This window comes from Nonomuraea thailandensis (genome assembly GCF_024172165.1).
Taxonomy (GTDB): domain Bacteria; phylum Actinomycetota; class Actinomycetes; order Streptosporangiales; family Streptosporangiaceae; genus Nonomuraea; species Nonomuraea thailandensis.
This window is the reverse complement of sequence record NZ_JAMZEB010000002.1, coordinates 6,563,977-6,675,452: the sequence shown is the minus strand read 5'-3', so window position 1 is coordinate 6,675,452 and position 111,476 is coordinate 6,563,977. Positions and strand designations below refer to the sequence as shown.

General features: G+C 72.7%; 108 protein-coding genes (2 of these 108 only partly in view). 56 read left to right on the top strand and 52 right to left on the bottom strand.

Translation table 11 applies throughout. The annotated features are described in order from the left end of the window. Positions 1-1,016 carry the 5' portion of a sodium:solute symporter family protein gene (locus HD597_RS34460; protein WP_253747422.1) on the bottom strand. The gene continues 616 nt to the left of window position 1, outside the view, so 1,016 of the gene's 1,632 nt are visible here — the first part of the coding sequence; its start codon is at positions 1,014-1,016; the stop codon falls past the left edge of the window. Between the two features lie 55 nt (positions 1,017-1,071). Between HD597_RS34460 and HD597_RS34455 the strand changes: the two genes are divergently transcribed. Next, positions 1,072-1,851, top strand: coding sequence for a putative hydro-lyase (locus HD597_RS34455; RefSeq protein ID WP_253747420.1), 780 nt, complete (start codon positions 1,072-1,074; stop codon positions 1,849-1,851). Here the strand turns inward: HD597_RS34455 and HD597_RS34450 are convergent. After that, a complete protein-coding gene (locus tag HD597_RS34450; RefSeq protein ID WP_253747418.1) occupies positions 1,814-4,033 on the bottom strand; it encodes an excinuclease ABC subunit UvrA in 2,220 nt (739 codons plus the stop codon). The two genes, HD597_RS34455 and HD597_RS34450, sit on opposite strands and share 38 nt — an antisense overlap. 53 nt (positions 4,034-4,086) lie before the next feature. Between HD597_RS34450 and HD597_RS34445 the strand changes: the two genes are divergently transcribed. Next, a complete protein-coding gene (locus HD597_RS34445) occupies positions 4,087-4,698 on the top strand; it encodes a TetR/AcrR family transcriptional regulator (protein ID WP_253747416.1) in 612 nt (203 codons plus the stop codon). Here HD597_RS34445 and HD597_RS34440 read toward each other — a convergent pair. Then, positions 4,640-5,236: a P-loop nucleotide/nucleoside kinase family protein gene (locus HD597_RS34440; protein ID WP_253747414.1), complete on the bottom strand. Its 597-nt coding sequence runs from the start codon at positions 5,234-5,236 to the stop codon at positions 4,640-4,642. The genes HD597_RS34445 and HD597_RS34440 overlap by 59 nt on opposite strands. Before the next feature lie 88 nt (positions 5,237-5,324). Here HD597_RS34440 and secY point away from each other — a divergent pair, with 88 nt between their 5' ends. Continuing rightward, entirely contained in the window at positions 5,325-6,614 is a 1,290-nt protein-coding gene (gene secY / locus HD597_RS34435; RefSeq protein WP_253747412.1) for a preprotein translocase subunit SecY, read from the top strand. Between the two features lie 79 nt (positions 6,615-6,693). On the opposite strand, the gene HD597_RS34430 is transcribed toward secY, so the two are convergent. The 4 genes from HD597_RS34430 to HD597_RS34415 form a co-directional block, all read right to left on the bottom strand. After that, the gene (locus HD597_RS34430; protein ID WP_308210980.1) at positions 6,694-7,347 is read right to left on the bottom strand and encodes a response regulator; all 654 of its coding nucleotides are present in this window, start codon (positions 7,345-7,347) and stop codon (positions 6,694-6,696) included. Between the two features lie 212 nt (positions 7,348-7,559). Then, positions 7,560-8,732: a sensor histidine kinase gene (locus HD597_RS34425; RefSeq protein ID WP_253747410.1), complete on the bottom strand. Its 1,173-nt coding sequence runs from the start codon at positions 8,730-8,732 to the stop codon at positions 7,560-7,562. A 44-nt stretch (positions 8,733-8,776) separates the two neighbouring features. Beyond that, entirely contained in the window at positions 8,777-9,160 is a 384-nt protein-coding gene (locus HD597_RS34420) for a PPOX class F420-dependent oxidoreductase (RefSeq protein ID WP_253747408.1), read from the bottom strand. Positions 9,161-9,204: 44 nt separating this feature from the next. Then, positions 9,205-10,116 (bottom strand): phosphotriesterase family protein, encoded by a 912-nt coding sequence (locus HD597_RS34415; RefSeq protein WP_253747406.1) that lies wholly within the window; start codon positions 10,114-10,116, stop codon positions 9,205-9,207. A 185-nt stretch (positions 10,117-10,301) separates the two neighbouring features. On the opposite strand from HD597_RS34415, the gene HD597_RS34410 reads away from it, so the two are divergent. After that, the gene (locus HD597_RS34410) at positions 10,302-10,721 is read left to right on the top strand and encodes a TIGR02611 family protein (RefSeq protein WP_253747404.1); all 420 of its coding nucleotides are present in this window, start codon (positions 10,302-10,304) and stop codon (positions 10,719-10,721) included. A 70-nt stretch (positions 10,722-10,791) separates the two neighbouring features. After that, on the top strand, positions 10,792-11,742 hold the full coding sequence (locus HD597_RS34405; RefSeq protein WP_253747402.1) for a TolB-like translocation protein: 951 nt from the start codon (positions 10,792-10,794) through the stop codon (positions 11,740-11,742). Here the strand turns inward: HD597_RS34405 and HD597_RS34400 are convergent. After that, positions 11,737-12,057 (bottom strand): GroES family chaperonin, encoded by a 321-nt coding sequence (locus HD597_RS34400; RefSeq protein ID WP_185107225.1) that lies wholly within the window; start codon positions 12,055-12,057, stop codon positions 11,737-11,739. The genes HD597_RS34405 and HD597_RS34400 overlap by 6 nt on opposite strands. 93 nt (positions 12,058-12,150) lie before the next feature. Here HD597_RS34400 and HD597_RS34395 point away from each other — a divergent pair, with 93 nt between their 5' ends. After that, entirely contained in the window at positions 12,151-12,726 is a 576-nt protein-coding gene (locus HD597_RS34395) for a DUF1349 domain-containing protein (protein ID WP_253747400.1), read from the top strand. Positions 12,727-12,735: 9 nt separating this feature from the next. Here HD597_RS34395 and HD597_RS34390 read toward each other — a convergent pair whose 3' ends face one another. Next, the gene (locus tag HD597_RS34390) at positions 12,736-13,647 is read right to left on the bottom strand and encodes an endonuclease/exonuclease/phosphatase family protein (protein WP_253747398.1); all 912 of its coding nucleotides are present in this window, start codon (positions 13,645-13,647) and stop codon (positions 12,736-12,738) included. 73 nt (positions 13,648-13,720) lie between these two features. Here HD597_RS34390 and HD597_RS34385 point away from each other — a divergent pair, with 73 nt between their 5' ends. Then, positions 13,721-14,977: an ArgE/DapE family deacylase gene (locus tag HD597_RS34385; RefSeq protein ID WP_253747396.1), complete on the top strand. Its 1,257-nt coding sequence runs from the start codon at positions 13,721-13,723 to the stop codon at positions 14,975-14,977. Here the strand turns inward: HD597_RS34385 and HD597_RS34380 are convergent. Beyond that, on the bottom strand, positions 14,928-16,220 hold the full coding sequence (locus HD597_RS34380) for an FAD-dependent oxidoreductase (RefSeq protein ID WP_253747394.1): 1,293 nt from the start codon (positions 16,218-16,220) through the stop codon (positions 14,928-14,930). The two genes, HD597_RS34385 and HD597_RS34380, sit on opposite strands and share 50 nt — an antisense overlap. A 114-nt stretch (positions 16,221-16,334) precedes the next feature. On the opposite strand from HD597_RS34380, the gene HD597_RS34375 reads away from it, so the two are divergent. Continuing rightward, complete coding sequence (locus HD597_RS34375; protein ID WP_253747392.1) at positions 16,335-16,928, top strand: TetR/AcrR family transcriptional regulator; 594 nt, start codon at positions 16,335-16,337, stop codon at positions 16,926-16,928. Here HD597_RS34375 and HD597_RS34370 read toward each other — a convergent pair. The 3 genes from HD597_RS34370 to HD597_RS34360 are packed head-to-tail and all read right to left on the bottom strand — an operon-like array spanning position 16,925 to position 19,799. Further along, a complete protein-coding gene (locus tag HD597_RS34370) occupies positions 16,925-17,731 on the bottom strand; it encodes an ABC transporter ATP-binding protein (RefSeq protein WP_253747390.1) in 807 nt (268 codons plus the stop codon). The genes HD597_RS34375 and HD597_RS34370 overlap by 4 nt on opposite strands. Continuing rightward, positions 17,731-18,738 (bottom strand): FecCD family ABC transporter permease, encoded by a 1,008-nt coding sequence (locus tag HD597_RS34365; protein WP_253747388.1) that lies wholly within the window; start codon positions 18,736-18,738, stop codon positions 17,731-17,733. Before HD597_RS34365 ends, HD597_RS34370 begins: the two co-directional genes overlap by 1 nt. Next, entirely contained in the window at positions 18,735-19,799 is a 1,065-nt protein-coding gene (locus HD597_RS34360) for a FecCD family ABC transporter permease (protein WP_253747386.1), read from the bottom strand. The genes HD597_RS34365 and HD597_RS34360 overlap by 4 nt, the downstream gene beginning before the upstream one ends. Positions 19,800-19,885: 86 nt before the next feature. Between HD597_RS34360 and HD597_RS34355 the strand changes: the two genes are divergently transcribed. Further along, positions 19,886-20,905 (top strand): ABC transporter substrate-binding protein, encoded by a 1,020-nt coding sequence (locus HD597_RS34355; protein WP_253747385.1) that lies wholly within the window; start codon positions 19,886-19,888, stop codon positions 20,903-20,905. Between the two features lie 21 nt (positions 20,906-20,926). On the opposite strand, the gene HD597_RS34350 is transcribed toward HD597_RS34355, so the two are convergent. Continuing rightward, positions 20,927-23,347 (bottom strand): helicase-associated domain-containing protein, encoded by a 2,421-nt coding sequence (locus HD597_RS34350; protein WP_253747383.1) that lies wholly within the window; start codon positions 23,345-23,347, stop codon positions 20,927-20,929. Between the two features lie 78 nt (positions 23,348-23,425). Continuing rightward, complete coding sequence (locus HD597_RS34345) at positions 23,426-23,920, bottom strand: ATP-binding protein (protein WP_253747381.1); 495 nt, start codon at positions 23,918-23,920, stop codon at positions 23,426-23,428. A 290-nt stretch (positions 23,921-24,210) separates the two neighbouring features. Between HD597_RS34345 and HD597_RS34340 the strand changes: the two genes are divergently transcribed. The 6 genes from HD597_RS34340 (at position 24,211) to HD597_RS34315 (ending at position 27,647) form a co-directional block, all read left to right on the top strand. Further along, positions 24,211-25,077 carry a Sco1979 family transcriptional regulator gene (locus tag HD597_RS34340; protein WP_504928479.1) on the top strand — a complete coding sequence of 289 codons (867 nt, stop codon included), beginning with the start codon at positions 24,211-24,213 and terminating at the stop codon, positions 25,075-25,077. Continuing rightward, positions 25,078-25,314 carry a DUF397 domain-containing protein gene (locus tag HD597_RS34335; RefSeq protein ID WP_043632079.1) on the top strand — a complete coding sequence of 79 codons (237 nt, stop codon included), beginning with the start codon at positions 25,078-25,080 and terminating at the stop codon, positions 25,312-25,314. Positions 25,315-25,414: 100 nt separating this feature from the next. After that, entirely contained in the window at positions 25,415-25,660 is a 246-nt protein-coding gene (locus HD597_RS34330) for a 3'-5' exonuclease family protein (protein ID WP_253747379.1), read from the top strand. Between the two features lie 48 nt (positions 25,661-25,708). Continuing rightward, entirely contained in the window at positions 25,709-26,467 is a 759-nt protein-coding gene (locus tag HD597_RS34325; protein ID WP_253747377.1) for a hypothetical protein, read from the top strand. A gap of 20 nt (positions 26,468-26,487) precedes the next feature. Beyond that, positions 26,488-27,387 (top strand): maleylpyruvate isomerase family mycothiol-dependent enzyme, encoded by a 900-nt coding sequence (locus HD597_RS34320; RefSeq protein ID WP_253747375.1) that lies wholly within the window; start codon positions 26,488-26,490, stop codon positions 27,385-27,387. Then, positions 27,387-27,647 carry a sigma factor gene (locus HD597_RS34315; RefSeq protein ID WP_253747373.1) on the top strand — a complete coding sequence of 87 codons (261 nt, stop codon included), beginning with the start codon at positions 27,387-27,389 and terminating at the stop codon, positions 27,645-27,647. The genes HD597_RS34320 and HD597_RS34315 overlap by 1 nt, the downstream gene beginning before the upstream one ends. 3 nt (positions 27,648-27,650) lie before the next feature. On the opposite strand, the gene HD597_RS34310 is transcribed toward HD597_RS34315, so the two are convergent. Together HD597_RS34310 and HD597_RS34305 are read right to left on the bottom strand one after the other, a co-directional pair. Continuing rightward, positions 27,651-28,238, bottom strand: coding sequence for a histidine phosphatase family protein (locus HD597_RS34310; RefSeq protein ID WP_253747371.1), 588 nt, complete (start codon positions 28,236-28,238; stop codon positions 27,651-27,653). A 157-nt stretch (positions 28,239-28,395) separates the two neighbouring features. Then, positions 28,396-29,304 (bottom strand): TIGR03621 family F420-dependent LLM class oxidoreductase, encoded by a 909-nt coding sequence (locus HD597_RS34305; RefSeq protein WP_253747369.1) that lies wholly within the window; start codon positions 29,302-29,304, stop codon positions 28,396-28,398. A gap of 147 nt (positions 29,305-29,451) precedes the next feature. Between HD597_RS34305 and HD597_RS34300 the strand changes: the two genes are divergently transcribed. The 10 genes from HD597_RS34300 to HD597_RS34255 all read left to right on the top strand — a co-directional run bounded on the left by HD597_RS34300 (position 29,452) and on the right by HD597_RS34255 (position 38,069). Then, on the top strand, positions 29,452-30,219 hold the full coding sequence (locus HD597_RS34300) for a phytanoyl-CoA dioxygenase family protein (RefSeq protein ID WP_253747367.1): 768 nt from the start codon (positions 29,452-29,454) through the stop codon (positions 30,217-30,219). After that, on the top strand, positions 30,204-31,163 hold the full coding sequence (locus tag HD597_RS34295) for a phosphotriesterase family protein (protein WP_253747365.1): 960 nt from the start codon (positions 30,204-30,206) through the stop codon (positions 31,161-31,163). Before HD597_RS34300 ends, HD597_RS34295 begins: the two co-directional genes overlap by 16 nt. Then, positions 31,160-32,428 (top strand): cytochrome P450, encoded by a 1,269-nt coding sequence (locus HD597_RS34290; protein ID WP_253747363.1) that lies wholly within the window; start codon positions 31,160-31,162, stop codon positions 32,426-32,428. Before HD597_RS34295 ends, HD597_RS34290 begins: the two co-directional genes overlap by 4 nt. Beyond that, on the top strand, positions 32,422-33,228 hold the full coding sequence (locus HD597_RS34285) for an SDR family NAD(P)-dependent oxidoreductase (RefSeq protein ID WP_253747361.1): 807 nt from the start codon (positions 32,422-32,424) through the stop codon (positions 33,226-33,228). Before HD597_RS34290 ends, HD597_RS34285 begins: the two co-directional genes overlap by 7 nt. Positions 33,229-33,237: 9 nt before the next feature. Continuing rightward, positions 33,238-34,107 (top strand): Gfo/Idh/MocA family protein, encoded by an 870-nt coding sequence (locus HD597_RS34280; protein WP_253747359.1) that lies wholly within the window; start codon positions 33,238-33,240, stop codon positions 34,105-34,107. Between the two features lie 199 nt (positions 34,108-34,306). Then, the gene (locus HD597_RS34275; protein ID WP_253747357.1) at positions 34,307-35,260 is read left to right on the top strand and encodes an ABC transporter substrate-binding protein; all 954 of its coding nucleotides are present in this window, start codon (positions 34,307-34,309) and stop codon (positions 35,258-35,260) included. Between the two features lies 1 nt (position 35,261). Further along, on the top strand, positions 35,262-36,296 hold the full coding sequence (locus tag HD597_RS34270; RefSeq protein WP_253747355.1) for a FecCD family ABC transporter permease: 1,035 nt from the start codon (positions 35,262-35,264) through the stop codon (positions 36,294-36,296). Then, the gene (locus HD597_RS34265; RefSeq protein ID WP_253747353.1) at positions 36,293-37,066 is read left to right on the top strand and encodes an ABC transporter ATP-binding protein; all 774 of its coding nucleotides are present in this window, start codon (positions 36,293-36,295) and stop codon (positions 37,064-37,066) included. The genes HD597_RS34270 and HD597_RS34265 overlap by 4 nt, the downstream gene beginning before the upstream one ends. Then, a complete protein-coding gene (locus HD597_RS34260) occupies positions 37,063-37,704 on the top strand; it encodes an adenosylcobinamide amidohydrolase (RefSeq protein WP_253747351.1) in 642 nt (213 codons plus the stop codon). Before HD597_RS34265 ends, HD597_RS34260 begins: the two co-directional genes overlap by 4 nt. Next, positions 37,701-38,069: a Uma2 family endonuclease gene (locus tag HD597_RS34255; protein WP_253747349.1), complete on the top strand. Its 369-nt coding sequence runs from the start codon at positions 37,701-37,703 to the stop codon at positions 38,067-38,069. The genes HD597_RS34260 and HD597_RS34255 overlap by 4 nt, the downstream gene beginning before the upstream one ends. On the opposite strand, the gene HD597_RS34250 is transcribed toward HD597_RS34255, so the two are convergent. Together HD597_RS34250 and HD597_RS34245 are read right to left on the bottom strand one after the other, a co-directional pair. Beyond that, on the bottom strand, positions 38,062-39,723 hold the full coding sequence (locus HD597_RS34250) for a hydantoinase B/oxoprolinase family protein (RefSeq protein ID WP_253747347.1): 1,662 nt from the start codon (positions 39,721-39,723) through the stop codon (positions 38,062-38,064). The genes HD597_RS34255 and HD597_RS34250 overlap by 8 nt on opposite strands. Beyond that, complete coding sequence (locus tag HD597_RS34245; RefSeq protein WP_253747345.1) at positions 39,720-41,732, bottom strand: hydantoinase/oxoprolinase family protein; 2,013 nt, start codon at positions 41,730-41,732, stop codon at positions 39,720-39,722. Before HD597_RS34245 ends, HD597_RS34250 begins: the two co-directional genes overlap by 4 nt. 103 nt (positions 41,733-41,835) lie before the next feature. Between HD597_RS34245 and HD597_RS34240 the strand changes: the two genes are divergently transcribed. From HD597_RS34240 to HD597_RS34215, 6 genes are all read left to right on the top strand, one after another. Further along, positions 41,836-43,299, top strand: coding sequence for a zinc ribbon domain-containing protein (locus tag HD597_RS34240; protein WP_253747343.1), 1,464 nt, complete (start codon positions 41,836-41,838; stop codon positions 43,297-43,299). Next, the gene (locus HD597_RS34235; RefSeq protein WP_253747341.1) at positions 43,299-45,158 is read left to right on the top strand and encodes a serine/threonine protein kinase; all 1,860 of its coding nucleotides are present in this window, start codon (positions 43,299-43,301) and stop codon (positions 45,156-45,158) included. Before HD597_RS34240 ends, HD597_RS34235 begins: the two co-directional genes overlap by 1 nt. A gap of 79 nt (positions 45,159-45,237) precedes the next feature. After that, a complete protein-coding gene (locus HD597_RS34230; protein ID WP_253747339.1) occupies positions 45,238-45,894 on the top strand; it encodes a response regulator in 657 nt (218 codons plus the stop codon). A gap of 77 nt (positions 45,895-45,971) precedes the next feature. Continuing rightward, positions 45,972-48,119 (top strand): DUF6421 family protein, encoded by a 2,148-nt coding sequence (locus tag HD597_RS34225; protein ID WP_253747337.1) that lies wholly within the window; start codon positions 45,972-45,974, stop codon positions 48,117-48,119. Next, on the top strand, positions 48,116-48,745 hold the full coding sequence (locus HD597_RS34220; RefSeq protein ID WP_253747335.1) for an SDR family NAD(P)-dependent oxidoreductase: 630 nt from the start codon (positions 48,116-48,118) through the stop codon (positions 48,743-48,745). The genes HD597_RS34225 and HD597_RS34220 overlap by 4 nt, the downstream gene beginning before the upstream one ends. Then, positions 48,742-49,794, top strand: a complete 1,053-nt coding sequence (locus tag HD597_RS34215) for a threonine aldolase family protein (protein ID WP_253747333.1) — start codon at positions 48,742-48,744, stop codon at positions 49,792-49,794. The genes HD597_RS34220 and HD597_RS34215 overlap by 4 nt, the downstream gene beginning before the upstream one ends. Before the next feature lie 72 nt (positions 49,795-49,866). Here the strand turns inward: HD597_RS34215 and HD597_RS34210 are convergent, their stop codons facing one another. Together HD597_RS34210 and HD597_RS34205 are read right to left on the bottom strand one after the other, a co-directional pair. Continuing rightward, entirely contained in the window at positions 49,867-51,267 is a 1,401-nt protein-coding gene (locus tag HD597_RS34210) for a phytoene desaturase family protein (protein ID WP_253747331.1), read from the bottom strand. 2 nt (positions 51,268-51,269) lie between these two features. Beyond that, complete coding sequence (locus tag HD597_RS34205) at positions 51,270-51,899, bottom strand: DUF305 domain-containing protein (protein ID WP_253747329.1); 630 nt, start codon at positions 51,897-51,899, stop codon at positions 51,270-51,272. Positions 51,900-52,033: 134 nt separating this feature from the next. Here HD597_RS34205 and HD597_RS34200 point away from each other — a divergent pair, with 134 nt between their 5' ends. Continuing rightward, entirely contained in the window at positions 52,034-52,747 is a 714-nt protein-coding gene (locus tag HD597_RS34200; protein ID WP_253747327.1) for a thioredoxin-like domain-containing protein, read from the top strand. A 67-nt stretch (positions 52,748-52,814) separates the two neighbouring features. Here HD597_RS34200 and HD597_RS66075 read toward each other — a convergent pair whose 3' ends face one another. Beyond that, positions 52,815-53,312 (bottom strand): EF-hand domain-containing protein, encoded by a 498-nt coding sequence (locus tag HD597_RS66075; RefSeq protein ID WP_308210745.1) that lies wholly within the window; start codon positions 53,310-53,312, stop codon positions 52,815-52,817. 88 nt (positions 53,313-53,400) lie between these two features. Next, positions 53,401-54,516 (bottom strand): alanine dehydrogenase, encoded by a 1,116-nt coding sequence (ald, locus tag HD597_RS34185; protein ID WP_253747325.1) that lies wholly within the window; start codon positions 54,514-54,516, stop codon positions 53,401-53,403. A 150-nt stretch (positions 54,517-54,666) separates the two neighbouring features. On the opposite strand from ald, the gene HD597_RS34180 reads away from it, so the two are divergent. Further along, the gene (locus tag HD597_RS34180) at positions 54,667-55,659 is read left to right on the top strand and encodes an excalibur calcium-binding domain-containing protein (RefSeq protein ID WP_253747323.1); all 993 of its coding nucleotides are present in this window, start codon (positions 54,667-54,669) and stop codon (positions 55,657-55,659) included. Here HD597_RS34180 and HD597_RS34175 read toward each other — a convergent pair. From HD597_RS34175 to HD597_RS34165, 3 genes are read right to left on the bottom strand one after another with little or no spacing between them, the layout of a single operon-like run. Beyond that, entirely contained in the window at positions 55,656-57,041 is a 1,386-nt protein-coding gene (locus HD597_RS34175; protein ID WP_253747321.1) for an NCS2 family permease, read from the bottom strand. The two genes, HD597_RS34180 and HD597_RS34175, sit on opposite strands and share 4 nt — an antisense overlap. A 54-nt stretch (positions 57,042-57,095) precedes the next feature. After that, positions 57,096-57,371, bottom strand: coding sequence for an EF-hand domain-containing protein (locus tag HD597_RS34170; protein WP_308210979.1), 276 nt, complete (start codon positions 57,369-57,371; stop codon positions 57,096-57,098). Beyond that, positions 57,346-59,538, bottom strand: coding sequence for a molybdopterin cofactor-binding domain-containing protein (locus HD597_RS34165; protein WP_253747316.1), 2,193 nt, complete (start codon positions 59,536-59,538; stop codon positions 57,346-57,348). Before HD597_RS34165 ends, HD597_RS34170 begins: the two co-directional genes overlap by 26 nt. Positions 59,539-59,632: 94 nt before the next feature. Between HD597_RS34165 and HD597_RS34160 the strand changes: the two genes are divergently transcribed. Next, the gene (locus HD597_RS34160) at positions 59,633-61,126 is read left to right on the top strand and encodes a PucR family transcriptional regulator (RefSeq protein ID WP_253747314.1); all 1,494 of its coding nucleotides are present in this window, start codon (positions 59,633-59,635) and stop codon (positions 61,124-61,126) included. A 15-nt stretch (positions 61,127-61,141) separates the two neighbouring features. Here HD597_RS34160 and HD597_RS34155 read toward each other — a convergent pair whose 3' ends face one another. Beyond that, entirely contained in the window at positions 61,142-63,907 is a 2,766-nt protein-coding gene (locus HD597_RS34155; protein WP_253747312.1) for an AfsR/SARP family transcriptional regulator, read from the bottom strand. 417 nt (positions 63,908-64,324) lie between these two features. Here HD597_RS34155 and HD597_RS34150 point away from each other — a divergent pair, with 417 nt between their 5' ends. The 4 genes from HD597_RS34150 to HD597_RS34135 all read left to right on the top strand — a co-directional run bounded on the left by HD597_RS34150 (position 64,325) and on the right by HD597_RS34135 (position 68,907). Then, entirely contained in the window at positions 64,325-65,650 is a 1,326-nt protein-coding gene (locus HD597_RS34150) for a helix-turn-helix domain-containing protein (RefSeq protein ID WP_253747310.1), read from the top strand. Between the two features lie 60 nt (positions 65,651-65,710). Next, positions 65,711-66,334, top strand: coding sequence for a copper resistance CopC family protein (locus tag HD597_RS34145; protein WP_253747308.1), 624 nt, complete (start codon positions 65,711-65,713; stop codon positions 66,332-66,334). Continuing rightward, complete coding sequence (locus HD597_RS34140; protein WP_253747306.1) at positions 66,331-68,307, top strand: bifunctional copper resistance protein CopD/cytochrome c oxidase assembly protein; 1,977 nt, start codon at positions 66,331-66,333, stop codon at positions 68,305-68,307. Before HD597_RS34145 ends, HD597_RS34140 begins: the two co-directional genes overlap by 4 nt. Positions 68,308-68,517: 210 nt before the next feature. Beyond that, complete coding sequence (locus tag HD597_RS34135) at positions 68,518-68,907, top strand: sensor histidine kinase (RefSeq protein ID WP_253747304.1); 390 nt, start codon at positions 68,518-68,520, stop codon at positions 68,905-68,907. Between the two features lie 63 nt (positions 68,908-68,970). Here HD597_RS34135 and map read toward each other — a convergent pair whose 3' ends face one another. After that, a complete protein-coding gene (map, locus tag HD597_RS34130; RefSeq protein ID WP_253747302.1) occupies positions 68,971-69,819 on the bottom strand; it encodes a type I methionyl aminopeptidase in 849 nt (282 codons plus the stop codon). A 32-nt stretch (positions 69,820-69,851) separates the two neighbouring features. Here map and HD597_RS34125 point away from each other — a divergent pair, with 32 nt between their 5' ends. Next, entirely contained in the window at positions 69,852-70,028 is a 177-nt protein-coding gene (locus HD597_RS34125) for a hypothetical protein (protein WP_185112781.1), read from the top strand. 27 nt (positions 70,029-70,055) lie between these two features. Further along, positions 70,056-71,015: a LysR family transcriptional regulator gene (locus HD597_RS34120; protein ID WP_253747300.1), complete on the top strand. Its 960-nt coding sequence runs from the start codon at positions 70,056-70,058 to the stop codon at positions 71,013-71,015. A 14-nt stretch (positions 71,016-71,029) separates the two neighbouring features. Here HD597_RS34120 and HD597_RS34115 read toward each other — a convergent pair whose 3' ends face one another. Beyond that, positions 71,030-71,608 carry a hypothetical protein gene (locus HD597_RS34115; protein WP_253747298.1) on the bottom strand — a complete coding sequence of 193 codons (579 nt, stop codon included), beginning with the start codon at positions 71,606-71,608 and terminating at the stop codon, positions 71,030-71,032. A gap of 172 nt (positions 71,609-71,780) precedes the next feature. On the opposite strand from HD597_RS34115, the gene HD597_RS34110 reads away from it, so the two are divergent. Further along, positions 71,781-72,926 carry a lipase family protein gene (locus tag HD597_RS34110; RefSeq protein WP_253747297.1) on the top strand — a complete coding sequence of 382 codons (1,146 nt, stop codon included), beginning with the start codon at positions 71,781-71,783 and terminating at the stop codon, positions 72,924-72,926. 56 nt (positions 72,927-72,982) lie between these two features. After that, positions 72,983-73,636 (top strand): NADPH-dependent F420 reductase, encoded by a 654-nt coding sequence (npdG, locus tag HD597_RS34105; protein ID WP_253747295.1) that lies wholly within the window; start codon positions 72,983-72,985, stop codon positions 73,634-73,636. A 25-nt stretch (positions 73,637-73,661) separates the two neighbouring features. Here the strand turns inward: npdG and HD597_RS34100 are convergent, their stop codons facing one another. The 6 genes from HD597_RS34100 to HD597_RS34075 are packed head-to-tail and all read right to left on the bottom strand — an operon-like array spanning position 73,662 to position 79,258. Then, positions 73,662-74,267 (bottom strand): response regulator transcription factor, encoded by a 606-nt coding sequence (locus HD597_RS34100; protein WP_253747293.1) that lies wholly within the window; start codon positions 74,265-74,267, stop codon positions 73,662-73,664. Between the two features lie 13 nt (positions 74,268-74,280). After that, the gene (locus tag HD597_RS66070; protein ID WP_253747291.1) at positions 74,281-75,483 is read right to left on the bottom strand and encodes a sensor histidine kinase; all 1,203 of its coding nucleotides are present in this window, start codon (positions 75,481-75,483) and stop codon (positions 74,281-74,283) included. Positions 75,484-75,491: 8 nt separating this feature from the next. Next, on the bottom strand, positions 75,492-76,211 hold the full coding sequence (locus tag HD597_RS34090) for an ABC transporter permease (RefSeq protein WP_253747289.1): 720 nt from the start codon (positions 76,209-76,211) through the stop codon (positions 75,492-75,494). Further along, entirely contained in the window at positions 76,208-77,089 is an 882-nt protein-coding gene (locus HD597_RS34085) for an ABC transporter ATP-binding protein (RefSeq protein ID WP_253747287.1), read from the bottom strand. Before HD597_RS34085 ends, HD597_RS34090 begins: the two co-directional genes overlap by 4 nt. 45 nt (positions 77,090-77,134) lie before the next feature. Further along, positions 77,135-77,824 carry an alpha/beta hydrolase gene (locus HD597_RS34080; protein WP_253747286.1) on the bottom strand — a complete coding sequence of 230 codons (690 nt, stop codon included), beginning with the start codon at positions 77,822-77,824 and terminating at the stop codon, positions 77,135-77,137. A gap of 12 nt (positions 77,825-77,836) precedes the next feature. Beyond that, complete coding sequence (locus tag HD597_RS34075; protein WP_253747285.1) at positions 77,837-79,258, bottom strand: aminotransferase-like domain-containing protein; 1,422 nt, start codon at positions 79,256-79,258, stop codon at positions 77,837-77,839. Between the two features lie 59 nt (positions 79,259-79,317). Between HD597_RS34075 and HD597_RS34070 the strand changes: the two genes are divergently transcribed. Beyond that, positions 79,318-80,490, top strand: coding sequence for a trans-sulfuration enzyme family protein (locus HD597_RS34070; protein WP_253747284.1), 1,173 nt, complete (start codon positions 79,318-79,320; stop codon positions 80,488-80,490). Between the two features lie 11 nt (positions 80,491-80,501). Beyond that, on the top strand, positions 80,502-81,566 hold the full coding sequence (locus tag HD597_RS34065) for a pyridoxal-phosphate dependent enzyme (protein ID WP_253747283.1): 1,065 nt from the start codon (positions 80,502-80,504) through the stop codon (positions 81,564-81,566). A gap of 61 nt (positions 81,567-81,627) precedes the next feature. Here HD597_RS34065 and panB read toward each other — a convergent pair whose 3' ends face one another. Continuing rightward, complete coding sequence (gene panB / locus HD597_RS34060; protein ID WP_253747282.1) at positions 81,628-82,458, bottom strand: 3-methyl-2-oxobutanoate hydroxymethyltransferase; 831 nt, start codon at positions 82,456-82,458, stop codon at positions 81,628-81,630. A gap of 149 nt (positions 82,459-82,607) precedes the next feature. Here panB and HD597_RS34055 point away from each other — a divergent pair, with 149 nt between their 5' ends. The 6 genes from HD597_RS34055 (at position 82,608) to HD597_RS34030 (ending at position 90,349) form a co-directional block, all read left to right on the top strand. Further along, complete coding sequence (locus HD597_RS34055) at positions 82,608-83,843, top strand: MFS transporter (protein ID WP_253747281.1); 1,236 nt, start codon at positions 82,608-82,610, stop codon at positions 83,841-83,843. A 174-nt stretch (positions 83,844-84,017) separates the two neighbouring features. Next, the gene (locus tag HD597_RS34050; RefSeq protein ID WP_253747280.1) at positions 84,018-85,580 is read left to right on the top strand and encodes an MFS transporter; all 1,563 of its coding nucleotides are present in this window, start codon (positions 84,018-84,020) and stop codon (positions 85,578-85,580) included. Positions 85,581-85,728: 148 nt separating this feature from the next. Next, on the top strand, positions 85,729-86,331 hold the full coding sequence (locus HD597_RS34045) for a TetR/AcrR family transcriptional regulator (protein WP_253747279.1): 603 nt from the start codon (positions 85,729-85,731) through the stop codon (positions 86,329-86,331). 151 nt (positions 86,332-86,482) lie between these two features. Next, positions 86,483-88,645, top strand: a complete 2,163-nt coding sequence (locus HD597_RS34040) for a right-handed parallel beta-helix repeat-containing protein (RefSeq protein ID WP_253747278.1) — start codon at positions 86,483-86,485, stop codon at positions 88,643-88,645. Between the two features lie 52 nt (positions 88,646-88,697). Further along, positions 88,698-89,099 (top strand): cupredoxin domain-containing protein, encoded by a 402-nt coding sequence (locus HD597_RS34035; RefSeq protein WP_253747277.1) that lies wholly within the window; start codon positions 88,698-88,700, stop codon positions 89,097-89,099. Between the two features lie 5 nt (positions 89,100-89,104). After that, complete coding sequence (locus tag HD597_RS34030; RefSeq protein ID WP_253747276.1) at positions 89,105-90,349, top strand: hypothetical protein; 1,245 nt, start codon at positions 89,105-89,107, stop codon at positions 90,347-90,349. Here the strand turns inward: HD597_RS34030 and HD597_RS34025 are convergent. Together HD597_RS34025 and HD597_RS34020 are read right to left on the bottom strand one after the other, a co-directional pair. Next, the gene (locus tag HD597_RS34025; RefSeq protein ID WP_253747275.1) at positions 90,341-91,120 is read right to left on the bottom strand and encodes an ABC transporter permease; all 780 of its coding nucleotides are present in this window, start codon (positions 91,118-91,120) and stop codon (positions 90,341-90,343) included. The genes HD597_RS34030 and HD597_RS34025 overlap by 9 nt on opposite strands. Further along, positions 91,117-92,073 (bottom strand): ATP-binding cassette domain-containing protein, encoded by a 957-nt coding sequence (locus HD597_RS34020; RefSeq protein WP_253747274.1) that lies wholly within the window; start codon positions 92,071-92,073, stop codon positions 91,117-91,119. The genes HD597_RS34025 and HD597_RS34020 overlap by 4 nt, the downstream gene beginning before the upstream one ends. A 48-nt stretch (positions 92,074-92,121) precedes the next feature. Here HD597_RS34020 and HD597_RS34015 point away from each other — a divergent pair, with 48 nt between their 5' ends. After that, on the top strand, positions 92,122-92,886 hold the full coding sequence (locus HD597_RS34015; protein WP_253747273.1) for a TetR/AcrR family transcriptional regulator: 765 nt from the start codon (positions 92,122-92,124) through the stop codon (positions 92,884-92,886). Here HD597_RS34015 and HD597_RS34010 read toward each other — a convergent pair. Continuing rightward, positions 92,860-94,011 carry a hypothetical protein gene (locus tag HD597_RS34010; RefSeq protein WP_253747272.1) on the bottom strand — a complete coding sequence of 384 codons (1,152 nt, stop codon included), beginning with the start codon at positions 94,009-94,011 and terminating at the stop codon, positions 92,860-92,862. The genes HD597_RS34015 and HD597_RS34010 overlap by 27 nt on opposite strands. Positions 94,012-94,086: 75 nt before the next feature. Here HD597_RS34010 and HD597_RS34005 point away from each other — a divergent pair, with 75 nt between their 5' ends. Then, on the top strand, positions 94,087-94,758 hold the full coding sequence (locus HD597_RS34005) for a TetR/AcrR family transcriptional regulator (protein ID WP_253747271.1): 672 nt from the start codon (positions 94,087-94,089) through the stop codon (positions 94,756-94,758). Here HD597_RS34005 and HD597_RS34000 read toward each other — a convergent pair. Beyond that, entirely contained in the window at positions 94,712-95,626 is a 915-nt protein-coding gene (locus HD597_RS34000) for a PP2C family protein-serine/threonine phosphatase (RefSeq protein ID WP_253747270.1), read from the bottom strand. The two genes, HD597_RS34005 and HD597_RS34000, sit on opposite strands and share 47 nt — an antisense overlap. A gap of 166 nt (positions 95,627-95,792) precedes the next feature. Here HD597_RS34000 and HD597_RS66975 point away from each other — a divergent pair, with 166 nt between their 5' ends. Then, positions 95,793-96,047, top strand: a complete 255-nt coding sequence (locus HD597_RS66975) for a sigma factor (RefSeq protein WP_372513434.1) — start codon at positions 95,793-95,795, stop codon at positions 96,045-96,047. Positions 96,048-96,108: 61 nt separating this feature from the next. Here HD597_RS66975 and HD597_RS33990 read toward each other — a convergent pair whose 3' ends face one another. Beyond that, positions 96,109-96,474: a MerR family transcriptional regulator gene (locus HD597_RS33990; protein WP_253747269.1), complete on the bottom strand. Its 366-nt coding sequence runs from the start codon at positions 96,472-96,474 to the stop codon at positions 96,109-96,111. 83 nt (positions 96,475-96,557) lie between these two features. On the opposite strand from HD597_RS33990, the gene HD597_RS33985 reads away from it, so the two are divergent. Then, positions 96,558-97,190, top strand: coding sequence for an SDR family NAD(P)-dependent oxidoreductase (locus tag HD597_RS33985; RefSeq protein ID WP_253747268.1), 633 nt, complete (start codon positions 96,558-96,560; stop codon positions 97,188-97,190). Between the two features lie 44 nt (positions 97,191-97,234). Here HD597_RS33985 and HD597_RS33980 read toward each other — a convergent pair whose 3' ends face one another. The 8 genes from HD597_RS33980 to HD597_RS33940 form a co-directional block, all read right to left on the bottom strand. Further along, the gene (locus HD597_RS33980) at positions 97,235-97,948 is read right to left on the bottom strand and encodes a GNAT family N-acetyltransferase (protein WP_253747267.1); all 714 of its coding nucleotides are present in this window, start codon (positions 97,946-97,948) and stop codon (positions 97,235-97,237) included. Between the two features lie 22 nt (positions 97,949-97,970). Next, positions 97,971-99,053 (bottom strand): YhaZ family DNA alkylation repair protein, encoded by a 1,083-nt coding sequence (locus tag HD597_RS33975; protein ID WP_253747266.1) that lies wholly within the window; start codon positions 99,051-99,053, stop codon positions 97,971-97,973. Between the two features lie 57 nt (positions 99,054-99,110). Then, entirely contained in the window at positions 99,111-99,614 is a 504-nt protein-coding gene (locus tag HD597_RS33970; RefSeq protein ID WP_253747265.1) for an SRPBCC family protein, read from the bottom strand. Then, positions 99,611-100,078 (bottom strand): ArsR/SmtB family transcription factor, encoded by a 468-nt coding sequence (locus HD597_RS33965; protein ID WP_308210743.1) that lies wholly within the window; start codon positions 100,076-100,078, stop codon positions 99,611-99,613. The genes HD597_RS33970 and HD597_RS33965 overlap by 4 nt, the downstream gene beginning before the upstream one ends. 429 nt (positions 100,079-100,507) lie before the next feature. Further along, a complete protein-coding gene (locus HD597_RS33960) occupies positions 100,508-102,283 on the bottom strand; it encodes an NAD+ synthase (protein ID WP_253747264.1) in 1,776 nt (591 codons plus the stop codon). A 52-nt stretch (positions 102,284-102,335) separates the two neighbouring features. Next, positions 102,336-103,775 (bottom strand): BTAD domain-containing putative transcriptional regulator, encoded by a 1,440-nt coding sequence (locus HD597_RS66065; RefSeq protein WP_308210742.1) that lies wholly within the window; start codon positions 103,773-103,775, stop codon positions 102,336-102,338. Positions 103,776-103,824: 49 nt separating this feature from the next. Further along, on the bottom strand, positions 103,825-105,678 hold the full coding sequence (locus tag HD597_RS33945) for a sensor histidine kinase (protein ID WP_253747263.1): 1,854 nt from the start codon (positions 105,676-105,678) through the stop codon (positions 103,825-103,827). A gap of 125 nt (positions 105,679-105,803) precedes the next feature. Further along, positions 105,804-106,997, bottom strand: coding sequence for an MDR family MFS transporter (locus tag HD597_RS33940; RefSeq protein ID WP_253747262.1), 1,194 nt, complete (start codon positions 106,995-106,997; stop codon positions 105,804-105,806). A 59-nt stretch (positions 106,998-107,056) separates the two neighbouring features. Here HD597_RS33940 and HD597_RS33935 point away from each other — a divergent pair, with 59 nt between their 5' ends. Further along, on the top strand, positions 107,057-108,031 hold the full coding sequence (locus HD597_RS33935) for a DUF5937 family protein (RefSeq protein WP_253747261.1): 975 nt from the start codon (positions 107,057-107,059) through the stop codon (positions 108,029-108,031). A gap of 29 nt (positions 108,032-108,060) precedes the next feature. Here the strand turns inward: HD597_RS33935 and HD597_RS33930 are convergent, their stop codons facing one another. Together HD597_RS33930 and HD597_RS33925 are read right to left on the bottom strand one after the other, a co-directional pair. Further along, on the bottom strand, positions 108,061-109,134 hold the full coding sequence (locus tag HD597_RS33930; RefSeq protein ID WP_253747260.1) for a terpene synthase family protein: 1,074 nt from the start codon (positions 109,132-109,134) through the stop codon (positions 108,061-108,063). 23 nt (positions 109,135-109,157) lie between these two features. Continuing rightward, positions 109,158-109,736 (bottom strand): EF-hand domain-containing protein, encoded by a 579-nt coding sequence (locus HD597_RS33925; protein ID WP_253747259.1) that lies wholly within the window; start codon positions 109,734-109,736, stop codon positions 109,158-109,160. A gap of 123 nt (positions 109,737-109,859) precedes the next feature. On the opposite strand from HD597_RS33925, the gene HD597_RS33920 reads away from it, so the two are divergent. Then, a complete protein-coding gene (locus HD597_RS33920; RefSeq protein WP_253747258.1) occupies positions 109,860-111,221 on the top strand; it encodes a glutamine synthetase family protein in 1,362 nt (453 codons plus the stop codon). A 45-nt stretch (positions 111,222-111,266) separates the two neighbouring features. On the opposite strand, the gene HD597_RS33915 is transcribed toward HD597_RS33920, so the two are convergent. Further along, on the bottom strand, positions 111,267-111,476 hold the 3' portion of the coding sequence (locus tag HD597_RS33915) for a YciI family protein (RefSeq protein ID WP_253747257.1). It continues 132 nt past the right edge of the window; 210 of the gene's 342 nt are visible here — the last part of the coding sequence; the start codon falls outside the window, past its right edge; the stop codon is at positions 111,267-111,269.

The following is a 111,476-nucleotide window of genomic DNA, read 5'->3' as shown; positions in this document are numbered from 1 at the left end:
GCCAGCAGCCCGGTCACCGCGATCCCCAGCACGCCGTTCGGCAGCAGGTCCCGCATGAGCAGCGGGATCGCGTTGTTGTAGTCCTGCCCCTCGCCCCACCCGCTGAACAGCACGAGCGCGATCAGCCCCGGCAGCACGGTCACCAGCGGGATGAAGATCTTCGGGTACGCGGCGATGATCGGCGTCAGCCTGGCCGCGTTGGTGTTCCTGGCCGACAGGGCCCGCTGCACCTCGGCGAAGTTCGTGGTCCAGTAGCCGAACGACAGCACGAACCCCAGCCCGAACACGATCCCGATCCAGTGCGCCTGCATCGGGTTGTCGCCGGCCGTGTCGGCCCAGGTGTGCAGGCCCGCCTCGCCGAGCGGGCTCTGCCGTACCTTCTCGAACAGCCCGGAGATCCCGCCCACCTTGATCAGCCCGAGCACGGTGAGGGGGATCAGGCCGGCCAGGATCACGAAGAACTGCAGCACCTCGTTGTAGATCGCCGAGGAGAGCCCGCCGAGCGTGATGTAGGCCAGCACGATCACCGCCGACACCACCACCGAGACGGTCAGCGGCCAGCCCAGCAGCGCCTCGATGACCAGGGCCAGCGCGTACAGGTTGACCCCGGCGATGAGCACCTGCGCGACCGCGAACGTGATCGCGTTGAGTAACTGCGTGGCGGGGTTGAAGCGCCTGCGCAGGAACTCCGGCACGCTGCGCACCTTCGACCGGTAGTAGAACGGCATCATCACCAGGCCGAGGAACACCATGGCGGGGACGGCGCCGATCCAGTAGTAGTGCAGCGTCATGGCGCCGTACTGGACGCCCTGGGCCGCCATGCCGAGGATCTCGATCGCGCCGAGGTTCGCCGAGACGAACGCCAGCCCCGTGATCCAGGCGGGCAGCCCGCGCCCGGCCAGGAAGAAGTCGAGGCTGGAGCTGATCCGGCGGCGTGCGGCGAATCCGATGGCGAGCACGGTCACGAAGTAGATCGCGATGAGCGCATAGTCGAGGAGGTTCACATCGAGACGCACGGCGATCCGGCTACCCGTAGTGGACCTTCGTATGCGGCGCTCCTACAGTCGAGAGGTGGATGTCGCCGATCTGAGCCCCGCGCAGGCGCGGGAGCGCTTCCGCACCGGCGCGCGGATCCCCACCGCCGGCTGGTGCCAGGGCTGGACGCAGGCCAATCTCATCGCCGTGCCCAAGCGGCTGCGGTACGAGCTGCTGCTGTTCGCCCACCGAAACCCCCAGGCGTGCCCGGTGCTCGACGTCGGGGAGCCCGGATCGTGGTCCACCGAGCTGTTCGCCGGTGACCTGCGCACGGACCTGCCGGGCTATCGGCTCTACCGCGACGGCCGGGCGGTCGCCGACCTCGACGAGGTGGTGAGCGAGTGGCGCGACGACCTGGTGCCGTTCCTGATCGGCTGCAGCTTCACCTTCGAGCGGGCGCTGCTGGCCGCCGGGGTGCCGGTGCGGCACCTGGAGAGCGGGACGAACGTGCCGATGTACGTCACGAGCGTGCCCTGCCAGTCGAGCGGCAGCCTGTCGGGGCCGCTGGTGGTGTCGATGCGGCCGGTCCCCGGAGAGCTGGTGCACACCGCCATCCGGGTGAGCGGCCACTACCCGATGGTGCACGGGGCGCCCGTGCACGTCGGCGATCCGGCCGCGATCGGGATCGGCGACCTGGCCCGGCCCGACTACGGCGATCCAGTGGAGGTGCGGGCCGGGGACGTGCCGCTGTTCTGGGCGTGCGGGGTGACGCCGCAGGCGGCGGTGCTGGCCAGCGGCGTCGACTTCGCGATCGGCCACCTGCCGGGGCACATGGCGATCATGGACGTCCGTGACGACGACTATCTAGTGACATGACGAGATATTTCGCCGTATGGGTGGACGCGCTGGTCAGCTCGGCCGGGGTGCCCTCGAACACCACCCTGCCGCCGTGCTGCCCCGCCTCCGGGCCCAGGTCGATCACCCAGTCGGCCTGTTTCACCACGTCCAGGTCGTGCTCGATGACGATCACGCTGTTGCCCTCGTCCACCAGCCGGTCGAGCAGCGCCAGCAGCGTGTCCACGTCCGCCATGTGCAGGCCGGTCGTCGGCTCGTCGAACACGTACACCCGGCCCCGCTCGCGCAGCCGGTGCGCCAGCTTGAGCCGCTGCCGCTCCCCGCCCGACAGCGTGCTCAGCGGCTGCCCCAGCGTCAGGTAGCCGAGCCCCAGCTCGCCCAGCCCGGCCACGCCCGGCAGGTCGAACACCGCCGCCGCCTCGTCCGCCGTCATGGCCAGCACGTCCGCGATCGTCCGCCCCGCCACCTCGTACGACAGCGCCTGCTCGCCGTACCTGCTGCCACCGCACGCCTCGCACACCCGCGTCACCGGGTCCATGAACGCCAGGTCCGTCTTGATCTCGCCGCGCCCCTTGCACACCGGGCACGCCCCGGCCGAGTTGAAGCTGAACATCCCCGGCGCCACCCCGTGCGCCTCGGCGAACATCCTGCGCAGCGGGTCCATCGCGTTCAGGTACGTGGCGGGCGTGGAGCGCGGTGAGGCGGCGATGGCCGACTGGTCGATCAGGATCGTCTCCGGATGCCGCGCCACCAGCTCCCGCCGCATCAGGGTGCTCTTGCCCGATCCGGCCACCCCGGTGACGGCCGTCAGCACGCCGAGCGGCACGCGTACGGTGACGTCCTTGAGGTTGTGGGCGCTCGCGCCCGCGACGGTCAGCCAGCCCGACGGCTCGCGCACCCGCTCCTTGAGCCGTGTCACCCGGCGCAGCATGCGGCCGGTCAGCGTGCCGCCCGCGACCAGCCCGGCCACCGTGCCCTCGAACACCACGCGCCCGCCCTCCGTGCCCGCGCCCGGCCCCAGGTCCACGACGTGGTCGGCGAGCTCGATCAGATCACGGCTGTGCTCGACCACCAGCACCGTGTTGCCCTTGTCGCGCAGCTCCACCAGCAGGTCGCCGAGGCGGTGCACGTCACGCGGGTGCAGCCCGACGCTGGGCTCGTCGAAGATGTAGGTCATGCCGGTCAGGCTGCTGCCCAGGTTGCGCACGGTCTTCAGGCGCTGCGCCTCGCCGCCCGACAGCGTCGGCGTCTCGCGGCCGAGGCTGAGGTAGCCGAGCCCGATGGCCTCGATCCTGCGCAGCGACTCCACGGCCGACTCCGCCACCGGGTCGTCGAGGCGCTCGAGCACCTCGATGAGGTCGCTGACCTCCATCGCGCAGTAGCCGGCGAGGTTGTGCCCGCCGATCCTGGACGCCAGCGCGGCGGCGTTGAGCCGGGCGCCGCCGCACCTCCCGCAGGTGTGCTCGCGCACGTACGGGCGGGCCTCCTCGTCCACGTGCTCGCGGGCCCGCCGCAGGTAGAGCCGGTTGAAGCGGATCACCACCCCCTCGTACGTGTTCAGGTACCTGCCCCGCTTGACCTTGAACCCGCTCCCGTGCAGCAGTAGCTCCCGCTCCTGCCCGGTGAACTCGCCCAGCGGCTTGTCCGGGTCGAACAAGCCCGACTGCGCGTAGATCTGCCACGGCGCCGTGCCCACCGGGTGCAGGGCCAGCCCGCCCTGGTTGAGCGACAGGGCCGGGTCGATCAGCTGGTCCAGATCGACCTCGACGGTGCGCCCGAGCCCGTCGCAGCCGGGGCACATGCCCTGCGGGTCGTTGAAGCTGTAGGCGGAGGCGGGGCCCGCCGACGGCTCGCCACGCCGGGAGAACAGCACCCGCAGCAGCGCGTGGACCTCGGTCATCGTGCCCACGGTCGAGCGGGCCCCGCCGCCGACCGGCTTCTGGTCCACCACGACCGCCGCCGTCAGGTGCGACATGCGCTCGGCCCTGGGCCGCTCGTGCTTGGGCAGCCGGTTCCTGACGAACGCGCTGAACGTCTCGTTGAGCTGCCGCTGCGACTCCACCGCGATCGTGCCGAACACGATCGACGACTTGCCGGAGCCCGACACGCCCGTGAACACCGTCAGCCGCTCCTTGGGCAGGCGCAGCGAGACGTCCTTGAGGTTGTTCTGCCGCAGCCCGATCAGCTCGATGTCACGCGACACGCTGAAGCACCCCCAATAGCTAGAGCTACTACTGTTAGCCTAAGCTATCCGGCATGGCTGACATTCCCGACCGCAGAGCTCGCCGCAGGGCCGAGACGCAGGCCGAGATCCTCGGCATCGCGCTCGACGTCATGGCGGAGGAGGGAGTGGCGGGGCTGAGCATGGCGACCGTGGCCAGGCGGCTGGGCATCAGGCCGCCCTCGCTCTACAAGTACTTCCCGTCGCGGCACGCGGTCTACGACGCGCTGTTCGAGCGGGGGCAGGAGGGCTACCTCGCCGCCGTGCGCGGGCCCGGGCAGCCGGGGTTGCGCGGGATGGGGGCCTCGCTGGAGGCCGGCGCCCGCTGGATCATGGACAACCAGGTGCTGGCGCAGCTCCTGTTCTGGCGGCCGGTGCCCGGATTCTCCCCTTCGCCGGAGTCGTACGCGCCCGCCCTCGCCATCCACGAGCACTTCGCCGCCCTGATCAGGGACGCCGTCTCGCGCGGCGAGCTGCATCCGGACGCCGCGAGCGAGGACGGCCTCGCCCTGGCCGCGAGCCTCATCGCCGGCCCGATCTCCCAGCAGCTCGCCAACGAGCCGGACGCCACCTACGAGGAGGGCCGCTTCACCCGGCTCGTTCCCCGGCTTCCGGCCGTGTTCGCGGCGGTATACCCGCCGCCGTGAGCTGCGCCCCGATCGCCGGCGCGCCCCGCCGGTTGTCGATCTCCAGATGCGGCACGGCCGGCGGCTCGTCCACCCGGATGGCACGCAGGTAGTCGCCGAACGCCGCCAGCTTGCCCGTGTCCCTGCCGAGCCCCCTGGCCGTCAGCCGCTCGCGCAGGGTCGGCCCGTCGGAGCGCACCCACAGCAGCCGGACCGGCGGCCCGCCCAGCTCCGCCACCCACTGCGCCCACCCGGCCGCGTCGTGCACCTGCGTGGTGAACGGCCCGTCGAGCAGGACGGGGCAGCCGTGCCCGCGCACCTGCCTCGCGATCCTGGTCAGCCCACGGTACTCGTGCCGCTTGATGTGCTCGTCGTACCAGGGGCCCTCGCGCTCGCCGTCGGGGCGGCCGTGGGCGCGCAGCACCTCCGCGGCGAAGTCGCCGTACACGGTGTCCTTGTCGAGCAGCGCGGGCACGGGGGACAGGCGGGCGAGCAGCTCGGCCGCCACCGTGGACTTGCCCGCGCCGGGCGGCCCGCTGATCACCCACAGCGTGCTCACGCCGATCACCGTATACGCGGATCCGCGTACGCGGGTGCCTCGCCTCGGCGGACGACCGCGACGCGCGCGGCGAGCAGACTCGTTGCCCATGCTGACCGTCTTGACCAGGGTCTTCCGGGCGCCGGACCTGCGAGGCAAGGTGCTGTTCACGCTCGGGATCATCGTGCTGTTCCGGCTCGGGCAGCTCATGCCCGCCCCGGGCGTGGACATCGTGGTGGTGCGCCAGTGCCTCGGGTCCGCCAGCGGCGGCGTGTTCGACATGGTGCAGATGCTCAGCGGGGGCGCCATGTTGCAGCTCTCGGTGTTCGCGCTGGGCGTGATGCCGTACATCACGGCCAGCATCGTCATGCAGCTGCTCGCCGTGGTGATCCCCAGGCTGGACGCGCTCAGGAAGGAGGGCCAGAACGGCCAGGCCAAGATCACCCAGTACACCCGTTACGCCACCGTCGGCCTCGCCGTCCTGAACGCCGGCACCGTCGTCGCCCTGGCCCGCACCGGTCAGCTCCTGCCCGGCTGCCCCCGGCCGCTGCTGCGCGACGACGGGCTGCTCACCGTGTCGGTGATCGTGCTGACCATGGTGGCGGGAACCTGCGCGGTCATGTGGATGGGCGAGCTGGTCACCGAGCGCGGTGTGGGGAACGGCATGTCCCTGCTGATCTTCACGCAGGTCGTGGCCGTGTTCCCTGCCTACCTGTCGAGGATCTTCGTGATCAGCCCTGTCAGTTTCGTGGTGATGATCGTCTCGGGGCTGTTCCTGGTGGCCGCCGTGGTGTTCGTGGAGCAGGCGCAGCGGCGGGTGCCGGTGTCGTACGCCAAGCAGCTCATCGGCAAGCGCATGTACGGCGGACGCAACACCTACATCCCCATGAAGGTGAACCAGGCGGGCATCGTGCCGGTCATCTTCACCTCCTCCCTGCTCTACCTGCCGTCGCTGGCCGCGCCCCTGCTGGGGCCGGAGGCGCGGGCGTGGGTGGAGCTCAACCTCACCTCCGGGACGCATCCGCTCTACATGACGGCCTACGTGCTGCTCATCGCCGGGTTCGCCTACTTCTACGTGTCCATCACCTTCAACCCCGAGGAGGTGGCGGACGGCATCCGCAAGTACGGCGGCTTCGTGCCGGGGATCCGGCCGGGGCGGCCGACGGCGCAGTACCTGGCGTACGTGCTTAGCCGGCTCACCGCGCCGGGGGCGCTGTACCTGGCGGTGCTGGCGCTGCTGCCGCTGGTGGCGTTCGCGATCCTGCGGGATCCGGGGACGCAGCAGAACTTCCCGTTCGGCGGGGCCAGCATCCTGATCATGGTGGGGGTCGGGCTGGACACCGTGAAGCAGATCGAGGCCCAGCTCCAGCAGCGCAACTACGAGGGGTTCCTGAAGTAGGGGGCATCAGGCGGCGGCGTCGGCTCGGCGGCGGGCCCGGCTCGGCTGGGCAGGCGGCGGGCTCGGCCCTGCGGCGGGGTCAGCTCGGCAGGGCCAGGCCGGCTCGCAGGGCGAACACCACGAGCTGCGCCCGGTCCCTGGCGTGCAGCTTGACCATGGCGCGGCTGACGTGGGTGCGCACGGTGTCGGGGCTGATCGTCAGCTCCCCGGCGATCTCGTCGTTCGACCGGCCGGTGGCCACCCACGCCACCAGCTCCCGCTCCCGGGGCGTGAGCGTCTCGATGCCCTCGACCGGGCGGGCGTCGCCGTGCCTGCCGAACAGGCCGATGACCTTCCTGGTGATGGCGGGCGAGAGCAGCGCCTCGCCGGCGGCCACCACGCGCACGGCGTTGACCAGCTCATCGGGGGCGCTGTCCTTGAGCAGGAAGCCGCTGGCGCCGGCCTGGAGGGCGGCGAAGACGTACTCGTCCATGGCGAACGTCGTCACCACGACGATGCGGGTGCCGCGCAGCTCCGGGTCGCCGGCGATGGCGCGCAGGGTGGCCAGGCCGTCCATGCCGGGCATGCGGATGTCGAGGAGCAGGACGTCGGGGCGGGTGCGGCGGATCAGCTCCAGCGCCGCCCGCCCGTCGCCGGCCTCGCCTACGCACTCCATGCCTGGCTCCCGCTCCAGCAGCGCCCGCAGGCCCATCCGCACGACGGCCTGGTCGTCGGCGACGGCGACCCTGATCACGCCCTCCGGCCCGGCAACGCCCTCCGCGCCGACCGGGCCGTCCACGCCGGTCGGGCCTTCCGCGCCGGTTGCACTTGCCGCGCCGGTCATGCCGTCCGCGCCGGTCATGCCGTCCGCGCCGGTCATGCCGTCCGCGCCGGTCATGCCGTCCGCGCCGGTCATGCCGTCCGCGCCGGTCATGCCGTCCGCGCCGGTCATGTCGTCCGGGCTCGTCACGCCGAGGCCTGCGGGAAGCGTGCCTCCACGCGGAAACCGCCGCCCTCGCGCGGCCCGGCCGTGAAGTGGCCGCCCGCCTCGGTCACCCTGGCGCGCATCCCGGCCAGCCCTCGCCCCTCATCCGCGCCCGCCGGCCCGATGCCGCGGTCGGCGACCTCCACCACGAACTCGTGCGGATCGCCGGACGCGCGCACCAGCGCTCTGGTGGGGCCGGCGTGCCGCAGCACGTTGGTGAGCGACTCCCGCACCACCCGGTAGACGGGGCTGTGGAGGTGGGCGGGCACGGCGAGAACCGCGGGCTCGACGTCCACGGGCAGCCCCGCCGCCCGGACGCCGTCGATGAGCGCGGCCAGCTCGCCGGCCGGCGGGTCGATCCCGTCGAGCGCGGCCCGCAGGTGGGCGAGCGCGGTCGTGCTGGTCTCCTTGATCGCACGCAACGAGGCCCGCGCCTGCTCGGGATCGTCGTCGAGGGTGACGAGCGCGAGCCCGGCCTGCATGGCGATGGCCGCCAGCCCATGACCGGCCGCGTCATGCACCTCCCCGGCGATCCTGGCCCGCTCCCGGGCCAGCACCTCCACGCCGGAGTCGAGGCCACTCGCACCGGGAAACGCCGAATCCGCCCCGGCGCCGAGGCCGTTCGCTCCGGGGAGCGCCGTGTCCGTGTCGCCGACCAGCGTGCCCGCGCCGTCCAGGCCGGTCGAGACACGCGCCGTGTCCAGGCCGGTCGCGACACGCGCCGGGCTGACCCGCGCGATGCCGCCCGCGCCGGATGGCGCCTCGTCCGCATCACCGGCCGGAGCGCCCCTGCCGGAGGACTCCGTCTGCGCGCCGCCGTCCTGGCAGGGCCGCACCGTCGTGAGCGGCGCGGTGCGGGCCGCGGGGATGCCCCATGCCGCCGTGACGGCGGGCGGAGCGGCCTGCGTCGTGACGGCGGGCGGAGCGGTCTGGGACTGGGCGGGCGTCTGGAGCGCGGGTGTCTCGGCGTCGGCGGCGGCAGCGGCGGCCGCCGCGCGGGCCTGGGCGAGGCCGCTGAACGACCACGGGACGGCCAGCCACCCGGCCCACGCCAGCATGACGACGACCGGCACGTCACCCAGCCGGCTCAGGCGCGACAGCGCGGCGAGCGGCCTGCGCAGACGCCCCGTCCTCCGCGTGTCGTCGGTAGCCATCCCCCACCCGCTCAGGCTCGTGTAGCCCCGATCCTAGCGAGCTTTCACACCGTGCGGCTCGACCGCGACCCGTCCAGGCCCCAGGAAATGATCTTGCTGGGCGCGAGCCGGATGACCTCGCGGGAGAAGAACGGCACGGGCGGCTCGGCGTCCGTCAGCGCCACCGCCGTGCCGCGGATCTCGATCCCCCGCGCCACCCACGGGTCGACCGAGGCCAGGTCGTCCACGACGAAGGAGATCGTGCTGCCCCGCTGGATGTTCTTGAACTTCTTGGACACGCCCAGCGCGTGCCCGCCGATCACGATCGTGCCGTCCTGCACGAAGAAGCCGACGGGGTTGTTCTGCACCTGCCCGTCGGGTGCGACCGTGGCCAGACGGCCGAGCCGCTGGCCGGAGAGGTAGTCGAGTTCCGCTGATGTGAAGATCATGCCGCCAGTCTGCAACCTTGACATAGGTTGAGGTCAAGCGGGGATCAGGCGGCCAGCCCTTCGGTGAGCCAGCGCAGCGGGTTGTCGTGGGTGATGAGGCGGATGACGTCCTCGCCCGTGCCCGCCTCGCGCAGGCGCGGCAGCAGCACGCGGAACAGGTGGCCGTAACCGGGGCCGTCGTAGCGGCGCACCTGTGCCACCCGGCTCAGCCCCGTGCTGAGCAGCAGGCGCTCGGCGTGGCCGTCCTCGATGAGGGCGAGCGCGATCCTGGCCGCCTGCTCGGCGCCCAGGCCCAGCGCGCCCAGGCTGACGTACGCGCCCGACTCGGCGATCTTCCTGGCGGCGCCCAGGTCGGCGCCGGCGTACCCGACGGCGATCCGCGAGCCGGGCAGGTTCTGGCCGAGCAGGATCTCCAGCAGCGCCAGGGCGCTCCTGCCGTGCGTGGCCACCGGCAGGCGCGAGCGCAGGGAGGCGCGGGCGGCGGCGACCAGGCAGCGCTCCTCGCGCGCCGTGGGCTCGGCGCCCCAGCAGCCGACCTCGCCGATCACGCCGGGGAACACGCCCGTCCCGTCCACGCCGCTGACGATCTCCTCCATCAGGCGGGCGGTGAGCGTGTCCACGTCCTCGTCGCCGACGTTCGTGAACGGCTCGGCGAACAGGCCGGTGGAGGCGATCACCGGCACCCTGCTGCCCGCGGCGACGCGGGCCAGGGCGGCGGCGTCGCGGCCCATGCCGATGCAGGTCAGGTCGACCACCAGGCCGAGCTGCTCGGACTGGCGCAGCTCGCGCAGCTCCGCGGTGACCGTGGTCTCCTCGTCGAGCCAGCGGTGCGGGTCGGAGTCGATGCCGACCGCCCAGCGCATGTCGGTGCGCAGGTGCTCGTGGGGGAGGACGGTGCCGTCGATGGCGGCCACGCGTACAGGGCCGGTGACGGTGCGGAGTAGAACCTCGGGCATAACAGACATTAACCGATGTTTGCTGGACAAAAGCTGATCAGGCAGGAAATTTTACCGTCTATGGGGTTTGGTGGTTTGCTAGTCGTCTGCAAGTGGCCATGGGGGGCCGGGCCGTATCCTGGGTGGCACACTGACAGCCGGGGGGACTTGTGCCGATTCCGAACTCCGACACGGGCGAAGCCGACGTGATCAAGAATGAGGCCGCCGATCATTCCAGCATGCCCGAGCGCCGCTCGGGCTTCCGGGGCTGGCTGGACGGCGTGCGCTCCACCCGCGCGGGAGCGCTCACCCTGAAGATCGTGGTGGGCGTGATCGGCACTCTCATGGTCGTGGGCGGGCTGATCATGGTGCCGTTCCCCGGGCCGGGCTGGCTCGTGGTGTTCGCGGGCCTGGCGGTGCTGGCAACGGAGTTCCACTGGGCGCACAAGGTCCTGGAGTTCGGCAAGCAGACGCTGCACGCCTGGACGGAGTGGTACAAGCGGCAGGGCTGGACGGTGCGCATCATCGTGCTCATCGTCACGGTGGCCGCCGCCGCGGTGATCGTCTACTTCGGCCTGCTCACGCTCGGCATCGACGTCATCGAGATCGCCCAGCGCTTCATCTAGCCCGGCCCGCATCCAGACCCGGTGGTTATCGCCGCCGGGAATCCCCGGATCCGCTGTCTATTCTGCGGGCGTGATCGCTCATCTCGCCATGGCGCTGTCCTTGACGCTCCCCGCCACGGCCACGGCCACTGCCACTGCCGCGCCCGCGCAGGTGGACTTGCCGCTGCCTGGCACCAATGGCGTGAAATATCGCGAAAAGGCGGGCGATCCGATACGTCTGGCCGCCTACGGGCTCGGCACCAGGCGCACCTACCTCAGATCGGCCACCGGCAACGCCTTCACCTGGGAGAAGTCGTTGTCGGAAGTGTCCGTCTCGCCGGGCAACCGCTGGGCGGCCGGCGTGCCCGCCGCGTACCGCTCCGGCTACGACCACCTCGTCGTCACCGACCGCACCACCGGGCGGGCCTCCAGCATCCGCACCGTCAAGAAGCCGATGACCGCCTCCTACGTCTCCTGGTCGCGCGACGCCAGGCGCGTCGCGCTCACGGTCGAGCGCAAGGTGAGCGGCAAGTGGCGGGTGCTCGGCTTCACGGTCGTGGACGTGGTCTCCAAGACCGCCCGCACCGTGCGGATCTCCGGCCTGAGCGCGGAGGCCGGCTTCTGGTGGAGCCCCGACGGCAACCTCGTCTCCCGGCACGGCGGCGGCCTGCGCGTCCACCGGGTCTCCGACGGGGCGGTCCTGCGCACGTACGCGGGCGCCGGGCTGCCGACGGGGCCGGAGGACTCGTTCTCGCCCTCGGGCAAGCGGCTGGTCACCTGGTGCCCGTCGCGCTTCAAGGAGCATCTGTGCCTGGTCGACCCGGCCACCGGCAGGATCGCCCGGCGGGTGGCCGCGCGGCCGGAGGCGGTGTTCGGCTGGTGGGACGAGAGCCATCTCGTCGCCGTCATGGCGCACCGCGGCGCCTACCGCCTGGCGGTGCTCGACCTCGGCGGCAGGGTCACGCGCGTGCTCGCCGGCCTGCCCGCCCGGACGTGGGCCGCCGACCTGTGGGTCTCCTTCACCCGGACGCCGGGCTCATAGATACAGGCCCGTGCCGTGGTCGGTCTCCTCGGTGGCCACGGCGTGCAGGTCGCGCTCGCGCATCACCAGGTAGACCTTGGCGTGCACCTCCACCTCGAACTGGTCCTCCGGGTTGAACAGCACCTTGTCGCCGACCTTGACCGAGCGCACGTTCGTGCCGACGCCGCACACCTCACCCCAGGCCAGGCGGTTGGCCATCTTGACCGTCGCGGGGATGACGATCCCGGAGCCGCTGCGCCGCTCCTCGGCCTCCTGCTCCAACCTGATCATGACTCGGTCGTGCAGCATCTGAATCTCGAACTTGGGCTCTTCCACAGGCTCAAGTTTACGAGCAGGCGGACGCGTGGTCTCCCAGGATGCTCAACCCGCCACCTACCGTGACCGGAGCGATCATGGCAGGATACCGCCATGATCATGGCCTTCGGTGAGACCGGCTGGCAGTGGCAGAACGCCCCCAAGCAGTGGACCGTGGACGACGGCCTGAGCCTCTTCTGCGACCCGGGCACGGACCTGTGGCGCACCACCCACTACGGCTACGTCAACGACAACGCCCACCTGTTCGGCCGCACCCAGTCCGGTGACCTGCGGCTCACGGTCACCTTCTCCGGCGAGTACGCCGAGCAGTACGACCAGGCCGGCGCGGTGCTGCGGATCGACGAGCACCACTGGATCAAGGCGGGCGTCGAGTACGTCGACGGTGGCTTCCACCTCAGCACGGTCGTGACCAGGCAGTTCTCCGACTGGTCGGTGCTGCCGCTGGGGCGGGCGGCGAGCGCGGTGACGTTCGACCTGGAGCGGGCGGGCGACGCGGTCACCGTGCGCTACGGCCTGGACGGCGCCGCGCCGCGGACCATGCTCCGCCTGGCCTACTTCCCTCCGGGCGAGGCCGCCCTGGCCGGCGCCATGGCCGCCGCCCCCGCGGGCAAGGGTTTCCCCGTCCGCTTCACTGAGATCCGCCTCACGGCGACCCCGCCGCGCCCCTGACGCCGCCGGTCACGGCAGTCTGAGCTCGGCGAACACCGGCCGGTGGTCGGTGCCGTCGAGCTTCAGCACCTGGAAGCCGCGCACCGCCATCCGCGAGTCGGCCAGCACGTGATCGATGGTCACCCCGGGCGACTGCAGCCACGACCCGAACTGCGGCCAGGTCGCCACGAACCCCAGCCCCATCACGTCGGCGGCGTCCCGGTAGCCGGAGTCCAGCAGGTCACGCACCGGCAGGTGGTCGAGCGTGGCGTTGAAGTCGCCCGCCAGCACCCGCAGCGCGTCCCCGCCGCCCCGGGGCAGCGCCTCCAGCCCCGCCTGCCAGCACGGCTGCCGCCCGATGCGCTTGGGCGCGCACGGATGCACGGAGACGACCTCGATCCGCTCCTCGCCGGGCAGCGTCAGCCACGCCCTGGCCTGGCCGAAAGGGCCCTCCTTGATGAACCCGCCGTCCTCGACCGGATGCCGGGCGTACACGGCGGACCCGCCCACGCCCGTCAGCGGCCTGGTCACGGCGTGCCGCAGCGTACGGCGCAGCCCCGCCTCCTCCAGCCGCCGCATGGAGTCCGGGGTGAACTCCTGCAACGCCAGCACGTCCGGCTTCAGCCGCTCGACCAGGGCCATCAGCTCCGCCGGGTCCGCCTGGCCGACCATCAGGTTGGCCGCCAGCACCCGCAGCGCCGGCCCCTCGGCGTCGGGGTTGCCGTCCGTGAGAGCGCGCGGCAGCACCGCGGGCACCAGCGCCAGCACCGACACGAGCGCGACCGTGCCGGCCGCCCAGCGCCGCAGCACGCAGGCCAGCGCCAGGCCGAGCACGGCCGCGCACACCGCGTACGGCGTGTACGCCACCGCCGGCACCCACGGCCAGTCCGGCTCGAACCCGCTCAACCGCACCACCGCCCACAGGGCGAAGGGCACGACCACGATCCAACTCGTCCATGTACGCACGTCCTGTATCGCCATAAGTCCGGATCTGGGTTCATGAGAAGGTGTGCCCATGCACGACGCAGAAGCCCGGGTCCTGAACGCCCTCGACGAGGCCGAGACCGTGAACCTGCTGGCCGAGACCGTCAGGGTCCCCAGCGTGACCGGCACCGACGCCGAGTCCGACCTGCAGCACCGCATGGCCCGCCTGCTCACCGAGGCAGGCATGGACGTGGACGTCTGGAAACTCGACCTGACCGACCTGACCACCCGCCCCGGCTTCCCCGGCACCGAGGCCCCGAGGTCGGAGGGGTACGGCGTCGTGGCCGTCACCCCGGGCGGAGAAGGGCCGCCCGCGCTGGCGCTGCAGGGCCACGTGGACGTCGTGCCGACCGGCGACCTGGCCAAGTGGGAGGGCAGCGACCCGTTCGCCGCCCGGATCACCGGTGACGTGCTGCACGGCAGGGGCGCCTGCGACATGAAGGCCGGCCTCGTCGCCAACCTCGCCGTGGCCCGCGCCATCGAGCGGGCCGGGATCGAGCTGGCCAGGCCGCTGGCCGTGCACTGCGTGATCAGCGAGGAGGACGGCGGGCTCGGCGCGTTCGCCACCCTGGCCAGGGGGCACACGGCCGAGGCGGCGGTCATCAGCGAGCCCACCAGCGGCGCCGTCATCACCGCCAACGCGGGCGCGCTGACGTTCCGGCTGGAGATCGCCGGGCGGGCCGCGCACGGCGCCACCCGGTACGAGGGGGTCAACGCGATCGAGGCGTTCTGGCCGGTGTTCCAGGCGATCCGGCGGCTGGAGGCCGAGCGCAACAGGGACGTGCCCGAGCTGTTCGCCGGCAACGCGATGCCGTACCCGATCGAGGTCGGCACGGTGCGGGCCGGCGACTGGGCCAGCACCGTGCCCGACCTGCTGGTCGCCGAGGGGCGGCTCGGGGTGCGGCTGGAGGAGGACCCGGCCGCGGCGCGGGCGGCGTTCGAGCAGGTGCTGGCCGAGGTCGACGACCCGTGGCTGCGGGCCAACCCGCCGGTCGTGACGTGGCCGGGCGGGCAGTTCGCCAGCGGCCGGCTGCCGGCGGGCCACGAGCTGCTCGGCCAGGTGAACCGGGCCGTGGAGGAGACGACCGGCGCCCGGCCCGCGCAGACGGCGGCGCCGTACGGGAGCGACCTGCGGCTCTACACGGCGGGCGGCATCCCTACGCTGCACTACGGCCCCGGGGACGTGCGGTTCGCGCACGCCCCCAGGGAGCAGGTCGAGCTGAGGGAGCTGCGCGAGGTCACGCGGGCACTGGCACTGCTCGCTGTGCGCCGCTGCGCAGCACTCTGAGCAGCGCGGGAGGGCTCATCAGCGACTGCGGCGGGTCGTAGAGGTTCGTCACCCGCAGGAAGCGCCGCGTCAGCTCGGGATCGTGCGCGGCGGCGGCGTGGAAGCGGTCGAGGTAGGCGCCGATGAGCCGCATCTTCGGCGTCGGCCGGCCGTCCGTGGTGGCGATCCGCAGGTCGGCGCCGACCGTGATCTCCCAGGGGAGGTCCACGATCGCGGCGAGGCGCCGGAAGTACGCCGCCGGGCTCAGGCCGGGGTCGAGCAGCGCCTTGGCCTCCAGGGCGGCGACCGTCATGCCCTGGCCGTAGAGGGGGTTGAACGAGCAGACCGCGTCCCCGGTGACCAGCAGGCCGTCGGGGAAGGAGGCCAGCCGCTCGTAGCGGCGCCTGACCGCGGTGGGCGTGTGGTACGTGCGCGGCTCCCCGAGCGGCTCCGCGGTCGTGACCAGGTGGTGCAGGTCGGGAGCGGCGAGGGTGGCGGCGAAGGCGGCGAAGTCCCCGTGGCCGCGTGGCGGCCCCATGCCGTACCCGGCCAGGGTGACGACCCAGCGCTCGTCCTCCAGCGCCAGCGCCACCCCGGCCCGCGGCGTCCCGGGCGTGGGGCCGACGACGGCGATCACGTCCCCGGCGAGGTGGTCGTCGCGGCGGCGGAACTCGCGCGAGCTGTACCGCAGGTCGATCGTCACGCGCTCCTCCCGCGGCGGCCGGAAGCCCAGGTCGCCGAGCCAGAACGGGGTGCGCGAGCCGCGGCCCGCGGCGTCCACGACGAGGTCGGCCGGGATCAGCTCGCCCTCGGCGAGCCGCACCCCCGTGACCCGGCCCTGCCTGGCCAGCAGCCCGGTGACGGTCCGCTCGGCCAGCACCCGCACGCCGGGCAGCGCCCCGACCCTGCGCCGCACCTGGCCTTCGAGCAGCGGACGGCTGACGAGCAGCCCCGTGAGCCCGCTGGAACCGCGGGCCAGCCGCCGGCCCGCGTGGACGTGGCGCGCCCGGTCCTGCATGTCTCCCCTGATCGCGCCCTGCGCGACGAGCTCGGCCGAGAGGCCGGGCAGCAACTCGTCCATGACCTCGCTGCCCCTGGCGAGCAGGCCGTGCGCGTGGCGGCTCTGGCCGGCGCCCCGGCGGTGGGCGTCGACGGCCGGCAACGTGTCCCGATCGAGCACTGTGACCTGGGCGAACCGGCGGTGCAGGGCCGCCGCGGACAGCAGGCCCGCGATGCTCGCCCCGATGACGACGGCGTGATCCATCTGGATTCCCCCTGTGAAGTCGTTCTGAGCATTCGGCAGAGAGTCGCCCGTGGATGTCGTTGTTTCCACGTCTTTCGGCGCGTTCCGGCGCCGGTGAATTGGACTAGAGTCCGGATGGTGCGGGAAACGTCGCTGGAGCTGCTGATGAGCCGGCCCGTCCAGGAGCGGGCGGACGCGGCGCGAAACCGGGAGAAGGTGCTGGCCGCGGCGGCGCGGCTGTTCGCCGAGAAGGGCGTGGACGCGGTCTCGATGGACGCCGTGGCGGCGGAGGCCGGGGTCGGCAAGGGCACGCTGTTCCGGCGTTTCGGTGACAAGTCGGGGCTGGCGGTGGCGCTGCTCGACGCCCGCGAGCGCGACCTCCAGCAGCGCATCCTGTCGGGGCCGCCGCCGCTCGGGCCGGGCGCGCCCGCCCGCGAGCGGCTGGTCGCGTTCGCGCGGGCCTACCTCGACTACCTCTTCGCCCACCTCGACCTGGTACGCATGTCGGAGACGGCCAGCCCGGGGGCGCGTTACCGGATCGGGGCGTACCGGTTCTGGCACCGCCACGTGGCGATCCTGCTGGCCGAGGCCAGGGGCGGCGACGCCGACGCCCTGGCGCACGCGCTGCTGGCGTCCATGCAGGCGGAGCTGGCGCAGGTGCTCCAGGACGAGTACGGCCGCGACCGCGCCGTCAGTGCCGTCACCACCCTGGCTACGGCACTGACCTAGGAGGAGGCGGTCACGCGCCGGCGGGCCTCGGGGACGATGAGCGGGGTGCCCGACTGCGGGTCCTGGATGATCTCGCAGCGCAGGTCGAACACCTCGTGCACCAGCTCGGACGTGACGATCTCCGTAGGATCGCCCTCGGCCACGATCTGGCCGCCCCGCATCACGATGAGGTGCGTGGCGTACCGGCACGCCTGGTTCAGGTCGTGCAGCACCGCCACCATGGTCCGCCCCTGCTCGTGCAGCTCCGCGCAGAGGTCCAGCACCTCGATCTGGTGGGAGATGTCGAGGAAGGTGGTGGGCTCGTCGAGCAGCAGGATCGGCGTCTCCTGGGCCAGCGCCATGGCCAGCCACACCCGCTGCCGCTGCCCGCCCGACAGCTCGTCCACGATCCGGTCCGCCAGCTCGGCCACGTCGGTGGCGCGCATGGCCTCCGACACGGCCGCCTCGTCGGCCTTCGACCACTGCCGCATCAGCTTCTGGTGCGGGTAGCGGCCGCGGGCCACCAGGTCGGCCACGGTGATCCCGTCGGGCACGATCGAGCTCTGCGGGAGCAGGCCGAGCCGCCGTGCCACCTCCTTCGACGGCAACGAGGTGATCACGCTGCCGTCCAGGTGGACGGCGCCGGTCCTGGGCTTGAGCATCCTGGCCAGGGCCCGCAGCAGGGTGGACTTGCCGCAGGCGTTCGGGCCGATGATCACGGTGAACGACTCGTCGGGGATCGTCACGCTCAGGTCCGTGGCCACCACGCGCTGGTCGTAGGCGAGGGTCAGCCCGGTGCCGGTCAGACGGGAGGTGGTGGCCATCAGTGGCGGTCCTTTCGGAGGAGCAGGACGAGATAGGTGCCGCCGATGGCGGCGGTCAGCACACCGACGGGGAGCTGGGTGGGGGCGAGCACGCGCTGCGCCGCCAGGTCGGCGGCGGTCAGCAGCACGGCGCCCATGAGGGCGGAGGAGGCCAGCGTCACGCCGGGGGAGCGGGTCAGCCGCCGGGCGAGCTGCGGCGCGGCCAGCGCGACGAAGATGACGGGCCCGGCGGCGGCCGTGGCGACCCCGGACAGCAGCACGCCGGCCGCGACGGCCGCCACGCGGACGACCTCGACCTTGATGCCCATGGCCTTGGCCGCGTCGTCGCCCATCTCGATCATCCGCATCGGCCGCGCGATGTACAGGCACAGCGGCAGCAGCACCAGCAGCGCCAGCGCCACGGGCCAGGCGTGGTCCCAGCCGCGCCCGCCGAGGCTGCCGGTGAGCCAGGCGCCCGCGCTGGCCGCGTCGTTGATGTTGGCGCGGGTCAGGATGTAGGAGTTGACGGCCACCAGCAGCGCGTTCGCCCCGATGCCGACCAGGACCAGCCGGTACCCCTGGACGCCGCCCCGGTAGGCCAGCAGGTACACCAGCACGGCCGTCACCAGGCATCCGGCCAGCGCGCCGCCGGCGATCGTCATGGCGGAGCCGCCCGCGACCACGGCGAGGATGCCGCCCGTGGACGCGCCGGCGGTGAAGCCGATGAAGTCGGGGCTGCCCAGCGGGTTCCTGGTCAGGCTCTGGAAGATGGCCCCGCTCAGGCCGAACGCGGCCCCGACCAGCAGCCCGGTGACCACGCGCGGGGCGCGCAGCTTGCCGACGATCAGCTCGGCGACGGGCGTGCCCTGCCCGAAGATGGCCGAGATGATGTCGGGCACGGGCACGGTGAACTCGCCCGTGGACAGCGCCGCCACGGTGACCAGGAAGCCGGCCACGACGAGGACGACGCTGACGAGCAGGGCGCGGGGTGCGAGCCGTACGGACCAGGAGCCGACGCGGACGTTCACAGCGCGGCCACCCGCTTCCGCCTGGCGAGCATGATGAAGATCGGCGCGCCGATCACCGCCCAGACGATGCCCACCTGCACCTCTCCCGGCCGGGCGATGAGCCGTCCGATCACGTCGGCGCCCAGCAGCAGGATGGGCGCGGCCAGCGCCGAGTACGGCAGCACCCACCGCTGGTCGGGCCCCACCAGGGCGCGCACGGCGTGCGGCACGATCAGCCCGACGAACACCAGCGGCCCGGCGGCGGCGGTGGCGGCGCCGCACAGCAGGGTGACGGCCACGCCGGTGAGGATCCGGGTCCTGTTCACGTTCACGCCGAGCGCCTTGCCCGCGTCCTCGCCGAGCGCCAGCATGTTGAGCGGCCTGGCCAGCAGCAGCCCGAGCACCAGCCCGGCGGCCATGAACGGCGCGAGCCGCACGAGCGTGTCGGCCGTCTGCCCGGCCAGCGAGCCGGTCAGCCAGAACCGCATCCGGTCGAAGGTCTGGGAGTCCGTGCGGAGGATGGCCGAGGAGATCGCCGTGCAGACCATGCCGAACGCGACTCCGGCCAGGGCCAGGCGTACCGGGCTGGAGCCGGCGCGGCCCGAGGAGGCCAGCGAGTAGACCGCGACGGAGGCCAGCGCGGCCCCGCCGAAGGCGAACCACACGTACACGACGGGGTCGGTGAGCCCGAAGATGCCGAGCGCCAGCGTGACGCCGAGCGCGGCGCCCTGGTCGATGCCCAGCAGGCCGGGGTCGGCCAGCGGGTTGCGGGTCAGGCTCTGCATGAGCGCGCCGGCCAGCCCGAGCGTGGCGCCCACGCCGAGGCCGAGCAGCGTGCGCGGGACGCGCAGCTCGCGGATGACCGTGTGGTCGTTGGAGCCGTCCGGCGCCAGGAACGCGTCGATCACCGTGCTGAACGACACCGAGCGGGCGCCCAGCGCCACGCTCGCCATGGCGACCAGCGCCAACAAGGCCACCGTGACGACCAGCCCGGCGACGAGCACCGAGGGGCGGCCCCTGGCCTGGCGTCCGCCGTCTTCCTGGCCCGCTCCGGCCGCGACCGTTACCTCAGCCGGGCGCACCCGACCCCCTCTCGTAGCAAGTCAAACTTAGGCAAGGCTAATCTAATGGCCTTGCAAGAAGGCAAGCCTAACCTTAGGAGTTGGAGATGTCGGGACCGGTACTTGCTCGCAGGGGTTTCCTGTCGGGCGCGGCAGGACTCGCGGCGGCCCTGGCACTGGCGGCCTGCGGTGACGGCGGGGCGGCCACGCAGGCGACCCCCGCGGCGCCGGCCTCCTCCGGCGCTCCCGCCCAGGGATCCTGGTCGTTCACCGACGACCGCGGCAAGAAGCTGGAGCAGCCCAAGGTCCCCACCAGAGTCGTCGCCCAGGTGGGCGCCGCGGCCGCCCTGTGGGACTTCGGCGTGCGCCCGATCGCCGTGTTCGGCCCGCACAAGCTGAAGGACGGCAGCAAGGACCCGCAGGTCGGCAACGTCGACATCACCAAGGTCACGGGCCTGGGCAACGTCTGGGACGAGTTCAACGTCGAGCAGTACATCGCGCTGCAGCCCGACCTCCTGGTCAGCAGCATGTACATCAACGGCACCCTCTGGTACGTGCCCGAGAAGTCCAAGGACACCATCGAGCAGGTCGCCCCCACCGCCGGCGTCATGCTCACCGGCAAGAGCGCCACCGAGGTGATCGGCACGTACGAGGAGCTGGCCAAGTCGCTCGGCGCGAGCATGGAGGGCGTGCCCGAGGCCAAGGCCCGCATGGAGGCGGCCACCAAGGAGCTCGCCCGGTTCAAGGACCTCAAGATCCTCCTGGCCTCGGGCGGCGCGGACGCGTTCTGGGTGGTCAACCCGCCGGAGTACCCGGACATCGTGCACATGGTGAACGCGGGCCTGAACGTCGTCACGCCCGCGAAGGTGGACGAGGGCGGCTTCTTCCAGACGCTGAGCTGGGAGAACGCCGACGAGTACGACGCCGATGTGATCCTCTACGACACGCGCACGCAGGCGCTCAAGCCCGAGGAGATGATGAAGAAGCCCACCTTCGCCAAGCTCCCCGCGGTCAAGGCCGGCCAGCTCTACCCGTGGTCGGCCGAGGCCCCCTTCAGCTACCAGGGATACGCCACCTTCCTGGAGGAGCTGGTGGCGAACCTGAAGAAGGCCCAGCCGCTCAAGTAGGGCCGCTCAAGCAGGACCGCTTCAATAGGCGCCCCGGACCTCGACGATCTCGGCGAGGGGGAACTCCAGGTAGTCGCCCGCCTCCTCGCACCAGGCGTCCAGCGCGCCGCCCTTGAGCTCGCCATGGCTGATCGTGGCGGTCAGCCCGTCGGTCAGCGTGATGCCGGCGCGCACGCCCCGGTCGACGACGAAGCCGAGCAGCGACTGCTGCGCCGTCGGCAGCCTGGTCGCCATCCTGCCGATGATCGCCCAGGTGCGCCCGTTCTTCTCGCCGTCCGCCCGGCCGGCGGCGACGAGGCGGCGGGCGTGCTCGTACGGGTCGGGCGGGGGCTCCAGCAGCATGTGGGGCGGTGCCTCGAACTCCGCCAGGCCGGGGAAGTCCGACAGCTCGGCCACCTGCCCGCCGGGCAGCAGGACGAGCTTGCCGGGTGCGCTCTCCTCGGCCCTGGCCCGGTGGATGGTGATCTCGCCGGTGTCGGCGACGGGCACGGGGGAGTAGCCGACCTCGCGCAGCGCCGCCAGCGTGCGATCGGCCGGCGCCGCGCTGACCAGCACCGTGGGGGCCAGCAGCCGCAGCCCCAGCCGGCCCAGCCGCCGGTGGGCGGCGATCTCGGCCAGCAGCGTCGGGTCGGTGGCCTGCACCACGCACCCGACCGTGCTCACCGTCACCTCGCCGTGCCTGCGGGCGGTGTCGCGGACCAGGTATTCGAGCGGCTGCGGGATGGTGCCCACCGCGGCCAGCTCGTCGAGCAGGTCGTCGGCCTCGTACCCCTGGTCGAGCGCCCGGCGCACGCTCGGCGTGTTGAAGCGCCACACCGAGGCCGCGCCGCGCGACTCGCGGTCGGCGCAGCGGTCGAGCAGCGCCGCCAGCTCCGCCGACGGCGGCCCCGTGACCACCGCGGTCAGGTCGGGCCCGAACAGCGCGCTCCTGCGCACGCTGGCCAGCGCCCTGGTGGCGGCCTCCGCCAGCATCGGGTCGTGCTCGACCATCGGGACGGCGTCGTCGTTCTCGTCTCCCGGCTTGGCCGTCAGCCCGGCCAGGGCGCGGCCGAGGTCGGTCAGCGTGTTGTTGGCCAGCAGGCCGAGCAGCCTGGCCTCGTCGAGCACGGCGGGCGCGCACTCGCGCAGCAGCGCCCGGTCGATCAGCGGCGCGTGCCAGTGGACGTTGCCGATCAGGCTGTCGCGGTCGGCGAAGGCCGTGCCCGAGGGCAGGTGGGCGAGCACCGACAGCACGGCCCTGCGCACCTGGGCGATCACGGGGCCGGCGGGGTCGTCGCCGAGCACGGTGCCGTACTTGCCGTCGATCTTGCGCAGCGACGAGCGCTCCATCCGCCACCAGGCCGCCAGCAGCACCCGCAGCCGGGCCGAGCCCTCGTCGAGCCGCCACCGGTCGAACCGCTCGGTGGGGATCATGCCGCCGGACGGCTCGTCCCAGGCCATCAGCCTGGCCACCGCGCAGATCTCGAGCAGCAGCCGCGTCTCGTCCTCGTCGCAGCCGGTCTCCTTGGCCATCCTGCGGACCTCGCGCACGCCCACGCCGCCGGTCTTGAGCAGCGGCAGCGGCGTCTTGGAGGTGTTGTCGAGCAGGGCCGCGCACCGTTCGACCACGTGCGGCGCGGCCAGCGTCATCAGGTGGTCGACCTCCTCGGGGTCGACCGGGATGGTGGCCAGCTCGGGCGCGTCGGGCAGGTAGGCCGGGTGGTAGCCGGAGCCGCGCAGGCAGATCGCCACCTCGCGGGGGATCTCGGCCTTGTGCCAGCTCGGCCGGAAGAGCAGGCCGTGGTCGGCGCACCACCGCTCGGGCGTGCCGGGGGTGACGAACCGGGCGCCGTCGACGGTGAGCGCGGGGCCGTCCCAGGCGAAGCCGTCGAGCAGCGGCACGGTGCCCTCGGGGGCGTGGCGCATCAGCGCCCTGACCCGGTCGGTGTCGCTGAGCGCCTCGATGACCCGGGTGATCATGCGGCGCTTGTTGCCCTGGACGGGCAGGCCGAGGTTGCGGGCGAGGGCGTGCAGCGCGTCGTTGCTGATGGACCAGGCGTTCAGGTAGTGGTCGAGGGGCTCGCCGAGGCTGAGCGGCGCTGTCCACCAGCGCGAGACGCCTTCGGCGAGGTGGATGACGCCGTCGTCGCCCGGCCAGGCCAGCGCGTGGTCGTAGAGGTGCTCCAGCCAGGGCGTCACCTCCTCCTCGGGGCTGCTGAGGAAGCGGGCGAGCGTGTCGGCGGTGGGGCGGGTCATGGCCAGGGCGGTCTCGGCGACCTGGAGGCAGGGCAACGGCAGGCGGCGCAGGGTCTCGATCACGGCGACGGCATTGCCGAGCCGCTGGGCCAGGGTGTCGAGGCGCCTGGGCCAGGGCGCGGCGATGGCGTCGGGCCTGTTGGCCAGGATGCGGCCAAGCCGGTCCTCGTCCAGTGTTCGCAGCCAGCCGAGCAGGTGATCTTCCATCTGTCAGCACTCTCATGGGGTCGCGCGCGGGACTCACCGTGAGCCATGACCATCCACGGTAATGCAGATCACCCCCGGTCAGGAGAGGACTGCCCAGACGATCTTTCCGTGAGGCGCGAGTGCGGACCAGCCCCAGCGGAGGCTGAGCGATTCGACGATGTGGAGTCCGAGGCCGCCGGTGTCAAGGGGCCCAGGGTATCGCAGCACCGGCACCGAGGAGCCTGGATCGGTGAAGGCGCTGGTCACCAGCGGCCCCCGGCGGACGAGGGACATCTGGACGGCGCGCTGGCGGCCCGGGCCGTCCAGGCACAGGCCGTGCCGCAGCGCGTTGGTGGCCAGCTCGGAGACCACCAGCTCCATGTTGTCGGCCAGCTCGCCGAGGCCCCAGCCGGTCAGCGCGCCCACGGTGAAGCTGCGGGCGGAATGGACCGAGGAGGCGGTGGGCGGGAGCACGAACGTGGCACTCGTGGACGGGCCGGGGACCAGCAGATCGCGGGCGGCCTCCGGCCACCAGCCGACGGGGGGCCACCAATCGAACGTGGTCCACTGGCCGGGTGCCGTGGTGGATTGCACGTGATCATTCTGCTGCAAACTCTCGTGCAGGTGCAAGAGCGAATGCACGTGCAGACAACTCGTGCAAGCGCTACGGTTTCCCTCAAATGGTCAATATGGGGGAAAGGGGATCTTGTCCGCGGCCCATGATCTTTCGGCCGTGAAGTGACAGACTGTAGGTGCATACTCCGCTACCCTGCGGTCGCCCGTACAAATGGGGCGTATCGCGGGTGCAACTTCGCTACGTGCGGTGGCGCCGCCGAGAACGGTGCGGCCCGCCGTGTTGCAAGGAAACGACCAAGGAGCAGCACGTGTCGATTGATCCGCCCGGGACCGGTTCAACCGTTCGGCGCATCATGCTGGGGGCGAGTCTCAGGCGCCTCCGTGAGGCCAGCGGGCTTGACCGGGCACAGGCCGGATTCCACATCCGGGCGTCCGAGTCCAAGATCAGCCGCATGGAGCTCGGCCGCGTCGGCTTCAAGACACGTGACGTGGAAGACCTGCTCACCCTGTACGGCGTCGTCGACGATGCCGAACGCCGTGCCCTGCTGGAGATGGTGCGCGAGGCCAACACCCCGGGGTGGTGGCACAAGTACTCGGCCGAACTGCCGTCGTGGTTCACGACGTACATCGGTTTGGAGGAGGCGGCCAGCGTGATCCGCACCTATGAGGTGCAGTTCGTGCCCGGCCTGCTGCAGACGGCCTCGTATGCGCGTTCGGTCTTCCAGCTTGGCAACCCCGATGCGAGTTCCGACAGAATCGAACGGCGCGTGCACCTGCGCATGCAGCGCCAGGAGCGCTTCACCCAGAAGGACGGACCCCGGCTGTGGGCCGTCATCGACGAGGCGGCGCTCAAGCGGACCATCGGCGGGCGGGAGGTCATGTCCGAGCAGCTCCAGCATCTGCTGGAAGTCGCTGCCCTTCCCAACATCACCCTCCAGGTGATGCCCTTCAGATTCGGCAAGCATGCCGCTGAGGGGGGCGCGTTCAGCATCTTGCGGTTTCCCGAGTCCGACTTGTCGGACGTTGTCTACGTCGAGCAGCTCTGGGGTGCCCTGTACCTGGACAAGCGTGAGGACATCGATCCGTATCTCACGGCCATGGAGCAGTTGTGCGTGGAGAGCACCACGCCAGGGGGCACCGTCGAGCTCATCGGCGGTCTTCTCAGAAAGATGTAGATGAACCAGACCTACAACGGCATGCCGGCGGCGGACCTGACCCAGGTCGCCTGGCGCAAGAGCCGCTACAGCAACTCGCAGGGCAACTGCGTCGAGCTCGCGGAGCTTCCCGACGGGGGCATCGCGGTGCGCAACTCGCGCTTCCCCGACGGCCCTGCCCTCATCTATACCCGCGACGAGATCCGGGCCCTGGTGCTCGGGGTGAAGGACGGAGAGTTCGACGGCCTGCTCGTGTAACAACATGTTCACACCGGCGCGCCCCGCGTAACGAGGGCGCGCCGGAGGTGTAACCGCCCTGCCTCGTCCTCCGGCGAGGATTCGGGTCATGCTCGACCAGATGACTCTGTATCCGATCGCCGACGACGTGCTGTTCGCGCCGGGCGGCAAGGTCGTGATCCGCACCTATGGCGTGGCGCCCGCCACCACTGGCGCCTCCGTCTCCTACCGCACCTGGGTGACCGGCATCCGGGACCAGCCCCGGTACTGGCACTGGGGCCACTTCGAGGACGCCGCGTCCGGGCACCGCAGGGTCCTGGAGTGGCTCACGGGACGGGGGCCCCAGCCTTCCCAAGTGCCCGCCTGATCGCTATCCTCTGAGCCAAGCAATCGCTTGGTAGTCAGAGGAGGCGTGGTGCGGCGCGCGATCCACCTGATCGAGGAGGTCGACTTCCGGCCGATGAACTCCAGGCGCCCGCTGGAGTACCTCACCTGGCTGACCCGCTACAAGCGCGAGGACGAGGAACGCGCCGCCCCGGAGCTCACCTCCGGCATGTCCATCAGATCGCGCGAGATCGACCTCGTCGGCGCCTTCTACGCGGTCGGCATCACCGGTCACCCCCAGTTCAAGGCCGTCACGCTGTGGGACTGCCACGGCGGCTGGGACGGCGGCTGGCGGCAGATGATGGAGATCTACCAGGGCGTGGACCAGCGGCTCTTCCTGTCCGACATCGACGACCTGCGCTTCTCGGCCTTCTCCCGGCCGCTCGGGGCCGCGCCCGGCTGCCCGCCGCTCGCCGAGGCGCCCGCCGCCGAGCTCTACCTCTTCGAGAGCGCCCGCGTACGCCCCGGGGCCGCGCTCGACTACCTGCACGCCGTCCGCACCGAACGCGCCCCGCTGCTCGCCGAGCACGGCCACACCCTCGTCGGCCTGTACGAGGTGCTCTTCTGCGACACCGAGGCGGTCACCGTCTGGGCCGTCTCCCTCGACGACCACCTGGCCACCCAGCGCGCCCGCGACGCGGCCCTCGGCCTCGACGACGAGGTCGAGCCGGATTCTCGGCTGTTGGACTGGGGAAAACGCGCCCGCGACTACCTTGAGGGCCGCTGGCGTGAGACGCTTCTGGCACCGTTCCCCGGCTGCCGCCTGGCACCTGGGAGCCCGCCGGGTTAGCGTCGGCTGCGGAGGTGGCCATGACGGACTCCTACCTGTACAACGGGCAGAGCCCAGACGACCACGTCGCCTCGTGCCCCGACTGCAGCGCCGCCATCGCGCTGCTCGACGAGCCGGAGACGGCCGTCGCGCCGCCCCCGTCGCTGCGCGAGGCCGTGATGTCCATGGCACGCCGGCGCCGCAGCCCGGCCCTGGTGCCCGTGGCGACGATCGCGGGCCCGTACGCCGAGCAGGTCGCGCTCATGGACGACCTGCTGACCGAGCTGAGCGCGCCCGACTGGGAGGCCCCGATCGCCCGGCACGGCACGGTCAGAGGCGTCGTCGAGCACCTGGCCGCCAACGACGCGACCGTGGCCAGGCTCATGGGCGTGGCCGGCACGGGCGTGACGACCATCGCCGCGCCGATCCACCGGCGCTGGCGCGAGCAGGCCGGATCCCTGCTCCAGCGCGTGTCGGGCAGCACCGAGGTGCTGCTGGACGTGGAGGTGGCCCTGGCCGGCACCAGCCCGACGCCGGCCCGCGCGCCGCTGCGCCAGGCCATGGTCCAGCGCACGTTCGAGACGTGGACGCACGCCGACGACATCCGGGCCGCCACCGACCGCTCCAGGGCCGCGCCCCGGCCCGAGCACGTGCGCATGATCGCCGAATTCGGCCTGGTCATGCTGCCGCACGCGATGAAGGGGCCGCGCCGCGACGTCTCCGCCACCGTCGTGCTGACCGGCCCCGGCGGCGGCACCTGGACGATCCCGCTCTCTCCCGCCTCCGACCACGTCGGCGTGCTCGTCTCGGCCGACGCCGTGGACTTCTGCCGCCTGCTGGCCAACCGGTGGCCGACCGACTGCTTCCCCTACGCCGCCGAGGGCGACCCCGTGCTCGCCCGCGACCTGATCCGCGCCGCCGCGACGCTGGGATGCGACTGATGAGCGACATGGACCTGTGCGCACGACTGACGGCCGGAGACCTCGACGCGCTGGCCGACGCCTACGACCAGCACGGCGCGTACGTGTACGGCGTCGCCGTCAAGGTCACCGGCAGCCAGGCGTACGCGGAGGAGGTCACCCAGGACGTGTTCACCGCGCTCTGGGAGCGGCCCCTGTCGTACGACCCCAGCCTGGGGTCGTTACGCGGCTGGCTGGTGAGCAGGGCCCTGCACGAGTCGGCCCTGCGCACGAAGGTCTAGCCTCTACACCTGGTTGACGGGGGCGTTCCAGGCCATGAGCACCGGCTCGGCGTGCTCGAAGCCGAGCCGCGAGTAGGTGCCCGTGTCCAGCTTCAGCAGCCTGCCGTCCTCGGGCGCCAGGCCCAGCCAGCGGGCGGCCAGCACGCGCAGGAAGTGCCCGTGCGCCACCAGCGCCACCCGCCCCCCGGCGCCCCTGGCCCGCTCGATCACCCGGTCGGCACGCGCGGCCACCTGGGCCGCGCTCTCGCCGGGATGCTCCGCGTCGCCGGGGATCACGCCGTCACGCCACAGGTACCACCCGGCCCTGGTCTCACGGATCTGCGGCGTGGTGATGCCCTCATAGCCGCCGTAGTCCCACTCCCACAGGTCTGCGTCCACCTCGTAACCGGTCAGCCCGGCCAGCTCCGCCGTGCGGCGGGCGCGCTGGGCGGGGGAGACCAGCACCAGGTCGAACGGCTCCTTGACCAGGGGCGCCAGGGCCCTGGCCTGCTCCTCGCCGTGCTCCGTCAAAGGCAGGTCGGTACGGCCGGTGTGTCTGCCCGCCTTGCTCCATTCGGTCTCACCGTGCCGGAGCAGCAGCATCTCGTTCATGTGTCCCATCATCGGGCACGGCCGGACCCGGCCTGAGGCCAGGTGGCCGCGCCCGGGCCGGCCCGGGCCCCGGACCCGGCGCGGGCCCTGGCCGGAGCCGGGGCGGGCGAGGGGCGGGCGAGGCGCGAGTCGGGGCGGGCAGGTCAGGGCGGGCAGGTCAGGTGGCCAGTTCCTCGACGACCGGCACGAAGGCGTCCAGGTCCCGCTCGTGGTGCAGCACGAAATACGAAATATCGTGCTCATCCCGCCAATAGCGGAGCTTGTCAACGATGTCGTGTCGCGTGCCCAGCAGCACCTGCGGCGTCTCGTCCAGCGCGGCGCTGTCGGCCGCGCTCCACGCCTCCTCCGCCTTCCGCTCGCCCGTCTGGATCACGCTGGTGCCCAGTTCGAGCCCCGCGTACCGCTCCCCGGCGGCCTCGCGCACGGCGGCGAGCTTGCCGAGCAGCGCCCGCACTCCTCCGTCCCGCAGGTCGGGCCCGCTCCCGTCGGGTCTGACCCGCATCCCGATGTTCACCACGTCGGCCTCCTCGGCCGCCAGCCGCAACATCCGGGCCCCGCCCGCGCCGATCACCAGCGGCGGCCGGGGCCGCTGGAGCGGCTTCGGCTGCTGGTCGAGCCCGGAGATCCGGTAGTGCCGCCCCTCGAAGCGGAACGGCCCCTCACCCCAGAGCCCCTTGAGCACGGCCAGGGCCTCCCGCAGCCGCTCGACCCGCACCCCCGGCGGCTCCAGCGCCAGCCCCGCGCCCGCGTAGTCGCCGGCCATCCACCCGGTCCCGATCCCGACCTCCAGCCGCCCGCCGGACAGCAGGTCGAGCGTGGCCGTCTCCTTGGCCAGCACGGCCGGGTGCCGGAAGTCGTTGGCGAACACCAGCGTGCCCACGCGCAGCCTGGTGGTGGCGCAGGCCGCGGCCGTGAGCGCGGCGATGGGCGCGAACCTCGGGCCGACGAGATGGTCGGGGACGAGCAGCACGTCGAACCCGGCCCCTTCCAGCCTCCTCGCCTTCTCCGCCCAGGCCTTCCCCGACCCGGCCTCCCGGACCACCGCCCCGAACCTGAACCGCCGCACGATCGCCTCCCACCAAGTGCTTGCTCGGGATCATAACCGCGCGGCACGGTCCTGCCGAAGGGGTGGGGCCGGGCGGGCGCGCACGAGTGGGGGGTGCCCGGGCCGCGGGTCTTACCAAGCGCTTGCTTTAGGTGCGAGACTGGGCGCATGGAGATCCCGGTGCGTCAGGCGACCGACGACGAGGCGGCCTTCTTCGCCGAGCACGGCTGGGTGCGGCTCGGGCGGCTGGTCCCGCCCGGTGCGGCCGCCGAGCTGCGCGAGCGGGCCACGGGTTACCTGGAGGCGCGCTCCAGGCGCCACGAGACGCTCGTCGACCAGGCGTTCGGCCAGTCCAGGGACATCGCGGCGGGCGACGAGGCGTTCGCCGCGCTGACGCTGAGCCCCGCGATGGGCCGCACCGCCGTCCGGCTGCTGCGCGGCGTGCGCGCGGTGCGGGTGCAGGTCACCAACCTGCTCGTCAAGGAGCCGGGCGAGCACGGCGCCACCGAGTTCCACCAGGACTTCCCGTGGATGCCGATGGACCGCTCCGCCATGCTCACCGTCTGGCTGGCGCTGTGTGACGTGCCGGCCGACATGGGGTCGCTGCGCTTCTACGACGGCTCGCACCGGTACGGCCTGCTCGGCCGCAGCTTCACCCGCCCCGGCGACGACCAGCTCACCCAGCACCCCTGGCTCAAGGAGCTGGAGGTGTCGCCGCCGCTCGACCTCAAGGCCGGCGACGCGACCGTGCACCACGCCCTGACCGTGCACGGCGCCCCCGCCAACCGCCGCGACACCCCGCGCCTGTCCTTCACCGCCACCTACTTCGACGCCGACGCCCTCTACACCGGCCTGCCGTACAAGCAGACCGACGGGCTCGGCCTGCAGGTGAACCGGCCGTTCGAGCACGAGAGGTTCCCGTGCCTGAAACCGTGAGAGGCCCGGTCGCCGACCTCGGGGCGACGCTCATGCACGAGCACGTCTTCGGGCTGAGCCCGGAGATCCTGTGGAACTGGCCGGACATCCCGGAGGGCTGGGACCTGGAGGCGCGGGCGCGCGAGGCGGCGGGCAAGCTCGACGCGCTCAAGGCGGCGGGCATCGACACCATCGTGGACCTCACCGTGGTGGGCCTGGGCAGGTACGTCCCGGCCGTCCAGCGGGTGGCCGAGCTGACCTCCGTGAACATCGTGGCCGCCACCGGCCTCTACACCTACGACGCGCTGCCGCCGTACTTCGCCAACCGGGGCCCCGGATCGTTGTTCGGCGGGCCGGACCGGCTGGCCGAGTTCTTCGTACGGGACCTCACCGAGGGCATCGGCCGCACCGGGGTCAAGGCGGCCGTCCTCAAGTGCGCCTCCGACCACCTCGGCCTGACCAAGGGCTGCGAGCGGGTGTTCAGGGCCGTCGCCGAGGCGCACCTGGAGACCGGGGCGCCGATCACGACCCACTCCCACAGCGCGTCCAGGGGCGGGCTCGACCAGCAGAAGCTCCTCGCCTCGCTGGGCGTGGACCTGGGGCGGGTGGTCATCGGGCACGCCGGTGACTCGACGGACGTGGCGTACCTGGAGGAGCTGGTCGCGAACGGCTCGTACCTGGGCATGGACCGGTTCGGCATCGAGACGATCAGCCCGTTCGAGGACCGGGTGGCGATCGTGGCGGAGCTGTGCGAGCGCGGGCACGCCGGGCGGATGGTGCTGAGTCACGACTCGTACTGCTTCAACGACCGCTTCGACGTCGCCGTCGTACGCGAGCGGCATCCCCGCTACCACCTGCTGCACATCTCCCGCGACGTGCTGCCCGCGCTGCGCGGCCGGGGCGTCACGGACGACCAGATCCACCAGATGCTCGTCGTCAACCCGCGGAGGATCTTCGCCCCATGACCGAGGACAGCATGACCGGGGACAGCACGACCCGGGACAGCACGACCCGGGACAGCACGACCGGCGACACCCTGGCCGAGGACTTCGACGTCGGCGCGGACTGGCACGTGGCCGCCCCCTACCCGTTCCTGGCCAGGCTGCGCGAGCAGGCGCCGGTGTTCAAGAGCGAGCATCTGGGCGCGTACGTGCTGACCCGCCACGCCGACGTGCGGGCCGCGTACGGCGACCCCCGCCGCTTCTCCTCCAAGGGCTCGCTGACGATCTCGCGCAGCCTCACCCGCGAGACGCGGGAGAAGCTGGGCGAGCACGGCTCGTTCCTGTCCAGCTTCGTGGCGAACGTGGACCCGCCCGACCACACGCGCCTGCGCCGGTCGGTGTCCAGGGCGTTCACGCCGCGCGCGGTGTCGGCCATGGAGCAGGAGTTCAGGCGGCTGAACGAGGAGCTGCTGGACCGGCTCTCGCCGAAGGGGCACGCGGACTTCGTCGGCGAGATCGGCCACGAGCCGTCGATCAAGCTGACCGCCCGCTTCATCGGCGTGCCGGAGGCGGACGAGGCGTTCGTGCAGGCGCGCGTCAAGGACTGGTTCCAGCTCTTCCTGTCCCCGCAGCCGCCGGCCCGGCAGCTGGAGCTGGCCGATGGCTTCCTGACCTACCTCGACTACGTGGACCGCCTGGTCGCCGCGCGGGCCAAGGACTCCCGCGACGACTTCACGTCCCTGATGACCTCGCTCATCGGCGAGGAGCTGACGCACCGCGAGGTGGTGGAGCTGATCTCCACGATCCTGCTCGGCGGCAACGACACCGTGCCCAACCAGCTCGGCAACACCGTCCTGCGGCTGCTGCGCGAGGGCGCCTGGCCGGTGCCGCCCGAGCTGGTCGCGAACGCCTCCGAGGAGTGCATGCGCATCGACGGGGCGTCCCTGGGCTCCTTCCGGTACGCGGCCGAGGACGTCGCCCTGCACGGCGTGACGATCCCGCGCGGAGCCCTCGTGCTGCTGTCCACCGACTCGGCCGCCCACGATGGGACGGTCTTCCCCGGCCCGGACCGGTTCGTGATCGACCGGCCGAACGCCGCCGAGCACCTGGTCTTCGGCTACGGCATCCACTTCTGCGTGGGCGCCGCGCTGGGCCGGCTGCAACTGCGCACGGCGCTGGAGGTGCTCGGCCGGCGGCTCCCGGGGCTGCGGCTCGCGCCCGGCCACGACGTCTCCTACCGCAGGTCGATCGTGGGCCGCGGCCTGACGTCCCTGATGGTGGAATGGTGAGCGGGCGCTTCGACGGCAAGGTGGCGCTCGTGACGGGCGCCGGCTCGGGCATCGGCGCCGCCTGCGCCGCCCGCCTGGCCGCCGAGGGGGCCTGCGTCGGGGCGCTCGACGTGCGCACGGCCGGCGCGCGGGCCACCGCCTCCGCCATCCGCGCCCGCGGCGGCACCGGGATGGCGCTGACCTGCGACGTCTCCGACGAGAAGCAGGTGGAGGAGGCGGTGGCGACGCTGGTGGCCTCCTTCGGCCGGGTGGACGTCCTGCACTCCAACGCCGCGGTGCTCGACCACGGCGTGTACGGGAGGGACCGCGAGCTGGAGACGCTCGACGTGGCCGTCTGGGACCGCACCATGGAGGTCAACCTGCGCGGCGCCATGCTCATGGTCAAGCACGCGGTGCCCGCCATGCCCGACGGGGGCGCCGTCGTCATCACGTCGTCGGTGTCCGCCCTGGTGGGGGACACGGTGCACGCGGCGTACGGAGCCTCCAAGGCGGCGCTGATCGGCTTCACCCGGTACGTGGCGACCATGTACGGCTCGCGCGGGATCCGCTGCAACGCGATCGCGCCCGCCCTCGTGCTCACCCCGGCCGCCGAGCGGGCCATGACGCCCGCGCAGCTCGCCGACAAGCAGGCCGAGCGGCTGCTGCCGTGGGCGTGCTCGATGGAGGACGTCGCCAACCTGGTGACGTTCCTGTGCTGCGACGAGTCCCGCTGCCTGACCGGCCAGACCCTGGTGATCGACTCGGGCACCCTCGCGCACCGGCCGCAGCACGCGGTTGAGCAGTGGCGCTCGCGGCCATAGGTTGCACCGGTGGACAATCGACGTGAGCCGGTGGCGGTGGGACTGATCGGGGCGGGGCCGTGGGCGCGGATGGCGCACGCGCCGATGCTGGCCAAGGGGCCGCACACGCGGCTGGCCGGGGTGTGGGCGCGCAGGCCGGAGGCCGCCGCCGAGCTGGGGGCGCCCGTGTTCGCGACGGTCGAGGAGTTGTTCGAGCACTGCGAGGCCGTGGCGTTCTGCGTGCCGCCCGCCGTACAGGCCGAGTACGCCGTGCGCGCCGCCCGCGCCGGCAAGGCGCTGCTGCTGGAGAAGCCGCTCGCCGACACCCTGGAGAACGCCGAGCGGGTGGCCGGGGCCGTCGCCGAGGCGGGCGTGGCGTCCCAGCTCGTGCTCACCCTCCGGTACGCCCCGCAGACGCGCGCGTTCCTCGAACGCTGCGCCGGGATCGACCCCGTCGGCGGCCACGCCGCGAACATCTCCGGCCTCCTCCTCGCCGACCACCCCTTCGCCACCCCCTGGCGGCACGCGCACGGCCCGCTCCTGGACGTCGGCCCGCACGTGATCGACCTCCTGGACGCCGCCCTGGGCCGTGTCACCGGCGTCCGCGCGCACGGCGACCCGCTCGGCTGGACGGGCCTGCTGCTCGACCACGAGGGCGGCGCCGTCAGCGAGGTGTCCCTGTGCATGACCGCCGCCGGCGACCCGCCCCCGCCCTCCTTCGCCGTGTACGGCCGCGCGGGCAGCGCCGTCCTGCCGCACTTCGACGACGACCCCCTGGAGACGGTCGCCGAGGAGTTCGCCAGGACCGTGCGCGACGGCGGCGGGCACCCTCTCGACGCCGCCCACGGCCTGCGGCTGCAGCGGATCATCGCCGCGGCGCAGGCTCAACTCGCCCCTTGACGCGGGCGGCATCTGGGGCATTGATAACGTTTGTCCGATGCGCAGAGCGCAGCGAAGTCCGGTGTGAGTCCGGCGCTGTCCCGCAACTGTCATAGCCAGGTCGCCTGCCTCCGCGCTGACGTCATCAACCCTCGTGGAAAAGGGTGATCCGTCGCTCTACGCGGGTCTCTCGGTTCCGAACAGTGTGAAAGGACTTCTCGTGAGGCCCGTACGCACGGCCTTCGCGGGCGCGCTGCTGGGAACGCTTCTCCTGGCCGGATGCGGCCAGGGCGGCGGCACCACCACAGCGTCCGCCCCCACCCCGGCTCCCGCCTCCCCCTCCGCCGCCGCAGGCTTCCCCGTCACCATCGAGGCGGGCAACGGCAAGGTCACCATCCCCAAGAAGCCCGAGCGGATCGTCTCGCTGTCGGCCACCCACACCGAGACGCTGTTCGCCATCGGTGCGGGCCCCCAGGTCGTCGCGGTCGACGACCAGTCCAACTTCCCGCCCGAGGCCCCCAAGACCGACCTGTCCGGCTTCAAGCCGAACGTCGAGGCCATCGTCGCCCAGAAGCCCGACCTCGTCATCGTCTCCGACGACCTCGACAAGGTCGTGGCCGAGCTGGGCAAGGTGAACGTGCCCGTCCTGCTCCAGCCGGCCGCCACGAAGCTCGACGAGGCGTACGAGGAGATCACCGAGCTCGGCGCCGCCACCGGCAACCAGGCCAAGGCCGACGAGGTCGTCTCCGGCATGAAGGCGGCCATCGACGAGCTGGCCGCGAAGGCGCCCAAGGACAAGCAGCTCACGTACTACCACGAGCTCGACACCACGCCGTACGCCGCCACGTCCAAGACCTTCCTCGGCCAGATCTACGGCCTGTTCGGCCTGACCAACATCGCCGACAAGGCGCCCGACGCGGCCGGCGGCTACCCCAAGCTGTCCGCCGAGTTCGTCGCCCAGGCCGACCCCGACCTGATCTTCCTGGCCGACGTCAAGTGCTGCCGGCAGAGCAAGGACACCCTGGCCGAGCGGCCCGGATGGCAGAACCTGTCCGCGATCAAGAACGACCAGGTGGTCCAGCTCGACGACGACATCGCCTCCCGGTGGGGGCCGCGGGTGGTCGACCTGGCCGAGGCCATCGGCGCCGCGGTCTCGAAGGCGGGCACGAGCTGACGTGGTGACACAGGCGGGCCCGTCCAGGGCCCGGCCCCTGTGGGTGGTGTGCGCGCTGGGCGTGCTGGCGGTCTCCATGATCGCCGCCCTGCTCGACGGGGCGGCCGACATCTCGCCCTGGCAGGTCGTGCTGCAGGTCGTGGACTGGCTGCCGTTCACCCACGTGGACTCGGGGCTGGCGCCCGTCGAGCAGGGGCTGCTGTTCGAGCTGCGGCTGCCGCGGGTGCTCGTCGCCGCCGTGGTCGGCGGGCTGCTGGCCATGGCCGGCGCCGGGTACCAGGGCGTCTTCCGCAACCCGCTCGCCGACCCGTACCTGCTGGGCGCCGCCGCCGGGGCCGGGCTCGCGGCGACCGCGGCCATCGTGCTGCTGCCGTCGGTGGCAGGGAGCATTCCGGTGGCGGCCTTCCTGGGGGCCGTGGGCGGGGTGTTCCTGGCGTACACGCTGGGCAACACCGCCGGGCGGGCCGGCGGCACCGCCACGCTGGTGCTGGCCGGGGTGGCGGTCACCTCGTTCCTGACCGCGATCCAGACGTTCGTCCAGCAGTTCAAGGTCGAGGAGCTGCAGCGCATCTACTCGTGGATCCTCGGCGACGTCGGCGGAGGGTGGGACCAGCTCTGGCTCGTCCTGCCGTACGCCGCCGTCTCCGCCGTGCTGCTCCTGCTGCACGGGCGCATGCTGGACGTGTTGTCCGTCGGCGACGAGGAGGCCACCAGCCTGGGCCTGCGGGCCGCCCGCGTGCGGCTCATGGTGCTGCTGGCCGCGTCGCTGGCCACCGCGGCGGCCGTGGCGGTGAGCGGGCTGATCGGGTTCGTCGGGATCGTGGTGCCGCACGTCGTGCGGCGCATCGCGGGCGGCTCGTACCGGATCGTGCTGCCGCTCTCGCTGATCGGCGGGGCGGCGTTCCTCGTGCTGGCCGACCTCGTGGCGCGCACCGTCATCGCGCCGGCCGAGCTGCCGATCGGCGTCGTGACCATGTTCGTGGGCGCGCCGTTCTTCGTGGCGGTCCTGCGCATGACCCGGCGGGCCGCCACATGATCAGCGCTCGCGGCCTGTCCGTGCGGCTCGGCGAGCGCGACGTGCTCGACGGCGTGGACCTCGAAGTGCGGCGCGGCGAGTGGGTGGGCGTCATCGGGCCCAACGGAGCCGGCAAGTCCACCCTGCTCAAGGCCCTCATGGGGCTGGTGGCGCACCGGGGCGGCGTCCTGCTCGACTCCCGCCCGTCCGGCGGGCTCAAGCCGCGCGAGCGGGCCAGGCTGCTGGCGTACGCGCCGCAGACGCCCGCCCTGCCGCCGGAGATGACGGTCTTCGACTACGCGCTGCTGGGGCGCACGCCGTACATCCCCTACCTGGGGCGCGAGAGCCGGCACGACCGCGAGGTGACGGAGTCCGTGATCGAGCGGCTGGACCTGACGGCGCTGGCCGGCCGCCACGTCGGCGAGCTGTCCGGCGGCGAGCGGCAGCGCGTCGTGCTCGCCAGGGCGCTCGCCCAGCAGGCCCCCGCGCTGCTGCTGGACGAGCCCACCACCGCCCTCGACCTCGGGCACCAGCAGCAGGTGCTGGAGCTGGTGGACCGGCTGCGGCGCACCGACGGGCTGACCGTCGTCACCACCCTGCACGACCTCACCGTCGCCGGCCTCTACGCCGACTCCCTGCTGCTCCTGACCGGCGGCCGGGCCGTCGCCTCCGGGGAGCCCGCCCAGGTGCTGACCGAGGAACTCGTGGGACGGCACTTCGACGCGCATGTGAAGATCGAGCCAGGGCCCGACGGGCGGCCCGTCGTGCACCTGGTGCGGGGAGGGTCGTGAAGCTCAGCTATCGCGTGGAGGAGGGGGCCCGGCTCGGGGCGTTGCTCTGGGAGTTCGGGCCCGGATGGCGGATGATCTCCTCGGCCATGCTCGGGGGCGGGATCGGGCCCCGGGAGTGGGTGCTGAACGCGCAGGTCGTGGCCGGGTACGCACGGATGGACCCGGTCGATCACCTGGTGTCCCTGGGGCCCCGGGAGGGGGCCGGGGTCGGGATGATGACGGCGGCCTCCGTGGATCGTTACGTGCGGGCCGCCGATGGGGGTGTTGAGGCGTACGCGACCGTGGGGCTGCGAGTGCCCACCTGGGCCGCCGCGCCCGAGGGACACGTGGATCCCGAGCTGGCGCCGATGCGGGTGGGGACGATCAACATCGTGGTCGTGCTGCCCGTGGCGATGACGGACGCGGCGCTGGTTAACGCGGTGATGACGGTCACGGAGGCCAAGACGCAGGCGCTCGTCGAGACGGGCTTCGCGGGCACGGGGACGGCTTCCGACGCTGTGTGCGTGGCCGTGCCCGTCGCGGGGGAGGAGGAGGTGTTCGGGGGGCCCCGGTCGGAGTGGGGGGCTCGGGCGGCGCGGGCTGTGCACGCGGCGGTCCGGCGCGGAGCCGAGTCGTGGCGGCCCCGTCACTTGAAGTGAGGCTGTTCGAGCAACCGGACGATGGGCACGGCTATGAGCTCGGCGACGGAAGTCTGATCGTCAGCCCTGCCCCCAGCCCGTCGCACCAGGAGGCGAAGCTCACGTTCGAGCCCGACGACGTGCTGCTCGCCGTGGAGGTGGTCAGCCCGGCGAGCAAGACCTTCGACAGAGCGCTCAAACCCCTGGTCCATGGCGCGGCGCGCATCCCGTCCTACTGGCGCGTCGAAATCGACGAAGGCCCGGCGCTCTATGTCCATGACCTCGACGGCGATTCCTGTCGAGGGCCACAGGTGCACGCGGCGGGGGTCACGCTCACCTTGAGCGTGCCCTTTCCCGTCGCCTTCGACCCGGCCGACCTCATCTGAGCCCGTAGTCCTCGGCCGCGCCCCGTGCCGAGACGCGTCCTGCGTCCAGGTCCGCCAGCACCGCCTCCCGATTCCGCTCAGCCGCGGGCCCCAGCCCGCCCCCGCCCGTCGTCTCCACGATGAACGCCTCCCCGGCCGCGAACCGCACGTTGTTCACCTTGGACGCCAGCCGCTCCACCGTCCCGTCCAGCCGCCGCCGGTAGAACCCGCCCAGCCGCCCCGGCAGCCCGCCCTCCCGGCCGGGAGGGGCCAGCCGGAGCCGGTCGCCGCGCGTCGTGACGTGGCAGTCCGCCAGGAAGCGGTACACCGTCCGCGACCCCAGCCCGCCCCGGTACCGGCCGGGGCCGCCCGAGTCGGGGATCGTCTCGATCGACTCCACGATCAGCGGGCAGCGGCTCTCCACCGGCTCCGCCTGCGGCACCGAGTTCCGCCCGACGCCGAAGTGCACGCCCGTCGCGTCCGGCCCGTCCAGGCCGCGGCGCGCGCCCACGCCGCCGAAGTCGTACGACAGGTGGATCCAGTACGGCGCCCCCACCGCCGAGATCGAGAACGGCTGCAGGATCCCGCTGGCCGCGATGGCGCGCTCGGGCACCGCGTCCGACAGCGCCTGGAAGACGGCCTCCATGGCGGCGTAGATGGGCACGTACCGGCCGCCGCAGGGGTGCGGGGAGCGGGCGTTGAGCAGCGAGCCCTCCGGGAGGTGCACGTCGATGGCGCGCAGGCAGCCGTCGTTCATGGGGATCGCCGGGTCGAGGAAGCACCGGATCGCGAACACGGCGGCGGCCAGCGACTGCGACGCCGAGGCGTTGATCGCGGCCGGCACCTGCGGGTCCGTGCCGGCGAAGTCCAGCGCCGCCGTGCCGTGGCCGAGCGTGACGGCCACGCGGACGTGGTGGCGGCGGTCCGGGTCGATCCCGTCGTCGTCGATCGGGTACGACGCCTCGAACCGGCCTTCGGGCAGCTCCGCCAGCGCCGCCCTGGTCCCGGCCTCCGTGTGGTCGAGGTAGCCGGCCACGCCCGCGGCCAGCCCGTGCTCGCCGTACTCGGCGATCAGGGACTCCATGCGGGCGGCCGCCACCGCCGTGCCGGCCACGAGGGCGCGCACGTCGCCCATGACCTTGTCCGGGGTGCGGCTGTTGGCCCTCAGGATCGCCTCGACCGCCGGTTCCAGGCCGGCGGCGGTGGCCAGGCGCACCGGGGGGAGCTGGAGGCCCTCCAGGAAGATGTCCGTGGCCAGCGGGGCCATCCCGCCTGCCGAGAGGCCGCCCAAGTCGGAGACGTGGATCATGGTGGCGGTGAAGTAGGCGGGAGAGCCCCGGACGAAGACGGGGCGGTAGACCAGCAGGTCGTTGGTGTGCACGCCGCCGCGGTAGGCGTCGTTGAGCGCGTACACCTCGCCGGGGCGCATGGTCTCCGGGGGGATGTCCTTGAGCAGTTCGGGGAGGGCGAGCTTGAGCGCCATGCTGTTCATCAGCGTGGTGGCCATGGAGTGGGCGATCAGGCGGCCACGGGCGTCCAGGACGGCCGCGGAGGCGTCGGAGCCCTCGACGATGAACGTCGAGTACGCCGAGCGCACCACCACGATGCCGGCCTCCTCAGCGGCCACGACCAGGGCGTTCCTGAGCACCTCGGCGGTCAGGGGGTCCGTGGTCATGGGGCGCTGCTCCTGGTGAGGTGGACGGCGTGGGCGGGGGTCAGGGCGGCGGTCCAGGCGGGCGGGACGACGGTCGTGGACTCGGGGTCCTCGATGACGGCAGGGCCGGGTGCGGCGCCGCCTGCCCGGGCGAGGCTCGCCCTGGTGTGGACGGGGACGTCGGTGTAGCCGCCGCACTCCGGGAAGTACGCCCTGCGCGTGCCGGGCTCGCCGGAAGGGGGAAGGGGCGGGCCGCTGCCGGGCGGGGCGCCGTCCGGTGGGGTGGTGACGCGGACGCGGTAGCTGACCAGCTCGATCTCGCCCCGCTGCGTGATCCCGTACACCTGCGCGTACCTGGTGAAGAAGCGCGACTCCAGGGTGGCGCGGTCGGCGGACCAGTCCACCGTCAGGTCGTGGGACTGGCCCTTGAAGCGGACGTCCACCGAGCGCAGCACCCGCACCCCCGGCGAGGTGAGCGGGACGCCGAGGTCGGCGGCGGCCTCCTCGGCGAGGGAGGTGAAGAGGGCCTCGGGGTCGGGGGCGTCGAGGCGCGACAGGACGCGTGAGGTGGACAGGGCTCCCGACAGCAGGCCCGCCGCCGAGGCCACCCCGCAGTGGGCGGGCACCACGACGGTCGCGATGCCGAAGCGTTCGGCGATCCGGGCCGCGTGCATGGGCCCCGCGCCGCCGAACGCCACGAGGGCGAAACCGCGGGGGTCGATGCCGCGCTGCACCGTGACCACGTGCACCGCCGCCGCCATCGAGGCGCTGACGATCTCGTGCACGGCGTACGCGGCCGCCTCCCGCGACACCCCCAGCGGCGAGGCCAGCCGGTCCAGCGCCTTGTCCGCCAGCGGCGGCGACAGCGGGATGGACGCGGAGGACAGGTAGCCGAGCACGAGGTTGGCGTCCGTGACGGTGGGCTCGGAGCCGCCGAGGCCGTAACAGGCGGGCCCTGGGGACGAGCCGGCCGAGCGCGGGCCGACGCGCAGCGCGCCCGCCTGGTCCAGCCAGGCGACGCTGCCCCCGCCCGCCCCCACCTCCGCCAGGTCGATGGCCGGGGTCTTGATGGGCACGCCGGTGCCGGCCCGCCGCCCGCCGAAGCTGCCCTTGCCGCCCACGTGGAACTCGTGCGTGATCTCCGGCCGGCCGCCGCGCACCACGCACGTCTTGGCGGTGGTGCCTCCCATGTCGAACGAGATCGCGTCCGGGAACCCGGCCCCCGCCGCCGCCAGCACCCCCGCCGCCGGGCCCGACTCGATCGTGGCCACGGCCCGTCTGGCGGCGAGCTCGGCCGAGATCACCCCGCCGCTGGACTCCATCACGTGGACGGGCGCGCGGATGCCGATCTCCGCCAGCCGCTCACCCAGCCGCGAGAGGTACGACGCCATCAGGGGGCCGATGTAGGCGGACATGATGGTGGTGGTGGCCCGCTCGTACTCCCGGATCTCGGGCCACACCTCGGAGGAGGTGACGACGGCGGGGATCGTCTCGCGCAGGATCCGCGCCACCTGGCGCTCGTGCGACGGGTTCGCGTACGCGTGCAGCAGGCACACCGCCGCCGACTCGATCCCGCGGTCGGCGATCGCGGCGGCCGCGCGGCGTACCGAAGCGGTGTCGAGGGGGGTCAGCACGGCGCCGCGGGCCGAGACGCGCTCGACCACCTCGAAGCAGTCGCCCGGCGCGACCGGGGGAGGCGGCGGGGTGAAGCGCAGGTCGTAGCGGTCCTCCTCGACGCGGGCGTACCGGCCGAGCGGGATGGTGGCGCGAAAGCCCTGGGTCGTGACGAAGGCGACCCGGGCGCCCTTGCGTTCGAGCACGGCGTTGGTCGCCAGAGTGGTCGCGTGCACCACCCGCGTGACCTGCGCCGGGTCCCGGCCGCCGAGCACGCGCGTAACGCCGGAGACGATGCCCGCGATGGGGTCGTAGTGGGTGCTCAGACATTTGGCCACGGAGATCGCTCCGGACGGGCCGCTCAGGACCACGTCGGTGAAGGTGCCGCCGACATCGACGCCGATCGCGTATCCCATTCAGGCACGTTATGTCCCCGAGCAAGCGCTTGTCTATCTGGTGGTCTATTGACTTACGCCAGGTGATTGGGAACCTGGTCCTATTCCAGTGTTTGGAGCGGAGATGGCGCGCCTCACAGCTCTTGCCGGTGGCGCCGCGGTGGCACTGGTGCTCATCGCGACGCCGGTCGTGGCCCACGAGCACCCGAGCGGGATCACCGACCTGGTGAGCCCGGCCGTGGTGCGGCTGGAAGCCGTGTCCCAGGTGAAGATCACCCTGCTCGACCACGTCGGCGAGCTGAAACATGTGGACCGTTCCTACACCCTGCCGTTCGCCGCCGGCACGGGCACGGTCGTCAACCCCGACGGCACCATCGTGGCGCTCAGGCGCCTGGCGGTGAACCCGAACGACGTCGCCGTCTACGCCGCCAACAAGATCTTCGCCGAGCACCACAAGGTGAAGATCCCGGCCGACTACGACAAGCACAAGCTCTCCGACGACGTGCTCGACCGTCACCTGCAGCAGTGCTACGCCCCCGACAGCGACACCGCGACCTGCATCGTCAGCGTCACCACCGAGATCACCGCCTTCCCCAACGTCTCGCCCGCCAGCCCCGACGGCTACAAGGTCAAGTGCATCAAGGCCGGCCCCAACCCCGACGACCCGGCCGTGCTGGTGCCGCTGACCCCCGCCGCCGGCGGCGTCGGCATGCCGACCGCGCCGCTGGCCGACAAGGTGCCCGACCAGGAGGGCTCGCCCACGAACGTGGCCGGCTTCCTGGGCAGGCCGGGCCCGAACGTGGCACACACCGTCGAGATCGCCCACCTGGGCAAGGGCGGCGTGCAGGGCGGCGCCGGCCGGCCGTTCGCCGACCCCGAGAAGAAGGTCGACGAGCCGGTCAAGCTGGGCGGCCTCGCCGACAAGGGTCTCGTCGGCGCCCCGGTGATCGGCGACAAGGACGGCCACGTCATCGGCCTGCTGGTCGGAGGCGGCAAGGACGGCAAGATGATCGGCGTCAAGGAGGTCACCGCCATCCTGACCGCCGCCAAGATCGTGCCGCGCAGGGGCGCGATCGACACCGCCTTCGAGGCGGCCCTGACCCGCTATCACACGAAGTACTACACCGAGGCCGCGCCGGGCTTCCAGCGCGTGCTGGAGCTCTACCCCGGCAACGTGGTGGCCGCCGCGCTGCTGAAGACCTCGCTGGCCAAGCGGGGCGGCCCCGAGGACCAGGGCACGAAGAAGGCCGCGGCCGAGCCCGAGACGTCCACGCCGCTGTGGCCGTTCATCGCGGCGGCGGGAATTCTCTTCATAGCCGCCGGGGGCGGAGCGTATCTGCTGTGGCGCCGCCGCACTCCTGAAAGACAGACAGAACTGCCACAGCCGCTGGCGGCCAGTCCACCGTTCGACGACGGCGCCAACCAGACCGTGGTCGTGCGGCGGTCCCAGTCGTTCCAAGTGGTCCCGCAGCAGCAGCAGGTGATGACCGCGCCCGACCCGGCGATCAAGTACTGCACCTCGTGCGGCATGAGGCTCGGACCGGCGCACCGCTTCTGCGGCTACTGCGGCCACCCCATCGAGACGTGATGCCATTGAACGAAAGATCGCTCATCGGCCAGGAGGTGGCCGGGTACTACATCGAGGACATCGTCGGCAAGGGCGGCATGGCCGTCGTCTACCTGGCACTCGACCCGAGGTTGAGCCGCCGGGTGGCGCTGAAGATCCTCAACCCGGTGCTCAGCGTCGACGACAGGTTCAGGCAGCGGTTCATCCTGGAGTCCAGGACGGTCGCCAGCATCGAGCACCCCAACATCATCCCGATCTACGAGGCGAACGCCGACGTCGACGGCGTCCTGTACATCGCCATGCGGTACGTGGACGGCCTCGACCTGCGCCGCCTCATCTACGACCGCGGGCCGCTGCCCCTCGGCCAGGCCAACCAGATCTTCGCGCAGGTGGCCGCCGCGCTCGACGCCGCCCACGCGCACGACCTGATCCACCGCGACGTCAAGCCGGCCAACATCCTGCTGGCCGGCGACCACGTCTACCTGACCGACTTCGGCATCACCAAGCACCGCTCGTCGATCTCGGGGCTGACGCAGACCGACCAGTTCATCGGCACGCCGCGCTACATGTCGCCCGAGCAGATCAACAAGGAGCACATCGACGGCCGCTGCGACCAGTACGCGCTGGCCTGCGTGGTCTACGAGGCGCTGTCGGCGCGGCTGCCGTTCCAGCGCGAGAACGACATCGCGCTGCTCTGGGCCCACCTGGCCGAGCAGCCGGCGCCGCTGTCGCAGCTACGGCCCGAGCTGCCCGCGCAGGTCGACAGCGTGATCATGCGCGCGCTGGCCAAGTCACCCGAGCAGCGGTACGCGACCTGCACCGAGTTCGTGACCGCGCTGCGCGACGCCATCAGCGGGCACCAGTACGACCCCTTCGCCGATCCCTTCGGCGCGCTCGGCTCCCCGCTGGGGCCGGGGCAACATCTCGTGCCGCCGCCGGGACAGAGCCCGCACTCCGGGCCCTACCCCGTGCAGCGCCCGGGAGGAGCGCACGCCGCGCCCCCGTCCGGGCCGCACCACGCCATGCCGCAACCGGGCCGGGGCTCGGGAGCGCACGCGGCGCCGGGCTCCGGGCCAGGTACCGGGCCGGGCTCAGGGCCGCACTCCCTGCCGGGCTCAGGCCCGGGCTCAGGGCCGCACTCCCTGCCGGGTTCCGGGCCGCATTCCGGGCCGCATTCCGGGCCGGGGTCCGTGCCGCCGTTCGCCGCCCCGTTCACGCACCCGCGGGGAACGGCCGGGCAGCCCACCCAGGAGGCGCGGCCGGTCGCGAGCAGGCGGCCGGGACGGATCCCGATCGTGGCCGCCACGCTGGTGGCCGCCGTGGCCGCGCTCGCGCTGGTCGCGTTCGTGATCATGAACAATCGCGGCGACACCTGGATGAACTACAAGACCAGCGCCGCCGCGCCGCTCACGTTCGACTATCCGGGCGACTGGACGGTGCGCACCCACCAGGACCTGTTCGCCGTGGCGTCCTCGCACGCCTCGGAGTTCGAGGACCTGTTCGTGGCCGGCCCCGGCGCCGACTGGTCCAAGGTCAAGGAGATCGTCAACAACGACCCCGAAGGCGTCGCCGGCGTGTACGTCCAGGTCTCCGACACCCTCGACGCCAGCGGCACCGCCGAGATGATGAAACCCAAGATGGAGGCCCTGCTCCCCGGCCAGGTCGACCTCGACAAGCCCGTGCAGGACCAGGCGGGCAGCAGCCCCGCCACTCGCTTCGACGGCTCCCTGCACGACCCGGCCAGCGGCGCCAGGGTGGCCTTCGTGAGCTACGTGATCGACCGCGAGCCCAAGACCATGCTGATCATGTACTTCTGCGGCAAGACCACCTGCGACGACGCCACCCAGACGAGGATCAGGCAGAGCGTGCGGCTGTCCTGACTTGGAACTCACTTGCGTACGGCTTGGCGCGGGTGTTCTCCCGGTGTTCAAGGAGGCACCCGGCGTCTAACCTCCGCGTGTGGGCATTCGCATAGTCATCGCCGACGATCAGGCGATGGTCAGGGCCGGGCTGCGCATGGTCGTCGAGAGCGACCCCGGCATGGAAGTCGTCGGGGAGGCCGCCGACGGGCGTGAGGCCGTCGTCGTGGCCAGGCGCACACGGCCGGACATCGTCCTCATGGACATCTCGATGCCCCGGCTCGACGGGCTGGCGGCGGCCAGGGAACTGCTCGACACCCCCTCGCCGCCCAAGGTGATCACGCTGACCACGTTCGACACCGACGAGAACCTCTACGCCGCGCTGCGCGCCGGCACCAGCGGCTTCCTGCTGAAGGTCTCGCCGCCGGAGCAGCTCCTGGAGGCGATCAGGGTGGTGTACTCCGGTGACGCGCTGCTCGACCCGGCCGTGACCAGCCGGGTGATCGCCACGTTCGCGGGCCGCGCCGAGCCCGTTCCGTCGCCCGCGCTGGCCGAGCTGACGCCGCGCGAGCTGGAGGTGCTGCGGCTGCTGGCGCGCGGCCTCACCAACGCGGAGATCGCCAGGGACCTGTACGTCGGCGAGGCCACGGTCAAGACGCACGTGGCGCGGGTGCTGATGAAGCTGTCGCTGCGGGACCGGGCGCAGGCCGTGGTGTTCGCGTACGAGACGGGCGTGGTACGGCCTGGGGCCGCCTAGCCGGGAGGGACTAGCGAGCAATGGCGTAAATATGTGTATATTTTCCTGTATCAGGCGGCAGATGCAGGAGATATTTCATGGGATCGTTCCCCAGGGTGCTGTTCGACGAGGCTCACAGCGAGTCGTGGACCATCAGGCGCGAGCTGGCCGAGTCCGTCAACCCGGCCCATCCCGACGACACCAGCTACGCCCGCGCGGCCGGGCTGCTGCGGCATCTGGGGCACACGGTCACCGCGCACACGACGGGCCCGCTCGGTCCCGGCGCGCTGGCGGACCAGGACGTCCTCGTGATCGCGCACCCGTCGAACGACCGGTGGGAGCGCACGACGGGCCAGGGCAGCCCCGTCCTCGCCGATGCCGAGCTGGACGCCGTCGAGGCGTTCGTGGCGGGCGGCGGCGGGCTGGTCGTGCTGGCCGAGGAGGAGCAGGACAAGTACGGCAACAACGTGCGCGAGCTGCTGGCCCGGTTCGGCGTGGACGTCCGGCACACCACCGTGCGCGACCCCCGGCACGCCTACCGGGACGTGGCCACGTGGGTGCTGGGGGAACGTTCCAGCGGCTCCGGGCTGCTGGCCGGCGTGCGGACGGCCTGCTTCTACCGCGCGGGCACGCTGGCGGCGGAGGGGGCGGAGGTGCTCTTCGCCACCTCGGCGCAGGCGGACCCGGCGGGCGAGCCGCTGGCCGTGGCGCTGCGGCACGGGCGCGGGCGGGTCGTGGTGTTCGCCGACTCCGACCTGTTCGGTGACGACTCCATCGACGACCACGACCACCGCGCGCTCTGGCAGAACGTGATCACCTGGGCCGCCAGGCTCCCCGGTGACGAACGCTCGGGCGCGGCCCGCCACGAGGCCGCCGTCGAGGCGCGCGGCGAGGCCGCTGACGGGGTGGCCGCCGAGGCGCGTGGTGAGGCCGCCGGGCGGGCGGGCGCCGAGACCAAGGCCGCGCTGTTCGCCCGGCTCAAGGAGGCCGTGGAGGAGCTGCGGCCGCTCCAGGTCAAGGACGGCTCCGTGCCGGCGGAGGACAAGGAGCGGGCCAAGGCCCTGGTGGAGCGGGTCAAGGAGCGCGTAGGCGAAATCTCGGGATATTTCCCCCATGACGCCGCCTACCTCCAGGCCGTGCAGGACGACCTCGGCAAGTGGGCCGCGCAGGACCTCGGCGTGCCCGACTTCCTCGACTCGCTCGACCTCTTCCACCCCGACACCCAGCGCGAGGACGGCCTGGAGCACGTCGTGGTGTTCCCCATGTACACGCAGAACGGCAACCCGCTGCGCAACCTCGAAGCCGTCTGGATCCGTACGATCTGGCCCGGCTGGCTGGCCGAGCTGGAGGCGGGCGGCTACGACAACCCGATGTTCGTGCCGATCGCGTTCGAGGACTTCACCTCCGGCTACGACACGCACTCGGCCGTGCTGTTCCCGGAGACGGTCGCGGTGCGGCAGGCGCCCGCGCGGTTCACCTGGGGTGGGATCTTCGCCGACCGCGAGGCCGCCAGGTTCAGGCGGGTCTCCAGCGCCGCCGTCGAGACGCTGAAGCTGGACCTGCCGCCGGACGCCGAGCGGCTGCTGGCCTCGCAGCGGCTGGCGCAGGACACGTTCGTGCTCTGGGACCTGGTGCACGACCGCACGCACAGCCACGGCGACCTGCCGTTCGACCCGTTCATGATCAAGCAGCGGATGCCGTACTGGCTGTACGCGCTGGAGGAGCTGCGCTGCGACCTGACCGCGTTCGGGGAGGCCGTCGAGCTGGAGCGGCGGGGAGTCCCGTACGCCCGCTACGTGCAGACGGCGATCCTGTTCGACCGGCTGTTCCGGTTCCCCGTCACCGGGGAGCGGGTGCGCAACTACGACGGGCTCGGCGGGCAGCTCCTGTTCGCCTACCTGCACCGCAACGACGTCGTGCGGTGGACCGACAACCGGCTCACGGTCGACTGGGAGCGGGTCGCGGACGGGGTGGCCGACCTGCGCGGCGAGGTCGAGAAGCTGTATCGCGACAGCATCGACCGGTCCAAGCTGGCGCACTGGCTGGCGGCCTACGAGCTGGTGAGCGCGTACGTGGCCCCGCACCCCGGCTCCACCTGGGCCAAGGGCGTCGAGGCGCTGCCGGAGGAGCAGAAGGCCAAGGTGGACGCGGTGCTGCCGGACGAGTTCCCGCTCAGCATGTTCTACGAGGCGCTGCGCCGTAAGCTGACAGACGTGGTCGAATCGACTAGGGGACTCCGAGCATGATCATTGTGGTTACCGGGGCCGGCGGGCCCACAGGTGACGCCGTATCCCGATACTTCCGCAAGCACGGTCACACCGTCATCGGGGTGGGCAAGAAGGACGTGGACCTGCTCGACCGCGCCGCCGTCCAGGCCCTGGCCGGCCGCGTCGAGCGCGAGCACGGCCACGTGGACGGCGTGGTGCACCTGGTGGGCGGCTGGCGCGGCGGCAGGTCGTTCGCCGAGACCAGCCTCGACGACTGGGACGTCCTGCACGACCTGCTGATCCGCACCCTCCAGCACGTCTCGCTGGCCTTCGAGCCGCTGCTGCGCCGCAGCGAGAACGGCCGCTTCGTGATCGTCTCCGCCAAGGCGGCGCAGCGGCCGGGCGCCGGCGGCGCCGTCTACGCGGCGGCCAAGGCGGCGGCGGAGGCCTGGACGCTCTCCCTGGCCGACGCGCTCAAGGGCACCTCCAGCGCCGCGACGGTCCTCGTCGTCAAGGCCCTGGTGAACGACGCCATGCGCGCACAGGACCCCGAAGGCGGATTTCCCGGCTTCACCGACGTCAACGACCTGGCGGCGGCCATCGGCGGCCTCTACGACCGGCCCGCCGCCGAGATCAACGGCACACGATTGGACCTCACTTCTTGAACCCCCGGCACGACCCCCGGCTCAAGGCCTTCGCCAGCGACAACTACGCCGGGGTGCACCCCGAGATCCTCCAGGCCATCGTCGCCGCCAACGGCGGTCACCAGACCTCCTACGGCGACGACGTCTACACCGAGGCCACCCAGGAGGTCTTCCAGCGGCACTTCGGCGAGCGGGCGCAGGCCTGGCCGGTGTTCAACGGCACCGCCGCCAACGTCGTCTCGCTGCGCGCCATGACCGCGCAGTGGGAGGCGGTCATCTGCGCCGAGAGCGCCCACATCAACACCGACGAGGGCGGCGCGCCCGAGGTGGCGGGGGGCATCAAGCTGCTCACCGTGCCCACGCCCGACGGCAAGCTCACCCCCGGGCTGATCGACCGGCAGGCGTGGGGCTTCGGCGACGTGCACCGGGCCCAGCCGAAGGTGGTCTCGATCTCGAACACCACCGAGCTCGGCACCGTCTACACCGCCGACGAGATCGCCGCGATCTGCGCGCACGCCCACGACCTTGGCCTGCTCGTGCACCTCGACGGCTCCCGGCTGACCAACGCCGCCGCCGCGCTCGGCGTCCCGATGCGGGCCCTGACCACCGACGCGGGCGTGGACGTGCTCTCCTTCGGCGGCACGAAGATCGGCCTGATGTACGGCGAGGCCGTCGTCGTCCTCAACCCGGACGCGGCCACCGGCGTCGACTACCTGCGCAAGACGTTCATGCAGCTCTCGTCGAAGATGCGGTTCGTGTCGGCGCAGTTCGAGGCGCTGCTGTCGGGCGACCTGTGGCTGCGCAACGCCCGCCGGGCCAACGAGATGGCGCGGCGGCTGGCCGAGGCGGTCGGGCGGGTGCCCGGGGTGCGGGTGGCCAGGGCGGTCGAGGCCAACGCCGTGTTCGCGGTGCTGCCGGAGGACGTGGCCGAGCGGTTGCGCAAGCGGTACAAGTTCTACGACTGGACGGACGGGGAGGTGCGGTGGATGTGCGCGTTCGACACGACGGAGGAGGACGTGGACGCCTTCGCGGCCGCCCTCGCCGAGGAGATGGCCGACACGCGCCGCTGAGCCTCGGCCGGTACGCACGGGCCGGCCGGGACGCGGGGCGCCGCACGTGAACCGGCCGGGGGTAGGCGCGGCTCAGTGACCGCGCAGGGCCAGGCGGGCGGCCTGCCAGCCGCCCATCCCGTGCACGCTCGGCCCCGGCGGCGTCGAGGACGAGCAGAGGAACACCCCCGGCAGCGGCGTGCGCCACGGGGCGGGCGACCAGACGGGCCGGCGGACGAACTGCGTCAGGCTGGCCAGCCCGCCCCCGAGGTCCCCGCCCACCAGGTTGGGATTGTCGGCCTCCAGCGCCGCCGGCCCCATGGCGTGCCGGGCCAGCACCCGGTCGCGGAACCCCGGCGCGTACCGCTCGATCTGCGTCTCGATGGCGTCCGTCATGTCGGCCCGGGAGCCGTGGGGGACATGGCAGTAGGCGTACAGCGTGTGCCCGCCCCGCGTCGGATCGGCCGCGTACGGCTGGACGAGCAGCACGTACGGCCGGGGGGAGACCCGCCCGGCCGCCGTCTCGGCCTCGCTGAGCGCGATCTCCTCCAGGGTCCCGCCCAGGTGCACCGTGCCCGCCGACGCCACCGCCGGATCCCGCCACGGCACCGGCCCGTCCAGCGCCCAGTCCAGCTTGAACACGCCGGGCCCGTACCGGAAGCGCTCCAGCCGCCGCCGGTACGCGGCGGGCAGGTCGGCCATCGCGAGCAGCTGCCTGGGCGTCACGTCGAGCACGACGACCGGCGCGTCCAGCTCCGCCAGGCGCCGCACCCGATGCCCGCTCACCGCCTGCCCGCCGAGCGATCTGAGCTCGGCCACGAGCGCGTCGGCCAGCACCTGCGACCCGCCCCGCACCACCGGCCAGCCCACCAGGTGGGCCAGGACCGCCAGCAACAACCCGTAACCGGCCGAGATGGGCGAGCGCAGGTCCAGCATGGAGTGCGCGGACATGCCCGCGAGCAGCGCCCGCGCCTCCACGGTGCGCAACGCCCCGCCGGCGAACGTCGTGGCGGGCAGCGCCGCCGCCAGCCCGAACCTGACGGCCTGCGCGAACACCCGCGGCGAGGCCGGCCACGGCCCCAGCGGCTTGAGCAGCAGCTCCACCAGCGGCAGCCCGGCCCGCACCGCCGCTCCCACGGTGGCCGTCCAGGCGGCCCGGTCGGGCCCCAGCCCGGCGGCGGTGCGCCGCACGTCGCGGTGCACCAGCACGGCGGGCCGCCCGTCGAGCGGATGGGCGGCGGCCACCGGCGGATGGGCGAACTCGACGCCCTTGAGATCGAGCGCGCGGAACGCGGGGGAGGCCAGCGCCATCGCCATCACGGTCGCGCCCAGGTCGTGCACGCGCCCCGGCAGCGTCAGCTCCCCGGAGCGCAGGCCGCCGCCGAACCGGTCGGCGGCCTCCAGCAGCAGCACCTCGCGGCCGGCGCGGGCCAGCATGATCGCGGCCATCAGCCCGTTGGGGCCCGACCCCACGACGACCGCGTCGGCGCCCACCGCTACTGGCTCTTCAGCATCGACGGGTAAGGCTGCGCCCCGCGCTGCGCCAGCAGCTCCGTCATGAGCTTGATCTCCCCGCTCTGCCCGTCGACGATCTTCTGCGCCATGCTGACCACCTCGCTGCGCGTGGACAGCCTCAGCAGCCCCTCGGCCATCTGCACGCCGCCTTCATGGTGGCGGATCATGAGCTGCAGGAACAGCACCTCGGCCTGCGTGCCCTGCGCCGCCTTGAGCCTGCTCAGCTCCTCGGCCGAGGCCATGCCCGGCATCACCCCCGGCGTGGCGCCGGCGGAGGGCGTGCCGCCGTGCCCGTGGCCGCTCATCCAGGCCATCGGCCGCTGGTCGGTCGCCTGGCTGAGCCCCCACTGCTGGAGCCAGCCCTGGAACATGCCGCGCTGGTTGGCCTGAGTGTTGATGATGTCGAAGGCCAGGCTCCTGATCTCCCTGGCGGGGCCCTTGTCCCGGATGACGAACGCCATGTCGACGGCCTGGGCGTGGTGCGTGGCCATGTCGCGCGCGAACCCCGCCTCCGGCGAGGTGTCGGCGGGCGTGCCGTCACGGCCGAACAGCAGGAACGCGGCCGCGGCGAGCACCAGCACGCCGCAGACGATCAGGACGGGTCTTCTCACCGGCTTTTCCATGGCCGTTCCAGCGTACCCACCTGCGGGAGGGGGCTGTGATCGTACCCTTATGCCGCGCTTATTCTCCGCATACGCCGGGAGGGCATAGGGTGACCCGGAGTTGGTACGCCGATGGAGGAACGATGACGAAGGAGAAGGCGCAGGCGAGGCGCGAGCACCTGCAGAAGATGCGGGCCGAGCAGAAGCGCAAACAACGCCGCGCCGCACTGCTGATGTGGGGCACGGGCGGGCTCATCATCGTGGTGCTCGTCGGCGTGGTCGGCTTCTACCTGGTCAACCAGGCCAGGCAGACCTCGCTGGACGCCGTGACGAGCGTCAAGTACGACGCCGGCCAGCACGTCTGGAACACGGTCGCGTACAAGGAGACGCCGCCGGTGGGCGGTGAGCACAACAACTACTGGCAGCAGTGCGCGATCTATGACAAGCCCATTCACAGCGAGCACGCGGTGCACTCGCTGGAGCACGGCGCGGTCTGGATCACCTACCGGCCCGACCTGCCCAAGGCGCAGGTGGACAAGCTGAAGGAGGTCGCGTCCTCCACGGGGCAGCAGGACTACATGCTCATGAGCCCGTTCACCAACCTGCCGTCGCCGATCGTGGTCTCCTCCTGGGGGCACCAGCTCAAGCTGACCGACCCGGCCGACCCGAAGCTCGGGGCGTTCATCAAGCGCTACCAGAACGGGCCTGACACGCCCGAGCCGGGCGCCACCTGCGGCGGCCAGGACGCGATCACCACCACGGCCGACCAGGCGCCGCTGCCGCCCCAGCCCACGGGCCAGCAGCAGACGCCGATGGAGACGCTCGCCCCGTCGGCCAGCCCCTCCCAGCAGCAGTAGCGGCACCGCAGACACGCCAGGGCCCGGCCCCCGCCGGGCCCTGACGCATGTCCGGGCCCAGCCGGGCTCAGGCCTCGCCGACGAGCAGGCCGCGGCGGGCGCGGGCGAACTCCTCGAAGGAGATCCGCCCGTCGCCGTCGGCGTCGGCCCTGTCGAAGGCGGCGCTGAGGTCGGTGCCCGGATGGGTCCACAACGCGCGGAACTCCTCGGCGCTGATCCGGCCGTCGCCGTCGCGGTCGGCCACGGTGAAGGTGGCCCTGGAGATCGGCGTCAGCACTGCCTCCAGCGTGCCGGTGCGCACCAGCATCTCGAAGGAACGGACGTACTCCTCCTTGCTGATCTCCCCGTCGCTGTCGGTGTCCAGGGCACGGGCGTGGGTGTCCCAGGCGTTGAGGAACGCCTCCACCACCGCTTCGCCGTCGGGTGAGTCGGGCCGGACGCCGGTCTGCTGCAGGCGCCGCTGGGCGAGCGCCAGGTAGTCGTGCCGGGTCAGGAGGCCGTCGCCGTCGGCGTCCAGGTCAGTGAAGTTGCGCTCCGCGCTCGCGCGGAAGCTCGGCTGGGACATCACCACTCCGATCATCACGGTGAGTAGCTGATCGCAACTTAGCGTAACTCTTGGGGTGCGATCTGCCCAGAGGCAACGGGGAATCCGCTCAGCCGAGCACCTCCTGCGGAGGCGTCCACTCCAGCCCGTGCGCCTCGGCCACGGGGCGGCTGGTCACGCGGCCCTCGTGCGTGTTCAGGCCGAGCGCCAGGGCGGGGTCCGCGCGCATCGCGCGCTGCCAGCCCAGGTCGGCGATGGCCTGCGCGTACGGGAGCGTCACGTTCGTCAGCGCGAACGTCGAGGTGTGCGGCACCGCGCCCGGCATGTTGGCCACGCAGTAGAAGACCGAATCGTGCACCCGGTACGTGGGCTCCTCGTGCGTGGTCGGCCGCGAGTCCTCGAAGCAGCCGCCCTGGTCGATCGAGATGTCCACCAGCACCGAGCCCGGCTTCATCCGGCTGACCAGGTCGTTGCCGATCAGCGTCGGGGCCTTGGCGCCCGGCACGAGGACCGCGCCGATGACCAGGTCGGCCTCCAGCACCGCGCGCTCGATCTCCAGCGTGTTGGAGGCGACCGTCTGGCAGTGACCCTGGTAGATCAGGTCGGCCTGGCGCAGCTTGTCGATGTTCATGTCGAGCAGCACCACCTCGGCCTGCATGCCGAGGGCGATCGCGGCGGCGTTCATGCCGGAGACCCCGGCCCCGATCACCACCACGTGCGCCGCGCGCACCCCGGACACCCCGCCCATGAGCACGCCCCTGCCGCCCGCCGAGCGCATCAGGTGGTAGGCGCCCACCTGCGGCGCCAGCCGCCCCGCGACCTCCGACATGGGCGCCAGCAGCGGCAGCGCGCCGCCGGCCGTCTGGACCGTCTCGTAGGCGACCGCGGTGCAGCCCGACTCCAGCAGCGCCCGCGTGCACGCCCGCGACGCGGCCAGATGCAGGTACGTGAACAGCACCAGCCCCTTGCGCAGCCGGTGGTACTCCTCCGCCTCCGGCTCCTTGACCTTCATGACCAGGTCGGCCGCGCCCCACAGCTCGTCGGCGCCGGGCACCAGGACGGCGCCCGCGGCGGCGAAGTCGGCGTCGGGGATCGCGGAGCCGGCGCCCGCGTCGCGCTCGACCAGGACCTGATGACCGTGGCGGACCAGCTCGTGCACCCCCGCGGGGGTCAGCGCCACCCGGTACTCGCTGTTCTTGACCTCTCGCGGCACACCGACCTTCATGCCGTCACTCTTCCCGGCGATCCGGTGATTCCTCCTCCGATCTTCCTCCGGTCTCACAGTTGCATGAGGATTATCCGGCGGATTACCCCGCTGTGCCTTCTCCTCGATAGGCTCACCGGCAGCCCGAACGTCAGGATGGGATCGTCATCGATGGACAAGCCGGAAGAGCCGCCACCCGCGGACCCGGGGGAGCCGACCGCCAGCAGACTCACCACCATCGTGCTGATCGTCTCGCTGGTGCTCGTCGTGCTCATCGCAGGCGTGCTCGGCACGGTCGCCGTCCTGATGACCAAGAGCCCCGACATGCCGCTGTTAGGGGGCGCCGCCCCGCGCTACCTGTCGGTGCCCATCCACTTCGCGCCGGTCAGGGAGACCAAGCCCGCGCCCTGCCCCGGTGACCCCGCCGTGCTCGACGAGGCGCAGAGCACCTGCTACCTGCTGGAGGACGGCGTCACGGTCGGCGCCGTGCAGCGGATCGAGCCGCTGCGCGAGGACGACGGCCTGTACTCCGTGCGCATCGCGGTCGCGCCGGCGTTCAAGGAGAAGCTGGTGCGGCTCATCGACGAGCTGGCGCCCGCGCAGGAGCCGGTCGCGATCGTGCTGGCGCCCTCGCAGGCCGACCAGCCCAAGACGGTCCTGGCCGCGCCCATCGTGACCCAGCCGATGGACGGCGACAGCGTCAGCATCGCCGGCTTCACCAAGCAGGCCGCCGAGGCGCTGGTGACCCGGCTGCTGGGCAGCACGCCGGCCCCGGGCACGGGCACCACGCCCGCTCCCACCGGCCAGTCCACGCCCCCCACCGGCCAGCCGGCCACGCCGCCCACCACCGGCACGGGCCCCACCCCCGGCGGGCAGCCGACCGGCCCCGCCACGACGGGCCAGCCGACCGCCGGCACCGGCACCACGGGCTCCACCACGGGCTCCACCACGGGCTCCACCACGGGCACCACCGGCACGTCCCGGCCCGGCGGCACGGCGCCCGCCACGAGCGGCCGGGGCGGCACCGACAAGCGCTACACGAGCTGCAAGGAGGCCGTGGCGGCCGGCGACGGGCCCTACTACAAGGGCACGCACGAGGAGTACGCCTGGTACACCGACGCCGACAACAACGGCGTCGCCTGCAACAGCGGCGACATCCGCTAGGCGAACAGCTCCTCCAGCCAGTCGATGCCGAAGTAGGCCAGGAAGATCAGCGAGACCACCCAGAGCAGCCAGGGGATCTCCGAGAACCGCCCCCTGACCGCCTTGATCAGCGTGTAGACGATCACGCCCGCGCCCACGCCGTTCGTGATCGAGTACGTGAACGGCATCAGCGCGATCGTCAGGAACGCCGGCACGGCCAGATCCAGGTCGTCCCACGGCACGTTCCTGCTCTGCATCATCATCAGCGCCCCCACCAGCACCAGCGCGGGCGCCGCCGCGGCGGCTGGCACCACCATCGCCAGCGGCGTGAACAGCAGCGTCAGCCCCAGCAGCGCGCCCGTGACCACGCTGGCCAGGCCGGTGCGCGCGCCCTCCCCGACACCGGCGGCCGACTCCACGAAGACCGTGTTGGCCGAGGCGCTCGCCACGCCGCCCACCATGCCGCCGACGCCGTCCACGGTCAGGATGCGGCCCAGCCGCGGCACCCGGCCCTGCTCGTCCACGAGCCCGGCCTCGTCGCTGACGCCGATGATCGTCCCCATGGCGTCGAAGAAGCCCGACAACACGAGCGTGAACAGCACCACGGTGGCCGTCAGCGCCCCCGCCGTGACGAACCCGCCGAACAGGTCGAACTGCCCCACCAGCCCGAAGTCGGGCGCCGAGACCAGTGCCTCCGGCATGCGCGGCGCCACCACGCCCCACGACGCCGGGTCGATGGTGTTGAGCGAGTTGACCAGGATGGCCAGCGCCGCGGTCACGGCGATGCTGATGAGGATGGCGGCAGGGACGCGGCGCACGTACAGGAGGATCATCAGGAGCAGGCCGAAGCAGAAGACCGCGACCGGCCAGCCCGTCAGGTGCCCGGTGGCGCCGAGCTGCACGGGCGTGCCCGTGCCCGCCGCGACGAAGCCCGCGTCCACCAGGCCGATCAGCGCGATGAACAGGCCGATGCCCACGCTGATCGCGTGCTTGAGCGCCAGCGGGATCGCGTTCATGATCAGGGTGCGCAGGCCGGTCACGGCCAGCACGATGATGACGAAGCCCTCCAGCACGACCAGGCCCATGGCCTGCGCCCAGGTCATGTGCGGGGCGGCCTGGTAGGCGACGACCGCGTTCAGGCCGAGCCCGGCGGCCAGCCCGAACGGCGCGTTGCCGACGAACGCCATGAGCAGCGTGGTGATCGCCGCGGCCAGCGCGGTGGAGGTGGTCAGCTCGCCGATCGTCAGGCGGGCGCCCGTAACGTCCCTGGCCCCGGCCAGGATGATCGGGTTGAGCAGGATGATGTAGGCCATGGCCATGAACGTGGTGAGCCCGCCACGCACCTCGCGGCCTACGGTGGTGCCCCGCCCCGTGAGCTCGAAGAATCTGTCGAGCACCGCCATTCCCCCCTTGTGATCAGGGGGAATGCCGGGTTGCCTACCCTGCTGGAGCTGGCTTCACGCCTTCTCGTGGCGGCCGCCGCCCACCAGGGCGACGAACTCCTCCAGCTTGATCGTGCCGTCGCCGTCGCTGTCGGCCGAGGTGATGAACGCCTCGATCTCGCTCTCCGACGCGCCCTGCCCGCCGAGCGCCTGGTTGGCCTGCCTGATCTCGTCGGCGGTCAGCAGGCCGTCGCCGTCGGTGTCGAAACGGTTGAACTCCGCCTCCGCCGCCTCGCGTGCGGTTGCCATCGCGGTGCCCCCTTGTCTAGCCCTTGTCGAACAAGGCGATATCTTCCGGCCTAATCGGAACGCGAGTCAACCGAAGTCCGGTGGCCGCTCTGACGGCCGCGGCGATGGCGGGGGTGGAGGAGAGCGTCGGGGGCTCGCCGGCGCCGCGCAGCCCGTACGGGGCCGCCGGATCCGGGTTCTCCAGGATCTTCAGCGTCATGGGAGGCATGTCGAGGATCGTGGGGATGAGGTAGTCGGTGAACGACGGGTTCAGCACCTGGCCGTCGCGCACCTGGACCTCCTCCATCAGCGCCAGCCCGAGCCCCTGCGCGGAGCCGCCGTGGATCTGGCCCTCCAGCGCCTGCGGGTTCAGCATCCGCCCCACGTCCTGCACCGCCGTCAGCTCGACCACCTTGACCAGGCCCAGCTCCACGTCCACGTCCACCACCGCCCGGTGCACGCACAGCGCGAGCTGCGTGTGCGAGTCGCCCTGCCCGGTGAGCGGATCCATCGGGTACGTCGGCCGGTGCCGGTACTCCCGCGTCTCCTCGATCGGCCCGTACCGCTCCAGCGCCTCCTTCGGCGCCAGCCCCTCGAAGCGCTTGCGCACCGCCTCGCAGGCGGCCTTGACGGCGCCGCCCGTGACGTACGACTGCCGCGACGCCGACGACGAGCCCGCCGAGCCGACGGAGGTGTCGGCGGTGGCCACGGTGACGTTCGGGATGCCCAGCTCGGTGCGGGCGATCTGGGCCTGCACGGTCACCAGGCCCTGCCCCACCTCGGCGGCGGCCGTGTGCACGGTGACGTGCGGCTCGCCGCCGACCAGCTCGGCCCGCACCCGGGCCGTGGAGTAGTCGTCGAAGCCCTCGGAGAAGCAGATGTTCTTGATGCCGACGCCGTAGCCGACGCCGCGGCGCACGGACTCGCCGTGGGTGGTCTGGGAGACGCCGCCGGGCAGCCCCCGCAGGTCCCGGTCCGTCCTCTCCGGCGGCAGCGGCATCTCCTCCAGGTCGCGCAGCATGTCCGCGAGCGGGGCCGGCGAGTCGATCACCTGCCCGGTGATCAGGCGGGAGCCCTGGGAGACGGCGTTGCGCACCCGGATCTCGATCGGCGACAGGCCGCACGCCTCGGCCAGCCGGTCCATCTGCGACTCGTAGGCGTAACACGCCTGCACCGCGCCGAAGCCGCGCATCGCGCCGCACGGCGGGTTGTTGGTGAAGACGCCGGTGGCGTCCACGCGCACGTTCGGCACCTCGTACGGGCCCACGCCCAGCGACGCCGCGTTGCCCACCACGGCGGGGGAGGAGGAGCAGTACGCGCCGCCGTCGAGCAGGATGTCGGCCTTGACGTAGACGAGCCTGCCGTCGCGGGTGGCGCCGTGCTCGTACCGCATGCGGGCCGGATGGCGGTGCACGTGGCCGAAGAACGACTCCTCGCGGCCGTACACGATCTTGACGGGGCGGTTCAGGCGCAGGGCCAGCATGCAGGCGTGGATCTGCATCGACAGGTCCTCGCGGGCGCCGAACGCGCCGCCGACGCCCGACAGCGTCAGGCGCACCTTGTCCTCGGGCAGGCCCAGGCAGGGGGCGAGCTGGTCGCGGTCCACGTGCAGCCACTGGGTGGCGATGTACAGGTCCACGCCGCCGTCCTCGGCGGGCACCGCCAGGCCGGACTCCGGGCCGAGGAAGGCCTGGTCCTGCATGCCGACCTCGTACTCGCCGGTCACGACGACCTCGGCCTCGAACGTGTCGCCGCGGCGCACCGGCTGGTGGCGCACGAAGTGCTGCGACTGCCGGGGGTCGGTGATGGCCGGGCGGGGCTCGTACTCCACGACGATGGCCGCCGCCGCCCTGCGGGCCGTCTCCGGATGGTCGGCCGCCACCAGCGCGACCGGCTCGCCCTGGTAACGCACCTGGTCGATGGCCAGCACCGGCTGGTCCTTGTGCTCCAGGCCGTAGTACTTCGCCCCCGGCACGTCCTCGTGCGTCAGCACCGCCCGCACCCCTGGGATGCGCAGCGCCGGGCCCACGTCGATCGAGCGCAGCCACGCCGACGGATGCGGGCTGCGCAGCGTCGCGCCCCACACCATGCCGTCGAGCCACAGGTCGGAGGCGTAGGCGAACTCGCCGGCCACCTTCAGCGCCGCGTCGGGCCGCCGGGCGCTCTCCCCGACGCCGAGCCCGAGGCCGGCGCCGGCCTCGGGCCGGATCACGTCAGACGTCTGCGTCATCCTCCGAGTAGAGCACCGCGCCCGTGTCGGACAAATATGCCCGACGTCAAAATGCGGTCATCGGATGAAACCTACGGCTTGTACATTCCTACAGATGCGTATCTCCGACCTGCTGGCCATCGACGACCTGCGCCTGCGGCTGCTCACCGGCGACCCGGCCCGCGAGTTCGGCACCGTGCACATCACGGACCTGCCCGAGCCCGGCCGTTACCTGAGCGGCGGTGAGCTGGTGCTGACCGGGCTGATGTGGTGGCACGCGCCGGAGGACTCCGCCCGGTTCGTGGCCGCGCTGGCCGAATCCGGGGTCGCCGCGCTCGGCGCCGGGCAGGCGTGGCTGGGCCACGTGCCGGACGACCTGGTGGCCGCCTGCGCACACGCCGGGCTGCCGCTGGTGGAGGTGCCGGTGGAGGTGTCCTTCCGCACGCTGGCCGAGACGGTCGTGCCCCGGCTGGCCGGCGACATGCGCGACGCGCTCGGCCGCCACCGGCGGCTGGTCGCGGCCATCGCCGAGGGGGCCGACCTGCGCGAGTTGTTCGAGCTGACCGCCGCCGAGCTGGGCGTCACCGGGGCGGTGGTGTCCGCCTCCGGCGAGGTGATCGTCGGCGCGGCGGACGACCCGGTAGGCCTGGCCAAGGCGTACCTGACGGCGCCGCGCCTGCCGGTCAGGGTCGGCGGGCACACGATCTTCGCGGTCGGGCGCGGACACCGCGCAGCCGGCTGGGTGCTCGCCTGCGACGGCGACCTGATGGACCGGGCCGACCTCGGCTACGAGCTGGCCGCCTGCGTGGGCCTCGAACGCAGCCGGGTGGAGGAGGGCCGCAGGGTCGAGCGCCGGCTGACCGAGCAGCTCATCGTGGCCGCGCTGGGCGAGGCCGGGGTGGCGGAGCTGGACGCCAGGCTTCGGACGTGCGGCGTGGACGCGGCGGAGCCGTACGCGATCGTGAACGTCACCGCGCCCAGACCCGGAGCCACCCGCGGGCCCGACCCCGCCACGCTCGGCGGCCAGGCCGTCGAGGAGCTGCTCGGCCGCCAGGTCGTGGCGGCGGCCGGCGCGGACGGCGCCGTCGCCGTGGTGCCGCTGCGCGCGTGCACCCCCGCCGAGCTGGCCGACCGGCTGCGCGCCGGAGCCGCCGTGCTGGCCGCGCTGCCCGGCACCCGCCTGTGCGTGGGGCTCAGCGGCGCGCTGACGGGCGCCGCCGCCGTCAAGGGCGGCGTGGAGGAGGCCGGGCACGCCCGGCGGCTGGCCGAGACCCGGGGGGGAGGGGTGGTGACCAGTGACGAGATCTACACGCACGCGCTGCTGCTGGCCACGGTGCCGGGCGACGTTCGCCGCTCGTTCGCCGCCCGGCTGCTGTCGCCGCTGCTCGACTACGACCGCAGGCACCAGTCGGAGCTGGTGCGCACGCTCGGGATCTACCTCGACTGCGCCGGCTCGTGGAACGCCTGCGCCGAGCAGCTCCACGTGCACGTCAACACCGTGCGCTACCGCGTGCGCAGGATCGAGGAGCTGACCGGCAGGGACCTGTCCACGATGGCCGACCGGGTCGACTTCTTCCTGGCGCTCAGGGACACGGCGCCGCCGCGCTGACCGGCGGGCCGCCGCTCACGCGTGCACCGACGGCTGCGACCGCGCGGCCTCGTCACGCTCCTTGATCGCCCTCTCCAGCCAGTGGTCGCTGCCCGTCTGCTCGGCGAGCATGACCGCTTCCGCGCTGTGCCGGATGGCCGCGGCACTCTGGCCGAGGAGACGGTGGGCCCGCGCCAGATAGACCAGGCAGCCCATCTCCGTCGTCTTGGCGGTGGCGCGCGACGGCTCCAGCGCCTCGGTGAGCACGGTGCGGGCCGTCTCGAGCTCGCCGAGCTCGATCAGCGCCCTTCCGCGCGACACCGCGAACTCCACCTGCCCGTGCAGGTCGCCCGCGAGAGCGGCCATCGCGGCCCCCTCCTCCAGCAGGGCCGCCGCGTCCTCGAAGCGCCGGAGGTGGATGTGCGCCCGCGCCGCCACCAGCAGGGCGTAGCGCTCCCCCACCTGGGACCCCGCCTCACGGGCGATCACCCGCTGGGCCAGCGCGTGCTCCAGGGCGTCGGTGTAGCGATCCCACTTCAGCAGCGTGTTGGCCAGGTTGCCGTGCGCCCGCTGCTCGTTGAAACGATCGCCCAGTTGCCGGGCCAGGCGCAGATGCCGCCCGTGGTGATCGAGGCAGACCGGGTCGCCCCTGAAGTACAGGCCCGTCGCGAGGTGGGCGTGCGCCTCCATCCTGATGATCGGGTCGTCGAGGCGCTCGCCCGTCGCGAGCAGGCGCTCGCCCAGCGAGATGAGCCCGCGCACCCGGTACGCCTTCTGCTGGTACCACCACAGCGCGAACCCGATCGCCGCGCCGGCCCGCGCCACGTCGTCGTCCGGGTCGGCCATCGCCTGGAAGGCGGCGGCGAGCAGCGTGGCCTCCTCCCTCCTGAGCCAGGCGCGCGCCTCCTCGGCGCTGGGGAAGGCCCGGCCCCCGGCGTCGATCCTCGGGTGCAGGCAGTGGACCCGGTGCGGGTCGCTGGTCCGCGCCGCGGCCCGCGCGGACTCGGCGTAGTAGCCGATCGCGCGCTTGAGCGGCGCCATCCGCTCGCCGGCGGGCAGCAGGTCCGCGGCGAAGAGCCGGACGAGGTCGTGGGGGTGGTAGCGTCCCGGCTCCCCCGCGTCGAGCAGATGGGCGTCGCACAGCCGCTCCAGCGCCCGCTCGACGCCCGCCTGCGGGGAGTCGGCCAGCGCCGTGGCCGCCTCCACGGTGACGTCGGGCACGTGCAGCAGGCCGAGCAGGGCCAGCAGGCGCGCCGCCTCGGCGTCGATCTCCCGGGCGCTGCCGCTGAGCGCGCCCCAGCTCGCCGCCAGGCTCGATCGTACGGCCAGCTCCCCGGCCTCCAGCTCCGCCAGCCTGCGCCGCTCGTCGCTGAGCCGCGCCGTCAGCGCCCCGACGCTCCAGTCGGGGCGGTCGAGCAACCGCGCGCAGGCGATGCGCAGCGCGAGCGGGAACCCGTCGCAGAGGCGGACCAGCCGGGCGGTCTGGTCGAGGTCGGCGGAGACCCGGTCGGCTCCGACGAGCCTCGACAGCATGGCGGTGGCCTCCGCGTCGGACAGCGGGCCCAGCCGGAGCTGGACGCAGTCGTCGCCCGCCGCCAGGGATTCCCGGCTCGTCACCAGGACGGCGGTGCCGAGCGGCCCCGAGACGAACGGCCTGACCTGGGCGAGATCGGCGGCGTTGTCCAGGAGCACCAGCACCCGCCTGCCCTGGAGCCTGCTCCGCCACAGGGCCGCGGCCTCGTCCTCGTCCGGGGGGACGGCGTCGTCCTGCGTGCCGATGCCGCGCAGCAGCCGGCTGAAGATCTCGTGCGAGGACAACCGGGAGACGTTCGGCGTGCCCCCGCGCAGATTGACGTAGAGCTGACCGTCGGGGAACCGCTCCCGCACCGCGTGGGCGACGCGGACGGCCAGCGTCGACTTGCCGACCCCCGGCGCCCCGCAGATCACCACGAACGGGTGCGGCGGACCGTCTCCCCACGGGTCCAGCAGGGACTTCAGGCGGACCGCCTCCCGTGCGCGGCCGACGAACACCATCAGGTCGCGGGGGAGCTGGCGCGGGACGACGGGATCAGGGGCCGCCCGCTCGGCGGAGCCGGCCAGGACGAGGTGGTGCGCGCGGCGCAGGCCCTCGCCGGGATCCACGCCGAGCTCCTCGGACAGGGCGCGGCGGGCCTCCTCGAAGGCCGTCAGCGCCTCGGCCTGGCGCCCGCAGCCGTGCAGGGCCAGCATGAGCAGCTCGCGGGGGCGCTCACGAAGGGGATGGCGGTGGGTCAGGTCGTGGAGCTCGGCCAGCGCCTCCTCCGGGCGGCCGAGCCGGGTCAGGGCGTCGGCCCTGGCCTCCACGGCCGTCAGGCGCAGCTCCTCGAGCCGGGCCCGCTCACCCTCAGCGAACGGCCCCGGTACGCCGCTCAGCGCCGGGCCACGCCACAGCGCGAGAGCCTCCTCGATGACGGGCAGCGCGCCGGCCAGGTCACCGGCCTTCTTCGCCTGCGCGGCCGCGTCCAGCCGCGCCGCGAAGGCGTGCGCGTCGACCTGGAGCGGATCGAGCCGTAACAGGTAGCCGCCCGCGGCGCGGGCCACCATGCTCGGGGGCTGGCGCCTGCCGCGGCCCGGCTCGAAGGCGCGCCTCAAGCCCGCGATATAGGTGTAGACGCTCTGCGTGGCGCTGGGGGGAGGGGCGTCGCCCCATAAACCCTCGATCAACTGGCCGAGCGTGACCACGCGGCCCGGGCACATCGCCAGCATCGCCGCGATGGCCTGCTGCAACGGTGGCCCCAGGTCGACTTCGCTGTCGCCGAGCACACCGGTAACCGGGCCCAGCAGAGCTATGGTCGTTCCGGCCGCCGGAGGACGCCGGTGATCGCGAGTCGGATACACGTAGGGAGCTTAGTCGCGATGGCCGTGGCGTAAAGGGGCCTGAATCGTATCTAGAAGGAATGTAGATCCGGCCGCTAGGTTGTGGAGCACCCGTGGCCGATGTGCGGTCGGTCACGAGGGCTCCGGCTGATCAGCGGCTCAGGGGAAGTCGCGTCTCATCAACCTCGCTCGTTGCTCGCCTACCGCTCGCAGCTCAGCAGCAGCTCGGCTCTGCTGACCAAGAAGATAGGGAAGACGAGTCGGCACTTGCGGCCGTAACATTACCTGCAATGGTCACCGCGGAGATCGCGGCCACCAGGACGGACAGGGCAATGCGCATGCGCATGGGGTTCTCCCTCGCCTATGTGGGTTGCTCGGATTTCATCTTCTCAGGGAGCGGCTGCTGTGACCACATCTGACCTAGTCGGACTCCGCATCAAGACGGTTCGGCGGCAACGCGGTCTGTCACAGGCGCAGCTGGCGCATCCCGAGCTTTCGGACAGCTACGTCTCGTTGATCGAGAGTGGTAAGCGTACTCCCACCCCCGCGGTCTTGGAGCTGCTGGCGAACAAGCTGGACTGCTCGCTGTCCTATCTGATCAACGGTGTGACCGCCGAGCAGATGGAGGACATCGAGCTCGCGCTCGGCTACGCGCGGCTGGCACTCGAGAACGGCGAGGTCGCCGAGGCCCGCACACGCTTCGCGGAGCTGCTTGGGAACAGTAACCTTGCAGGCTTGACAGCCCTTCGTCAAGAAGCGGAATTCGGCCTGGCGCTCGCGCTGGAGGCCGGAGGCGATCTCGACCAGGCGATCTCCATCATGCTCAGGCTCCGCGAGGAGGAGCTTCCCGCCGAGCGCAACATCGAGGTGGCCGTCGCGCTCTGCCGCGCCTACCGCGAGAGCGAGCAGCTCGGCCAGGCCGTCGAGGTGGGCGAGCAGCTCCTGAGCGGCATCGCCCGGCAGCCCTGGACCGACCTGCTGGTCGAGCTGGGCGCCACGCTGCTGGCGGCCTACTACGAGCGCGGCGACATGCTGCGCGCCAGGCAGTTCGCCGCCGAGCTGCTCAACGCGGCCGACGCGCTGGGCACGCCGCGCTCCATCGTGGCGGCCAACTGGAACGCCTCCATCACCGCCCGCGTCACCGGCCACAACGACGAGGCCGTGGCCTTCGCCGAGCGGGCCCTGGCCGTCCAGATGGAGCACGGCCAGCCGCGCAACACCGCCAGGATGCGCTTCGCCTACATCAGGACACGGCTGCGGACCGGCTCGGTGGACGCCGCCACCGCGCGCGAGATGCTGCTCGCCTCCATCAAGGAGTACGAGCAGACCTCCACCAGCACGATCGACCAGGCCATGGTCTACAACGAGCTGGCCTGCGCCGAATACATGACGCAGGACCTCGACCAGGCCGCCGAGCACGCCGTGACCGCCAGGGACCTGCTCCCCAAGTACGGCCACGTGCTCGGCGCCGACGCCAACCTGCTGCTCGGCAGGATCTACGGCGCGGCCGGCCGCGCCGAGGAGGGGCGCGCGCACACCGCCGGCGTCAAGGAATGGCTCGACCCGCTGCCCAACTCCCGCCGCTCGGCCTCCACCTGGTACGCCACGGCCGAGACCATGGAGCAGCTCGGCGACGCCGACGGAGCGGTCGCGGCCTACCAGCGCGCGCTGGCCTGCGCGGGATTGTAGAGCCCGGATCGCAGCGCGACGTCCGGACCGGGCGGTGGCGTCGGTAGCCTTGGGGGTGCCATGAAGAGATCCCCGCTCGCGGCCCTCACCGCGATTCTCGCCTCCGCCCTGCTCGCGTCCGGGCTCGCCGTGTTCGGCTCCGCCGCGCCGGCGCTGGCGCACGACGTGCTCAAGAGCAGCTCTCCGGCCAAGAATGCCGAGGTCAAGTCCCTCGACGAGGTCAAGCTCGAGTTCAGCGCCAAGGTGCGCATGCCGTTCGTCATCGTGCGGGGCGATGGAGACGCCCAGCACCAGAGCGGCAAGCCCGAGCTCGACGGCGCCGTGGTGACGCAGGCGGTCAAGGGGCCGCTGCCCGACGGGAAGTACACGATCGCCTTCCGCGTCGTGTCCTCCGACGGGCATCCCATCGAGGGGGAGATCCCGTTCCGGGTCAAGGGCGCCGAGACGCCGTCCCCCAGCCCGTCCCCGTCGGACGAGCAGGCCGCCGCCCCCGCCACGAGCGCCCCGGCCGCGAGCGCGCCCGCCGCGAGCGCCCCGGCTCCCGCGCCGGCCGAGGTGGCCGCCACCGACCAGGCGGTGGCCGAGCAGGGCGCGACGTTCCCCGTCTGGCTGATCATCGTCATCGGCGCGCTCGTCGGCATCGGCATCGGGTTCCTGCTGAGCGCGCGGAAGAAGAAGCCATGACCCGGGCGGCGCGCCTCGCGCTCGTGACCACGGCGGCCGCGATCGCCGCCCTGGTGATCGGCATGATCGCCGGAGGCAGGGCGTTCCCCAGGATCATTCCGGGGCTGCCCGACGCCGGCGCCGTCGTACGGTGGGGCCTGCCGCTGTCCAAGCTGCTCATGGACGCCGCCGGCGTGATCACCGTGGGCCTGCTGCTGATGGCCGCCGCGCTGCTGCCCAACGACAAGGGCGTGCTCGGCAAGAGCGCCGTCGAGTACGTCAAGGCCGCCTCGTGGACCGCCCTCGCGTGGGCCGGAGCCGCGTTCCTGTCCATCGTGTTCGGCGTGGCCGACTCCATGGGCAGGAGCGTGCCGCAGATTCTCGACCGCGCCTTCCTGACCAGCTACGCCACGCAGACCACGCAGGGTGTCGCGCTGACGCTCGTCGTGCTGTTCGGGGTGGCCATCGCGCTGTTCTCGCGCGGCGCCATCACCGCAGGGGCGGCAGCCGGGCTGCTGGTGTTCGCGATGGTGACGCTGCTGCCTGCGCCGCTGACCGGGCACACCTCCTCCTCGCCCAACCACGACCTGGCCACGTCGTCGGTGTCGCTGCACCTGCTCTCGCTCGCGCTGTGGACGGGCGGGCTCGGCGTGCTGGCCCTGCACGCGCTGCGCAAGCAGCCGCAGCTCGACGTGGCCGCGGCACGGTTCTCCCGGATGGCGCTGTGGTGCTACGCGGGAGTGGGCCTGTCGGGCGTCTTCGCGCTGGTCGCCCGGCTGGGCGCGGTCTCCGACCTGTGGACCACCGAGTACGGCCTCCTCGCCCTGGCCAAGATCGTGGCCTTCGTGCTGCTCGGCTACATCGGCTACTGGCACCGCCAGCGCACGCTGGCCGACCTGGAGGCTCGCAAGCCCCGCGCGTTCACCCGGCTGGCCGGCGGCGAGATGGTGCTGATGTTCGCCACCATCGGCATCGCCGTGGCGCTGTCGCGCACCCCGCCGCCCGAGTACAGCGTGCCCGCCGACCGGGCGTTCGACCTGCTCGGCTTCCCCCTCCCGCCGCCTCTCAGCCTCGGCAACATCTTCTCGCTGTGGTGGCTCGACCTGTTCTTCGCCGTGGTGGCGGCCGTGCTGGCCGGGCTCTACGGGGCCGGCCTGGTGCGCCTGCGCCGGCGCGGCGACCGGTGGTCGTGGGGCCGCACCGCCTCCTGGTACATCGGCGTCGCGCTGCTGGTGTTCTGCACGCAGAGCGGCCTGGCCCGGTACGCCAAGGTCATGTTCGACGTCCACATGATCGAGCACATGACGCTGTCCATGGTGGTGCCGATCTTCCTCGTCCTCGGCGGGCCCGTCACGCTGGCCCTGCGGGCGCTCAAGCCCGCCGCCAGGAGGGGCGACAGGGGGCCGCGGGAGTGGATCACCACGATCCTGCACAGCCGCTTCACCAAGGTCGTCACGCATCCCGTGGTCGCCACCGCCATCTTCGTGGCCTCGACGTACGCCTTGTACTTCACGCCGCTGTTCGAGTCGGCGATGAACGAGCACCTCGGCCACATCTGGATGACGCTGCACTTCCTGATCAGCGGCTGCCTGTTCTTCTGGGTGATCATCGGTGTCGACCCCGGGCCCAACCGGCTCCCGTACGTCGGGCGGCTGCTGATGCTCTTCGTCACCATGCCGTTCCACGCCTTCTTCGGGATCGCGCTGATGATGATGGGCTCCGTGATCGCCTCGGGCTGGTACGAGCAGCTCGGGCGCACCTGGGGTGACACGCTCCTGCAGACGCAGCGCGACGGCGGCGCCATCGCGTGGGGCTTCGGCGAGATCCCCACGCTCATCGTCTTGCTGGCCATCGCCGTGCAGTGGTACAAGGACGACGACAGGCAGGCGCGGCGGGCCGACCGAAGGGCCGATCGCACCGGTGGCGGCGACCCCGAGCTCGACTCCTACAACGCCTACCTCAGCCGTCTCAACCGCGCCGACAAGGGCGAGTAGCCGTTCGGACATGGCCTTCTACCTTCCGACTACATGTCTCTGGACCGGCAGGTAGCCTTTCTTTCTGGGGAGACGGGCATAACCTCGATAGCTAGAGTGCGCATGCCTTGAGGGGGGAGACGCACCGCAGCTCTTGGGAGCGCCGGAGTGGGGACCGGCGTTGCGCCCGGGTGCCAAGGAAGGCGAGAACCATTGTCGGAAGAGACGCGGATGCGCGGGGGGCAGAGCCTGGCCGAGGCGCTCGAAAGCTACCTGGCCGAATGGTCGGAGCGCACCGGGATCACGGTCGAGACGTGGGCGCTGCCCGCCACCGACGTGCCGTCCCGCGTGTCGAGCGGCGTCATGGCCACCATGCGTGAAGCTCTGTCCAACGTCGAGCTGCACAGCAGGGCCCGGACCGTGTCCATCGCCGTGACGGTCGGCAGGAGCGGGCTGCGGATGACCGTCAGCGACAACGGCCAGGGGTTTCCCGCGGCGGGGGCCGGGCGGGGGATCGCCAGGATGCGGGCGGCCTTCGCCGAGATGGGCGGGACCTTGTCGGTGAACAGCGTGCACGGTGAGGGCACCACGGTGACGGGGGTGGTGCCGAGGCGGCGCTGACGGCGGCCACGGGCCCGACGGGGCGCGCCGGAGCCCGGAGCCGGTGACCGGGCGCCCCAGGGGTCAGGGCTGGGTGAGGATCTCGCTGCCCGTGTCGGTGACGACGATCGTGTGCTCGAACTGGGCCGTGCGCTTGCGGTCCTTCGTCACGGCCGTCCACTTGTCGGGCCAGATCTCGTACTCGATCGTGCCCAGCGTCAGCATCGGCTCGATCGTGAACGTCATCCCCGGCACCAGCTCCACCCGCAGCGACGGATCGTCGTAGTGCGGCACCATCAGCCCGGAGTGGAAGCTCGTGCCGATCCCGTGGCCGGTGAAGTCGCGCACCACGCCGTAGCCGAAGCGCTTGGCGTACGCCTCGATGACCCGGCCCACCACGTTGAGCTGCCGGCCGGGGGCGACCGCCCTGATGGCGCGCATCATCGCCTCGCGGGTGCGCTCCACCAGCAGCCGCGACTCCTCGTCGACGTCGCCCACCAGGAACGTCGCGTCGGTGTCGCCGTGGACGCCGCCGATGTAGGCGGTGATGTCGACGTTGACGATGTCGCCGTCGCGCAGCACGGTGTCGTCGGGGATGCCGTGGCAGATGACCTCGTTGATCGAGGTGCACAGGGACTTCGGATAGCCCTTGTAGCCGAGCGTGCTGGGGTAGGCGTTGTGGTCGAGAAGGAACTCGTGGCCGATCCTGTCGAGCTCGTCGGTGGTGACGCCCGGCCGGACGTGCTTGCCGACCTCCTCCAGAGCCTGGCCGGCGATCCTGCCCGCCACGCGCATCCGCTCGATGATCTCGGGGGTCTTCACGTCGGACTCGCCGGTCCTGGGGCGCTTCTTGCCGACGTACTCCGGCCGCTCGATGTGGGCGGGAACCTTTCGCATGGGCGAAACTCGCCCGGGCTGGAGCAGTGTCGTCATGAAACACGAGTCTACGGGGCAGAATTGACCTCGTGAGCGAAGGCCAGTGGTGGTTCTGTCTCAAGCACATGCGGGTCGAGCCCGACCAGGGCTGCCCCAACAAGGACCGGATGGGTCCGTACGCGTCCGAGCAGGAGGCGGCCGGGGCACTGCAACGCGCCGCCGACCGCAACAAGGCGTGGGACGAGGCGGACCAGGACGACGACTGATCAGCGTGCCCCAGTAGGCTGAGCCGCGTGGAGATCGATCCTCGGCGGCTGCGCATCCTGTACGAGGTCGCCCGCCGCGGCGGCGTCCTGCGTGCCGCCGAGGCGCTGCACCTGACCTCCTCCGCCGTCTCCCAGCAGCTCGCCCAGCTCGAACGCGAGGTCGGGCTGCCCCTCATCGACCGCTCCCAGCGCAGCGTCTCGCTCACCCCGGCGGGGCGCGTGCTGGCCGGGTACGCCGAGCGGGTGGAGGAGGAGCTGGCCGAGGCGAAGCGGGAGCTGACCCGGCTCACCGAGCGGCTGGCGGGGCCGGTGCGCATCGCGGCCTTCGCCACGGTGATCAAGCACATCCTGGTGCCGGCCATCAAGGAGCTGGCCGTACGCCATCCCAGGATCACGCCGGTCATCCACGAGATCTTCGGGCAGCCGGCGCTGCAGGAGTTACGCCTGGGGTCGGTGGACGTGCTCATCACCGAGCAGGACATGGCGCTGCCCGCCCTGCCGCAGCCGTCGCTGAGCAGGCGGCTGCTGCACGTGGACGAGTACCGCATCGTCGTGCCTCCCGGCTGGCCGGAGCCGCCGGCCACGGTGGCCGACCTCATGCGGTGCCCGTGGGTGGCCAGCGCGCCGCCGCACGCGTGCGGGCAGGCGCTGGAGCGGCTGGCGGGGCTGCACGGGTTCGAGCCGCGCAAGGTGCACCTGGTCGACGAGTTCGAGCCGGCGCTGGCGCTGGTGGCGGCCGGGCACGGGGTGGCGATCGTGCCGACGCTGGCGCTGCTGGACGTGCCTGAGGGAGAGGTGCTGGTGAGCGACATCCGCGACGTGGGAGCGCGCAGGGTGGACGTCGTCACCAGGGCCGGTCGTACGCGGTCGGGGGAGCCCGATCCGGTGCACGCCGTGGTGATCGGGGTGATCGAGGAGGCCACGGCGGCGCTGGAGTCGTCGCTGCGCGGGCGCCTCGGTGAGGCGGACCCGGTCGCCGGAGCCTGAGCCGCGGGTTCGCGTCAGTCGGCGACCTGAGGGCCGCTGACCTTCTCCAGGAGGCGGGCCAGGCGCTCGCGCAGGCCCGGGCGCTGTTCCAGCTCGCCCGCCGCCGCGCTCACCAGGTGCTGCGCCCCGTCGAACGTCACCAGCCCGTCACGCGGCACCGCGATCGCGTCGTGCGCCAGCCCGGCCAGCTCCCGGTCGCCGCCCTCGATCGCCAGGATGGTCGCCCCCGTGCGCCGCGCGTCGTCCACGCGTTCCAGCAGCGGGACAGGCGCCTGCTGCTCCGACAGCACGAACAGCGTCTCCCCGCGGGCCGCCCGCTCCAGCCGGTCGAGCCCGACGCTCAGGTGGGCGGGCGCGCCGGGCGGCGGCTCCCAGCGCACCAGGGTGGGCGTGAGCTGGGACAGGCCGGACAGCCGGGCCTCGTCGGCGAGGTGCGCGGTCAGGTGCCAGGGCTCGTCGTCAGGAGTGCCCACCAGCAGCAGGCCGCCCGGCGAGCGCGTGGCCCGCAGGGCCAGGCCCAGCTCGCGGGTGCGCTCCAGCCAGCCTGTCTCGGCGAGGAGCTCGCGCAGGAAGGCCACCGATCCTGAGTCCATGTCCCCATGGTGCCCCACTGGGGGCGAAGGGGGAGGTTGATTCGGGAGTGATGTGTTGACACGAGGTGTGTTTCCCCGTCATTTCAGGCCTTGACATGGAGTTACCCTCGGGTAACGATCGGCTCGCGGCGCCGCCGTCCCAAGTGGTGATCCTCACGGAGAGGGGCGGCACATGACCTTACGTGTGCGCGTCAGCATGTCCATGATCCTGTTATCGATCATGTCGCTTCTCACCGCGGCCCCCGCCCGCGCCGCGGCACCGGGAGACGTCGTCTCCGCCCAGCCGACCACGGTCTACCTCCTGCCGGGCCGTCTCCTGGAGGTCCCGGTCAACGCCTGGCACCTGCGCTACAACTCCACCTCCGCCACCGGAGCCGTCAACACCGTCTCCGGCACCCTGCTCGTGCCCAGGGCCGGCTACCCGCTCGGCACGCGCCCGATCATCGGGTACGCGTTCGGCACCCACGGGCTCGGCGACCAGTGCGCGCCCTCCGTCAGCATGAGCCAGGGCAGGGAGGCCGAGCTCGCGCTGGTCAGCCTGTTCCTGCTCAAGGGGTACGCGGTCGCGATGACCGACTACGAGGGGCTCGGCACGCCCGGGACGCACACGTACATGGCGGGGGTCTCGCAGGGGCACGCCGTGCTCGACGCGATCAGGGCCGCCACCCGCGTGTCCGGCGCGGGGCTGTCGGCCGGCGCGCCCGTCGGCATCATGGGCTACTCCCAGGGCGGCGCCTCCGCCGCGTGGGCCGCCCAGCTCCACCCCTCGTACGCGCCCGAGCTGCGGCTGCGCGGCGTGGCGGCCGGCGGGGTGCCCGCCGACCTGCACGCCGTCGCCCAGCACCTGGACGGCAAGGCCGACTTCGGCCTGGCGGCGGCCGCCGGGGTCGGGCTCGACGCCGCCTACCCCGAGCTCGACCTCGAGGCCGACCTCAACGACCGCGGCCGCGCGCTGCTCGCCGACGCCGCCGACGACTGCGTGGGCGACCTGAGCAGGCTGGCCGGGCTCCGCTTCGCCGACCTGAGCCCGATCGACCTGCTCAACCAGCCCAAGTGGCTGGCCCGCCTGGCGGAGAACCGGCTCGGCGCGATCCCGCCGCGGGTGCCGATGTTCCTGTACCACGCGCGCGGCGACCAGATCATCCCGCCGGCGATCGGCTCCACGCTGCGCACCGAGTACTGCAGGGCCGGGGTGCGTACGCGGTGGGTCTCGCTGCCCGCGCCCGACCACGTCACGGGCGCCATCGAGGGCGGCCCGCTCGCCATCGAATGGCTGGCCCTGCGGATCCTGGGCCTGCCCGCCTCCGGCAACTGCTGAGACACGCGACGGACCCACCCGGCCCTCGTGCCGGGTGGGCCTGGCATGATCTGGATATGACAGACGTGAACGGACTTTCCATCGCCATCCTCGGCGGCACCGGTGACCAGGGGAAGGGGCTGGCGCGGCGGTTCGCGCTGGCGGGGCATCAGGTGCTGATCGGCTCGCGCAGCGCGCAGCGGGCCCAGGAGGCCGCCGAGTCCATCGGGGCCGGCGCGATCGGTGACGAGAACGCGGTCGTGGCCGCGCGGGCCGACATCGTGATCGTGGCGGTGCCGTACGAGGGGCACAGGGCCCTGCTGGAGTCCCTGCGGGGCGAGCTGGCCGGCAAGATCGTGGTCGACTGCGTCAACCCGCTCGGCTTCGACAAGCAGGGCGCGTACGCGTTGCGGGTCGAGGAGGGCAGCGCCGCCCAGCAGGCGGCGGCCGTGCTGCCCGACAGCCGGGTGGTGGCCGCCTTCCACCATGTCTCCGCCGTGGTGCTGATGGATCCGGCCGTGGACAAGGTGGACCTCGACGTGCTGGTGCTGGGCGACGACCGCGAGGCCACCGACACCGTGCAGGCGCTGGCCGAGGTGATCGCGGGCGTGCGCGGCGTGTACGGCGGGCGGCTGCGCAACGCTCACCAGATCGAGGCGCTCACCGCCAACATCATCTCGGTGAACCGCCGCTACAAGGCCCACGCCGGGCTGCGCATCACCGACATCTGACCGCCCCTCCTGCGGACGCCGGGTGTCACAGCCAGCCGGCGTCCTCGGCGATCCGGATGGCGTCGATCTTGTTGCGCGCGCCCGTCTTCGTGATCGCCCCGGTCAGGTAGTTGCGCACGGTGCCGGGGGAGAGATGGAGGCGGGAGGCGATCTCCTCGGCCGAGGCGCCCCTGGCGGCCTCCTTGAGCACGGTCGACTCCCTGGGCGTCAGGGGGCTCTCGCCGTACTCCATGGCCGAGGACACCAGCTCCGCGTCCAGCACGCGCAGCCCGGCGGCGGTGCGCCTGATCGAGTCGGCCAGCCGGTCGCCGGGGGCGTCCTTGACCAGGAACGCCTCGATGCCCACGGCCAGCGCCCTGCGTACGTGGCCGGGCTGGCCCATCGCCGTGAGCACCAGGACGCGGCAGGACGGCAGGCGCTCCCGGAGCGTGGCGGCGGCGGTGATGCCGTCCACGACCGGCAGGTCGATGTCCAGGACCGCGACGTCGGGCCGGACGCGCAGCGCCTCGGGGACGATCTCGTCGCCCCGGGTGACCTCCGCGACCACCTCGATGTCGGGCTCCAGGCGGAGCAGGGCGGTGAGGGCGGCCCGGATCATGTGCATGTCCTCGGCGAGCAGCACCCTGATCACGGAGCGGCTCCCGTCACGTCGCGACCTCGACGGCCAGGAGGAAGCCGCCCTCGCCTGTGGGGGTGGTCGTGCAGGAGCCGCCCGCGTGCGCCGCCCGCTCGGCCAGCCCGGTCAGACCGCCGCCCGCCCGAATCGGCCGATCGGCCGATCCCGTGCCGCCGCTCGCCCGCGCGGCCCGGTCGCCCGGTCCCGTGTCGCCGCTCGCCCGCGCGGCCCCGTCGCCCGGCCCTGAGGGGGCGCCGTCCACGTCGCCGGGGAGTGCGCCGTCGTTGGCGACCTCCAGCCGCACCGCGCCGCCGTGCAGCGACGTGGTGATGGTGCAGGTCGTGGCCCTGCTGTGGCGCAGGACGTTGGTGACGCCCTCGCGTACGGCCCACGCCAGCGCCTCCTCCGAACGCCTGGGCAGCCGCACGTCCGCCAGGTTCGCCTGCACGCCCACCCCCGACGACTCCAGCAGCGCCACCGCCCGGTCCACCTCGCCCGCCAGCGACAGCTCCCGGTAGCCCCTGGCGACGTGCCGCACGTCGTGGGCCGCCTCCCTGGCCACCTGCACCAGCTCGCCCACCTCCGTACGCGCCGCGCCGGGGTCGCGCTCGATGAGCCGGCCGGCCAGGTCGCCCTTGAGCGCGATCGCGGTGAGGCTGCGGCCCAGGCCGTCGTGCAGGTCGCGGGAGATCCGCAGCCGCTCCTTGAGCACCGCCGCCTCCGCCAGCTCGGCCCTGGCCTGCTCCAGCTCCACCGTCACCCGGACGAACCGCACCAGCGCGTAGATCATGGCGCCCGTCGTCGCGATCGTGGCCACGTAGAAGAACGTGACGTGCGCCGCCGCCAGGCCCCACCACATCCGGGTGCCCTCGCTGAGCATCATCAGCCCGACCAGCGCGCCGCCCCAGTGCAGGGGCAGGAGCACCAGCACCGACCCGGCGAGCATCGGCGCGGTCAGCGCCGACATGCCGCCGGGCAGCAGGAGGTCGGGCAGGTAGGTGGCCACCGCCTGCAGCACCAGCGTCGCGGGGAACAGGGACGGCCGCACCCCGCGCAGGCCGGCCCGCATGTTCACGTGATGGGTGGCGACGACGGCCGCCATGGACAGGACGGCCAGCACGCCGTAGTAGACGCCCTGCAGGAAGTAGACGAGCGTGATCGCCGTGTACGCGCACGAGACGGCCGTGATGAGCACGCTCGCCAGCCGGCGGGCAGCGGAGGAGGAGACCACGGTCACGATTATGACCGGCGCGGTTCCCAGCGGAACCACAGCCGCAGCGCCGCGAAGCCCACGACGGCCCAGCCCGCCAGCACGAGGAACGGCGTCACGACCTCGCCGGTCCTGACCGCGTCCACCACCACCGTGGTGGGCAGCAGGTCCAGGACGGGCCGCAGCCAGGAGGGCACCGGGATGGGCCCCATCGCGCCCGCCGACACGGCGGCCACGAGGAAGACCGGCATCGTGTAGGCGGCGGCCAGCTCGGCCCGCGGGATCGCCGCCGTGTACGCCGCCCCGAGCAGGGCCATCACCACGGAGCCCGCGATCGTGACGGCGGCGAAGGCCACCGGGTCGGAGGGGAGCGGGACCCCCGCGGCGAGCCGCACGGCCAGCGCGCACACCACGATCAGGACCACGGTCTGCGTGGCCGTGCTGGCGATCTGGCCAAGCAGGAGCTGGCCGTCCGTCAGCCGGGTGGAGCGCAGCCGCTTGAGCACGAGCTGGTCGCGGCGGGCGGTCAGGGCCACGGTGATGTTCATGAACGCGGTGATCACCAGCAGGATCGAGATCGAGCTCTGGGCGAGCGCCGTGGCGCCGGCGACGCCCTGCGAGGTGACGTGCCGCATCAGCGTGGGCAGGCCCACGGCCAGGCCGACCGGCGTGACGACCGAGGCGAACAACATGGCCCTGTCCCGCCAGAACAGGCGGGTGCCGAGACGGTAGGTGGCGGTCAGGCTCATCGGGCGCTCATCTCCATGAACAGGTCCTCCAGCGTGGCGGCGCGGACCTCCAGGCCCGCCAGGCGCAGCCCGCGCTCGGCCGCCCAGGTCAGCAGCGTCTGCGCGGCCAGGTCGGGGTCCTCGGCGCGGCACACGGCCAGGCCCCGCTCGACCGTGACCGGCAGCGGCAGGGCGCCGGGCTCCACGTGCGCGGGCAGCCGGAACGCCACCCGCCCGGCGCGGGCGGCGAGCGTCTCGGCCATGCCGCCGGAGGCCACGACGCGGCCCTCGTCCATGATCGCCATCGAGGCGGCCAGGCGCTGCGCCTCCTCCAGGTAGTGCGTGGTCAGCAGGATCGTGGTGCCCTGACCGGCCAGGTCGCGGATGACCTGCCAGGTGGCGGCGCGCGCCTCCGGGTCCATGCCGGCGGTCGGCTCGTCGAGGAAGAGCAGCTCGGGGCGGCCCAGCAGGGCCAGCGCCAGGTCCAGCCTGCGCTTCTCGCCGCCCGAGAGCTGCCGCACCTTGGTGCCCGACCTGGCCCGCAGCCCGGCCAGCTCCAGCGCCTCGTCGCGGGGCCGGGGCGCGGCGGTGAAGTCGCGCCAGGTGTCGACGGTCCGCGCGACCGTCAGGTCAGGGAAGAACCCGGCCTCCTGCAGCATGACGCCGGTGCGCCCGCGTACGGCGGCGCGGTCGGCGTGCGGGTCGAGGCCCAGCACCCGCACCGTGCCGCCGTCGGCCCGCTGGAAGCCGGCCAGCACCTCGATCGTGGTGGTCTTGCCCGCGCCGTTCCTGCCGAGCAGCGCGAAGATCTCTCCCTCGGCCACCTCGAACGAGATGCCCCGCACCGCCTCGAAACCCTGATGGCTCTTGCGGAGCCCGCTCACGTCGATCGCTGTCATGCGTCCCACTGTCGCGGGGGGCGCAGCCGGGCGACAGTGAAGAATTCACGACTTCCTGGAGAGCTTGAGCAGCGCGTCGGTGACGCCTTCCGGGTCGACGATCTGGTGCAGGTGCATGCCGGGCACCCTGGTCACCGGCCAGCCCCTGCGGGCCGCCTCCTCGGCGACCGCGTCGTACGGCGGGCCGAACCAGAGCAACGAGCACCTGACGGTGTCCCACCCGGCGGGCACGGGGATCGGCTGGGTGTAGTAGGCGAGCGGCAGCCGCGGCTGCTCGGCCGCCACCCGGATCCGGACGGCGGGGTCGGGCAGCATGGCCACCACGTCCTCCTCGTCCCACCAGTCGGTCCAGCGCGGCAGCACGCCGTCGGGGCCCGCCAGGTCATGCAGGAACGGCAGGAACGCCTCCTCGGCGGTCCTGACCAGCCCTTCCCCGGGCGGGATGTGCGCGTCGGCGAACACGCACGCCACCACCCGCTCGCCCAGCCCCTCCTTGATCACCGGCAGGAAGAAGCCGGCGTTGCTGTGCACGACCAGCACGAGGGGCCCGTCGGCGGGGACGGCGGCGCGCACCGCGGCCACCACCCTCGGCCAGTAGGGCGGCCCGCCCGCCGACACGCCGGTCAGGTCGGGCACCACGGCGGCATGCCCGCGGCGCTCCAGCGACTCGGCCACCGGAGCCCACGTCGAGGGCCCCACGGAGGGGCTGTGCACCAGTACGAACGTCGTCTGCATGCATCCACCCTTTCAGACGACGAGGGGGTGGCGGGAGACCGTGCGACCGGCTCCGTCGTACGAGGCCCAGGCCGCGGCCAGGTTGTTCACCGCCCGCGAAAGCTCGTCCTCGGGGAAGAGGAAGTGCAGCCGCATGTGGTCGGCGAAGGCGCCCAGCGGGTCGAAGGAGCGGCCGGGCGGCACCGCGACGCCGTGCCTGAGCGCCACCTGGGAGAAGGAGTCGGCGTCGCCGTGCGGGAGGCGTACCCAGATGGTCTGGCCGCCGAGCGCGGGCTCGAACGTCCAGGACGGCAGCCGCGCCCGCAGCTCGGCGCACAGGTGGTCGTGGCGGCGGCGCAGCGTCGCGAGCTGGGCGGCGCGCACCTCGTCCAGGCGGCGCAGCAGCGCGGCGGCGGCGAGCTGGCTGACCACCTCGCCGCCGAGGTCGTGCACGGCCCGCAGCCTGGCCAGCCGCGAGACCAGCGGCGCCGCCGCGCGGATCCAGCCGACCCGCAGCCCGCCCCAGACGAGCTTGCTCAGCGAGCCGATCGTGATGATCTGCTCGCCCCGGTGGAACCCGGCCAGCGGCGCCGGCGTCTCGCCCGAGAAGCACAGCTCGGCGCGGACCTCGTCGTCGATCAGCGGCACGTCGTGCTCGGCGGCCAGGCCGGCCAGCCGCCTGCGGGACGGGTTGTCCATGATCGCGCCGTCCGGGTTGCGGACCGAGGGGACGAAGTAGGCCAGCGCCGGGCGCTCACGCAGGTCCTCGACGCCGGTGGCGGGCCGCACGACCGCCGCCGCGTGCCTGAACGCCTCCAGCGCGCCCGGATAGGTCGGCGTCTCGGCCAGCACCGTGTCGCCCGGCGCCACCAGCAGGCCGGTGAGCAGGGTGAGCGCCTGCTGGGCGCCCGTCGTCACGATGATCTCGTCGGGCGTCGTGCGCAGGCCGCGCCCCGTGTAGTACGCGGCCAGCGCCGCCCGCAGCTCCCGGTTGCCCGCCGGGTCGTAGCCCATCTCGTGCAGCCCGGCCAGGCGGTGGGCGGCCTCGGCGTACGCCTCGGACAGCGCGGGCGGCGGGTCGTGCGGGGCGGCGCACGTCAGGAGCTGCACGTTGTCCGGCGGGTGCAGGATGTGCTGCAGCAGCGGGTTGGCGACCACGCCGTCGGCCGCGCGCGTGGCGGGCAGGTCGATCGCGGCCACCCTGGTGCCGCTGCCCTGCCTGCGCAGCAGCCGGCCCTCCTGCTGGAGCAGGTCGTACGCGGCCACCACCGTGCCCCGGCCCACCGCCAGCCGCCTGGCCAGCACCCGGTCGGGAGGCAGCGGCTCGTCCGGTGCGAGCACTCCGTCGTCGATCAGCGCCCGCAGCCGGGCGGCGAGCAGCAGGTACAGCGGCCCGCGCCCGGACGCCCACCGGCCGAGCAGATCAATGAGATCATCGAGATTGGTCCCATTCATGGACCAATTCTGCCGTATTGGCTCTCACATCGGATCTGCCGCCGATGGATCCTTGGGTCATGAACGATTACCGCCCCGAGACGAGAGCCGTGCACGTCCCGCAGCCGCCCATCGAGGGCAGCCGCCCGATCAGCATGCCGATCTACCAGACCTCCGGCTTCACCTTCGACGACCCCGCCGTCATGGCCGAGTCGATGGGGCGCCCCGACGGGGCGTTCGTGTACGGGCGCTACAGCAACCCCACCGTGCGCTCGCTGGAGCTCGCCGTGGCGGGGCTGGAGGGCGGCGAGCACGCCATCGCGACGGGCTCGGGCATGGGCGCGATCAACGTGGTCCTGCTCGGCCTGCTCAAGCCCGGCGACCACTTCGTGGCCCAGAGCTCGCTGTACGGGGGCACCGCCGCCATGATCAACGAGCTGGTCGCCCGGTTCGGCATCACCGTCACGTACGTGCCGGAGAACGACCCGGCCGCCCTGCGCGCCGCCGTCCGGCCCGGGACCCGGCTGGTCTACCTGGAGACGATCAGCAACCCGATGACGCTGGTGGCCGACCTGCCCGGGATGTGCGAGGCGGCCCGCGACCTGGGGATCCTGTCCGTGGTGGACAACACGTTCGCCACGCCCCTGCTGTGCCGCCCGTTCGAGCACGGGGCGGACATCGTCGTGCACTCCACCACCAAGTACCTGTCCGGGCACACCGACGTGGTGGGCGGGATCGCCGTCTTCGCCGACCGCCGCCTCTACGACGAGCTGTGGCACTTCGCGATCGAGCTGGGGGCCTCGCCCGACCCGTTCGCGAGCTGGCTGACCGTGCGCGGGCTGCAGACGCTCGCGCTGCGCATGGAGCGCCACTGCGCCAACGCCGAGTACCTGGCCACCCGGCTGGCCGAGCACCCCGCCGTCACGGCGGTGCACTGGCCGGGGCTGGTCACGCACCCCTCGTACGAGCTGGCGGGCAAGCTGCTGCCCGGGTTCGGCGGGGTGTTCGCCTTCGATCTGGCCGGCGGGCGGGCGGCGGGGGAGCGGTTCATGAGCTCCGTACGGCTGGCGCTGCTCGCCCCCTCGCTCGGCGGCGTCGAGACGCTCGTCCTGCACCCCGCCACCACCTCCCACCGCGCGCTCAGCCCGGAGGAGCTGCGACGCTGCGGCATCGGCGAGGGCACTGTGCGCATCGCGGCCGGCATCGAGCACCCCGAGGACCTGTGGGCCGACGTGTCCCGGGCCCTGGCATAGCCTTGGACACCGTGACGACTGTTGACCATGAGCACGTGCGGGCGGCCGCGCGCCGGATCGCCGGGCACGTGCTCCGCACGCCCGTGATCGAGGTCTCGCCCGGGTTGTGGCTGAAGCTGGAGCTGCTGCAGCACACGGGCTCCTTCAAGGTGCGCGGGGCGTTCAACCGCATGGTGTCCGCCGGTGAGCTGCCCGCGAGCGGCGTGATCGCCGCCAGCGGGGGCAACCACGGGCTGGCGGTGGCGTTCGCCGCGCGGGCGCTGGGCGTGCGGGCGGAGATCTTCGTGCCCGAGGTGACCAGCCCGGTCAAGGTGGCGGGGCTGCGGGCGCTGGGCGCGCACATCACCCAGACCGGGGCCATCTACTCCGAGGCCGCCGACGCCGCCGCCAAGCGGGCCGCGGAGACCGGGGCGCTGGCGGTGCACGCCTACGACCAGGCCGAGGTGGTGGCGGGGCAGGGGACCACGGGGCTGGAGCTCGTGGAGCAGACCGGCGGGGTGGACACCGTGCTGGTGGCGGTCGGCGGCGGCGGCTTCGCGGCCGGCATCACGCTCGGCACGGCCACCGCGATCCCGGCCACCGCGATCCCGGCCGGCTCGGGTCCGGCGGGCGCCGCGGCTTCGGCCGGTTCGGGTCCGGCGGGCGCCGCGGCTTCGGCCGGTTCGGGTCCGGCGGGCGCCGCGGCTCCGGGCGGTTCCGGCCCGGTGGGCGGGCCGAGGATCGTCTGTGTCGAGCCCGAGCGGATCCCGACCCTGCACGCGGCACTCGACGCGGGCGAGCCGGTGCGGGTCGAGGTCGGCGGTGTGGCGGCCGACGCGCTGGGGGCCAGCAGGATCGGCGGGCTGGCGTTCGAGGTGCTGTCCGGGCCCCGGGTGGAGAGCGTGCTGGTGACGGACGAGGCGATCGTGTCGGCGCGGCGTACGCTCTGGGAGCGGCACCGGCTGGCGGCCGAGCACGCGGGCGCGGCCGCCTACGCGGCCCTGCTGTCGGGCGTCTACCGGCCGGCTCCCGGGGAGCGGGTGGCCGTGGTGGTGTGCGGTTCGAACACCGACCCCGCCACCCTGACCACCGGCTGACCCGGCACGCCGGACCCCGGCGGCCACCCACGTGGGGCGGACGCCGGGGGTGGGTGCCCGATCAGCTGTAGGTGTGCTCCGCCGCCGGGAACGCCCCGGACGCCACGTCGTCGGCGAAGGCGCGTACGGCGCGGTCCATCTCGCCGGCGAGATCGGAGTACCGCTTGACGAACCTGGCCGGCCGCGGCGTGAGCCCCATGAGGTCCTGCCACACCAGCACCTGGGCGTCCGTCGCCGCCCCCGCCCCGATGCCGATGGTCGGGATCGCCAGCGACGTCGTCACCCGGTGCGCCAGGTCGGCCGGCACGCACTCCAGCACCACCGAGAACGCCCCGGCCCGCTCCAGGTCCTTGGCGTCCGACATGAGCTCGTCACCCGACTGGCCCCGCCCCTGTACGCGGTAACCGCCCATGACGTTGACCGACTGCGGGGTCAGCCCCAGATGCGCCATGACCGGCACGCCGGCCGAGACCAGCGCTTCGACCTGCGGCAGGACCCGCCGCCCGCCTTCCAGCTTGACCGCGTGCGCCCCGGCCTCCTTCATGAACCTCGCGGCCGACTCCAGCGCCTGCTGGGGCGAGGCCTGGTACGAGCCGAACGGCAGGTCGGCGACCACCAGGGCGCGCGCGGAGCCGCGCACGACGGCGGCCGTGAGCGGCAGGAGGTCGTCGACCGTGACCGGGAGCGTGGAGTCGTAGCCGTAGACGACCATGGCCGCCGAGTCGCCCACGAGCAGGACGGGGATGCCCGCCGTGTCGAACACCCGCGCCGTCATCGCGTCGTAGGCGGTGACCATCGGCCACCGCTCTCCGCGCTCCTTGGCGGCGGTAAGGTCGCGGACGGTGACGCGGCGCCCGGACACGCCGCCGTACAGCGTGGTTGAAGAGGACATGTGTGAACCCTCCAGGAAAGCGTCTCGAGGCGCCCCAGTGGCGTCCCCGGACTTCACTCCGATGATGTCACGCGCTGTCATACGGGGAAAACCTGTGGCAAAACTGTCGGTGCCTCTTGACACAATCTACGTCGGAGGTAACGAACACCATGGCTTTCGACCCTTACCGGCGCCTGCTCAAGATCCCGGGCGTCCCCACGCTGCTCCTGGTGGGGCTGCTGGCCCGCGTGCCCGCCACGGCCGTGAGCATGGCCCTGACCCTGCACGTGGCCGAGGTGATGGGGCTCGACTACGGTCCCGCCGGGCTGATCTCCATGGCCAGCACGATCGGCATGGCCGTCGGCTCGCCGCTGGCGGGCAGGTTCGTCGACAGGCACGGGCTGCGTCCGGTGCTCGCGGTCACCACCGTGGCGCAGGCGGCGTTCTGGGCGAGCGCGTGGGCGATGCCGTTCCCCGTCCTGCTCGCGGCGGCGGCGGTGGCGGGGCTGCTGGCGTTGCCGGTGTTCAGCGTGACCAGGCAGTGCCTGGCGGCGATGGTGCCGGTCGAGCAGCGGCGCAGCGGGTTCGCGCTCGACTCGATGCTGGTCGAGATGTCGTACATGGTGGGGCCCGCGCTCGCGGTGGCGGGCATCACGACGCTGGGCAGCGGCGTGACGCTGACCGCCATCGGGGCCGGCCTGACGGCGGCGGGGCTGGGGCTGATCCTGCTCAACCCGCCGGTCCGCTCGGTCGCCGAGCTCGAGGCGGAGGTCGTGAAGGTGCCGAGGCGGCAGTGGCTCACGCCGGCGTTCGTGGCGCTGCTCGGCACGGCCGCGGCGGCCACGTTCGTGCTCACCGCGACCGAGCTCTCCCTGGTCGCCACCATGAACGAGGCGGGCCAGACCGTGTGGGTGGGGCTGGCGGTGGCCATCTGGTGCGTGTTCTCGCTCGTCGGCGGGTTCGTGTACGGCGGGCTGTCGCGGGGCTTCTCGCCCCTGGCCCTGATCGCCGCCATGGGCGTGCTGACCATCCCGGTGGGGCTGGTGGGGGGCGGCTGGCACTGGCTGGTGCTGGCGCTGCTGCCCGCCGGGCTGCTGTGCGCGCCGGCGCTGTCGTCCACCGTCGACTCGCTCAGCCAGTGGGTGCCCAGCGCGGCGCGGGGTGAGGCGATGGGCTTCCACGGCACCGCCCTGCTGCTCGGTGGCGCCGCCTCGGCGCCCATCGCGGGCGCCGTCATCGACGGGGCCGGGCCGGAGTGGGCGTTCGTGCTGGCCGGGGTGGTCGGGGTGGCCATGGTGGTGGCCGCCCTGCCGTTCTGGCGGCGCCGCCCGTCCGGCGGCGGCTCGGGGACGCCGCTGGGGCAGGGGGCCGCCGAGCCCGCCGAAGCCGCCGCCGTCCCGTCCTGACGCGGGGGTGAGGGGGCCCGGGAGCGAGCGGGGGCTGCTCCCGGGCCCGTCGCGTCTCGTGGCGCAACCGGGAGTTCACGCAAGATTTACGAAACGGGACCGTTGCGTATCGGAATGCCTTGCGATACGGTGACGTTGCGAAACTCAGACGTATCGAAATTAAGGATGTTTCCCATGGATCCGAACACAGGACATCCGCGCCGCTGGGGGATCCTCGGCGTGCTGGTGTTCAGCCTGCTGGCCGTGGTGCTCGACAACACGATCCTGAACGTGGCGATGAAGACCATCGCCGACGAGACGGCCGGCTTGGGCGCCACCCAGAGCGAGCTGGAGTGGGCGATCAACTCCTACACGCTCGTGTTCGCCGGCTTGTTGTTCACCTTCGGCGTGATCGGCGACCGGACAGGGCGCAAGCGCATGTTGTTCATCGGCATGTTGCTGTTCGGCCTGGCCTCGCTGGCCAGCGCCTACTCGCAGGATCCGATGCAGCTGATCCTGGCCAGGGCGGCGATGGGCATCGGCGGCGCGGCCATCATGCCGGCCACGCTGGCGATCATCTCCAACGTGTTCCCGCCGGCCGAGCGGGGCAAGGCGATCGGCGTGTGGGCCGGCGGGGTGGGCCTCGCGGTGGCGATCGGCCCCATCACGGGCGGCCTGCTCATCGAGCACTTCTGGTGGGGCTCGGTCTTCCTGATCAACGTGCCGATCGTGATCGTCAGCATGATCCTCATCGCGGCCGTCGTGCCCGAGTCGCGTGACCCGAAGCCGTCCAGGCTGGACCCGGTCGGCGTGGTGCTGTCCATCATCGGCCTGGTGGCCCTGGTGTACGGCATCATCCGCGGCGGCGAGCTGGGCACCGTGGCGAGCGCGGAGGTGCTGATCCCGACGCTGGCCGGGGTGGCGGTGCTCGGCCTGTTCGTGTGGTGGGAGCGGCGCATCGACCACCCGGTGTTCGACGTGCGCAGCTTCGGCAACGTGCGCTTCAGCTCGGCCATCGGCATGATGGGCATCGTCTTCTTCGCGATGATGGGCGGGATGTTCTTCCTCACGTTCTACCTGCAGATCGTGCTGGGGTTCACGCCGATCCAGGCGGGCGCGCTGATGATCCCGTTCGCCGCCGCGCAGCTCATCTTCGCGCCGCTCAGCCAGCGCATCAACGAACGCTTCGGCGCCAAGCTGTCGGCCACCGTCAGCATGATCGTGGTCACGCTGGCCCTGGGCAGCTACGCGCTCATGGACCAGAACACGCCGATCCTGCTCATCGAGGTCATCTTCTTCGTCCAGGGCGCCGCGATGGCGAACATCATGCCGCCCGCGACCACGGCCATCATGGAGTCGCTGCCCAGGGAGAAGGCCGGTGTCGGCTCGGCCATGAGCAACACCGTCCGCCAGGTGTCCGGCGCGCTCGGCGTGGCCGTGCTCGGCTCGGTGCTGTCGTCCAGCTACCGCGGCCAGATGGAGCCCGCGCTGGCCGCCCTGCCCGAGGGCGTGCGGCACGCGGCCGGTGAGTCGATCATGGCGACCATGGCCGTCGTGCAGGAGCTCGGCGACCAGGGGCGGGCGCTGGTGCAGCCGGCGTTCACCGCGTTCGTGGACGGCATGCACGTCACGGCGCTGGTGTCGGCCGTGATCGGGCTGCTCGGCATCGCGGTGGTGGCCCGGTGGATGCCCGGCAAGGCCCGCTCCGCCGAGCACGCGGAGCAGAACGAGCCGGTGCTGACGTCCTCCCGCGGGTGAGGGGCGGGCCGGCCGATGGAGCGATCAGCGGGCGGGGGCGCGTACCGGCGGCCATGCCGTCCTGAGCGATCGGTGGGCGGCGGCGCGTGCGTGATCGGCCGCCCTGAGGACCGGCGCGCCCGCGCCGGCGAGGTATGGTGAGGCCGCGATGACGATCCAGGAAACCGGGACAGCCCGCCCCGCGGGCCGCCCCCGCAGCGAGAAGGCCGAGAAGTCGATCATCGAGGCGACCCTCGACCTGATCGGCGAGGGCATGGGCGTGTCCGAGCTGACCATCGAGGCGATCGCCTCACGGGCGGGCGTCGGCAAGACGACGATCTACCGGCGCTGGTCCAACAAGGAGGACCTGGTCGTCGACGCGCTGTCCACGCTCAAGGCGCCGCTGCCGCCGCTGGCCGGCACGTCGGTTCGCGACGACCTGATCGCCCTGGTCGACGCCATGCGCAGGGAGCACGGCCAGGCCCGCAGCCGCTGCGTGATGAACATCGCGATGAGCGAGGCCGACCGCTACCCGCAACTGTTCGAGCGCTTCCTGAAGCGGGCCGTCGAGCCCCGCAGGGAGGCGATGCGCCAGGTGATCGAGCGCGGCATCGCCTCCGGCGAGCTCCGCGCCGACCTCGACGTGGACATGGCCCAGGCCATGATCTCCGGCACCATGTTGTGGCACACCAAGTGGGGCCCCGCCGGCGACCTCTCGCTCGACCTCGCCGAGCGGGTCGTCGACGCGGCCCTGGCCGGCATGGCGCCGTGAAGCGTGCAGAAGAAATGTAGGCGGGCTCGCTAGCGTCCTGGTCTGCCCCACGGAGTTGCACGGATGGCCGACTTCGCGGGGCACCATTATTTCCGGATCTTTCGGCCTAGGCAGAACGTGAGCCTTGTTCTAATCTCCGGCCATGGGCCACATGCGGAAGCTCGCGTCCATCGTCGCACTCACGTCGGTCCTGCTGGTGGCCGGTGGCGGCGCGGCCCTGGCCCACGAGGAGCGCGAGGTCTCGTTCCCCGACGGTACGGGGTCGGTGCCGGTGCTGCGGCAGGGCGAGCCCGACCTGCTCGTCTGCAAGACGGATAAGGCAGATTTCGAACGCCGAATCGCCAATTTTCCGGCTGACCTTAAAAGCCGCAACCTCGACTTATTCGCGAAATGTCAGGAAAAAGGGGTGCGGCACGTCCAGGAGGCCGTCGACCGGGTGAACCGTCCCGGAATGACCATCGCCATCCTGCCCGGCCTCTACCGCGAAGAGCCCAGCCTGCCCGCACCCGCCGGCGCCTGCGCCCGCCTGCCCGCCCGCTGGTCCGACTGGGGCTACCAGATCCTCAGCTACGAGCAGCAGGTCCAGTGCCCGCACAACCAGAACCTCGTCGCCATCCTCGGCAAGCAGAACCTCCAGATCGAGGGCACCGGCGCCGGCCCGCTGGACGTCGTCATCGACGCCGAGTACCGCAAGCTGAACGCCGTCCGCGCCGACCGCGCCGACGGCGTCTACTTCAGGAACCTCACCGCGCAGCGCACCACGTTCAACTCCCTGTACGTGCTCGAGACCGACGGCTTCGTCATCGACCGCGTCCTGACCCGCTGGAACGACGAGTACGGCTTCCTCACCTTCGCCAGCGACCACGGCCTCTACACCGACTGCGAGTCGTACGGCAACGGCGACGGCGGCCTCTACCCGGGCAGCGCCTCCAACCTGAACGAGGGCCGCGGCCACGACGTCCCCCGCTACGCCATCGAGATCCGCCGCTGCAAGAGCCACGACAACGCGCTCGGCTACTCGGGCACCGCGGGCGACTCGCTCTGGGTGCACGACAACGAGTTCTACGACAACATGGTCGGCGCCACGATGGACAGCCTCTGGCCCTCCCACCCCGGCCTGCCGCAGAACCACGCCAGGTTCGAGAACAACAAGATCTACGACAACAACCGCGACTACTACCACCACACCCGCGACGGCACCTGCGCCAAGCCGCCCGCCGAACGCGGTTACGAGCGGGGCGTCGTGTGCTCGCAGGTGGGCGTGCCGCCGGGCACGGGCGTGATCGTGGCGGGCGGCAACTACAACGTCTTCAGGAACAACCAGGTCTGGGGGCACCGGCGGGCGGGGTTCCAGCTCTTCGGCGTGCCCGCGTTCATCAGGGGCGAGAACGACCTGGCCAAGCAGGCCGACACCTCCGACTTCAACCGGTACGAGGGCAACGTGTTCGGCGTCAGCCCGACGGGGGAGCGGCGGCCGAACGGGCTGGACGTCTGGTGGGACGGCCAGGGCGCCGGCAACTGCTGGCAGGGGGACGCGGGCGCGTCCTCGCCCGTGGTGCTGCCCGTCTGCGCCGCGACGGCGCCCGAGCTGACCGGCGGGACGCGGCGGCTGCTGGCCGAGCCGGTCAAGCTCGTCAAGCTGTACCTGTGCGCCGACTTCAGCGCCGCCGAGGCGAGGCTGCCCGCCGGGTGCGACTGGTTCGGGGCGTCGGGGCTGGGCAAGGTGGAGGCCCAGCTCGCGCTGGGCGGCTCCTTGGTGCTGGGGCTGGTGGCGGGGCTGTTCTGGTGGCGGTCGCGGGGGAGGGCTGCTCAGAGGCACGACGGTGACGGGGCGGCGGGAAGCGGGGACGCCCCCGCTCCGGTGGCGGGAAGCGGGGACGCCCCCGCTCTGGCGACTGGCAACGGGGTCCTCCCCGGATCGGTGGCGATCACCCGGCGCGGGCGTCGTCTGGTGGTGGCCGGGACCGTCGCGGGGGCGCTCGGGCTGGTGCTCGACGTCGTGGCCGCGGCCGTCGGCAGCTCGGCGCAGGCCGGGGCGGCGCTGCTGCTCATGGGGGCGTGGTGGTTGTGCCTGGGGTCGGCGCTGCGGGCGGGACGGCCGGTGTTCGGCTGGTTCACGATCGTGGTGGGAGTGCTGGCCTGCGCGGACGCCTTCGACCGGCTGGTGTACCTGATCCCGGTCATCCCGCTGGGGCCCGGATGGATCCGGGGGCCGGTCACCGGGCTCTGGGTGTTGTGCGCGGTCGTCGTGCTGGCGCCCCGGCGGCGGCGCGCGGCGGCCGAGCGGCCCGCCGAGGCCGAGGTGACCACATGAGGCGTGCCGAGGTCGAGGTGCGCGTGAAGCCTGTTCAGGTCGAGGTGCTCACGTGAGACGCGCGTTCCTGCCGGCGATCGGCGTGTGTTGCGCCGTCCTGGCAGGGATGCTCGCCGCCGGGTGCGGGCCGTTGTCGAGAACCCACCGCGATCCCGGCAACAGCCACGAGGTGGCGACCGGCGCGCCGAGTGGGCGGGCCGACGCCGAGATCACGATCGCGGGCGGGCGGGTCCATCCGCCCCCCGGCTGGCTGGAGGTGCCCAAGGGGCGGCAGGTCAGCCTCACGGTCACCAGCGACGTGGCCGACGAGCTGCACGTGCACGGCTACGACCTGGTGGCAGAGCTGCGCCCCGGGGTGCCCGTGACCATCCGGTTCACGGCGGACCTGACCGGGGTGTTCCAGGTGGAGACGCACGGCGGCAAGCTGGTCCTGATCCAGCTCGCGGTCAGGTGACGGGCATGGTCGTGGCCGATGTGCTGGCGCACGGGGTCGGGGAGCGGGCCGACCTGCCGATCCCGCTCTTCTACGCCTACGCGGGCGCGTTCGCCGCGCTCGTCGTCTCGTTCCTGGCGCTCGGCCTGCTCTGGGCCGACTCCCGCTTCCGCGGCGACCTGGCCGGCCGCCCGATCACGCTGCGTCCTCCCGCCCGTCCGGCCCTGGCACGCGTGGCGGTGCGCGTCCTGACCCTCCTGGCCGCCGTCTACACCATCGGCTGGCTGGTCCTCGGCCCCGCGGACGAGAACGCGGGCCCGTACCTGGTGTACGTGCTGTTCTGGGTCGGCCTGGTGCCGGCGTCGCTGCTGTTCGGCCCGGTGTGGCGGGCGCTGAGCCCGTTCCGGCTGCTGCCCGACCGGCCGCGCCGCCCGTACCCGGCCGGGCTCGGACTCTGGCCGGCCGCGGCGGGGCTGCTGGCGTTCACCTGGATGGAGCTGGTCGCCCCCGAGCCCGCCGCACCCGCCACGCTGCTGATCTTCCTCACCCTGTACGCCGCCGCCCAGCTCGCCGGCACCCTCCTGTACGGCCACGCCTGGCTGGAACGCGGCGACCCGTTCGAGGTGTACTCGACCCTGATCGGCCACCTGTCCCCGCTCGGCCGGCGCGCGGACGGCACGCGCGTGCTGCGCAGCCCGTTCGACGGCCTGGACGCCGTCGCCCCGGCCCCCGGCCTGGTCGCCACGGTCTGCGTGCTGCTCGGCAGCACCGCCTACGACGGCCTGTCCACCAGCCCCGGCTGGGTGAACGCCCTGCAGTCCGCCCCGTTCGGCGGTCGCGCGGGCCTGGGCACGCTCGGCCTGCTGGCGGCCGTCGCCGGGGTGGCCGCGCTGTACGCCGCGTGCCTCGGCGCGGCCGGCCTGATCGGCGGCACGAGGGGGCTGACCGGCCGCTTCGCCCATTCGCTGCTGCCGATCGCCGTCGGCTACCTGATCGCGCACTACTTCTCGCTGCTGGTCATCGAGGGCCGGCACACGATCGTCCTGGCGCTGGGCCTGGAGGCCGGGGCGGACCAGAACGCCCTCGCCCCCGGCACGATCGCGACCGTGCAGGTGCTGGCCATCGTGCTCGGCCACGTCGCGGGCGTGGTGGCCGCCCACGACCGCTCGGTCAGGCTGCTGCCGCCCGCCAGGGCGGTGGCGGGCCAGATCCCGCTGTTCGTGCTGATGGTCTGCTACACCACCGGTGGGCTGACGCTCCTGCTAGCGTGAGGCGGTCCTGCGGCGGAACAGCACCGCCGCCACCGGCACGCAGAGCACCACCAGGCCCGCCAGCCACGCCGTGGCCACGGCTCCGGACGACCCCATGGGCAGGCCCAGCAGCAGCGACCGCATGGTCTCGATGATCGGCGTCAGCGGCTGGTTGTAGGCGAAGTCGCGCAGCACGCCCGGCATGGTCTGGGCCGGGACGATGCCGTCCGACACGTACGGCAGGAAGAGCACGACGAAGCTGAACGCCCCGGCCGCCTGGGGCGAGCTGACCAGCAGCCCCCAGACCGCCGCCAGCGCGGACATCGCCAGCACGTACCCCGTCACCAGGGCCAGCACCAGCACCCAGTCGGCGAGCGAGGCGTCGGGGCGGAAGCCGAGCAGGAGCGCGGCGGCCAGGGCGATGGCCGAGGACGCCACGTTGCGGATCACCGAGGCCACGACGTGCCCGGTGGGCACGACCCAGCCGCTGATCGGCAGGGTGCGGAAACGGTCGATCATGCCGCCGGTCATGTCCTCGGCGATGGTGACCGCGGTGAGTGCGGCGCCGTAGCCGCCGGACATGAGCAGGACGGCGGGCACGACGAAGTCGATGTAGTCCAGCCCGCTGGAGCCGGTGGTGATCGCGCCGCCGAACACGTACACGAACAGCACCATGATCATCACGGGCAGGGCCGTGTTGACGATGAGGCCGTCCAGGATGCGCATGTCGCGCCGCAGGTCGCGGACGACCAGGCGGCGCAGGTCGCCGGCCGCGGTGAGGGAGGCGCTCATGCCAGGGCTCCTGTCGCGGTCGCCGTGAGCTCGAAGAAGACGTCGTCCATGGTGGGGGTGCGCAGCTCCACCCGCTCGACCGGGATGCCCGCGCCGTCCAGCACGTTCAGCGCGTGACGCAGGTGGTCGGGGCCCTGGAGGGCCAGCGTCAGCTCCCCGGCCTCGGGGTCGACGTGGGCGCCCTGCAGGGTGGCGCCGGCCCGGGGCAGGTCCGCGGGCCGCGCCGGGCGCAGAGCCAGGCGTTCCCTGCCGACCTGGCGCTTGAGCGCGGCGGGGGAGTCGTCGGCGACGACGCGGCCCCCGTTGATCACCACGACGCGGTCGGCGAGCTGGTCGGCCTCCTCCAGGTACTGCGTGGTCAGCAGGATGGTGGTGCCGGTGGCCAGCAGCTCGCGGATCACCGACCACAGCTCGGCCCTGCTACGCGGGTCGAGGCCGGTCGTGGGCTCGTCCAGGAACAGGATCGGCGGCGCCGACACCATGCTGGCCGCCAGGTCCAGGCGCCTGCGCATGCCGCCCGAGTACGTGCCGGCCCTGCGGCCGGCGGCGCCGGTCAGGTCGAAGCGTTCCAGCAGTTCCTCCGCCCGCCGCCTGGCCGGCCGGCGGCCCAGGTGGTAGAGGCCGGCGAACAGCTCCAGGTTCTCCCGCCCGGTCAGCAACGCGTCCACCGTGGCCTGCTGGGAGGTCAGCCCGATGGCGCGGCGCACCTGCCGGCCCTCGCGCGTCACGTCGTGCCCGGCCACCGTGGCGGTGCCACCGTCCGGGGCCAGGAGCGTGGTCAGGATCCGTACGGTCGTCGTCTTCCCCGAGCCGTTGGGCCCGAGCAGCGCCAGCAGCGACCCGGTGGGCACGGTCAGGTCGATCCCGGTCAGCACTCTCGTCCCGCCGAACGACTTGGTGAGCCCCCGGGCCACGACGGCATCTGTGAATGTCTTACTGTGTATGACGTTCATAGTTTTAAGATAATGCAGAATCCTAGGAGCGAGTCAAGGAGGATTTCGATGGCGCACGACCGGTTGCCCCCCATGCTGCAGCGGTTGTGGGGGCGTGAGCCGGTGTCGCGCAGAGGGCCGCGGCCACGGCTCGACCTGCCCACGATCACCGCCGCCGCCATCGAGCTCGCCGACGCCGAAGGGCTGGCCGGGGTCTCGATGAACAGCGTGGCCACGAAGGTCGGGGTGGCGGCCACGGCGCTGTACCGGTACATCGGCAGCAAGGACGACCTGCTCACCATGATGTCCGACGCCATCGCCCCCGAGCCGCCGGACCCGTCGGGCCGGCCCTGGCGCGACTACCTCGCCCTGTGGACCAAGCTCCAGCGTGACCTCGTGCTGCAGCACGGCTGGGTGCTGGAGATCACCAAGTTCGCCCCGCCGCTCGGCCCGCGCCGGCTGCTCTGGCTGGACCGGGCGCTGGCCGCGCTCGACGGCACGGGTCTCGACGACGGGGAGAAGATCAACGTGGCCAGCGCCCTGACGGGGTACGCGCTGACCGACGCCGCGATCGTCGCGACGGCCGGCACCGGCGTCCAGGAGTTCGAGGACGCCGGGATCGAGAGCGCGGCCGACTACGGCGAGCTGCTGGTGGAGCTGCTCGACCCCGAGCGCTACCCCGCCGCGTCGGCCGCCGTGCGCGGCGGCGCCTTCCGCGGCGCCGAGGGCTGGGTCCACGACGACGACTTCCGCTTCGGCCTCGACCTGCTGCTCGACGGCGTGGAGCAGCTCATCGCGCGGCGCGCGTCAGGAGGTCAGGTCGGCGGGCAGTAGCTGCTCGGTCAGCAGCCGGCGCACCCGCTCGGGGCCGGTAGCCCAGCCCCGCACCAGCTCCCATCCGTGGAAATATCCGAAGATGTACGGGCTCATCGGCGAAGGCCTGAGCAGCCCGAGCGCCGCCGCCACCTCCTCCTCACCGTAGAGCGACCACCGCCGCAGGTACGCGGCCGGCTCGGCCTCGTCGCGCCCCTCGCCGGCCAGGAACGCCGCGTTGCCCCACACGCCCCACAACACGTTCCTGGCCCGGTGCACGGCCGCGAAGTCGCTGCCGTCCGGCCGGATGCCCAGCTCGGGCAGGACGTTCGCGTTCAGCCACACCTGCGCCTCGTCCCCTGGGAACACCAGCTCCTCGGCCACCAGCCCCAGCCCCTCGCTGAGCACGAACGACGGCGACAACATGAACCGCACCCGCTGCCCCTCCCCGAGACGCCGCTCCTTGAGCATCGACTCGGCGATGTGCCCGGGATGCCCCTCGTGCGCCACCAGATACAGCAGGTCGGCGACGTTGAACGGGATCGCCCGGTTGATGTGGATGGTGGACTTCAGCCCGCCCTCGTAGTCACCCGCCGCGTGGAACCCCACGCCCTCGACCAGCCGGCACTCCACCACCTCCCCGGCCGGCAGCGGGACGATCGTGCCCGTCCGCGCCCGCGTCTCCACGACCGCCCGGTCCACCAGCCCGGGCAGCCGCTCGATGTCCCGCAGCGTGTGTGCCTCCTGCCACGCCCTGAGCCGGTCGGCCGGCGTGCCGGAGGTCCTCGGCAGGGCCGCGTCCAGGTCGGCGTGCGCCTGCTCGAACACCTCCTCCGGCACCCAGCGCGGCTCCAGCCCCAGGCACTCCCGCCCGTACTCGGCCAGCGGCAGCCGCTCGCCGTCCAGGTGGCGGGCCATGGCGCGGACGGCGCGCACGTGGGCGGCGAGGTAGGCGGTCGGCGCGCACTCCATCAGCCGCTCAGCCTCCTCAGCCAGCGCCCCCGCCACGGCCGGCGGCTCCGCCTCCACCGCCGCGGCCCACTCGGCCGGGCCCCGGTAAATCAGCGCGGTGCCGCTCGCGCCGCCCGTCGCCAGCCGGTTGATCCGCAACGCCAGCATTGCGTGATCCCGGTGCCACTGCTCCATCTCGTCCTCCATGGGTCGTCGGGGGCGCCTAAGCTAGCCGTACGGATTTCCGTACAGTGCACGGAAGGCTGGAGGATGCCGGAGAGCATCTGGTTCCGCGAGGACGCCCGCCCGCGCAGGCCCCGGCTGTCGCGCGAGCGCATCGTCGAGGCCGCCGTCGCGCTCCTCGACGCCGAGGGCGTGGCCGGGTTCTCCATGCGGGCGCTCGCCGCGCGGCTGAACGCCGGGACGATGTCGCTGTACGAGTACGTCCAGAGCAAGGAGGACGTGCTCGACCTGGCCCTGGACGAGGTGATCGGCGAGATCGAGGCACCCGGGCGGCCGGGGCCGTGGCGCGGCTTCCTCATCGCGCAGCTCACCCAGAGCCGCGCCGTCATGCGCCGCCATCCCTGGGTGCCCGCGCTCACCGCCACCCGCCCGCTGCTGGGGCCCCAGGCCGTGGCCCGTTCCCGGCTGTTCTACGAGGCGCTGGCGGGGGCGGGGCTGGAGGGGCCCGTGCTCACCGCCGCCGTGGGGACGCTGTCGTCCTACGTGAACGGGTTCGTCGCCGCGGAGAACATCTGGTGGCAGAAGGTCCGCACGCCTGCCGCCGACGCCGAGATCCGCGCCAGGGTGGCCGGGCATCTGGACGCTGAGCTCGCCCGCCTCAGCCAGGTCGAGGACGCCGACTTCGACGGGCAGTTCCTGCTCGGTCTGGGGCTCATCCTGGACGGGATCGAGGCCCGGCTGGCAGGAGCAGGGCGGTGATGTTGTCCTGACCGCCCGCCGCCAGAGCGTGATCGACCAGAGCGCGCGCGGCGCCCGGGGCGCCGGAGCCGGCTCGCCCGGGCAGGTCGTCGCCAGGGGCTCGGCCGCTGCCGGCAGGGGCTCGGCCGCGCAGGGCGCCGGCACGGGCCTGGTCGCGCAGGGCGCTCGCGTCGGGGAAGTGGCGCCACAGGCCGTCCGTGCACAGGAGCAGGAGGCCCGGGGTGCTGGGGCGGTAGCTGCGGATGCGCGGCTCGGGGCGGCCCGCGTCGGCGCCCAGCCAGGCGGACAGGGCCTCGTGCTCGCCCGTGTCGTCCTCCGTCATGGCCGTCGCGACGCCCTCGCCCGGCAGCCAGTACGCGCGGCTGTCGCCGACCCAGCAGGCCCACACGCCATCCCGGGCCGCGACGCCGGCGACGTACGTGCAGGCGGGAGCGTCCTGCGCCGGCGCATCCCGGGGGCGGCCGGGCCCGGAGCCTTGGAGTGACCCGGCGAGGGCCGTGACCGCACGGCCCGCCCGGATCGCGCCCTCCGCCAGCGCCGTCTCGGGCAGCGCGCCCGCACGCAGCAGCGCGATCGTCGTGGCCGCGCCCGCGTCGGCGGCCACCTGGGCGGCGCGCTCGGAACGGGGTGACATGGACACGCCATCGCACACCACGCCCACCGTCCACGCGCCCGCCCGCGACAGGGCCATCGCGTCGGCGTTCACGGCCCGCCGCAGGCCCCGGTCGCTGACCCCGGCGGCGCCGGCGTCCGTCGTGAGCTCGACGTGGGAGCGGAAGGCGGGTTGCGCGGTTCCGCAGTCCCAGCAGTGGCCGTCGGGGGCCACGGTGCCGCCGCCGCACGCGACACAGCGCGATATTTCCGTCATGGCCTCACGATCGTCGCAGATGCCGGCGGCTTGTAGCTTGGCACGCGACACGAGTGAGGTGACCGTCCGATGACGCCGACCTGGAGCGCGGAGCCCGGCGGCGCGGCGGAGGAGCCGCCGCCCTCGTCACGAGGCAGCGCGGGCGAACCGCCGGCCGCGGCCAGGGGTGGGGCGGGCGGGCGTTCGGGACGAGCTTCGGGCACACTGCTACCGGCTGCTGGGCTCGGTGCACGATGCCGAGGACGCGGTGCAGGAGACCCTGGACCGGGCGTGGCGGAGCCTGGCACGGTACGAGGACCGCGGGTCGATCAGGCCGTGGCTGTACAACTGCCGTGCCGTCGCAGACCCGAGCAGCCCCGGCACGGCGGAGTGCACCGCCGCCACCACCGCCGCCGCCGCCCGCCGATGTTGCCCCTCGTGAGCTGAGCTCCTGCTCGGGTGGGGCCGGTCGACGGGGTTGCCGCTTGGGGGTGGGAGGCCGGTCAGCGGGGTTGCTGATGGACGGTCGCGAGCATGGTGTCGAGTGCCCGCTGGGACGTCTGGAGCCGTTCGATGTTCTCGGCGATGCGGCGGCGCTCGCGCTGGAGGTTGGCGACCATGCCGGGGCAGGCGGTCGGCACCATGCGGTCGCCGTCGTCGTGGACGCAGTCCAGCAGCCGGGCGATGACGGCCGTGGGCAGGCCGGCGGCGAGCATCGTGCGGATGTGGCGCACGGCGGCCACGTCCGCGTCGCCGTACTCGCGGTAGCCGTTCGCCAGCCGCCGGGGCCGCAGCAGGCCCTGCTCCTCGTAGTAGCGCAGCAGCCGCCTGCTGACCCCGGTCTCGCGGGCCAGGTCACCGATCCTCATGAGCTCCCTTGACCTTCACATCGATGTGACGCCCTACCGTCGCGAGCGTCATGAAAGCCAGAACAACGTGAAGGAGCGGATCCATGCCTGGAGCGGTGATCGTCGGGTCGGGGCCGGGGATCGGGCGGGCGGTGGCCCAGCGGTTCGCCAGGGAGGGGCTGGCGGTGGGGCTCGTCTCGCGTAGCGGTGGCTCGCTCGGCCTGGACGGCGTGCTGACGTACCGGGCGGACTGCGGGGACGAGGGCGAGCTGCGTGCGGCGCTCGACGCGGCGACGGGCGCGTTCGGCACGCCGGACGTCGTGGTGTACAACGCCGCGGTCGTCCGCCCCGACTCGCTCGCCGAGGCGAACGCGCGGGCGCAGCTCGACGCGTGGGCGGTGAACGTGGTGGGCGCGCTCATCACGGCGGCGCAGGTGGTGCCCGCGATGGCGCGGCGCGGCAGCGGCACGTTCGTCGTCACCGGCGGGATGCCCGAGCCCAAGCCCTCGTACGTCAGCCTGTCCCTGGGCAAGGCCGGCGTGCGGACGCTGGTGGCGATGCTGGACGAGGAGTACGGGCCGTCGGGGGTGCACGCGGCCAGCGTCACGGTCGCGGGGGCGGTCGCGCCTGGCACGGCCTTCGATCCGGACGACATCGCCGAGCACTACTGGCGGCTGCACACCCAGCCGCGCGAGGCCTGGGAACGGGAGGTCCTCCACGCGGGCACCACCGGGTGAATCCGGCCGAGGACCTGTAGAGGCCGTCCGGCGCGGGAGGGGTGTCAGGCGGTGAGGTGCCAGAACCAGCCGAGCGGGCGCAGGCGCAGGCGCTGGGCCACGCGCTGCGAGGAGTGGTTGTCCGCGCTCGTGCTGTAGAACAGGTGAACCCCGGGCAACTGGTCGGCCCAGGCGGACGTGGTGGCGGCGGCGTAACCTCGGCCGCGGTGTGCCGGGGACGTCCAGGTGCCGGCCTCGGCGCCGAGCGGGGTGAGGCGGGCGCTGTGGCAGATCGAGACCACCTGACCGTCCTCGGCGACCATCGCCCAGGGCGATCCCGCGGTGCCGCTGGTGAGCTCGGCCCACTCGTCGGGCTCCCAGGAGGCGGGCCGCGGTAAGGAGCGTACGAGGCGGACGTGCTCGGCGGACCCGGATCTGAGGACGTCCACCGCGACGTCCGCCCGGACGGGCGGGCTCACGAGGTAGCTGGGGCCTCCCGACACCGTCACCTGATCGCCGCCCAGCAGGGCCCGGCAGGCCGTCAGAACGTCCGGTGGCATGCTGAGGGCCGGTGGGGCGGGGGTGTCGGGGGTGATGAGGGAGAGCAGGCGCGAGGCCAGGTCGTCGGGCACGCCGGCGGCGACGGCCGCGGTCAGGCCGCCGGCCGCCACGCCGATCACCATGTCCTCAGGCCCCGGCAGACGCCCGCGCCCGTCCAGGCGCCAGATGACGCCCAGCTCGATCCGGAGCAGGTCGATGTCGCGCACCTCGCCCGTCACAGGGCCCCTCCCGGCCGGCGCCTCACGAGATCGATGTCGTCTCCGCCCCGGTCAGCGTGAACGGGACGGTCGCGGCCACCCTACCGTTGACGATCACATCGAGCTCCCGCGGCCCGGGCGGCTCGTCGCGCGTGGTGACCGGGCGGAAGGAGTGACTCTTGCGCACGGCGAACGTCTCGCCGGCCCCGCCCGCCTCCCGCTGCCCGAGGTGGAACACGCGGCGCGAGCCCGCCCGCCGCACGGCGTACTTCAGCAGCACCGGCCCCGCGGCCTCCGCCCTCACGGTGACCGTGAAGGCCAGCCTGCCGCCTACGGCGACGGTGGGGGAGCCGAGGGTCAGCTCCTCCACCGTGCCGCTGCCCGGCGTGGCGCCCAGCAGGGCGAGGGCCTCAGGGTGGCCGGCCCGCAGCAGCCCGCGGACCGCGTGGCGCAGCACCCGCTCCACGTGGGAACCGCCGCCCGCGCGCCACCCCGCCAGCAGCTCCAGCGCCACCTGCGGATGGTCCTTGGCCAGGTCGTTGACGTGGTTGGCGACCGAGCGGCGGACGTACTCGCTCGGGTCGTCGCGCAGCCGGTCGAGCAGGGGGAGTGTCGGGCCCGGCGTCATCAGCCAGCCGACCCGGCCCGCCCACGGCAGGCGCGGGCGGGAGCCCTCCGAGGCCAGCCGGCGCAGGTGCTCGTCAGGCGACTCCGCCCAGCCATACATGATCTTGATGGCGTCGTCGCGGTAGCGGTCCAGGTAGGGGCGGACGGCGAACTCGCCCGTCGCGTACGGCGTGAGCGCGGCCAGCGTCTCCATCGCGGGCTCCAGGTGGTCGAGCCCCTGGAGGGCGGTGTGCTCGGTGGCGGGCCAGCCGCTCCACATGTCGAGCGTGGCGGCGCACTCCCGCACGAGCGCGGCGGCACGCGGATAGGGCAGGGGCAGCGCGTCGTGCAGGGCCGCGGCGACGTGCGCCACGCGGGCCTTGAGCTCCAGGCCGTCGAGGCCGGTCAGGGCCCGCGCGGTGAAGCCGGCCCGGGGGAACGCCGGCCAGGCGGCGGCCAGCCCGTCGGCCAGCACCGACACCGACCGGGCGTTGATCAGGTCTTTCAGGGGTTGAGCCACGGGGCAACTGTGCCAGGAGCCACCGACATTCTCAGGGCCGCCGCCCGTCCACGGGTGTCAGCGGGGCGAGGCGGTGAGCCCGTTGTAGTAGGCCTGCATCGACGGGTGGTACGCGTCGAAGCCGGGCGCGGGCGAGCCGTCGCGCGAGGCGACGAGCAGGTCCAGGTAGTACTCCCAGCCGGGCCCGATGTCCCCGACGCCGTCCTCCGTCTCCAGGTGCTGGACGAACCGCAGCTCCGTCACCCCGTCGGACTCGGCCAGCAGCAGCTCGATGTGCCAGGCCCCGTGCTCGTCCAGGGAGGAGACGGCCAGGCGGCGCGGCGGCTCGCAGGCGTCGATGCGCAGGTCGTACCAGGGCTGCTGCTCCTCGAAGAGGAGCTGCACCTTGACCGTGCGGCCGGGCGCCGCGTCGCCCTCCCACGGCCCGAACCAGCGCGCCGTGCGCTCGGGCTCGGTGACGCTGGCCCACACGTCGCCCGCGGGCGCGCGGAAGGTGCGGGTGAGAACGAGGTCGGTGCCGGCGCCGGTGCTGAACAGCCGGCCTGTGGGGATGGGGCTCATGCGGTGCTCTCCTCTCCTGGGACGCCTGGCGGGGCGCCCGTCGTGGTACGGCGTTCGCGGCGCGTGCGGTACACCTCGGTCTCCAGCGCGTCGAAGCGGTGCTCCCACCCGGAGGGCCGCACGAACGGCCCGAGCCACGCGACCAGCTCCCCGAACGGCCCCGGGTCGAGCGTGTAGAGGCGCTGCCTGCCGGCCAGCTCGGCGCGGACCAGCCCGCTGCGCCTGAGCACCCGCAGGTGGCGGCTGACGGCGGGCCGGCTGATCGCGAAGCGCTCGGCGACCTCGCCGGCCGGCAGCGGCCCCTCCCGCAGCAGCACGAGGATCCGCCGCCGCACGGGATCCGCGACAGCTCCCGCCACCTCGTCCAGGCGGGCCTCCAGGGCGTCGTCCGCCCAAGCGCCCGCCGCCTCGTCCGGGCGCTCCGCAACAGCGTCGTCCGCACGCGCCTTCGCCGCTTCCGTCACACCGAAAAGCGTAACCTACTGGTTACGTGTACTCAAGGCAGCACCGCACGAAGTCCCCACGACGGGGTTCGCGTCGTCCGCGGGCGCCCAGGCGACGGCGACCCGGCTGGCGCTCCCCCGGTGAGCGGCCGGTACGTGACCCCGGGCCGCGCGTAGTAGCGAGCCGCCGACTCGGGCGCCGGCGCGACGCCGTACCCGTCGGCGATCGCGCCAGCGCGATCCAGCGCGGCTCGCTGAAGAGCACCTCCGCCAGCCGGGCCGCGCCTCCAGTTGCCTGATCTGCTTGGCCGGCGCGGGCTGCGAGACGTACGGCTTCGCGGCGGCACGGGTGAGGCCGCCAGCCCGCGCCCGCGTGTTCCACAACTTCGGCCATCCGGCGGGCTTCCTGGCCCTGGCAGCGGGGTCGCTAGCGCTGGGAGCGGCGGCGGCCTAGCTCGTGCTCTCCCGCCAGCGGTTGGTGATGGGCAGGCGGCGGTCACGCCCGAAGTTCTTGGGCGTGATCTTCGGGCCGGGCGGGTACTGGCGCCGCTTGTACTCCGCCAGGTCCACCAGCCGGATCACCCGCGTCACCAGCGCGGGGTCGTGCCCGGCCGCGATGAGCTCCTGCGAGCCCATGTCCTTCTCGACGTAGTCGTCCAGCAGCCGGTCCAGCACCTCGTACGGCGGCAGCGAGTCGGTGTCGCGCTGGTCGGGACGCAGCTCGGCGCTCGGCTCCTTGGTGATCGAGTTCTCCGGGATCGGCCGCTCGGCCTGGAGCAGGAAGCCGGGCCCCGAGTTGGCGTTGCGCCACCTGGACAGCTCCCACACCATCGTCTTCGGCACGTCCTTGATCGGCGCGAAGCCGCCGGCCGAGTCGCCGTAGAGAGTGGAGTAGCCGGTGGCCAGCTCGCTCTTGTTGCCGGTGGTCAGCACCAGGTGGCCGTGCTCGTTCGACAGGCCCATGAGGATCATGCCGCGCACCCGCGCCTGGAGGTTCTCGGCGGCCAGGCCCGACAGCTCGATCTCCTTCTCGAACGCGTTGACGATGTCGGCGATCGGCACCACCTGCGCGTTGACGCCCTGCCTGCGCACCAGCTCCTCGGCGTCGGCCAGCGAGTGGTCGGAGGAGTAGCGGGAGGGCATGAGCACCACGTTGACGCGCGAGGGGCCGATGGCGTCGGCGGCGATCGTGGCGGTCAGCGCGGAGTCGATGCCGCCGGACAGGCCCAGGATGACCGACTGGAAGCCGTTCTTGGCCACGTAGTCGCGCACGGCCAGGACCAGCGCCGAGTAGACCTCGGCGTGCACGTCCAGCCGCTCGGGGACGGCGCAGGGGTCGGCGGCGTACGCCGCGACGGGCTCGTCGGACAGCACCAGCCGCTCGACCGTGATCGTGGAGCCGTCACCCGCGTCGTACGGGTAGGTGCCGGGCTCGGCGTCGGAGACCGGCAGGCCGTCGAGGTCCACGACCAGCAGCTCCTCCTCGAACTGGCGGCCCCGCGCCACCGGTTCGCCCGACGCGTCCACCACGATGGAGTCGCCGTCGAAGACCAGCTCGTCCTGCCCGCCGACCTGGTTGACGTAGACGAGCCCGCACCCGGCCTCGCGGGCCCGGCGCGCGCACAGCTCCAGCCGTACGTCGTCCTTGTCCTTCTCGTACGGCGAGGCGTTCGGCGCCACCAGCAGCCCGGCCCCCGCCTGCCCCACGACGGACACGGGGCCGCCCTCCTGCCACAGGTCCTCGCACACCGCGATCGCCACGTCCACCCCGTGCAGCCGGAAGATCGGCAGCCGGTCGCCGCGCACGAAGTAGCGGTACTCGTCGAAGACCCCGTAGTTCGGCAGATGGTGCTTGGCCGTCCGGGTGACCACCTCGCCCTTGTGCAGCAGCGCGGCGGCGTCGAGCGGGGCGCCCTTCGGCTGCCCCACCCGGGGGGCGAGGCCCGCGCGGTCGACGTAGCCGACGACCACCGGCAGGTCGCCGAGGCCCTCGCGCGCGAGCCTGCGTGCCACCTCCTCCAGCGTGCGGATGCTGGCGTCCACGAAGGAGGTGCGCAGCACGAGGTCCTCCACGGGGTAACCGGTGAGGAACATCTCGGTGAAGACCACGAGGTGGGCCTCGCGCTCCGCCGCGTCGCGGGTCCACGCGATCAGTTTGTCGGCGTTGGCGCTCAGGTCGCCGACGGTCGGGTTCGTCTGGGCCAGGGCAATGCGCAGTTGTGCCACGTGAACAGCCTAGTACGCACCGATTTTTATCGTCAAAGCGACGAAAAGTAGGTCATTTCGCTCCAGGGGTGACCAGGCCCGACTCGTAGGCGGCCATCACGAGCTGCGCCCGGTCGAACAGCCCGAGGTGCTCCAGCAGCGACTTCACCACCAGGCCCACCTCCTCCTCGGGCAGCGCGAGCGTCTGCCCGATCTGCCGGTTGGTCAGGCCGCGGGCGACGAGCTTGAGCACGTCCAGCCGGTCGTCGGGGAGCCCGGCCAGCGCCGGAGGCGAGGCCGGGTCGGTGCGCCCGGTGAACGCCGAGATCAGCCGCGTGGTCACGGCCGGGTCGATGAGCGCGTCGCCGGCCGCCGCGGCCCTGATCGCGGCCAGGATCTGCTCCGGCGGCGAGGTCTTCAGCAGGAACCCGCTCACCCCGGCCCGCAGCGCGGCGTACAGGTTCTCGTCGCTGCCGAACGTGGTCATCATGACGACCTTCGGCGGACGCTCCCCGGCCAGGATCCTGCGGGCGGCGGCCAGGCCGTCCAGGCGCGGCATCTGGATGTCGAGCAGCACCACGTCCGGACGCGTCTCGCGGACGGCCGCGATCGCCTCCTCGCCGTTGGCCGCCTCGCCCGCCGGCGCGAACCCGGGCTCGCTGTCCAGCATGGCCCTCAGCCCGGTGCGCACCAGCGCCTGGTCATCGGCCACCAGCACGCGCAGCACCCCGCCGTCCGCGCCGGGCTCGGGCACGGGATCGGCCGGCGGCTCCTCCAGGCGCTGGGCCAGCATGTCGGCCTCCAGCCGCTTCAGCCCGGCCGACAGGTCCAGCCCCAGCTCGTCCCGCCACACGGCGCGCGCCCTGCGCAGCGCCGCCAGCGCGTCGCCCTGGCGCCCCATCCGGTAGAGCGCCACGGCCAGCAGCCGCCACGCCTCCTCCCGCAGCGGGTACGCCGAGGCGTGCGCCTCCAGGTCCGCCACCAGCGACGTCGCCCGGCCCAGCGCCAGCCCGGCGTCCGCCCGCCGCTCCACGGCGATCAGCCGCAGCTCCTCCAGCCGCCCCGCCTCGGTCGCGGCCCAGCTCAGCTCCGCGAACTCGGCCAGCGCCGGCCCCCGCCACAGCTCCAGCGCGGTGTCCATGGCCGCCCACACCTGCGCGGGCGAGCCGTCGGACTTGACCAGGCTCTCGAAGTGCCAGGCGTCGACCTGGTCGGTACGGGCGCGCAACGCGTACCCGGGCGGCGCGGACACCAGCACCCCGGCCTCCTCGCGGGGCGCGCGGCCGGGCTCCAGGGCGCGGCGCAGCCGCGAGACGTAGCCCTGGATCGTGGACAGGGCCTGGGCGGGCGGGTCGCCGGGCCAGAGCTCGTCGATGAGGGTGTGCACGGGCACGGCGCGGCCACCGGCGACGAGCAGGCGCGCGAGCACCGCTCGCTGCCGCTGGCCGCCGAGGTCGAGGGGGGCGCCGTCGGCCCAGGCCTGGAACGGTCCGAGAGCGGTGAAGGTCAGCATGTCAGGCGTAACTGTAGAGGCAGAATGGGTCTGGGTATATGGGGAATTGTCAGACAGGCAGCTCGGCCTCGACAACGGTGCCCCCTCCCTCCGCCTCCCGTACGACGCAGGTGCCCCCGAGCTCGGCGGCCCGCTCGCGCATCGAGCCCAGCCCGACGCCCGCCCGCGCGTCCGGCTGGATCCCGCTCCCGTCGTCGGTGACGGTGATCCGCAACGTCTCCGCGCGCCGCAGCGCGATCGCGATCGTGGTGGCGCCGGAGTGCTTGCGGGCGTTGGTGAGCGCCTCCTGCACGATCCGGTACGCGGCCACCTCCACGGCCGCCGGCAGCCCGTCGAAGCCGCCGGAGACCTCGACCGGCGTGCCGGCCAGCTCCGCCACGGCCCCCGCCAGGCCCAGCTCGTCGAGCGCGGGCGGGCGCAGGCCGTACACGAGCTGCCTGATGTCGCCGCTCACCGCGTCCATGCCGGCGCGCAGCTCGGCCAGCAGCAGGTCCGCGCGCTCGGGCGAGCTGCGCACGGTCAGGCGGGCGGCGTTGATCGACATCGCCATGCCGGTGAGTGACTGCCCGAGCCCGTCGTGCAGGTCGCGGCGCAGCCGCCGCCGCTCCTCCTCGCGCGCGGTCAGGATGCGCTCGCGCGAGCGCTGCAACGCGGCCGTCAGCCGCACCGCGTGCGCCGCGTCGGCGATGTACGGCGTGAGCGTGGCGAGCACCCGCTCGTCGTGCGCCGCGGGGAACCTGCGCCGGTCGGTCGGCCCGACCAGCAGCAGCCCGACCGGCTCGGCGTGCCACACCAGGGGGATCACCCGCGCGGGCGCGCCGAGCGAGCCCGAGGTGGTGGTCGTGCCGTCCAGTTCGACCGCCACGCCCGTCACCGACAGGCCCTCGCGCAGCGTGTCCAGCGTCTCCAGCAGGCCGTGCACCGGGTCGGCGTGCTGCAGCCGGTGCCGCAGCCGCCTGGCCAGCGTGCCCGGCACGCCGGTGCTGCCGTACAGCAGCCGGTCCACGCCGCGCTGCATGCCGCGGCGCATCGGCTGGAAGGCCGCTCCGGCGAACACCGCCGCCGCGATCCCGGCCACCTGGTCGACCTCGGCGAGGAACAGGCTGCTCGCGGCGCTGACGGCCACGTACACGCCGGTGATCACGATGATCAGCCCGGTGCCGATGAGCGCCCGCGTGATCAGCGTGTCGATGCCGAACAGCCGGTAACGCAGCACCGCCACCGCGATGGCCGCCGGGATCAGCGGGATGAACAGCGTCGCCAGCCACCAGAACGGATCGCCCAGCATCCACGGCACCAGCAGCCCGGGCAGCGCCACCACCAGCCACAGGAGCTGGCGCCGCTCGGCCGCGTCGCCGCGCCTGAACCGCACCACCAGCGAGACGAACGCCAGCGCCATGGCCGCCGACACCGTCCAGTGCGCGGGCTCGCGAAAGGCCTTCTGCCCGCTCAGCGCGCCGGCCCAGTCGAGCGCCACGCCCATCACGGCCAGGACGACCACCCAGCGCCAGCGCCTCGACAACAGGCCGCCGGCCGGGTAGAGCAGGGGGAGCAGCACGCCCAGCGTGAGCTGCAGCACGTGCCAGGTGAGGTTGATCAGCGGCCAGCCCACGGCCGCGTGGCCGAACACCAGGTGGAACGTGTTCGCCGACAGGATGTTGGCCGCGGCGCTCAGCCCGCCCACGCACAGCAGCCAGCCGATCACCAGCCGCGGCCTGCTGTGCACGAGGATCGCGCCGAAGACGGAGAACGCCGTGCCCGCCATGTCCTCGGGGGCGAGCGGCAGCGGCGTCCAGGAGGGCTGCGGCAGCTGCGCCGTCACCCAGATGTCGGCGAGCTCGAACACCACGGCGAGCGTGGCCATGCCGATCGCCACGCTGCGCGCCAGACCTGCGCGGCGCATCCCACCCGCCCTTCCCACCCATGATCGGGGTGAAAATTACCGGTGGGCTGCCAACGTCCGATCAAAATTTTCTCAACGCGCTCCGCACCTGGCCGGAGCAACGATAGCGGCTGGTGCCGGTAGGGTCAGCGGCTCCGGACCGCGGGGCCGAGCAGCAGCATGCCGGCCGCGGACGCCAGGCCGACCCCGCCGATCGTGAACCACAACGCCCCCGAGCCCAGCTCCAGCAGCGGCCCGCCGAGCAGCGGGGCCAGCACCGCCGCCAGCGACCACGAGAACCCGAACAGCCCCGAGTACCGCCCGCGCAGCTCGGCCGGCGCCAGCGCGGCCACGATGGCTCCGGCGATCCCGGCCGTGACGATCTCCCCGGCCGTCCAGATCGCGATCGTCACCGCCAGCCCGAGCACGTCGGTCACGTACGCCGTCATCGCGAACCCGACGCCCATCACCGCCAGCCCCAGCGCGAACGTGCGCGCCGGGTCCCTGCGCCCCAGCCATCCCGACACCAGCGGCTGCACGACCACGATCAGGATCCCGTTCAGCGCCATGGCCAGCCCGAACTCCTGCGGCGACAGCTTCACCACGCCCGTCATCGCCACCGGCAGCATGGTCATCGTCTGCGAGTAGACCAGCGCGTTGCCCAGCGCGACCAGCGTGAACCCGACCATCACCCGGTCGCGCAGCACCACGCCGAACCCGCCCGCCGCCTGCCTGGCCGCCGGCCTGGTCTCGGGCACCGCCCGCCACACCAGCACGGCGAAGACCACGCTCGACACCGCGTCGATCCAGAACAGCCAGACGAACCCGAGCCCGGCCAGCCATCCGCCGGCCGTCATGCCCACCGAGTAACCCAGGTTGATCGCCCAGAACAGCAGCCCGTACGCCCGCGGCCGCTCCTCGGCCGAGACGAGGTCGGCGACCAGCGCGTTGGAGGCCGGCCGGTAGACGTCGATCACCAGCCCGAGCGCGAACATCGAGGCCAGGATCGCGGGCAGCGAGGTGCTGTAGCCCAGGGCCAGCATGAACACGGCCGTGGCCACCATGCCGCCCGACAGCGTGGCCCGGCGCCCGATCCGGTCCGCCAGCACGCCCGCGACGAGCTGCGACAGCAGCGAGCCCGCGCCGAACACGCCCATGACCAGGCCCGCCGCCGCCACGGACAGGCCGCGGCTCTGGGTCAGGTAGACGCCGGTGAAGGGCATCACCATGGTGCCCAGGCGGTTCACCAGCGTGCCGCCCCACAGGGCCCAGAACGGGCGGGGCAGCCCGCCGATCTGGGCCTTGAGGAAGGAGGGTCTCTCGACAGTTGCGCTTGACACGCCTCAAAGGGTGAGATTTCCGGTTTCGCGGCGCCAACGATTTAGCGCACACTAAAAGCATGTCCATCACCTGGGCGCTGAGGCCGGAGGACGTCGCCCGCATCCGGTTCGCCTTCTCCCCGATGTGGGAGCTGGTGGCCAGCCTGCGCACCCTCCAGCAGCCCGCCAGGCAGTCGATCCACCTGCCCTGGCTCAAGGCCGTGAGGCCCCGGCTGGCCGGGCTCGACCTGTCCGAGCTGTTCGCGCTCGTGCCGCCGAGCGGGTATCTGGCCGACTTCATCACCCCGCCGCCCGACACGCCGATGCCCGACTTCGCGGCCGAGCTGGACCGGGTCAGGCGGACCGATCCCGCGCTGGCCCGCGAGGAGGCGCTGAAGGTGCGGGGCACGGACCCGGCCGTGATCGCACGGTTCGCCGCCGACCCCGAGGCCGGGGTTTCGAGGGTCGCGGACGCGCTGGAAGCGTACTGGGAGGAGTGCTTCGCCGAGTTCTGGCCCCGCGTCTACGCGCTGCTGGAGCGGGACGTGCTGCGGCGGTCGCGGCAGCTCGCCCAGGGCGGGGCGCGCGAGCTGTTCGCGGCGCTCGACCCGGCCGTGGTGTGGACGGGGGAGCTGCTGCTCGTCGACCGGCCCTGGTGCGCCTCCGGCGGGCTGCACGGCGACGGGCTGGTGCTGGTGCCCAGCGCGTTCTACTGGCCGGCCGTGGCCGTGATGACGGCGCCGTACCAGTCGATGCTCGTCTACCCCGTGCAGGGCGTCGGCACGCTGTGGGAGCAGGGGCCGCCGCCCGCGCCGGGCGCGCTGGCCGCGCTGATCGGCCGCAGCAGGGCCGCCATCCTGCTCGCGCTCGCCGAGCCCGCCACCACCTCGGCGCTGGCCGTCCGCATGGCGCTCACGCCCGGCGCGGTCAGCCAGCACCTCGGCGTGCTCAGCGGCGGCGGGCTGGCGGTGGGCATGCGGATCGGCAAGCAGGTCGTCTACCGCCGCACCCTGGCCGGCGACATGCTCGCCGCCGGCCCCAAGGCACACGCCTGACGCCGGCGCCCGCCGAAGCCGGCCGGGGCTCACGCGTAGCGCTGGGACTCCAGGAGCCAGTCCAGGTGCGCGCGCGGCGCGGCCAGGTAGGCGCAGGCGACCTTGCTGACGTCCCTGGCCGCCTTCGGCGCCAGGTCGTCCAGCGGCAGCCGCCTGGCCGCCTTGCGCATGTCCTGGCAGCGCGCCGTGATCCGGTCCAGCACCCAGGCCGTCGCCTCCCGCTCGCCCAGGCCGAGCTGCCGCATCGCCAGCACCACGAAGTTGTGCACGTCGCCGCGCTCCTTCGGCCGCGAGGCCACGTCGTTGCACCAGGCCGTGACGTCGCTGCAGGCGCTCACGAGCTGCTGCCACGGGTCCGACTCGTGCACCCAGACCGGCACCTCCACCCGCAGGCACGGCTCCACCAGGTCGTACAGGTACGGGCCGACCGTGCCCCTGCGCAGCTCCGGATACTCCTCCAGCGTCGGCATCCGCCCCGCCGCGCGGTTCTCCGCCTCGGCGCGGCAGGCGTCGTACTGGCGCTGCAGCCCCACCGCGAACCTGGCCCGCCACTGGTCGCTCATCCGCACGCTCGTCACCCGCCACAGGTCGGCGAAGGCCGCCTCCAGCGGATGGCAGGAGGTGCCCTTGAGCATGCCGTGGAAGATCTCCAGCGGGCCCGAGCGCTCGTCCAGCTCGTCGTCCAGGTGGAACAGCCAGGTCAGCCACTGCGCGAACAGCGCCGCCGCGGCCGCGTCGAACTCGGCGAACGCCCGGCCCGCCATCCGGTGGTAGCCGACGCCGGGATCGGCGCGCAGGCCGGTGCGCCTGGCCCAGTCGATGACCGCGGCCTCGATCGCGTACACGGCCGGGTGCATCCGGCACGGCGCCGCCATCGCCGGCACCCGCTCGGTGAGCGGCAGCAGCGCCAGCGCGGCCGAGCCGCCCCTGCGCGGCAGCGGCAGCAGTGACGACAGGGCCGAGCGCAGGGCGGTGCGCGCGGTGGTGAACACCGTGGCGAACACGGTGCTCGTCGAGGCGGGGCCGCTCACGGCGTCCTTCACGGAGTCCTTCACGGAGTCCTTCGCGGTGTCCTTCGCGGTGTCCTTCGCGGCGCTCTTCACTGGAGTGTTCTTCACCGTGCTGTTCACAGGGGTCCGAAAAGCCAGTTGCCGGCGGCGTTGGGGTCGTCGCCGCGGTAGTAGTCGGCGGCGGCCAGGACCAGCTCGTCCACGGTGAGCGTGCCCCTGCCCGCCCGGTCCAGCCGGTCGAACGCCTCGTCCACGTCGTCGTAGGCCACCCCGAACGCGCACAACATCGTGCGGAACTCGGCCGGCCCGATCTCCCCGTCGCCGTCGCCGTCGCACAGCTCCGCCACCGCGACCGTGGCCGGCCTGAACACCGGGTCGTACAGGTCGCCCGTGACGAACGCCGCCGTCATCCCCCGCCGGAAGTCCGGGCGCGCGATGCCGGAGTCGCCGTCGCGCTCCAGCGTCTTCGACAGGGTGGACCAGATGCGGTCGAAGCCGTCCACGAGACTCGCCCCGGCGACCGAGGTGGGGGACTCACCGAAGCCCACCAGGATACGGGCGCCCAGCCCCAGCAGGTCCTCGCGCTCGACGACGCCGTTGCCGCTCGCGTCGATGTGGTCGAACGCCCGATCGAGCTTGTGATTGAGCAGGTCGATGGCCACCAATGCCTCCCCCGAGACTGACTGCGTGATCACAGTAAGTCTGGGCGGGCCCTTTGTCAGCGAGGCTCGCACCGGCACCCCCCGTAACGTGTGCGAAACACGGACACGGCATGCTGGTGTGTACGCCTGTACTGTCCGTACGAACGAGGGGATGCCGTGGACCGCCAGCAGGAGTTCGTGCTCCGCACGCTCGAGGAACGCGACATCCGGTTCATCCGGCTGTGGTTCACTGACGTGCTCGGCTTCCTCAAGTCCGTCGCGATCGCGCCCGCCGAGCTGGAGGGCGCCTTCGCCGAGGGCATCGGCTTCGACGGCTCGGCCATCGAGGGCTTCGCCCGCGTCTACGAGTCCGACATGCTCGCCAAGCCCGATCCGTCCACGTTCCAGATCCTGCCGTGGCGCAGCGAGACGCCGGGCGCGGCCCGCATCTTCTGCGACATCCTCATGCCCGACGGCACGCCGTCGCACGCCGACCCGCGCTGGGTGCTCAAGCGCACCCTCGCCAAGTGCGCCGACATGGGCTTCACCTTCTACACCCACCCGGAGATCGAGTTCTTCCTGCTGAAGAACCGTCCCGAGCCGGGCGTGCGGCCCGAGCCGATCGACTCCGGCGGCTACTTCGACCACACGCCCCACAGCTCCGGCCACGACTTCCGCCGGCAGGCGATCATGATGCTGGAGTCGATGGGCATCTCCGTCGAGTTCAGCCACCACGAGGGCGCGCCCGGCCAGCAGGAGATCGACCTGCGCTACGCCGACGCGCTCACCACGGCCGACAACATCATGACCTTCCGCCTGGTCATGAAGGAGGTCGCGCTGGAGCAGGGCATCTGGGCCTCGTTCATGCCCAAGCCGTTCACCGAGCACCCCGGCTCCGGCATGCACACGCACATGTCGCTGTTCGAGGGCGACCGCAACGCCTTCTACGAGGCCGGCTCCGACTACCGGCTGTCCAAGATCGGGCGCTCGTTCATCGCGGGCCTGCTGCGGCACGCCGCCGAGATCACCGCCATCACCAACCAGTGGGTCAACTCCTACAAGCGGCTGTGGGGCGGCGCCGAGGCCATCGCCGGGCAGGGCGGCGAGGCCCCCTCCTACGTGTGCTGGGGCCACAACAACCGCTCGGCCCTGGTCCGGGTGCCGATGTACAAGCCGCACAAGGGCGGCTCCACCCGCATCGAGTTCCGCTCGCTCGACTCGGCCTGCAACCCCTACCTGGCCTTCGCGCTGATCCTGGCCGCCGGGCTGAAGGGCATCGAGGAGAGCTACGAGCTGCCGGCCGCCGCCGAGGACAACGTCTGGACGCTGACCAGCGCCGAGCGGCGCGCCCTCGGCATCCAGCCGCTGCCCGGCTCGCTCAACGACGCGATCGAGGTCATGGAGCGCAGCGAGCTGGTCGCCGAGACGCTGGGCGAGCACGTCTTCGACTTCTTCCTGCGCAACAAGCGCAGCGAGTGGCGCGAGTACCGCCGCCACGTCACCGAGTTCGAGCTCGGCCGCTACCTGCCCGTCCTCTGACCCGCGCGAGGCCCCGCCGACGGCGGCGGGGCCTCGGCTTCGTGCTCAGCCCCAGAACTCCCGGACCTCGATCGGGAGCGTGCTCGCCGCGGCCAGCCTGCGGCCCCAGGCGAGCGCCGCGTCGCGGCCGGGCGCCTGGATCACGGTGAAACCGCCGATGTGCTCCTTGCCCTCGGTGTACGGGCCGTCCATCGTGAAGACCTCACCGCCGCGCGGGCGCAGCACCGCCGCCTCCGCGGGCGGCCGCAGCCCGCC

What these genes read in the sequence shown, in the direction of transcription:
- HD597_RS34445 (WP_253747416.1), top strand. Translation starts at nt 4,087, where the DNA reads ATGGCTGACATTCCCGACCGCAGAGCTCGCCGCAGGGCCGAGACGCAG.
- secY (WP_253747412.1), top strand. Translation starts at nt 5,325, where the DNA reads ATGCTGACCGTCTTGACCAGGGTCTTCCGGGCGCCGGACCTGCGAGGC.
- HD597_RS34425 (WP_253747410.1), bottom strand. Translation starts at nt 8,732, where the DNA reads ATGGCTACCGACGACACGCGGAGGACGGGGCGTCTGCGCAGGCCGCTC.
- HD597_RS34420 (WP_253747408.1), bottom strand. Translation starts at nt 9,160, where the DNA reads ATGATCTTCACATCAGCGGAACTCGACTACCTCTCCGGCCAGCGGCTC.
- HD597_RS34415 (WP_253747406.1), bottom strand. Translation starts at nt 10,116, where the DNA reads ATGCCCGAGGTTCTACTCCGCACCGTCACCGGCCCTGTACGCGTGGCC.
- HD597_RS34395 (WP_253747400.1), top strand. Translation starts at nt 12,151, where the DNA reads ATGATCATGGCCTTCGGTGAGACCGGCTGGCAGTGGCAGAACGCCCCC.
- HD597_RS34385 (WP_253747396.1), top strand. Translation starts at nt 13,721, where the DNA reads ATGCACGACGCAGAAGCCCGGGTCCTGAACGCCCTCGACGAGGCCGAG.
- HD597_RS34380 (WP_253747394.1), bottom strand. Translation starts at nt 16,220, where the DNA reads ATGGATCACGCCGTCGTCATCGGGGCGAGCATCGCGGGCCTGCTGTCC.
- HD597_RS34375 (WP_253747392.1), top strand. Translation starts at nt 16,335, where the DNA reads ATGGTGCGGGAAACGTCGCTGGAGCTGCTGATGAGCCGGCCCGTCCAG.
- HD597_RS34370 (WP_253747390.1), bottom strand. Translation starts at nt 17,731, where the DNA reads ATGGCCACCACCTCCCGTCTGACCGGCACCGGGCTGACCCTCGCCTAC.
- HD597_RS34355 (WP_253747385.1), top strand. Translation starts at nt 19,886, where the DNA reads ATGTCGGGACCGGTACTTGCTCGCAGGGGTTTCCTGTCGGGCGCGGCA.
- HD597_RS34350 (WP_253747383.1), bottom strand. Translation starts at nt 23,347, where the DNA reads ATGGAAGATCACCTGCTCGGCTGGCTGCGAACACTGGACGAGGACCGG.
- HD597_RS34335 (WP_043632079.1), top strand. Translation starts at nt 25,078, where the DNA reads ATGAACCAGACCTACAACGGCATGCCGGCGGCGGACCTGACCCAGGTC.
- HD597_RS34330 (WP_253747379.1), top strand. Translation starts at nt 25,415, where the DNA reads ATGACTCTGTATCCGATCGCCGACGACGTGCTGTTCGCGCCGGGCGGC.
- HD597_RS34320 (WP_253747375.1), top strand. Translation starts at nt 26,488, where the DNA reads ATGACGGACTCCTACCTGTACAACGGGCAGAGCCCAGACGACCACGTC.
- HD597_RS34315 (WP_253747373.1), top strand. Translation starts at nt 27,387, where the DNA reads ATGAGCGACATGGACCTGTGCGCACGACTGACGGCCGGAGACCTCGAC.
- HD597_RS34310 (WP_253747371.1), bottom strand. Translation starts at nt 28,238, where the DNA reads ATGAACGAGATGCTGCTGCTCCGGCACGGTGAGACCGAATGGAGCAAG.
- HD597_RS34300 (WP_253747367.1), top strand. Translation starts at nt 29,452, where the DNA reads ATGGAGATCCCGGTGCGTCAGGCGACCGACGACGAGGCGGCCTTCTTC.
- HD597_RS34290 (WP_253747363.1), top strand. Translation starts at nt 31,160, where the DNA reads ATGACCGAGGACAGCATGACCGGGGACAGCACGACCCGGGACAGCACG.
- HD597_RS34285 (WP_253747361.1), top strand. Translation starts at nt 32,422, where the DNA reads ATGGTGAGCGGGCGCTTCGACGGCAAGGTGGCGCTCGTGACGGGCGCC.
- HD597_RS34265 (WP_253747353.1), top strand. Translation starts at nt 36,293, where the DNA reads ATGATCAGCGCTCGCGGCCTGTCCGTGCGGCTCGGCGAGCGCGACGTG.
- HD597_RS34250 (WP_253747347.1), bottom strand. Translation starts at nt 39,723, where the DNA reads ATGACCACGGACCCCCTGACCGCCGAGGTGCTCAGGAACGCCCTGGTC.
- HD597_RS34245 (WP_253747345.1), bottom strand. Translation starts at nt 41,732, where the DNA reads ATGGGATACGCGATCGGCGTCGATGTCGGCGGCACCTTCACCGACGTG.
- HD597_RS34240 (WP_253747343.1), top strand. Translation starts at nt 41,836, where the DNA reads ATGGCGCGCCTCACAGCTCTTGCCGGTGGCGCCGCGGTGGCACTGGTG.
- HD597_RS34235 (WP_253747341.1), top strand. Translation starts at nt 43,299, where the DNA reads ATGCCATTGAACGAAAGATCGCTCATCGGCCAGGAGGTGGCCGGGTAC.
- HD597_RS34225 (WP_253747337.1), top strand. Translation starts at nt 45,972, where the DNA reads ATGGGATCGTTCCCCAGGGTGCTGTTCGACGAGGCTCACAGCGAGTCG.
- HD597_RS34220 (WP_253747335.1), top strand. Translation starts at nt 48,116, where the DNA reads ATGATCATTGTGGTTACCGGGGCCGGCGGGCCCACAGGTGACGCCGTA.
- HD597_RS34200 (WP_253747327.1), top strand. Translation starts at nt 52,034, where the DNA reads ATGACGAAGGAGAAGGCGCAGGCGAGGCGCGAGCACCTGCAGAAGATG.
- HD597_RS66075 (WP_308210745.1), bottom strand. Translation starts at nt 53,312, where the DNA reads ATGTCCCAGCCGAGCTTCCGCGCGAGCGCGGAGCGCAACTTCACTGAC.
- ald (WP_253747325.1), bottom strand. Translation starts at nt 54,516, where the DNA reads ATGAAGGTCGGTGTGCCGCGAGAGGTCAAGAACAGCGAGTACCGGGTG.
- HD597_RS34180 (WP_253747323.1), top strand. Translation starts at nt 54,667, where the DNA reads ATGGACAAGCCGGAAGAGCCGCCACCCGCGGACCCGGGGGAGCCGACC.
- HD597_RS34175 (WP_253747321.1), bottom strand. Translation starts at nt 57,041, where the DNA reads ATGGCGGTGCTCGACAGATTCTTCGAGCTCACGGGGCGGGGCACCACC.
- HD597_RS34165 (WP_253747316.1), bottom strand. Translation starts at nt 59,538, where the DNA reads ATGACGCAGACGTCTGACGTGATCCGGCCCGAGGCCGGCGCCGGCCTC.
- HD597_RS34160 (WP_253747314.1), top strand. Translation starts at nt 59,633, where the DNA reads ATGCGTATCTCCGACCTGCTGGCCATCGACGACCTGCGCCTGCGGCTG.
- HD597_RS34150 (WP_253747310.1), top strand. Translation starts at nt 64,325, where the DNA reads ATGTGGGTTGCTCGGATTTCATCTTCTCAGGGAGCGGCTGCTGTGACC.
- HD597_RS34145 (WP_253747308.1), top strand. Translation starts at nt 65,711, where the DNA reads ATGAAGAGATCCCCGCTCGCGGCCCTCACCGCGATTCTCGCCTCCGCC.
- HD597_RS34140 (WP_253747306.1), top strand. Translation starts at nt 66,331, where the DNA reads ATGACCCGGGCGGCGCGCCTCGCGCTCGTGACCACGGCGGCCGCGATC.
- HD597_RS34135 (WP_253747304.1), top strand. Translation starts at nt 68,518, where the DNA reads ATGCGCGGGGGGCAGAGCCTGGCCGAGGCGCTCGAAAGCTACCTGGCC.
- map (WP_253747302.1), bottom strand. Translation starts at nt 69,819, where the DNA reads ATGACGACACTGCTCCAGCCCGGGCGAGTTTCGCCCATGCGAAAGGTT.
- HD597_RS34115 (WP_253747298.1), bottom strand. Translation starts at nt 71,608, where the DNA reads ATGGACTCAGGATCGGTGGCCTTCCTGCGCGAGCTCCTCGCCGAGACA.
- HD597_RS34110 (WP_253747297.1), top strand. Translation starts at nt 71,781, where the DNA reads ATGACCTTACGTGTGCGCGTCAGCATGTCCATGATCCTGTTATCGATC.
- npdG (WP_253747295.1), top strand. Translation starts at nt 72,983, where the DNA reads ATGACAGACGTGAACGGACTTTCCATCGCCATCCTCGGCGGCACCGGT.
- HD597_RS34090 (WP_253747289.1), bottom strand. Translation starts at nt 76,211, where the DNA reads ATGAGCCTGACCGCCACCTACCGTCTCGGCACCCGCCTGTTCTGGCGG.
- HD597_RS34085 (WP_253747287.1), bottom strand. Translation starts at nt 77,089, where the DNA reads ATGACAGCGATCGACGTGAGCGGGCTCCGCAAGAGCCATCAGGGTTTC.
- HD597_RS34080 (WP_253747286.1), bottom strand. Translation starts at nt 77,824, where the DNA reads ATGCAGACGACGTTCGTACTGGTGCACAGCCCCTCCGTGGGGCCCTCG.
- HD597_RS34075 (WP_253747285.1), bottom strand. Translation starts at nt 79,258, where the DNA reads ATGAATGGGACCAATCTCGATGATCTCATTGATCTGCTCGGCCGGTGG.
- HD597_RS34070 (WP_253747284.1), top strand. Translation starts at nt 79,318, where the DNA reads ATGAACGATTACCGCCCCGAGACGAGAGCCGTGCACGTCCCGCAGCCG.
- panB (WP_253747282.1), bottom strand. Translation starts at nt 82,458, where the DNA reads ATGTCCTCTTCAACCACGCTGTACGGCGGCGTGTCCGGGCGCCGCGTC.
- HD597_RS34055 (WP_253747281.1), top strand. Translation starts at nt 82,608, where the DNA reads ATGGCTTTCGACCCTTACCGGCGCCTGCTCAAGATCCCGGGCGTCCCC.
- HD597_RS34050 (WP_253747280.1), top strand. Translation starts at nt 84,018, where the DNA reads ATGGATCCGAACACAGGACATCCGCGCCGCTGGGGGATCCTCGGCGTG.
- HD597_RS34045 (WP_253747279.1), top strand. Translation starts at nt 85,729, where the DNA reads ATGACGATCCAGGAAACCGGGACAGCCCGCCCCGCGGGCCGCCCCCGC.
- HD597_RS34040 (WP_253747278.1), top strand. Translation starts at nt 86,483, where the DNA reads ATGCGGAAGCTCGCGTCCATCGTCGCACTCACGTCGGTCCTGCTGGTG.
- HD597_RS34030 (WP_253747276.1), top strand. Translation starts at nt 89,105, where the DNA reads ATGGTCGTGGCCGATGTGCTGGCGCACGGGGTCGGGGAGCGGGCCGAC.
- HD597_RS34025 (WP_253747275.1), bottom strand. Translation starts at nt 91,120, where the DNA reads ATGAGCGCCTCCCTCACCGCGGCCGGCGACCTGCGCCGCCTGGTCGTC.
- HD597_RS34020 (WP_253747274.1), bottom strand. Translation starts at nt 92,073, where the DNA reads ATGAACGTCATACACAGTAAGACATTCACAGATGCCGTCGTGGCCCGG.
- HD597_RS34015 (WP_253747273.1), top strand. Translation starts at nt 92,122, where the DNA reads ATGGCGCACGACCGGTTGCCCCCCATGCTGCAGCGGTTGTGGGGGCGT.
- HD597_RS34010 (WP_253747272.1), bottom strand. Translation starts at nt 94,011, where the DNA reads ATGGAGCAGTGGCACCGGGATCACGCAATGCTGGCGTTGCGGATCAAC.
- HD597_RS34005 (WP_253747271.1), top strand. Translation starts at nt 94,087, where the DNA reads ATGCCGGAGAGCATCTGGTTCCGCGAGGACGCCCGCCCGCGCAGGCCC.
- HD597_RS34000 (WP_253747270.1), bottom strand. Translation starts at nt 95,626, where the DNA reads ATGACGGAAATATCGCGCTGTGTCGCGTGCGGCGGCGGCACCGTGGCC.
- HD597_RS33990 (WP_253747269.1), bottom strand. Translation starts at nt 96,474, where the DNA reads ATGAGGATCGGTGACCTGGCCCGCGAGACCGGGGTCAGCAGGCGGCTG.
- HD597_RS33985 (WP_253747268.1), top strand. Translation starts at nt 96,558, where the DNA reads ATGCCTGGAGCGGTGATCGTCGGGTCGGGGCCGGGGATCGGGCGGGCG.
- HD597_RS33970 (WP_253747265.1), bottom strand. Translation starts at nt 99,614, where the DNA reads ATGAGCCCCATCCCCACAGGCCGGCTGTTCAGCACCGGCGCCGGCACC.
- HD597_RS66065 (WP_308210742.1), bottom strand. Translation starts at nt 103,775, where the DNA reads ATGCTGACCTTCACCGCTCTCGGACCGTTCCAGGCCTGGGCCGACGGC.
- HD597_RS33945 (WP_253747263.1), bottom strand. Translation starts at nt 105,678, where the DNA reads ATGCGCCGCGCAGGTCTGGCGCGCAGCGTGGCGATCGGCATGGCCACG.
- HD597_RS33935 (WP_253747261.1), top strand. Translation starts at nt 107,057, where the DNA reads ATGTCCATCACCTGGGCGCTGAGGCCGGAGGACGTCGCCCGCATCCGG.